Annotated in this window: 99 protein-coding genes, 1 tRNA gene, 1 pseudogene and 1 riboswitch (2 of these 102 running past the window's edge); of the genes and pseudogenes, 38 read left to right on the top strand and 63 right to left on the bottom strand. The window is 65.8% G+C overall.

What is annotated here, in order from left to right; all coding sequences use genetic code 11:
• The 15 genes and pseudogenes from BGO82_RS12140 to BGO82_RS12070 form a co-directional block, all read right to left on the bottom strand.
• On the bottom strand, positions 1 to 1332 hold the 5' portion of the coding sequence (locus BGO82_RS12140) for an amidase (RefSeq protein ID WP_291305862.1). 126 nt of this gene lie to the left of the window's left edge; the window shows 1332 of its 1458 coding nt (coding positions 1-1332); its start codon is at positions 1330 to 1332; the stop codon falls past the left edge of the window.
• Complete coding sequence (locus tag BGO82_RS12135) at positions 1332 to 1553, bottom strand: hypothetical protein (protein ID WP_291305861.1); 222 nt, start codon at positions 1551 to 1553, stop codon at positions 1332 to 1334. The genes BGO82_RS12140 and BGO82_RS12135 overlap by 1 nt, the downstream gene beginning before the upstream one ends.
• A gap of 26 nt (positions 1554 to 1579) precedes the next feature.
• Positions 1580 to 2989: an MmgE/PrpD family protein gene (locus BGO82_RS12130; RefSeq protein ID WP_291305860.1), complete on the bottom strand. Its 1410-nt coding sequence runs from the start codon at positions 2987 to 2989 to the stop codon at positions 1580 to 1582.
• Entirely contained in the window at positions 2986 to 4023 is a 1038-nt protein-coding gene (locus tag BGO82_RS12125) for an ABC transporter substrate-binding protein (protein WP_291305859.1), read from the bottom strand. The genes BGO82_RS12130 and BGO82_RS12125 overlap by 4 nt, the downstream gene beginning before the upstream one ends.
• Before the next feature lie 961 nt (positions 4024 to 4984).
• Positions 4985 to 5353, bottom strand: a pseudogene (locus tag BGO82_RS12120) (class 1 fructose-bisphosphatase); the annotation flags it as partial.
• A gap of 53 nt (positions 5354 to 5406) precedes the next feature.
• Entirely contained in the window at positions 5407 to 6471 is a 1065-nt protein-coding gene (gene fba / locus BGO82_RS12115) for a class II fructose-bisphosphate aldolase (protein ID WP_291305858.1), read from the bottom strand.
• A 16-nt stretch (positions 6472 to 6487) separates the two neighbouring features.
• Positions 6488 to 8383: an acetate--CoA ligase gene (acs, locus tag BGO82_RS12110; RefSeq protein WP_291305857.1), complete on the bottom strand. Its 1896-nt coding sequence runs from the start codon at positions 8381 to 8383 to the stop codon at positions 6488 to 6490.
• 46 nt (positions 8384 to 8429) lie between these two features.
• Positions 8430 to 9944 (bottom strand): glycerol kinase GlpK, encoded by a 1515-nt coding sequence (gene glpK, locus BGO82_RS12105; RefSeq protein WP_291305856.1) that lies wholly within the window; start codon positions 9942 to 9944, stop codon positions 8430 to 8432.
• A gap of 7 nt (positions 9945 to 9951) precedes the next feature.
• A complete protein-coding gene (gene glpD / locus BGO82_RS12100) occupies positions 9952 to 11478 on the bottom strand; it encodes a glycerol-3-phosphate dehydrogenase (RefSeq protein ID WP_291305855.1) in 1527 nt (508 codons plus the stop codon).
• A gap of 68 nt (positions 11479 to 11546) precedes the next feature.
• Complete coding sequence (locus BGO82_RS12095) at positions 11547 to 12308, bottom strand: GDSL-type esterase/lipase family protein (protein ID WP_291305854.1); 762 nt, start codon at positions 12306 to 12308, stop codon at positions 11547 to 11549.
• Positions 12309 to 12453: 145 nt separating this feature from the next.
• The gene (locus BGO82_RS12090; protein WP_291305853.1) at positions 12454 to 13134 is read right to left on the bottom strand and encodes an SGNH/GDSL hydrolase family protein; all 681 of its coding nucleotides are present in this window, start codon (positions 13132 to 13134) and stop codon (positions 12454 to 12456) included.
• A gap of 27 nt (positions 13135 to 13161) precedes the next feature.
• Positions 13162 to 14118, bottom strand: coding sequence for an ABC transporter permease (locus BGO82_RS12085; protein WP_291305852.1), 957 nt, complete (start codon positions 14116 to 14118; stop codon positions 13162 to 13164).
• The gene (locus BGO82_RS12080; RefSeq protein WP_291305851.1) at positions 14119 to 15081 is read right to left on the bottom strand and encodes an ABC transporter permease; all 963 of its coding nucleotides are present in this window, start codon (positions 15079 to 15081) and stop codon (positions 14119 to 14121) included. It abuts the gene before it with no gap.
• Complete coding sequence (locus tag BGO82_RS12075; RefSeq protein ID WP_291305850.1) at positions 15078 to 16592, bottom strand: sugar ABC transporter ATP-binding protein; 1515 nt, start codon at positions 16590 to 16592, stop codon at positions 15078 to 15080. Before BGO82_RS12075 ends, BGO82_RS12080 begins: the two co-directional genes overlap by 4 nt.
• An 80-nt stretch (positions 16593 to 16672) precedes the next feature.
• Positions 16673 to 17752, bottom strand: coding sequence for an ABC transporter substrate-binding protein (locus BGO82_RS12070; protein WP_291305849.1), 1080 nt, complete (start codon positions 17750 to 17752; stop codon positions 16673 to 16675).
• Between the two features lie 353 nt (positions 17753 to 18105).
• Here BGO82_RS12070 and BGO82_RS12065 point away from each other — a divergent pair, with 353 nt between their 5' ends.
• Both BGO82_RS12065 and BGO82_RS12060 read left to right on the top strand, forming a co-directional pair.
• Positions 18106 to 18747, top strand: a complete 642-nt coding sequence (locus BGO82_RS12065; protein WP_291305848.1) for an SGNH/GDSL hydrolase family protein — start codon at positions 18106 to 18108, stop codon at positions 18745 to 18747.
• Positions 18748 to 18819: 72 nt separating this feature from the next.
• A complete protein-coding gene (locus tag BGO82_RS12060; RefSeq protein ID WP_291306045.1) occupies positions 18820 to 19902 on the top strand; it encodes an ROK family transcriptional regulator in 1083 nt (360 codons plus the stop codon).
• A gap of 6 nt (positions 19903 to 19908) precedes the next feature.
• Here the strand turns inward: BGO82_RS12060 and BGO82_RS12055 are convergent, their stop codons facing one another.
• The gene (locus BGO82_RS12055; RefSeq protein WP_291305847.1) at positions 19909 to 22386 is read right to left on the bottom strand and encodes a methyl-accepting chemotaxis protein; all 2478 of its coding nucleotides are present in this window, start codon (positions 22384 to 22386) and stop codon (positions 19909 to 19911) included.
• 348 nt (positions 22387 to 22734) lie between these two features.
• Entirely contained in the window at positions 22735 to 24012 is a 1278-nt protein-coding gene (locus tag BGO82_RS21050; RefSeq protein ID WP_366246943.1) for a tyrosine-type recombinase/integrase, read from the bottom strand.
• 172 nt (positions 24013 to 24184) lie between these two features.
• On the opposite strand from BGO82_RS21050, the gene BGO82_RS12050 reads away from it, so the two are divergent.
• Positions 24185 to 24658: a hypothetical protein gene (locus BGO82_RS12050; RefSeq protein WP_291305846.1), complete on the top strand. Its 474-nt coding sequence runs from the start codon at positions 24185 to 24187 to the stop codon at positions 24656 to 24658.
• Here the strand turns inward: BGO82_RS12050 and BGO82_RS12045 are convergent.
• The 3 genes from BGO82_RS12045 to BGO82_RS12035 all read right to left on the bottom strand — a co-directional run bounded on the left by BGO82_RS12045 (position 24639) and on the right by BGO82_RS12035 (position 27364).
• On the bottom strand, positions 24639 to 25895 hold the full coding sequence (locus tag BGO82_RS12045) for a D-amino acid dehydrogenase (protein ID WP_291305845.1): 1257 nt from the start codon (positions 25893 to 25895) through the stop codon (positions 24639 to 24641). The two genes, BGO82_RS12050 and BGO82_RS12045, sit on opposite strands and share 20 nt — an antisense overlap.
• 125 nt (positions 25896 to 26020) lie before the next feature.
• Complete coding sequence (locus BGO82_RS12040) at positions 26021 to 26629, bottom strand: LysE family translocator (RefSeq protein ID WP_291305844.1); 609 nt, start codon at positions 26627 to 26629, stop codon at positions 26021 to 26023.
• 105 nt (positions 26630 to 26734) lie between these two features.
• The gene (locus tag BGO82_RS12035; protein WP_291305843.1) at positions 26735 to 27364 is read right to left on the bottom strand and encodes a response regulator transcription factor; all 630 of its coding nucleotides are present in this window, start codon (positions 27362 to 27364) and stop codon (positions 26735 to 26737) included.
• A 15-nt stretch (positions 27365 to 27379) separates the two neighbouring features.
• On the opposite strand from BGO82_RS12035, the gene BGO82_RS12030 reads away from it, so the two are divergent.
• Complete coding sequence (locus tag BGO82_RS12030; RefSeq protein ID WP_291305842.1) at positions 27380 to 29410, top strand: sensor histidine kinase; 2031 nt, start codon at positions 27380 to 27382, stop codon at positions 29408 to 29410.
• 294 nt (positions 29411 to 29704) lie between these two features.
• Here BGO82_RS12030 and BGO82_RS12025 read toward each other — a convergent pair.
• From BGO82_RS12025 to BGO82_RS11995, 7 genes are all read right to left on the bottom strand, one after another.
• Positions 29705 to 29778: transfer RNA gene (locus tag BGO82_RS12025), tRNA-Gly, on the bottom strand.
• A 208-nt stretch (positions 29779 to 29986) separates the two neighbouring features.
• Positions 29987 to 31171, bottom strand: a complete 1185-nt coding sequence (gene rhmD, locus BGO82_RS12020; protein ID WP_291305841.1) for an L-rhamnonate dehydratase — start codon at positions 31169 to 31171, stop codon at positions 29987 to 29989.
• Positions 31168 to 31485, bottom strand: a complete 318-nt coding sequence (rhaM, locus tag BGO82_RS12015; protein WP_291305840.1) for an L-rhamnose mutarotase — start codon at positions 31483 to 31485, stop codon at positions 31168 to 31170. The genes rhmD and rhaM overlap by 4 nt, the downstream gene beginning before the upstream one ends.
• A gap of 11 nt (positions 31486 to 31496) precedes the next feature.
• Positions 31497 to 32315: a FadR/GntR family transcriptional regulator gene (locus tag BGO82_RS12010; RefSeq protein WP_291305839.1), complete on the bottom strand. Its 819-nt coding sequence runs from the start codon at positions 32313 to 32315 to the stop codon at positions 31497 to 31499.
• Positions 32316 to 32323: 8 nt separating this feature from the next.
• Complete coding sequence (locus tag BGO82_RS12005) at positions 32324 to 33205, bottom strand: amidohydrolase family protein (protein WP_291305838.1); 882 nt, start codon at positions 33203 to 33205, stop codon at positions 32324 to 32326.
• Positions 33206 to 33213: 8 nt separating this feature from the next.
• Positions 33214 to 34386, bottom strand: a complete 1173-nt coding sequence (locus BGO82_RS12000) for an L-rhamnonate dehydratase (protein ID WP_291305837.1) — start codon at positions 34384 to 34386, stop codon at positions 33214 to 33216.
• Positions 34387 to 34397: 11 nt separating this feature from the next.
• Complete coding sequence (locus tag BGO82_RS11995) at positions 34398 to 35285, bottom strand: dihydrodipicolinate synthase family protein (RefSeq protein WP_291305836.1); 888 nt, start codon at positions 35283 to 35285, stop codon at positions 34398 to 34400.
• Between the two features lie 172 nt (positions 35286 to 35457).
• On the opposite strand from BGO82_RS11995, the gene BGO82_RS11990 reads away from it, so the two are divergent.
• The 6 genes from BGO82_RS11990 to BGO82_RS11965 all read left to right on the top strand — a co-directional run bounded on the left by BGO82_RS11990 (position 35458) and on the right by BGO82_RS11965 (position 41884).
• The gene (locus BGO82_RS11990; protein WP_291305835.1) at positions 35458 to 36489 is read left to right on the top strand and encodes an aldo/keto reductase; all 1032 of its coding nucleotides are present in this window, start codon (positions 35458 to 35460) and stop codon (positions 36487 to 36489) included.
• Positions 36490 to 36491: 2 nt separating this feature from the next.
• A complete protein-coding gene (locus tag BGO82_RS11985) occupies positions 36492 to 38015 on the top strand; it encodes a sugar ABC transporter ATP-binding protein (protein WP_291305834.1) in 1524 nt (507 codons plus the stop codon).
• Positions 38012 to 39004 (top strand): ABC transporter permease, encoded by a 993-nt coding sequence (locus BGO82_RS11980; protein ID WP_291305833.1) that lies wholly within the window; start codon positions 38012 to 38014, stop codon positions 39002 to 39004. Before BGO82_RS11985 ends, BGO82_RS11980 begins: the two co-directional genes overlap by 4 nt.
• 2 nt (positions 39005 to 39006) lie before the next feature.
• Positions 39007 to 40008 (top strand): ABC transporter permease, encoded by a 1002-nt coding sequence (locus BGO82_RS11975; RefSeq protein ID WP_291305832.1) that lies wholly within the window; start codon positions 39007 to 39009, stop codon positions 40006 to 40008.
• Positions 40009 to 40053: 45 nt separating this feature from the next.
• A complete protein-coding gene (locus BGO82_RS11970; protein ID WP_291305831.1) occupies positions 40054 to 41061 on the top strand; it encodes a substrate-binding domain-containing protein in 1008 nt (335 codons plus the stop codon).
• Positions 41062 to 41131: 70 nt separating this feature from the next.
• A complete protein-coding gene (locus tag BGO82_RS11965; RefSeq protein ID WP_291305830.1) occupies positions 41132 to 41884 on the top strand; it encodes an SDR family NAD(P)-dependent oxidoreductase in 753 nt (250 codons plus the stop codon).
• Between the two features lie 137 nt (positions 41885 to 42021).
• Here the strand turns inward: BGO82_RS11965 and BGO82_RS11960 are convergent, their stop codons facing one another.
• On the bottom strand, positions 42022 to 43128 hold the full coding sequence (locus BGO82_RS11960) for a 2'-deoxycytidine 5'-triphosphate deaminase (protein WP_291305829.1): 1107 nt from the start codon (positions 43126 to 43128) through the stop codon (positions 42022 to 42024).
• Between the two features lie 167 nt (positions 43129 to 43295).
• A riboswitch (SAM riboswitch) is annotated at positions 43296 to 43374 on the top strand.
• A 38-nt stretch (positions 43375 to 43412) separates the two neighbouring features.
• Here BGO82_RS11960 and metZ point away from each other — a divergent pair.
• A complete protein-coding gene (metZ, locus tag BGO82_RS11955; protein ID WP_291305828.1) occupies positions 43413 to 44621 on the top strand; it encodes an O-succinylhomoserine sulfhydrylase in 1209 nt (402 codons plus the stop codon).
• A gap of 7 nt (positions 44622 to 44628) precedes the next feature.
• Here metZ and BGO82_RS11950 read toward each other — a convergent pair whose 3' ends face one another.
• The 5 genes from BGO82_RS11950 to BGO82_RS11930 form a co-directional block, all read right to left on the bottom strand.
• Positions 44629 to 47757 (bottom strand): efflux RND transporter permease subunit, encoded by a 3129-nt coding sequence (locus BGO82_RS11950; protein ID WP_291305827.1) that lies wholly within the window; start codon positions 47755 to 47757, stop codon positions 44629 to 44631.
• Between the two features lie 10 nt (positions 47758 to 47767).
• Positions 47768 to 49111, bottom strand: a complete 1344-nt coding sequence (locus BGO82_RS11945; protein ID WP_291305826.1) for an efflux RND transporter periplasmic adaptor subunit — start codon at positions 49109 to 49111, stop codon at positions 47768 to 47770.
• A gap of 173 nt (positions 49112 to 49284) precedes the next feature.
• On the bottom strand, positions 49285 to 50289 hold the full coding sequence (locus BGO82_RS11940) for an Hsp33 family molecular chaperone (RefSeq protein ID WP_291305825.1): 1005 nt from the start codon (positions 50287 to 50289) through the stop codon (positions 49285 to 49287).
• A 1-nt stretch (position 50290) separates the two neighbouring features.
• Positions 50291 to 51217 (bottom strand): ornithine carbamoyltransferase, encoded by a 927-nt coding sequence (gene argF, locus BGO82_RS11935; protein WP_291305824.1) that lies wholly within the window; start codon positions 51215 to 51217, stop codon positions 50291 to 50293.
• A gap of 13 nt (positions 51218 to 51230) precedes the next feature.
• Positions 51231 to 52436, bottom strand: coding sequence for an aspartate aminotransferase family protein (locus BGO82_RS11930; RefSeq protein ID WP_291305823.1), 1206 nt, complete (start codon positions 52434 to 52436; stop codon positions 51231 to 51233).
• Positions 52437 to 52811: 375 nt separating this feature from the next.
• Here BGO82_RS11930 and BGO82_RS11925 point away from each other — a divergent pair, with 375 nt between their 5' ends.
• A complete protein-coding gene (locus BGO82_RS11925) occupies positions 52812 to 53363 on the top strand; it encodes a GcrA family cell cycle regulator (protein WP_291305822.1) in 552 nt (183 codons plus the stop codon).
• Positions 53364 to 53606: 243 nt separating this feature from the next.
• Entirely contained in the window at positions 53607 to 54215 is a 609-nt protein-coding gene (locus BGO82_RS11920; protein WP_291305821.1) for a hypothetical protein, read from the top strand.
• A 1-nt stretch (position 54216) separates the two neighbouring features.
• On the opposite strand, the gene phoB is transcribed toward BGO82_RS11920, so the two are convergent.
• From phoB to BGO82_RS11885, 7 genes are all read right to left on the bottom strand, one after another.
• Positions 54217 to 54918 carry a phosphate regulon transcriptional regulator PhoB gene (gene phoB, locus BGO82_RS11915; protein WP_291305820.1) on the bottom strand — a complete coding sequence of 234 codons (702 nt, stop codon included), beginning with the start codon at positions 54916 to 54918 and terminating at the stop codon, positions 54217 to 54219.
• Positions 54919 to 54929: 11 nt separating this feature from the next.
• The gene (gene phoU, locus BGO82_RS11910) at positions 54930 to 55643 is read right to left on the bottom strand and encodes a phosphate signaling complex protein PhoU (protein WP_291305819.1); all 714 of its coding nucleotides are present in this window, start codon (positions 55641 to 55643) and stop codon (positions 54930 to 54932) included.
• 11 nt (positions 55644 to 55654) lie between these two features.
• On the bottom strand, positions 55655 to 56494 hold the full coding sequence (gene pstB / locus BGO82_RS11905) for a phosphate ABC transporter ATP-binding protein PstB (protein ID WP_291305818.1): 840 nt from the start codon (positions 56492 to 56494) through the stop codon (positions 55655 to 55657).
• Positions 56495 to 56508: 14 nt separating this feature from the next.
• Positions 56509 to 57348, bottom strand: coding sequence for a phosphate ABC transporter permease PstA (gene pstA, locus BGO82_RS11900; protein WP_291305817.1), 840 nt, complete (start codon positions 57346 to 57348; stop codon positions 56509 to 56511).
• A gap of 11 nt (positions 57349 to 57359) precedes the next feature.
• Positions 57360 to 58337, bottom strand: coding sequence for a phosphate ABC transporter permease subunit PstC (gene pstC / locus BGO82_RS11895; protein WP_291305816.1), 978 nt, complete (start codon positions 58335 to 58337; stop codon positions 57360 to 57362).
• A gap of 64 nt (positions 58338 to 58401) precedes the next feature.
• On the bottom strand, positions 58402 to 59448 hold the full coding sequence (pstS, locus tag BGO82_RS11890) for a phosphate ABC transporter substrate-binding protein PstS (RefSeq protein WP_291305815.1): 1047 nt from the start codon (positions 59446 to 59448) through the stop codon (positions 58402 to 58404).
• A gap of 198 nt (positions 59449 to 59646) precedes the next feature.
• The gene (locus BGO82_RS11885; protein WP_291305814.1) at positions 59647 to 60681 is read right to left on the bottom strand and encodes an ATP-binding protein; all 1035 of its coding nucleotides are present in this window, start codon (positions 60679 to 60681) and stop codon (positions 59647 to 59649) included.
• Positions 60682 to 60778: 97 nt separating this feature from the next.
• Here BGO82_RS11885 and ppk2 point away from each other — a divergent pair, with 97 nt between their 5' ends.
• From ppk2 to BGO82_RS11870, 3 genes are all read left to right on the top strand, one after another.
• Positions 60779 to 61639 (top strand): polyphosphate kinase 2, encoded by an 861-nt coding sequence (gene ppk2, locus BGO82_RS11880; protein ID WP_291305813.1) that lies wholly within the window; start codon positions 60779 to 60781, stop codon positions 61637 to 61639.
• A gap of 211 nt (positions 61640 to 61850) precedes the next feature.
• Positions 61851 to 63377 (top strand): bifunctional UDP-sugar hydrolase/5'-nucleotidase, encoded by a 1527-nt coding sequence (locus tag BGO82_RS11875; protein ID WP_291305812.1) that lies wholly within the window; start codon positions 61851 to 61853, stop codon positions 63375 to 63377.
• Positions 63378 to 63442: 65 nt separating this feature from the next.
• On the top strand, positions 63443 to 64351 hold the full coding sequence (locus tag BGO82_RS11870; RefSeq protein WP_291305811.1) for a sugar kinase: 909 nt from the start codon (positions 63443 to 63445) through the stop codon (positions 64349 to 64351).
• A 174-nt stretch (positions 64352 to 64525) separates the two neighbouring features.
• Here the strand turns inward: BGO82_RS11870 and BGO82_RS11865 are convergent, their stop codons facing one another.
• Positions 64526 to 65068 carry a DUF924 family protein gene (locus tag BGO82_RS11865; protein ID WP_291305810.1) on the bottom strand — a complete coding sequence of 181 codons (543 nt, stop codon included), beginning with the start codon at positions 65066 to 65068 and terminating at the stop codon, positions 64526 to 64528.
• A 155-nt stretch (positions 65069 to 65223) separates the two neighbouring features.
• Here BGO82_RS11865 and BGO82_RS11860 point away from each other — a divergent pair, with 155 nt between their 5' ends.
• Positions 65224 to 65448: a hypothetical protein gene (locus BGO82_RS11860; RefSeq protein WP_291305809.1), complete on the top strand. Its 225-nt coding sequence runs from the start codon at positions 65224 to 65226 to the stop codon at positions 65446 to 65448.
• Positions 65449 to 65480: 32 nt separating this feature from the next.
• Here BGO82_RS11860 and BGO82_RS11855 read toward each other — a convergent pair whose 3' ends face one another.
• The 11 genes from BGO82_RS11855 to BGO82_RS11805 all read right to left on the bottom strand — a co-directional run bounded on the left by BGO82_RS11855 (position 65481) and on the right by BGO82_RS11805 (position 77217).
• On the bottom strand, positions 65481 to 66404 hold the full coding sequence (locus BGO82_RS11855) for a VOC family protein (protein ID WP_291305808.1): 924 nt from the start codon (positions 66402 to 66404) through the stop codon (positions 65481 to 65483).
• Between the two features lie 147 nt (positions 66405 to 66551).
• On the bottom strand, positions 66552 to 67442 hold the full coding sequence (locus BGO82_RS11850; protein ID WP_291305807.1) for a hypothetical protein: 891 nt from the start codon (positions 67440 to 67442) through the stop codon (positions 66552 to 66554).
• Positions 67442 to 68308 carry an ABC transporter ATP-binding protein gene (locus BGO82_RS11845; protein ID WP_291305806.1) on the bottom strand — a complete coding sequence of 289 codons (867 nt, stop codon included), beginning with the start codon at positions 68306 to 68308 and terminating at the stop codon, positions 67442 to 67444. The genes BGO82_RS11850 and BGO82_RS11845 overlap by 1 nt, the downstream gene beginning before the upstream one ends.
• Positions 68305 to 68658, bottom strand: coding sequence for a GntR family transcriptional regulator (locus BGO82_RS11840; protein ID WP_291305805.1), 354 nt, complete (start codon positions 68656 to 68658; stop codon positions 68305 to 68307). The genes BGO82_RS11845 and BGO82_RS11840 overlap by 4 nt, the downstream gene beginning before the upstream one ends.
• A 941-nt stretch (positions 68659 to 69599) precedes the next feature.
• Positions 69600 to 70757, bottom strand: a complete 1158-nt coding sequence (locus BGO82_RS11835) for an iron-containing alcohol dehydrogenase (RefSeq protein ID WP_291305804.1) — start codon at positions 70755 to 70757, stop codon at positions 69600 to 69602.
• 120 nt (positions 70758 to 70877) lie between these two features.
• A complete protein-coding gene (locus tag BGO82_RS11830; protein ID WP_291305803.1) occupies positions 70878 to 72260 on the bottom strand; it encodes an aldehyde dehydrogenase family protein in 1383 nt (460 codons plus the stop codon).
• Entirely contained in the window at positions 72257 to 72685 is a 429-nt protein-coding gene (locus tag BGO82_RS11825; protein ID WP_291305802.1) for a type II toxin-antitoxin system VapC family toxin, read from the bottom strand. The genes BGO82_RS11830 and BGO82_RS11825 overlap by 4 nt, the downstream gene beginning before the upstream one ends.
• The gene (locus BGO82_RS11820; RefSeq protein ID WP_291305801.1) at positions 72675 to 73124 is read right to left on the bottom strand and encodes a hypothetical protein; all 450 of its coding nucleotides are present in this window, start codon (positions 73122 to 73124) and stop codon (positions 72675 to 72677) included. Before BGO82_RS11820 ends, BGO82_RS11825 begins: the two co-directional genes overlap by 11 nt.
• 48 nt (positions 73125 to 73172) lie before the next feature.
• A complete protein-coding gene (locus BGO82_RS11815; protein WP_291305800.1) occupies positions 73173 to 74534 on the bottom strand; it encodes a glutamine synthetase family protein in 1362 nt (453 codons plus the stop codon).
• 27 nt (positions 74535 to 74561) lie between these two features.
• On the bottom strand, positions 74562 to 75383 hold the full coding sequence (locus BGO82_RS11810) for an N-formylglutamate amidohydrolase (RefSeq protein WP_291305799.1): 822 nt from the start codon (positions 75381 to 75383) through the stop codon (positions 74562 to 74564).
• A gap of 406 nt (positions 75384 to 75789) precedes the next feature.
• Entirely contained in the window at positions 75790 to 77217 is a 1428-nt protein-coding gene (locus BGO82_RS11805) for a mannose-1-phosphate guanylyltransferase/mannose-6-phosphate isomerase (protein ID WP_291305798.1), read from the bottom strand.
• 169 nt (positions 77218 to 77386) lie between these two features.
• Here BGO82_RS11805 and BGO82_RS11800 point away from each other — a divergent pair, with 169 nt between their 5' ends.
• A complete protein-coding gene (locus tag BGO82_RS11800; RefSeq protein WP_291305797.1) occupies positions 77387 to 79666 on the top strand; it encodes a caspase family protein in 2280 nt (759 codons plus the stop codon).
• A 198-nt stretch (positions 79667 to 79864) separates the two neighbouring features.
• Here BGO82_RS11800 and BGO82_RS11795 read toward each other — a convergent pair whose 3' ends face one another.
• The gene (locus BGO82_RS11795) at positions 79865 to 80920 is read right to left on the bottom strand and encodes a serine protease (protein WP_291305796.1); all 1056 of its coding nucleotides are present in this window, start codon (positions 80918 to 80920) and stop codon (positions 79865 to 79867) included.
• A gap of 133 nt (positions 80921 to 81053) precedes the next feature.
• On the bottom strand, positions 81054 to 82043 hold the full coding sequence (locus BGO82_RS11790; RefSeq protein WP_291305795.1) for a serine protease: 990 nt from the start codon (positions 82041 to 82043) through the stop codon (positions 81054 to 81056).
• Positions 82044 to 82193: 150 nt separating this feature from the next.
• Between BGO82_RS11790 and BGO82_RS11785 the strand changes: the two genes are divergently transcribed.
• Positions 82194 to 82919: a hypothetical protein gene (locus tag BGO82_RS11785; protein WP_291305794.1), complete on the top strand. Its 726-nt coding sequence runs from the start codon at positions 82194 to 82196 to the stop codon at positions 82917 to 82919.
• 174 nt (positions 82920 to 83093) lie between these two features.
• Here the strand turns inward: BGO82_RS11785 and BGO82_RS11780 are convergent, their stop codons facing one another.
• Complete coding sequence (locus BGO82_RS11780; protein WP_291305793.1) at positions 83094 to 83960, bottom strand: NAD(P)-dependent oxidoreductase; 867 nt, start codon at positions 83958 to 83960, stop codon at positions 83094 to 83096.
• A 68-nt stretch (positions 83961 to 84028) separates the two neighbouring features.
• Positions 84029 to 84448, bottom strand: coding sequence for a low affinity iron permease family protein (locus tag BGO82_RS11775; protein ID WP_291305792.1), 420 nt, complete (start codon positions 84446 to 84448; stop codon positions 84029 to 84031).
• A gap of 51 nt (positions 84449 to 84499) precedes the next feature.
• On the opposite strand from BGO82_RS11775, the gene BGO82_RS11770 reads away from it, so the two are divergent.
• From BGO82_RS11770 to BGO82_RS11700, 15 genes are all read left to right on the top strand, one after another.
• Positions 84500 to 85600, top strand: a complete 1101-nt coding sequence (locus BGO82_RS11770) for a lactonase family protein (RefSeq protein WP_291305791.1) — start codon at positions 84500 to 84502, stop codon at positions 85598 to 85600.
• A 68-nt stretch (positions 85601 to 85668) separates the two neighbouring features.
• Positions 85669 to 86721: a HoxN/HupN/NixA family nickel/cobalt transporter gene (locus tag BGO82_RS11765; RefSeq protein ID WP_291305790.1), complete on the top strand. Its 1053-nt coding sequence runs from the start codon at positions 85669 to 85671 to the stop codon at positions 86719 to 86721.
• 70 nt (positions 86722 to 86791) lie between these two features.
• On the top strand, positions 86792 to 89287 hold the full coding sequence (gene ligD, locus BGO82_RS11760) for a DNA ligase D (RefSeq protein ID WP_291305789.1): 2496 nt from the start codon (positions 86792 to 86794) through the stop codon (positions 89285 to 89287).
• A gap of 124 nt (positions 89288 to 89411) precedes the next feature.
• The gene (locus BGO82_RS11755; RefSeq protein WP_291305788.1) at positions 89412 to 90317 is read left to right on the top strand and encodes a Ku protein; all 906 of its coding nucleotides are present in this window, start codon (positions 89412 to 89414) and stop codon (positions 90315 to 90317) included.
• 9 nt (positions 90318 to 90326) lie between these two features.
• Positions 90327 to 91403 (top strand): tetratricopeptide repeat protein, encoded by a 1077-nt coding sequence (locus BGO82_RS11750; RefSeq protein ID WP_291305787.1) that lies wholly within the window; start codon positions 90327 to 90329, stop codon positions 91401 to 91403.
• Positions 91403 to 92044 carry an alpha/beta family hydrolase gene (locus tag BGO82_RS11745; protein ID WP_291305786.1) on the top strand — a complete coding sequence of 214 codons (642 nt, stop codon included), beginning with the start codon at positions 91403 to 91405 and terminating at the stop codon, positions 92042 to 92044. Before BGO82_RS11750 ends, BGO82_RS11745 begins: the two co-directional genes overlap by 1 nt.
• A gap of 67 nt (positions 92045 to 92111) precedes the next feature.
• Positions 92112 to 92888, top strand: a complete 777-nt coding sequence (locus tag BGO82_RS11740; protein ID WP_291305785.1) for an exodeoxyribonuclease III — start codon at positions 92112 to 92114, stop codon at positions 92886 to 92888.
• 258 nt (positions 92889 to 93146) lie between these two features.
• Complete coding sequence (locus BGO82_RS11735; protein ID WP_291305784.1) at positions 93147 to 94397, top strand: sugar ABC transporter substrate-binding protein; 1251 nt, start codon at positions 93147 to 93149, stop codon at positions 94395 to 94397.
• Positions 94398 to 94512: 115 nt separating this feature from the next.
• A complete protein-coding gene (locus BGO82_RS11730) occupies positions 94513 to 95391 on the top strand; it encodes a sugar ABC transporter permease (protein WP_291305783.1) in 879 nt (292 codons plus the stop codon).
• The gene (locus BGO82_RS11725) at positions 95388 to 96278 is read left to right on the top strand and encodes a carbohydrate ABC transporter permease (RefSeq protein WP_291305782.1); all 891 of its coding nucleotides are present in this window, start codon (positions 95388 to 95390) and stop codon (positions 96276 to 96278) included. Before BGO82_RS11730 ends, BGO82_RS11725 begins: the two co-directional genes overlap by 4 nt.
• Positions 96279 to 97328, top strand: coding sequence for a LacI family DNA-binding transcriptional regulator (locus tag BGO82_RS11720; protein ID WP_291305781.1), 1050 nt, complete (start codon positions 96279 to 96281; stop codon positions 97326 to 97328).
• A gap of 37 nt (positions 97329 to 97365) precedes the next feature.
• Complete coding sequence (locus BGO82_RS11715) at positions 97366 to 99273, top strand: beta-L-arabinofuranosidase domain-containing protein (RefSeq protein WP_291305780.1); 1908 nt, start codon at positions 97366 to 97368, stop codon at positions 99271 to 99273.
• Positions 99274 to 99381: 108 nt separating this feature from the next.
• Entirely contained in the window at positions 99382 to 100311 is a 930-nt protein-coding gene (locus BGO82_RS11710) for a metalloregulator ArsR/SmtB family transcription factor (RefSeq protein WP_291305779.1), read from the top strand.
• Positions 100312 to 100538: 227 nt separating this feature from the next.
• On the top strand, positions 100539 to 102053 hold the full coding sequence (locus BGO82_RS11705) for an alpha-N-arabinofuranosidase (protein ID WP_291305778.1): 1515 nt from the start codon (positions 100539 to 100541) through the stop codon (positions 102051 to 102053).
• A 163-nt stretch (positions 102054 to 102216) separates the two neighbouring features.
• Positions 102217 to 104061 (top strand): sugar-binding domain-containing protein, encoded by a 1845-nt coding sequence (locus BGO82_RS11700; RefSeq protein ID WP_291305777.1) that lies wholly within the window; start codon positions 102217 to 102219, stop codon positions 104059 to 104061.
• 12 nt (positions 104062 to 104073) lie between these two features.
• Here BGO82_RS11700 and BGO82_RS11695 read toward each other — a convergent pair whose 3' ends face one another.
• A complete protein-coding gene (locus BGO82_RS11695) occupies positions 104074 to 104556 on the bottom strand; it encodes a GNAT family N-acetyltransferase (RefSeq protein ID WP_291305776.1) in 483 nt (160 codons plus the stop codon).
• 151 nt (positions 104557 to 104707) lie between these two features.
• On the opposite strand from BGO82_RS11695, the gene BGO82_RS11690 reads away from it, so the two are divergent.
• From BGO82_RS11690 to pcaF, 4 genes are all read left to right on the top strand, one after another.
• Positions 104708 to 105916, top strand: a complete 1209-nt coding sequence (locus tag BGO82_RS11690; protein WP_291305775.1) for an aminotransferase class V-fold PLP-dependent enzyme — start codon at positions 104708 to 104710, stop codon at positions 105914 to 105916.
• 84 nt (positions 105917 to 106000) lie between these two features.
• Positions 106001 to 106849 carry a CoA-transferase gene (locus BGO82_RS11685; protein WP_291305774.1) on the top strand — a complete coding sequence of 283 codons (849 nt, stop codon included), beginning with the start codon at positions 106001 to 106003 and terminating at the stop codon, positions 106847 to 106849.
• Entirely contained in the window at positions 106846 to 107625 is a 780-nt protein-coding gene (locus tag BGO82_RS11680; protein ID WP_291305773.1) for a CoA-transferase subunit beta, read from the top strand. The genes BGO82_RS11685 and BGO82_RS11680 overlap by 4 nt, the downstream gene beginning before the upstream one ends.
• Entirely contained in the window at positions 107618 to 108826 is a 1209-nt protein-coding gene (gene pcaF, locus BGO82_RS11675; protein WP_291305772.1) for a 3-oxoadipyl-CoA thiolase, read from the top strand. Before BGO82_RS11680 ends, pcaF begins: the two co-directional genes overlap by 8 nt.
• 15 nt (positions 108827 to 108841) lie before the next feature.
• On the opposite strand, the gene BGO82_RS11670 is transcribed toward pcaF, so the two are convergent.
• The 6 genes from BGO82_RS11670 to BGO82_RS11645 form a co-directional block, all read right to left on the bottom strand.
• Entirely contained in the window at positions 108842 to 109867 is a 1026-nt protein-coding gene (locus BGO82_RS11670) for a Gfo/Idh/MocA family oxidoreductase (RefSeq protein ID WP_291305771.1), read from the bottom strand.
• A complete protein-coding gene (locus BGO82_RS11665; RefSeq protein ID WP_291305770.1) occupies positions 109864 to 111054 on the bottom strand; it encodes a hypothetical protein in 1191 nt (396 codons plus the stop codon). The genes BGO82_RS11670 and BGO82_RS11665 overlap by 4 nt, the downstream gene beginning before the upstream one ends.
• On the bottom strand, positions 111051 to 111938 hold the full coding sequence (locus tag BGO82_RS11660; protein WP_291305769.1) for a carbohydrate ABC transporter permease: 888 nt from the start codon (positions 111936 to 111938) through the stop codon (positions 111051 to 111053). The genes BGO82_RS11665 and BGO82_RS11660 overlap by 4 nt, the downstream gene beginning before the upstream one ends.
• Positions 111935 to 112822, bottom strand: a complete 888-nt coding sequence (locus BGO82_RS11655) for a sugar ABC transporter permease (protein WP_291305768.1) — start codon at positions 112820 to 112822, stop codon at positions 111935 to 111937. The genes BGO82_RS11660 and BGO82_RS11655 overlap by 4 nt, the downstream gene beginning before the upstream one ends.
• 157 nt (positions 112823 to 112979) lie before the next feature.
• Positions 112980 to 114287 carry an extracellular solute-binding protein gene (locus BGO82_RS11650; protein ID WP_291305767.1) on the bottom strand — a complete coding sequence of 436 codons (1308 nt, stop codon included), beginning with the start codon at positions 114285 to 114287 and terminating at the stop codon, positions 112980 to 112982.
• A 109-nt stretch (positions 114288 to 114396) separates the two neighbouring features.
• Positions 114397 to 115343, bottom strand: the 3' portion of a protein-coding gene (locus tag BGO82_RS11645) for an alkaline ceramidase (protein WP_291305766.1). The gene runs 325 nt beyond the window's last position; the window shows 947 of its 1272 coding nt (coding positions 326-1272); the start codon falls outside the window, past its right edge; its stop codon occupies positions 114397 to 114399.

Here is a 115343-nt window from a genome sequence, read left to right as displayed (position 1 = left end):
CGCCACCTGAAGGAGCAAAGGCTCCTGAAACGGCTTGGCCGCAATCTGCACCGCGACCGGAAGATTATGATCACCAAAGCCGGAGCGAACGGAGATAGCCGGCCAACCTGTCACGTTAAACGGCTTGGCAAAACTCGAGCTCGTTAGAAAACCCCACTTGGTCACGCTGCCGATTGGCGGAGCTTCGTTCACGGCGCCGGGCGTCGCTATCACGTCAACTCCTGAGGCGGCCTCGAGGGTCAAGACGCACAGTTCGGACCGGCGGCGTAGCGCCTGAAGATAATCGGCGCCGCTTATGAGGGCACCTAGCGCTACGCGGTCACGGAAGATCTCACCATAGTCCGCGAAGCGCTCGCGCATCCATGGTTCGTGGATAGCGAAGGCTTCGCAAAGCATGATAGCGATTGTGACAGCCTGATAGTCCCGCAGGGCCGGCATATCCAGTTCGACAATCTGTGCTCCCTGCGCTCTCCAGATTGAAAGTGCGTTCTCATAGGCTCGGCGGACAGCTTCACTGACCGTGCACTCGGTCTCGTGCCAGCGGGGAACCACTCCGATCCGGACTCCCTTCGCGTGGCGTCCGAGCCTGGCCGAAAAGTCTGGCGCGAGTCGGCACCGGCTGGCGGGATCGCGCGGATCATGTCCTGCGACCGCTTGCAGGAGAATCGCACAATCTTCAACGGTCCAGGCGAGTACACCGGGATGATCGAGCGAGAAGGCCAGTGGCAGCACACCCGTCCGGCTGCACAAGCCAAAGGTCGGCTTGAGACCCGCGACGCCGCATAGGGCAGCCGGCTCCCGGATCGACCCGCCTGTATCCGAGCCTGTTGCACCCAACACCAAGCCGGCGGCTATTGCGGCGGCCGACCCGCTGGAGGATCCGGACGTGAATCGCTCAATATCCCATGGATTGCGGGCCGGGGGCCACGGCAGATCAAATGACGGGCCGCCTAAGGCGAATTCGTGCGTCGTCAGCTTGCCGAGCATGACCGTACCGGCGTCTGCCAACAACGTCACCACATGCGCGTCTTCAGCCGGGAACCAACGGTCCAAGAGCCTGGAATGCGCTGTCGTCGCGATACCTCGCGTCGCAAAGATGTCCTTGTGGGCGATAGGTACGCCATCTAGCCTGCCGCGCAGCGTACCGGCCATCATCCGACTCTCTGCGGCCTTCGCCTCCTGTCGCGCGCGATCCTCTGTAATGGCTATGAAGCAATGGAGATCGCCATCGAGCGCCGAAATGCGAGCAACGCAATGCTCCACCAACTCCACCGGCGAAAGCTTGCGGGCGGCGATCAGGCGGGCCGCATCAGCAATGGTGGGCGTCAGCATCAGGGCCTGCCGCCATCGTCGTCGGTCGACGCGTTCCAGGCATCCGCTCTGAATATCTGCGCCGGCTCGACAACAGGGTCGCGCCCCTCTGCCCGTACCAACTCCAGGATCGGCTCCAGCAGGAACCAAGCCTGCTGGAGTTCCTCGATCTCTGCCTGGGAGACCGTTAGGCCTGCACGACGGAGAAGAATTTCAACAGCGCTGCGGGAGAGCCTGCCCATGGGCGGCTCCGTTTCGGGTGAATGGGTCAACTCTGGCGCCTCGTGAGTGAAAGGCGCCGCAGGTCGTCGAGCAATGGGCTCAGTTCGCCATTTTCCATCGCGCCAACTGACCGCAAGAGATCCATCCTTTCGGTCTGGCCGAGAACACCTGCGGACGCGGCTATGAATTTCGCTTCCAGTTCCCCCCACGTAAGCGGACTGCTGGCCTCCCCCCTAGGCGCCATCACCTCAGAAACGAAACGCCTTCCAGCGGTGACGACGATCACGCGCGCCAAAGTTTCCGTCGGGAATCTCGCATCCAGCACCGGGTCAAGCGTAACCGAGACCCGCTCGGCCAGCACCTCCACCTCTTTTCGTCCCAGCGCCTCGGGGCCCAGAGGCAGCAACGATTCCTGTCCGACAAGCGCGGCGAGCGCCAGGCAATACGGGATGCTGTATTGAACATCGACAAGGTGACGCGGGCGAGGCGAATTGGCTATGCGCAAGGCCCCGCTATAAGTCTGGACTTCGATTGCCTCGATGGCGCGTGGGTCAAGTCTATGTTGCTGAATCACGTTCAGCAAGCACTCAAGCGGCGCGTGCACGTGTCGGCAGCAGGCATAGAGCTTGAAGTACGAACGGCCTATATGCTGCGACGCGCCCAGGCCAAGATCGACTGGAAACCGGTAGTGTAGCGTGCTGTCGAGGATATTCCGCGGGCCGGTATGCCCTGCCTCGGCCAGTCGGAGCGCTGTCAGTCCCGTCACTACTGACCAGGCGATGCCTTCCTTCACGTCGCTGCCTTCGGGCCGCAGCGGTTGCGGTGGCGCACTGGCGAACAACTGATTGGGTGCACTTTCGCCCGCTATCGCTAACGCATGCGCGATGATCGGAGACTCCGTCCGCCGCAATGCTGCGGCCGTGGCAACGACCGCATAGGACGACCACGTTCCAGTGTTGCCATAGGTGAGGCGTGCCGCTCCGATTGTGACGCCAACCTCGTAGCCTATCACGATGGCGCCAACCACTTCTGTCAGCGAAGCTCCAGTTTCGTGCGCAAGCGCAATCGCTGTCGGGATCACTGCCGCCCCGGGGTGCCCTCGGGCCATCCGGTGGCCATCGTCAAGATCGACCGCAGCAGCGGCAGCGCTATTGGCCCAGGCTGCTCCGACAGCGGATGAACAAAGTCCTGAAAACCAGATGGGTACGGTACCTTCGGCCATGGTCGTGATTGCCGTTGCCCGAACAGCGGAAGCGCCCGAGTTCTGCACCCCCGCCGCAGCCGCGCCCAAGAGATCGAGGATAGACCGTCTCACCGCCGCCGCAGTCTGCGCCTGCACGGGCCGACCGCGGGCGGACGTGACATAGGCGGCAAGCCGGTGAACAACGCTCCGCCGATCAATCTGATCGGCGGAGCTCCAAGTCGAGGCCAGTTCCTGGGAGGACGACCGCCTCAACGCTCGATTTCTCGGTTCCAGCGGTCAGTCCATCCGGCCCGGGCGGGGTTAATCACCGAGTAGTCAACGGACTGCAGGGATTTCACCTTGTCCTCGCCGAACACGACTTTTGCTTCGACCTCCGGCGCGAGCTTCGTGTTCGGGTTGACCGGACCAAGGCCGGTTGCCTCCGTGAAGATCGCCTGGACTTCGGGGCTCAGCAGGTGCTGGATGAACGCTTGGGCCTGCTCAGGGTGCGGCGCATTCGCGACGGCGCAGACTTGGCTCAGGATCACCATCGCACCTTCCTGCGGATAGACGAACTTCACCGGGGCGCCCTGCCCAGCAAGGATCGCCGTGCGGGCATTGTTCCAGACGCCGAGTGCCGCCTCGCCCGTTTGCAGCAGTTCGGCAATCTTGCCCGGATTGGGTTCGAATGCCAGCACGCCAGGCTTTATCCGCTTCATGGCCTCGAAGCCGGGATCGATGTTCCGCTCGCTACCACCATTGAGCCTCGCCTGCATGACCAGCGTGAGCAGGCCGAAACCGTTGCTGATCGGGGGGATGATAATCTTGCCAGCATATTTGGGATCTTCGAGATCTTTCCACGACGTCGGCGCCGGCCATCCGTTCTTGTCGAATACCTCCGTGTTGTAGACGAGGCCCGTCGCGCCGTAGCCGAGTCCGATCGCGAAATCCCCTTCGACGCGGGCGCTCGGATACACGGCATTGGAATTCGGCCCAGCCGCTAGCGGAGCGCACAGGCCTGCCTGAATGGCCGTGTTCATCGGACCGTCATCGACAATCGCGACGGAAAGCTCCGGGTTGTCCTTCTGGGCTTGGAGCTTGGCGACGGTGTCCGTCGAATTGCCCGCGACATAAACGACCTTGATGCCGGAGGTGGCCTCAAACGATGGAATGATCTTCTCGACGAAGGCCGTCTCCACCGAACCACCGAACCCTGCGACATACATCGTGTCCTGGGCGCTGCTAATCCCCACAGTCAGCAAAAGTGATGCGCTTATAACGGCTAGGCATTTAGCGTAGATTTGCATTGCGTTCCCCTTTGAACCAGCGATTGAGAGCCGATTGGCTCACCAAAGGCTCCCTTTTCAGCCTGCGGCCTAAGCCATTATAAGCATGAGGCGTCGCATGAATAATCAGAATATTACCGCTCTTTATGCCATGTTGGTATATAGAAGGGCGAAACGTATTGCGTGAGTCACGACCTCGATCCAGTGAGTTCCCGAGACCGGCGGTCGTCAGAGAACAAGCACCTGTGGCGCAGCGAAGTCCCGTGCGATCTGCTAAGATCCCGCGATTGCGTGAATGCGCCTGGTTCCAGAAGACTGGGTCGTTGCCTTGGGGTTCCGAATAGATCTTGTTGTGCGTCGGAAGGTATCCGTTCCGGTCCACCGCCATACAGGCGGTGAGGCGCGGGCCAAAGGCAAGTACGGGCTCCTGTATGGGCGGAAGGAGGCGGTCGGTAAGCGGCACAACCCGGGAGAGCAATTGCTGCGATCAGTTCCTGCGACCGCTCTGTAGTCGGTGTCGAACAGGTCCGCACTTGGGATGGCCTTCTCGACGATGGCGGCTTCGAGCGCCTTGCTAACTTGCTCGGCCGTCTTTCGGCAAAGCAATATCATCCGTGTGTCGGGCGTCTCTACGCCGCTCTCGGCGATGAACTGCACAGACTCTTCAGAAATCTGAAGGATCGTTTCACTGCGCGCCGCTGCCTTCTTGGGCTTTCCGTGAGATAGCTCGACCCCCTCGATCAGGGCCTGAGTTCGGTCTGAACTCTCTCGAAATTGGCCTCGTTCTTGTCGGCGATGGAAGAAACATTGTCGAGGTCAGTGGTCAGCCCTCCTACGGTCTCGGCCGCTGACGGAGCGGCGCCCAAGGCAGGCGGATGGGCCGCTTCCACGGTACGAGCGGGCGCAGGCGGCAACGAACGCTGATTTACGACCAAATCATCCTCCCGAACTAACCGCGGCCAACTCGACAAGTCGACACGTCCTACGCCTCACTCATTTGTTTGTAGGCCAGTACCAACTGGTCGACCTCGACCGACGATCCCAGAATGACGGGGACGCGCTGATGGATATCTATGGCGGCGATGTCGAGCAGATCGCGACGACCGGTGCTCGCCCTTCCGCCCGCGCTCTCGACGATCAGAGCGATCGGAGCGGCTTCATAGAGCAGCCGCAATCGCCCGCCCCGCGAGCGCGTCTCGCTGTCAGCCGGATAGAGGAAGACTCCGCCACGCCGAAGGATGCGTTGAACGTCCGCAACCATGGACCCCGTCCAGCGCATGTTAAAGCGAGACTGGCCATGGGTCCTCGCCTCGACATACTTCGCAATCGCGTCGTCCCAATGCGCCACGCGCGAACGCCTGCAGCTTCGTCAGCCAACTCCTCAGGAGACAAGGTCTCCAGCCATCATCGGGCTCGCTCTGCGACGGCCGCGTTGGTATAATGCTTCTTCATTTCCACGAGGCTGAGTGCCTTGATCACCTCAGATTGCCCGGCACACCCAAACCTCTCGAACCGCTCGACACACAGGGCCTTGATCCGTGCGACCCCCGGCTTCATGGCTGCCCGAATGTCGAACGAGTCAGGATGATCCTGGAAATACTTGCGCAGCGATCCTGTTATCGCCATCCGCAGATCCGTGTCGATGTTGATCTTGCGCACGCCCGACCGAATGCCGCACTCGACCTCTTCGAGGGGCACGCCAAAGGTGCTTGGGATGTTTCCGCCGTTGTCGTTGATGAGCTGCTGCAGGTCATCGGGCACTGTCGAGGCGCCATGCATGACAAGATGGGTGTTCGGAAGCTTCGCATGCATGGCCTCGATGACATCCATGGCAAGAATGTCACCAGTCGGCTTGCGCGTGAATTTGTAGGCTCCGTGCGACGTCCCCACCGCAACCGCTAGGGCATCGACGCCCGTCATTGCAACGAACTGCGCCGCCTGATCCGGATCTGTCAGCAGCAGGGACTTGTCCACTACCCCTTCAATTCCGTGTCCGTCCTCCTTCTCGCCGGTCCCGCTCTCGAGCGAGCCCAGAACGCCTATCTCGCCCTCGACTGAAACTCCGCGGGCATGAGCCTCCCGTACTGCACCGCGCGTTACACTGACATTGTAGTCGAAGCTCGATGGTGTCTTCTGATCCGCCTCGAGCGATCCATCCATCATCACCGATGAGAAGCCGAGGTCCATAGCAGCGATACAGATCGCAAGGCTCGATCCGTGGTCCTGGTGAACGCAAATCGGGATGTGCGGATAGCGCTCGATCGCCGCCTGAAACAGGTGACCGATGAAGGTGTCATCGCAGTAGCGGCGCGCGCTCTGGCTGGCCTGCAGGATAACAGGACTTCTGGTCTCCTCCGCCGCCTGCATGACACCCTGTAGTGTCTCAAGGTTGGTCACATTGAACGCAGGCATGCCGTAGTTTTGCTCGGCGGCGTGGTCCAAGAGTTGGCGAAGCGATATCAGAGGCAATCAGGCGTTCCTTGCTCTATCGGTTGAGCCGCTGCGCCACGAGGACGGTCACAACGCTCGGGTCGGCAAGCGTCGTCGTGTCGCCCAGCGACCCGTGTTCGTTCTCGGCGATCTTGCGCAGGATGCGGCGCATGATCTTGCCCGAACGGGTTTTCGGCAGACCCGGCGCGAACTGGATCAGGTCGGGAGTCGCTATGGCGCCGATTTCCTTGCGGACCCAGTTCCTGAGCTCGGTTTTGAGCGCGTCGTCGCCCTCCTCGCCCGCCATCAGGGTCACGTAACAGTAGATGCCTTGGCCCTTGATGTCGTGCGGGTAGCCCACGACCGCCGACTCGGCGACCTTCGGATGGGCCACTAGGGCGCTCTCGACCTCGGCCGTGCCGATGCGGTGACCAGAGACGTTCAGCACGTCATCGACGCGGCCGGTGATCCAGTAGTAGCCGTCCTCGTCGCGGCGGCAGCCGTCGCCGGTGAAGTAGTAGCCCTTGTACTGCGTGAAGTAGGTCTGAACGAACCGCTCGTGGTCGCCATAGACCGTGCGCATCTGTCCCGGCCAGCTGTCGGCGATGGCCAGCACGCCCTCAGCCTTGGTCTGCTCCTGCAGCTTGCCCTCGGGTGACAGTACGACCGGCTGGACGCCGAAGAACGGCAGCGTCGCCGAGCCCGGCTTGGTCGCGATGACACCCGGCAGCGGCGTGATCTTGAAGCCGCCAGTCTCGGTCTGCCACCAGGTGTCGATGATCTCGCAGCGCTCCTTGCCCACATGCTTGTGGTACCAGAGCCAGGCCTCAGGATTGATCGGCTCGCCCACCGAGCCCAGCAACCGGAGCGACGGCATCACGTGCTTGTCTACGAGTTCGTTGCCTGCCCCCATCAGCGCGCGGATCGCCGTCGGCGCCGTGTAGAAGATGTTGACCTCGTGTTTCTCGATGACTTCCCAGAAGCGGTCTGCCGCCGGGTGGCTCGGAATGCCTTCGAACATCAGCGACGTCGCGCCGTTGGCCAGCGGGCCGTAAACGATATAGCTGTGGCCCGTCACCCAGCCGACGTCGGCGGTGCACCAATAGACTTCACCCGGCCTATAGTCGAACGTCACCTGATGGGTGAGCGATGCGTAAACCAGATAGCCGCCCGTGGTGTGCAGCACCCCCTTGGGCTTTCCCGTCGACCCCGAGGTGTAGAGGATGAACAGTGGATCCTCTGCATTCATCGGCTCGGGGGGACAATCGGCAGGAGCCAGACGCGCGGCATCATCATAGCGAATGTCGCGACCTGCGCTCATCGCAACGTCATTGCCGGTCACGGCGACGACGATGACCGTCCTGACGCCGGGCGCCTTGAGCAAGGCCTCATCGACATTCTTCTTGAGCGGGATCAGCTTGCCGCCGCGTCGACCCTCGTCGGCGGTCAGCACGATCTTGCTGTCGCAATCGTTGATGCGGCCGGCGATCGAATCCGGCGAGAAACCGCCGAAGATCACGGAGTGAACCGCGCCGATGCGGGCACAGGCCAGCATCGCCACCGCCGTGTCGATCACCATCGGCATGTAGATGGTGACGCGGTCGCCCTTCTTGACGCCCTGCGCCTTCAGAACGTTGGCGAAGCGGCAGACCCGCTCGTGGAGCTCGCTGTAGCTGACCTTGTCATCAGTACCGGGGGTATCACCCTCCCAGATCAGCGCGGTCTGGTCGCCGCGCGTGGCAAGGTGGCGGTCGACGCAATTGTAGCAAGCGTTGAGTTCCCCATCCTCAAACCATTTGATCGAGATATCGGGGAGGGCGAAACTCGTATCCTTGATGCGAGAGGGAAAACGCGACCACTCGAGCCGCATGGCCTGGTCGCGCCAGAACCCGTCCGGGTCTGTCACCGAGCGATGATAACTCAGATCATAGTTTTCGCGACTGGACGTCATGGTCTCACTCAACAATGGGTGCTTCGTGGCCGGTCATCCCGGCAAATCATCCGTCAGTGCCGTGACGGGCAAAGCTGCGCGTCGCCTCGACCGCGGCCTTCCATCTCCGATACTTTCGTTCAGTGCCGGAGGCGTCGCTGGCCCCGTCGAAACGCCGCTCCAGTCGCCAGCTGCGCGCATAGTCCTGCTGCCCAGGCCAAAGCCCGACAGAAACGGCGGCCAGCCACGCGGCGCCCAGCGCAGTCGTCTCCGTGATCACCGGGCGGTCGACGTGACAACCGAGTAGGTCAGCCTGGAACTGCATGGCCCAGTCGCTGGCAGCCAGCCCGCCATCAACCTTGAGGCCCGCATCTTTCGGATCGAAGTCGTAGTCGGCCGCCATTGCCTCGACGACGTCGCGCGTCTGCAGACACACCGCCTCCAGCGTGGCGCGAGCCAGTTCCTTGGGTCCACTGTTGCGGTTGAGCCCGAAGATTGCCCCCCGCGCGCTCGCGTCCCAGTAGGGGGCACCAAGGCCGGTAAATGCCGGGACGACGACCACGTCCTGCGATTGGTCCGCCTGAGCGGCGAGCCGTCCACTTTCACTGGACGACTTGATAATGCCGAGACCGTCGCGCAACCACTGTACGGCCGCCCCGGCGACAAAGACTGACCCTTCAAGCGCGTAGCTGATCTTCCCATCCAGCCGCGAGGCAACCGTCGTCAGTAGACGATGGCTCGACGCGACGGCCCGACTTCCAGTTTGCAGCAGCAGGAAGCAACCCGTTCCATATGTCGCTTTGATGCTTCCTGGCTCGAAGCAGGCCTGCCCCAAAGCGGCGGCTTGCTGGTCGCCCGCGACACCGCGGATCAGAACGGGTGCGCCAAGGAAGTCTTCGTCCGTCTCACCGAAATCTGCCGCGCAATCCTCTACCTCGGGAAGAACAGCTCGCGGAACGCGGAATGCCGCGCAGAGCTCATCATCCCACCGGTTCGCCATGATATCGAACAGTGATGTGCGAGACGCATTGGTCGCGTCCGTCTTGTGAACACGTCCACCCGTCAGCTTCCAGATCAAGAAGCTGTCGATCGTGCCAAAGGCCAGCTCGCCCCTTTCGGCTCGAGTTCGTGCGCCTTCGACGTTGTCGAGTATCCAGGCTATTTTCGTTCCTGAGAAATAGGGGTCGAGCAAAAGCCCGGCCTTGCGACGGACAACCTCTCCGAGACCCGCGGCTTCCAGTCTTGCGCAGTCTTCCGTAGTCCTACGATCCTGCCAGACGATCGCGCGATGGATCGGCTCACTAGTCGACCGATCCCAAACGGCCACTGTCTCGCGCTGATTGGTGATGCCAATCGCAGCAAGGTCAACAGCAGTCAGACCAGCACGCTGGAGTGCCTCTCTCGAGGTGACGACCACCGAGTTCCAGATGTCGGCAAGGTCATGCTCGACACGGCCGGGCAAAGGGAAGTGCTGAGCGAACTCCCTTTGGCTGATCGCGACGATCGCCTGCCGCTCGTCGAAGATGATGGCTCGAGTGGAAGACGTTCCCTGATCGATGGCAAGTATGTAGCGCCCGTTCATTCCCGCCTCACGTCGCCGCCGCGATCGCGGCAGCAGCGCGATGTTCAGTCATCCAGTTCGCAAGGTTCGCAGCCTGGCTCGCCGAGACCGTCAGGCCGAGTTTGCTGCGCCGCCAAAGCACATCCTCGGCCGTGAACGCCCATTCCTCCTTCATCAGATATTCGACCTCTCTTTGGGTAAGGGAACCGCCAAAGTCCCGACCGAGATCCGCCTGCTTTCTGGCAGTTCCGAGCAAAATCCATGCGCAAGTGCCGTAGCTGCGAAAAAGGCGCAGCGCGTGCTCCGGCTGCAGGAAAGGATAGTCCCGCTTCAGTACACTCAGCTTCTGGGCGAATTCGTCAGGTCCGAAGTCTCCCCCATGCAGCTGTGATCCTGCCGTCCAAGGGCCTCCCTTCTTCCCAACGAGGGCTTCGACCCTCTCAAGCACGGCCTCGGACAAGCGGCGGAAGGTCGTGATCTTGCCGCCAAAAATGCTGAGCAATGGAACGCCGGTGCCCTCGGCATCGACGCGCAACACATAGTCACGTGTTGCTTCCTGGGCGGCCGACGCACCGTCGTCATAGAGCGGGCGAACTCCCGAGTAGGCCCAAACGACCGCGGCTTCTTCTACCGGCTTCACGAGATACTCGCTCGCCGCATGGCAAAGGTATGCAATCTCCGCCGGACTAATCCGGACATCCTTAGGATCGCCGTCATAATCCTGATCGGTCGTCCCGATCAGCGAGAAGTTATGCTCGTAGGGAATGACGAAAATGATGCGACCATCGCCGTTCTGAAAAATATAGGCGCGATCATGCTCAAATAGCTTGGGCACGACGATGTGGCTGCCTTTCACCAGGCGAACGTTCTTGGCGCTGTTGCTGCCAACTACATTGGAGAGCACCTGGTCGACCCACGGGCCGGCAGCATTGACAAGGATGCGCGCGTAAACCTGCTCGCGCGCCTCTGTCGTGACATTCTCGAGCTCAAGCTGCCATAGGCCGGATGCCCTGCGCGCGCTCACGACGCGCGTACGCGGCAGAATTGTTGCTCCTCGATCCTTGGCGTCCTTTGCATTCAAGACGACCAAACGAGCGTCGTTCACCCAGCAGTCCGAATATTCGAAGCCCCGCACATAGCCAGGCTTTAGCGGTGCCCCGAGCGGCGAACTTTGCAGGTCAATCGTTTTGGTCGGCGGGAGTAACCTGCGGTGACCAATATGGTCGTAGAGAAACAGGCCCAGGCGAAGGAGCCAGGCCGGACGCATGTCGCGGTGGTGAGGCAAGACAAAGCGCAGTGGCCAAATGATGTGAGGCGCCATTTTGAGAAGCGTCTCGCGCTCGCTCAGCGCCTCCCGCACCAAGCGAAACTCATAGTGCTCAAGATACCGCAGGCCGCCATGTATCAGCTTGGTCGCTTTGCTTGAGGTTCCGCTCGCGAAGTCGTTCATCTCAGCAAGCCCGACCTTGTAGCCCCGCCCTGCAGCGTCGCGCGCGATGCCGCAGCCGTTCACCCCTCCGCCGATGACGAACAAGTCAAATACGTCCCGCGACACCACATACCAGCCTTTGCTCGCGCCCTGCCCCGCCGCACCCTTCCGGATGCGGCGGCTCCAGGTCGGACTTACTGCAGAATTTTGAGAACTTCGGCAGCGACCGCGTCGCCGAGCTTCTTGTGATTCTCTGGCGTCATGTGGATGCCATCGGGACCCGTGATCTCCGCAACGCTACCTCCATCGAAACACAGCACCTTCACCGACTCTGCGAGCGGACAGAGATACTCAGCAATCTGCCCAGACTCGACGACCGAGGCTTGCGGAAACATCGCCTGTACCCAGTCAACATTCGCAATCTTTCCGAGATGCGGCGGGACCACGACCAATACCTTGGGTGCGGGGTAAGATGTTGCGACGCCCGTGTCCTTCTGAGCCTCTGCGACGAGCGACATCACGTCGAGGCTAACCTGGAGCGCGGTTCTATTGTAAACCGGCTTGACGTCATTAGTCCCCAACATGATAATAACGAGGTCGAGGGGCATGTTGGTGGCGATCGCTGCCGGCAGATACTCGGCGCCACTCAGGCCGGCTCCGCTCAGCCCCAACCCCTTGTCGACGGACTTATCGGTCACGACGGCCGTTCGAGCGGAAAGAGACTCGTTAATGACTTCGAACCCGTCCCCGAGGTCCTTCGCCATCACACCGGGCCAAGCGACATCTTGTGGATAGCGAACAACAGGGGCAATCTCAGGAACGGGATGCCAAGCCCAGGAGTTCGAGTCGCCGAACACCATGATCCTCTTGGCATCCGCGTTAGCGGGGCTTGATGCGGCGCAAACTGCAGACAAGACGAGGGCAGCACAAATCATTGCCCGATTGAACGTATTCAAGAGCTCCTCCAAGGTGATGGTAATGTGCGAGGTTCCGCTCGCACTACGGTCGGTACGGAAGTCTGCTAGTCTCTAGGTCGGTGGAATCCTCCTATGCCGGAACGAAATAGGCGGGTTCGGCGCGAGGGGCGCCGAACCCCTGCGACTAGGCTGCCGCAGCCTGGTCGCGAACCAACATATCTTTGACCTTGGCGGCGATAGCCCGCCCCAAGGTCTGATTGTTCTCCACGGTGAAGTGGATGCCATCGACGCCGTCAGTGGTGATGACGTCGCCGGCGTTGAGGAAGCCGACCTTCATGAAGTCGGCCATGCTCCGGTACTGTTTGGCCAGTTCGTTTGTCTTTTCGTGGCCGCCACCGAACATCCCCTGAAAGAAGGGGTGCGGGATCGGTGCCAAGGGCGGAGGCGCAATCACGAGGCACTTGGGCGCCGGATACGGCGTGCCTACGCCGCCGCTCACCGTGAGGACCTGCCCCACAAGCTTAGACATGCCGAAAGCAATGTCGTACGGCCCGCGGTTGAAGTATGGCTTGGTGTCGTTCGTTCCGAGCATTAGGATAACGAGATCGAGCGGGAGGTGGCTGGCAAGCGCCGCAGGAAGATAGGCGCTCCCATTCAAGCGCGGATCATTCGGGTCGTCGGCGCTCGTCGTCCTCGCGCTCAACCCCTCTTCGATGACCTGATAGCCGTCGCCTAGCTCGTCGGCCATAACGCCGGTCCAACGCTGCCTGTAAGGATAGCGCAGCGTCGGCGACCCCTCCTTGACCGGGATCCAGCCCCAGGTCAGTGAGTCACCAAAACACAGGATCGACTTCTGGTTGTGCATCATACCTCCTCAACTAGATCGATGTTCCTACCGGGATCTCGCGAGCCGCACGCCGTAGAAGATTGCAGCCAGCAAGATGATCGCCCCCTGCGCGATCAGTTTGCCTGGGTCGCTGACGCCGAACGCGGTCATGACGACAAACAGAAATGTGAAGGATAGGACACCGAAGAACGGGCCCCACACGCCGCCCTCACCCCGGCCAAACACGACGCCGCCGAGGATAGTCGCGGCGACGGACAGGATCGGAAGGTCTAGACCCACGCGCACGCTGCCGACCGCGATCGAGGCTGTTTGCACCAGGGCCGCAAGTCCCGCGATAAAACCAGCAATCGTATGGGCGAGCACGACGGTCCTCTCGACGGGAACGCCGGAAAAGTGCGCCGCCTCCGCGCTCTCGCCGACCGAGTCCACGAAGCGACCAAATACGGTGAACGACAGCAGGCCAGCGACAATCAGGGTCAGGAACGCCCAGAAGATTACGGGAGTGGGAACGACACCCAACTTCGTGTCGTACATGTCGTTGAGGAAGCTTGGGACATCTCCCGGCGGCTTGCCGCTCGAGAGGAACTGCACCAGTCCGACGAGCATGATACTCACAGCAAGCGTCACGATCACCGCAGAAGCATGCCGCTTGCCGATCATAAGGCCGTTGAAGAGACCGATCGCCGTACCGGTCCCCAACGCGATGGCGGCAAAAAAGGCAAGCGAGGCGTCAGGGAAGAGGCCCGACGATATGAAGTAGTTGACGAGGAGGATGATCCCGCCGCCCGAAAGATCGATGCTCTTGACCCGCATCACGATCAGCTGCCCGAGGACCAGGACGCCAAGCGGTGCGTTTTGCCGGACAAACACGCCGAGCACGTTTGGGTTCAGCATCGCGGGCCGGTAGACCCACAGCGTGATCAAAAGGATAGTGAAGACGTAGTACGCTGGAGGTACGCGCAGCAGGCGCTGGACGATCGAGTTGTTGAGTACCGCAGTCATCTAGAGCCCCATCTTCTTGCGTGACTGAAGTCCAACAACAGCCATGAGGATGGCGCCCTTGATGGCGGTCTGAATGAACGGCGAGATGTTGGTGAGGTTCATACCGTTTGACAAAAGCGCGAGGACTAGCGCTCCGATCACCGTACCCGGAAGGCTTCCGATGCCGCCCGAGAGCTGCGTGCCCCCGATGGCGACGGCCGTGATGGCATCGAGCTCGAACCCAAGACCGACATTGGGGTCGCCTGAGGAAATTCGTCCGGCAAGATAGACACCGGCGAGCGCTGCGAAACACGATGAGATGACGTAGGCCAAGACCATCGTGCGCTTGTCAGAGACGCCGAAGTTGCGCGCTGCCTGCTCATTTCCCGAGGCCGTCCCACCGCCGATCGCGAACAGGTGCAACCCGAACCGCGTGCCGTAGAGAAGCTTCCAGGCAGTCGCGATCGCGACCACCGCCCAGATCAACGCCATTGGAATGCCGAAGGGCGCGCCGTTCACCGACTCGAGGACGATATCGGGCAAGGTGCCCCCAGCGACTGGCCGCAGCAACCGGACCGCACCGAGCAGAATGTATTGCATGGCGAGCGTAGCGATAATTGGATGGACGTTGAACCGCGTCACCACGAGGCCGTTGGTGAGGCCCACCAGCACCGCGAACGCGAATGCCGCCGGAATGAGGATGTAGCCCGGCCCATCCATCGCGAGAACCGCCGTCGTGAAGCTGATCAACGAGCCGACGGAGAGGTCGAGGCCGCCGGCGATCACGACGAAGGTCTGACCGATCGCAGTGATCATGATCGGCAGCACCTGGGCGACGACGTTGAGCAGGTTCTCCGTCCGCAGGAAGTCAGGCGTTCTAACGGTCAGGAAGCCCGCGAGGAGCAACGTGACAATGAGGGGCGCCAGCCACAGACCCTGCCGCCCATAGCCGCCCGTCAACAGTCGTAGGAGACCCCGGTTCATTCCTGTTCCACCACTGCTTCGGCGTTGAGTGCCGCGTTGAGGATGTCCTGCTCGGCAGCCGACGCCCCAGCCATCTCCGAGACGACCGTGTTGCCGTGGACAACCAGGATCCGGTCACAGAGGCCGATGAGCTCGACGGTTTCGCGGGAGAGAACGATGACCGCCCCGCCTTTTGCAGCGAAGTCGCGCAGCAATTTGTAGATCTCGGACTTTGCCCCGACGTCGACGCCGCGCGTCGGTTCCTCGACGAGAAGAATGTCGACCCCTTCGGCCAGATATCGACCGAGCAGAACCTTCTGTTGATTGCCGCCTGACAAGGATCCCGCATGCGCCTGGGGGCCCGTCGTTCGAACGTTGAGTGACTTGATGGAGTCAGCGATCAGCTGACGGTAGTTCTTGGCAATCGCAAGCTCGGACCGAGCCGAGTGCAGGCCAATGGCGATGTTGTGGGCGATCGGAAGCCCGAGGAAGAGTCCCTCTTCCTTTCGATCCTCTGGAACAAAGGCCACGCCCATGGAACGCAGGCGCCGCACACCCCACGCCGGATTGACGGGCAGCGGCAGCGCTTTGCCTTTGATCGCAACGGTTCCGCTGAATGGCTGGAACTGGCCGATCAACGACCGAAGGAACTTCTGCTGCCCCTGACCCTCGAGCCCAGCGAGGCCGACGATCTCCCCGCCATGGACCTGCAACGAGAAGGGCTTGGTGCTGGCGCCGATCTTGAAGTGCTTGACGTCAAGCAGAAGGCCGTTCGTGCCCTGGCCGCGGCTCGGGAAGAGATCTCGGAGCTCGCGCCCCACCATCATTGCAACCAGTGAGGATGGTGTCATCTCGGAAAGTGGCCGTGTGCCTACGAGCTTTCCATCCTTCAGCACCGTGACCGTGTCACAGATGTTGAAGATCTCCTCCATGCGATGCGAAATGTAGACGATGGCCTTACCGGCATCGCGTAGCCGGCGAATGTGCTTGTTGAGAACCTCGACGTCTGCGGCGTTCAATGCGGCAGTCGGTTCGTCCAGAACAAAGATCGAGGCATCGGCCTTCACCCCGTGAGCGATTTCGACGAACTGCCGCTCGGCGATCGAGAGGCCCGAAACCAACGTCTGCGGTGGCAGGCTTAGACCGAGTTCGCTCAGCGCCGCCTGGGTATCGGAATTCATCTTGCGATAGTCGATCGACCCGAAGGCCGTCAGCGGCTCGCGGCCGAGATACATGTTCTCGGCGATCGTCAGATTGGGCAGGAGCGTCATCTCCTGGAACACCGTGGAGATGCCAAACTCAAGTGCCTCGCGCGGGTTCGCGAACGAGACCTTGTGCCCGTTCTTGAAGATCTCGCCCTCGTCCGGCTGATAGACGCCAGCAAGGACTTTCATGAGGGTCGACTTGCCGGCGCCATTCTCACCCATCAGGGCATGCACGGATCCGCCAAAGAGCTCCAGCGACACGTGGTCGACGGCGAGGCTTCCACCGAACGACTTCGAGATGTGCGAGAGTTCGACAAGGTTGGGCATAGTCTCTCAGGACCCCCTGATCTTGGTAGCACCCGCCCGCCGAGGCGCGCTCAGCGGGCGGGCCGTCTCGGGAGGAGAGACTACTTCTTAGCGTAGAACTGCTTCAGCTGGTCATCCGACATCTCGGAGAACCACCAGACCGCGTCGGACAGGTCGGGACGGAAGTACTTCTTGGCCTTCTCGATATCCCAGCCCGGCGGGTTGTAGTCGTAGTGCTTGTAGATGCCGCCTTTGCCGTCGAGGATCGCCGCCGCGAGGTCGACGCCTGCAGCACCTTGAGCGGGCGAGTATTCCGGAGAAATCGACGGGAAGCCGTCAGCGATCCACTGCCGGAAGTAGCCATTATTGCCTTCGCCAGAGATCGGCGGGATCTTGGCGCCGAATTCCTTGAAGACGTCGACACAGGCGCGGGTCATGTCAGCGCCGGACGACCAGATGCCGTCGACGTTGGGATCCTTGGCGTAGAGGGTTTCGCAAACCTTCTTGCCCTTGTCGTACTGCCAGTCGCCATGCTCCTCGGCCACGATCTTGACATCCGAGCCCTTGAGCGATTCCAGAAGGCCATTGTAACGGCCGGTGTCTTCCGGGTGGCCGGCGAGACCGCGCAGGACCCAGATATTGCCCTTGCCGTTGAGCTCCTTCACGAGCCAGTCGCCCATGACCTTGCCGAACCACACGCCGCCAGCGCGGATCTCAGTGGTGAACGCATCGGTCTCGACCAGACCGGTGTGCAGAATGACCGGGATACCCGCGGCCTTAGCCTTCTCGATTGCTTCGTCGGCAGAGGTAGAAGTCACTGGCTGAACGATGATCGCGTCGACCTTCTGGGCGATCAGGTCTTCGATGTCGGCGACCTGCTTCTTCTGATCGAAGTTTGCGTCAAGCAGGATGAACTTCTTGATGCAGGAGTTGCGGTCGGCCGCAGCCTGGGCCTCGTGCGCCACCTGGACGGTCCAGGTGTTGGCGTTGACGCCAAAGTCGCTCATGCCGATGGTCCAGCCACACGGCTTCTTGAACTGGCTCGTATCGACGACAGGATTGTCACCAGTCGCAGGGACCGCGCCCGGAAGTGGCGTGAAGACGTCATCAGCGAAAGAGGGCGCTGACAGCCCGACCATGACGGCGACCGCCATCGCGGCAGCCACGAAGTGCAATTTCATTGTGTTCCTCCTAGCAGCTCAGGCCAAACTGCGATCCCTGGCAAACCACTTGAGCCCGATATGACAAGTGGTCTGGCTCTCGACGGAACCTCCCCCGCCGCGATCCTCAGGTTTCTGTCCTGGTGTTCCGAGTTCCGTCGCCTGTGAGCGACTGGCTTTTCTTGGTCCTCGGACGTCCTCCTGATGGGGTCAGACCATGGATGACGGTCATGTGTCAACACTTATTCAGAGTGAATGAATATGTCTGGAGCTTGTCATCTTGGATGGTCGGTGCGATCAATGCACCCTCGTGCGACTCATTCAGACGACGTTAAAATGTTGTTTGAGCTTCGCTTTTGACAAGCGGATCCAGGATGCGGACGGTTCTCTGCTACGGCGACAGCAACACCCACGGGCAAATGCCCGGCGGTTCTCTGCTCGATCGCTTCGCTTTTGCTGATCGCTGGCCGGGGGTCCTGCAGAAGGAGCTCGGGGCGTCCTGGCATGTCATTGAAGAAGGGTTGAGCGGCAGAACCACCGTGCGGGATGACCCCATTGAAGGTCCCGAAAAGAACGGCCGAACCTACCTACGGCCCTGCCTTATGAGCCACGCGCCGATCGATCTGGTCATCATCATGTTGGGTACAAACGATTTGAAGGCACGGTTCAATCAACCGGCGTCAGAGGTGGCTATGGCAATTGGGTGCCTCGTCCACGACATTCGCGAGCTAGGTCCGGGCCCCGCCGCACACCCGCCGGAGATCATGGTGGTCTCACCTCCTCCAATGCTCGACGACCTCAAGGAGTGGGAGAACATCTTCAAGGGCGGGCAGCCGAAGTCTCGTGAGCTCGCTTTTCACTTCGAGGTCATTGCGGACTCCCTTGAAGTGCATTTCTTCGACGCCGGATCGGCCATTGAGTGCGACCCACGGGATGGCTTCCATCTGAGCCGCGAAGCACATCATGGGCTTGGCATAGCGCTCGCTCGCGAGGTCGAGGCGATCGGTTGGAAATGAGACGCATCGAAGTCGCTTCCCAGGGTCACATGCGTGATCGTTCAGGCACGGAGGGCTGCTCCCGTGCCTGACATGCGATTTGCGCCGCCCAATCCAATCCGGATTGCTGACCGCGCCAGCGGTCTCAACGCGGTAAGTGTGCGCAGCTACAACGAACGCCTGGTCCTCTCGCTGCTGCTGCAGCAGGAAGGCACGACGCGTCTCGAGATCGGCGAACGAACGGGCCTATCCGCACAGACCGTCTCGGTGATCGTTCGCTCCCTCGAGCAGGAAGGCCTGGTCGCCAAGGGACAGGCCCAAAAAGGGCGGATGGGGCCGCCTACCGTGCCGGTCGTACTCAACCCCGGGGGCGCCTTCTCCGTCGGGATTAGTATCGGCAATCGTCACGCCGACCTCGTCCTCATCGACTTCGTGGGCAAGGTACAGTTTCACGCGACGCTTCCTAGGCCAACGTCCGATCCGGGAAGCAACCATTCGGAATTCTTAAAGACCATACGAGACGCCGTATCATTGCTGCCGCTGCCGGCCCGCGAGCGCTTGGCCGGCGTTGGCCTGGCTCTGCCCCATACCGACTCGATCGGCATCGACGAGGAGGCATACTACAAGGCCCTGCAGGACGAGATCGAAGTCGATCTCGGGATGCCTGTGTTTGTTCAGAACGACATTACGGCGGCGGCCAGCGGCGAGAGCATGTTCGGAGCAGCAAAGCCGCTAACGGACTACATGTTCTTCTACCTGGGAGCAAAACTCCACGGTCGCCTCGTTCTCAATCACCAGATCCACCATGGCAATTCGCCGGTCACTTTCGATGTCGGCATCGCCGCACTCGAAAAGTCGCTCAAGAAGAAGAAACTCTCAGTCGAAGCGCTCTGGGATCGGTCGGGCAATTGGCCTGACTACGGCGAAGTCTTCGGCTCTTGGAAGAGGCAGCTCGTCGAAGAGATGGTCCGCTCGATCGCCGGCGTGCAGCAATTCGTCGAGCTTGAGACGGTGATCCTGTCGTCCTATGCGCCGCAGGCCGTTTGCGAGGATATCTGTCGCGCCCTCGCGGCGGCAGTGCCAGGTGTCGCTGCGATTGCAGGGACACTCGCGCCCTCACCGAAAGCCGTCGGCGCAGCGAGCCTCCCCTTCAGTTCGCGATTTATGGTCAAATAGCAGCTTTCAGAACTCTTCCCAGTCTTGCGCCACCGCCGCGCTTCCCTTGGTTAGATAGCTCTTCGCGGCGGTCGCGACCTTCTTCTGAATAGAGCGAATTCCCGCTGACGCGGTTTCCATGCGCTCGCGTTGCGCGACGGCCTCGTTGATCCGAAACACATCAATGATCCGGTCGAGCTCGGAGGCGAGTCCCTCGGTCTGCTCAATGGCTGCCGTCGTCTCTTCGACCAGAGCTGCGTTGCGCTGGGTCATCTCGTCCATTTGGCGTACTGCGGTGCTGACTTCCTCGATAGAGGAGGCCTGCTCGCGACTTTCGAGCGCGATGGCTTCCATCAGTTCGTTCGATGACCGCGCCGCCTCGACCATGGCGTTCAACTTTGCCGCAGCGTCGGCGACGAGCCTGCTGCCGCCTTTGACCTCGTTGACACTCTGCTCAATGAGATCCTTGATTTCGCGGCTTGCCTGCGCGGCCGATTGTGCCAGCCGTCTCACTTCCACGGCGACGACGGCAAAACCCTTGCCGGCCTCGCCAGCTCGTGCCGCTTCGACCGAGGCATTGAGAGCCAGAAGATTGGTCTGGAACGCGATGTCATCGATCAGACCAATGATACTCGAGATCTCGCCCGATGATTGAGTGATCCGTTCCATCGCCTCGTTCGCGCGAGACATCACGACCGCCCCTTCCTCCGCCTTGTGCGAAACGTCCTTCGCACCGCCTGACGCCGACTGAGCTTTTTTGGCATTGTCCATCACGGTGGTTGCAAGTTGCTCCATCACCGCGGATGTCTCCTCGATCGTCGTCGCCTGCTTTGCGGTCCGCTCCGACAGATCGTTCGCTCCGGCGAGAATTTCGCTCGCCGCGGTCTTCACCCCACCCGAGGTCTCGCGCAGCTGTTTGACAACACCGGTTAGTCGGTCAGCGACTGCATTGGTGTCTGCCTTCAGCCTGTCGAATGCCCCGCTGAATTGTCCTTCTACCCGGTGCGTTAGGTCGGTCCTGGCGAGCGCGCCAAGCACCTTGCCAGTTTCTCCGAGCCCGCGATCCACCGTATCGACCAATCCGTTGACGCTGCCGGCAAGCTTATTCAACTCCTCGTCCGGGAAGTTGGCCGAGACACGCTTGGTGAAATCACCCGCGACAGCGGCATCGACAACTTCGCCGAAGGAGCGCTGCAGTGACGTCATCATCGCGGCGCGGTCCGCACGGCGGCGCTCCGACGCCAGCTTGTCCTCTTCGGTCAATGCTTCGACTTTGCGACCATTCTCGCGGAAGACCTCGACCGCGCGCGCCATTTCACCAAGCTCGTTGGTGCGTTTGGTGCCGGGGACATCGACCTCGTACTGCCCGTCCGCCAGCGTCTTCATCACCCGGGTCAGATTCGTGATCGGCTTTGTGAGTGAGCGGGCAAAAACCATAGCAATGATCGAAGCCAGGCCGAGCACGACGAGGGTTCCGACCGTCATACCGGTCGCCATCTGGCGAACGGCGGCGAGACTCTCGAATACCGTCTGCTCAGCGACGACCACCCAGGTCGTACCGAGGAACTCAACCGGTGCGGCGGCGACCATCATCTCACCCTGTTCGGTGGATTCGATCCCAAATGCACCGCCGGCCGGCACCGACTTCAATATGGGATACGGCCGTTGAGCAACGAGCGCGGTCGGATCCTGGCTACGTGGCAAATCCGACAGGACCTGCCCCTGTGCATCGGCCATAAACACCTGGCCGGTTTCGCCGATCCGATCCGCGAGCACTGCATCGAAGAAGTCCACATCGAGACGGATCACCATCACTCCGCTGAACTGCGGTGTGTCCGATGAGTCTTTGACGAACACGGGCTCCGCGACGAAGATCGCCGGTTTCTTCTGGTAGACGCCAAACGAGCTGATCAACCTGGTGCCCGCCGGGGCGGTGCCGGATTTCAGGGAGTTGAAAAGCGACGCGAGCGGGGTGTCCTTGAGCTCGTTGTCTGCGACGTTGTCGAAGAACTCCTCCGACTTCGTGACGCTGTACACGACGTCGCCGCTGGAGTTGACGATGTAGATATCCCCATAGCCGTTGTTCTTAAGGTTCGCGAGGAACGTGGCGTGGTATTGGGAATGTCGATAATTGTAGATCGACTTTACAGCGGATCCATCAAGCTTTTCGCGGTCCTCGATCCTGCTGGGCGCGGTGAAGTACTGCTTTTCCGCTGGGATTTGCCCGTCGACGCGTTGGACACTCAGTTGGCTCAGCAGGCCCGCCCCCTCGCTCTGCGCCAGGGAATCAAGCTGCGCGGAAGTGTCCTTTAGCTTCAGGTTGAGGAGCTTCGCGCTTGCGGCGGCCTGTGACTCGAGTTCGCTTTGCACGGCGGCCGTAAGACCCGACTGTCCGTTGTAGTAGCCGACGAGCCCCACGGCGAGGCTCGCAACGAACGTCAACGCCACCATAACCACCGGGAGAATTACGGAAATCCGCCCAAGCCTGCTCGCCAATTTCATCATCGAGACCCCCTCGTGCAGGGATATATAGTTATTCACGATGAATGAATAAGTGGTTGCTACTGCGAGGCTTCCATCCCGCGCTGCGTTTTTTGCTGCATTTGGCAGTGCCGGCGCAGGCTTCGACGAGCCTTAGAGACAGCTGCCTCGACCAGCAGGATCGATGGATTTCGGCTGTCCCGCCGAGCGCCAGTAGACAACCCTATTGTGGCGCTCAGGGCGAATGACCAGCCATCGAATTGAGGATGGTGTTCTCTCCGCTCGGCCGCACGGAGATCGGCAGTCTTGCAAGACACAGCTTCGCCGAGCGGACATGAATCGATAGATTGGTGCGCCAACGGCTTGAAACTCTTAGCCTCGAACTTGAGGACCTTGGGAGAACTCCTCCGTACTGGCGGTGGGAGGAGGACCGCCCAGGATGATGTCCCCCACGATCCGGTCCCAGTAGGCCAAGACTTGGCGCTTTCTCTCCACCTGGTCCGTCCAAACGTAGTGTCTCAGCAAGGTTCTTGTAGCCTCACCCGAGGCCGCACTGTGCCCTATCGTAGCGGCAACGATATCGCTTCCCACGCCAAGCTCGATCAGTCTGGTCGCAAATGTTCTCCGCAAATCGTGGGTCGAAAATCCCGACACCGGAACCGAGCCACGGCGACTTAGCAGGAACTGACCTACGTTAGCAGAAGTGAAGGGTCGACGCCGTTCCGTCGAAAACAAAGGGCCTGCGGAGTTTTCCGTCAACGCGTTACTCACAATCTGTCGCGCTCGTCCGACGAGTGGCGTTACTCTCGGCCGATTGTTCTTCGACCGCGCAGCCGGCAAGGTCCAAAGCCAGTTGGTTGTGTTTATCTCTTCGGCACGCATGCCCCCGATTTCGCTGCACCGCGCACCAAGCAAGATCTGAAGTCTTAGTATCGTCGGCGGAGCCAAAGGGAGACTGGGGGCGCCAAGCCAGTTCCAGAGCAGAACGATTTCATCCCACGACAGGACGCGGTCTCGCGGCGCCCCGGATTCGTAAGCGACCAATCCATGGGCGGGATCAACGTCGATGATGTCCTGCGAAACCGCCCACCTAAACATCGCACCGACGGTTTGGCGCCGCTTTTCCGCCTCGCGTCTAAGGCCGTTGTCGAACGCGGCATCAAATAACTCTCGCAGATCTCTTCGACGGATATCGGCGGCATGTTTGGAAAGGATCGGACCGAGGGCTCTATAGAGCCGGCTCTCAATCTCGCTTGCTGTTCTCAGACGGCCTCGGACCCTGCGCTTCACGTAGGCTTCCACGAGTTGGCGAACAGAAACCCGCGCCCGCTCACTTTCAGCGTGTCGTACCTCCTCCTCAACTAAATCACGTCCGGCCCGGGCCGCGGATGTTATCTCGTTGGACCGCCGGCGAGCGGCCTCAAGCGAAACATCAGAAACCTTGCCGAGGGACATTCTTCTGAACTGCCCCGTGCCCGTTATGCGGAAGGCAAGGTCCCACGTCTTGACCCCATTGGTCGCAACACGAACTGCTAGCCCTTTGGCACGCTGGTCAGGGACTCTGTAGGCTTCCCTCTGTGGCGGCATTGCCTCGATGCCTTTTTGCGTGAGCAGGCTGCTGGCCTTTGTCGTGTTTGAAGCTTTGGTCAAATGAGTTTCCTCTCAAACCGTCGCAACTCTGTCGCAACAAAATTCCGGATACTACGGTGACCGCCTCGGATACTCCCGGCTGGAAGGATCTCAATAACCTTTTGATCTTAAAGGAAAAAATCGCACTCTAGCGAAGTCGCGCGCACCGTAGCGAAACCAGAATAAAGGTTGGATGCAGACCTTCGTGGTGCACAACCGGGCGCCGCGGCAGTTCCTCGCCGAGATCGGCTGGCGCGGCTTCCTCGGCTTCCAGGTGCTGGTCGGCGGCATGATCGTCGCCTCGCTGCTGCATACGGTGTTCATCGCGTCGCTGCTGGCCCGATTGCTGCTCGAGGGCGCCGTCGGGCTGGTGCCGCGCGATGTGTGGGACTGGATGGCGGTCGGCATCCTCGCCTCGGGCTATGGCGGCGCCATCGCCATCCAGGTCAGCGGCCTTTGCCACCAGCGGGCCTGGCACCTGCTGCCGACGCAATTGCTGCTGCCGGCCTATTGGATATTGCACACGCTGGCGGCGGTGCGGGCGGTGCACGAGCTGATCGTCGATCCGATGCATTGGGCCAAGACGACGCACGGCGTGACGCGGCTCAGCCGCGGCCGCGCCACCGGCAATGAGGGCGAGCCGGTGCTTACGCCGCGTACCGGCTGAGATCGAGGTCGGAGACGTCGATGTCCGGCGCCTTGCCGGAAACGATGTCGGCCATCACCTGGCCGGAGCCGGCGGCCATGGTCCAGCCGAGCGTGCCGTGGCCGGTGTTGAGGTAGAAATTGCCGTAGCGGGTGCGCCCGATCACCGGCGTGCCGTCGGGCGTCATCGGCCTGAGGCCGCACCAGAAGCTCGCCTTACTTACATCGCCCGCCTTGGGGAACAGATCGCGCAGCGAGCGTTCCAGCGGGCCGCGGCGATGCTGCCGCAGCGTCTTGTCCCAGCCGGCGATCTCGGCCGTGCCGCCGATGCGGATGCGGTCGTCGAAGCGGGTGGTCGCGACCTTGTAGGTCTCGTCCATCACGGTCGACACCGGCGCCAGCGCCGCGTCGGTGATGGGCACGGTGAGCGAATAGCCCTTGATGGGATAGACCGGCAGGCGAATGCCGAGCGGCGCCACCATCTGCGGCGTGAAGCTGCCCATGGCGCCGATATAGGCGTCGGCGGTCAGCGTGCCGCGGCTGGTGCGGACGCCGCTGATCGCATCGCCGCTGGTTTCGATCCCCTCGATGGTCGTGCCGTACTGGAACGTCACTCCGAGATGGCCGGCGATCGCCGCCAGCTTTTCGGTGAACAATTTGCAGTCGCCGGTGTCGTCGTTGGGCAGGCGCAGCGCGCCGACGAACGGCACCGCGGCGGTTGCCAATCCGGGCTCGACCGCAACGCATCCGCCTGGATCGAGCACCTCATAGGGCACGCCGTACTGCTTCAGCACCTCGACGTCGCCATGGATATGGTCGAGCTGCTTCTGCGTGCGGAACAGTTGCAGCGTGCCCTGCTGCCGGCCCTCATAGGCGATGTGGGTCTGGCTGCGCAGCTCGATCATCTTGTCGCGCGAATATTCGGCGACGCGCACCATGCGCGATTTGTTGATGGCGTAAGCGCGCTCGGTGCAATTGGCGAGCAGCCGGAGGCCCCACACCCACATGCGCGGATCGAACATCGGCCGGATGACCAGCGGACCGTCCGGCATCAGCAGCCATTTGATGGCCTTGAGCGGGATCCCCGGGCCGGCCCAGGGCGAGGCGTAGCCGTAGCTGAGCTCGCCGGCATTGCCGAAGCTGGTCTCGAGGCCCGGACCGGGCTGGCGGTCGATGACGGTGACGTCGTGCCCGACCCTGGCGAGGTAGTACGCCGAGGCGGTGCCGATGACACCGGAGCCAAGGATGAGCACTTTCATGAGGGGCGACAGTGCGGTCTTTTGACCAAACGGTCAAGGACAGGAGAAAGATATTCCCCCACCACTCGTCGCGGGATGTGTGTTCAGGGCGCACGCCGATTAAGTGTGAGCGACGATCGATCTGGTCAGGCGGCGATCATCCAGAGCGAGGTCATGGCGATGGCTACCGCCGTGACGCGCCCCAGCACCGCGGATGAGTCCGGCGAGATGATGAGGCGGCTGCACTGGCGGGCCAGCGGGATGATGCCGAAAAACACGACACCGAAGGCCGCGAATGTCACGGCGACCACCAGCCCCATATGCTCGAGGCCGAGCGCCCCGTGCGGCGCGACGATGGGCAGCAGCAGCATCTGCATCAGCAGCGTTGCCGGATTGCCGAGGCAGAGCGCGAGGCCGGCTCCGGCGGAGGCCATCCAGCCCGCCCTGCCGGGCCGCGCCACCGACTGTCCGGAGCGGCTGCCCCACATCTTCGAGGCGAGCCAGAGCAGGTAGGCGATGCCGGCATATTTCGCCAGCGCCAGCAATTCGGGCTGGGTCTGCGCCCAAAGCCCGATGCCCAGGGCAACGGCGATGACGGCAATGACTTCGCCGATGCACAGGCCTGCCGCAAAGGCGATGACGCCTTTGCGGTCATCGCCGACCGAGCGGGCGACGAGGACGGCCGTCAGCGGGCCAGGCGAGGCCGCATAGGCGACCAGAGCCAGAAAATACGGACCGAACGCCAGATAATCCATTTTGCCCCTCCCCAGATCGGATGCGACCAATCTCGGGGACGGCGGCCGGGCGGCCAATCAGGCGATCACCTGATTTGGCGCTGGCACGGCAGAGGCCATAAGCGATCAGCGGATACTGGACGGGTCCACGAGCCCGGCACGCACCGCGGCGACCAACAGGCTTGCGGTCGAGCCGACCGCGAATTTGCGCATGAGGCTGGTGCGATGGCTGTCGACGGTTTTGGGACTGATGCCAAGGCTCTCGGCGGCACTGGCATTGGTGTGGCCGCGCGCGATGGCCTGCAGCACGGCCAGCTCGCGGTCGGTGAGCGCAAGGGCGTCGGAAGTTGCCGCCATCAGACGCGCCGCGCTGGCGCCGACCACAATTGCGCCGTCGAGGACCCGCCGGACCATGTCGATGATCTCGGTCTCGGTCGCGTCCTTCAGCGAGACGCCGTGAATGCCGCTCCTGACGAGCGTCTCGAGCGTTTCGGGCGTCGTCGAACCGGTGAGCAGGATGAAGCGCGTTGCGGGCGACCAGCGCCGCGATTCGAGAAAGACTTCCAGCCCATTGGCGCCCGGCATATTGTAGTCGAGTATTGCGCAGTCGGGGGCGGTCTTTCGTATTTCGACGATTGCTTCGATGCCATTGGTGGCAGACCCCACAATATCGACGTCCTCGAGCACTGAGAGCGCCTTGGCCAAACTCCAGGACACGAACTGATGATCGTCGGCGATCACGATCCGCTTTTTCAAAGTGCGGCTCCGCCGATGCGCCCGATGGGCGGCGGGCGCCGCTGGCTGGCGCTGGTCCTGGGCATGCTCATGACGCTTCTCGCGATGCCGGCCGGAGCGACCGCCGATCGAACAGCGCTGATCTTAACAGGCCCGGCCGATATTGAAACAACCGGGCGGCATTTCGACTATCTGCTGGACCAGGACTGGAGCCTGCGGCCGCAGGACGTCATCGGGCCGGCGGCGCCGGCGATGCAGCCCCTGCCCGGCCGGGTTCCGGATTTCGGCTACACCACCGCCCACATCTGGCTGCGCCTCGATCTGGTCAACCAGACGGCGGATGTCGATGCCTGGCGGTTTTTCATCCAGGCGAACTTTACCCAGCAGATCGCCGTCTACCGCGTCGCCACCGACGGCACCATCGCGACGCTGCTCAACCTCACGACGGACAGCCCGTTCAGCGCCCGGCCGATCGACTTTCCGCAAATGGTCGCGCCGTTCGACCTGAGCCCCGGCGAGCGGGCGACCCTGCTCGTCGCATACTACTCGCAGGGCTCCTCGCGGATTTCGATGTCGGTCGAAACGCCCGACAGCTTTGCCGCGCGATCCCGTGTGCAGGAGGCGAAAAACTACGCCTTCTACGGCATGATGGGAGTGCTCGCCCTCATGGCGGGCGTCGCGCTGCTCGTGCTCGGACAACCGGTGTTTGGCGCCTATGTGGCGTATGTACTGTCGGTCCTCGTCTACGTCGCGCATGCCGATGGGGTGGCGTTCCAGTATCTCTGGCCGAACTGGCCGCAGTTCAACTCGATGGCGTCGATCGTCCTGGGCTCCTGCGGGCTGGTGTCCGCTGCGGCGTTCGCCATGATGGTGCTGCAGACGCGGCGCTATCATCCGGCCATGCACCGCATTCTGCTGACGATGGTCGGCGCCCTGCTGCTCGTGGACGTCACGCTGTGGGCCGCTGCCCCGCAACTGCTCAAGCAGTTGCTCGTCATCATGATCTCGGTCTGCACGCTGACCCTCGTTGCGGCGGGACTCGTTGCCGCCCGAACGCGCTTTCGGGCGGTGCGGTTCTACCTGTTCGCCTGGCTGGCGGGCCTCATCCCGGCCGTGCTGTTCACGGCGCGCTTCGTGCTAGGGTTCGAGCCGAGTTTCATCGCCCCCTATGACGGCATCCGGCTGGCGCTCGTCGCCGATGCGCTGATGATGGGCCTTGCGGTGTTCGACGGCTACAACCAGCAGCGGCAGGCGGCGCTCGAGGAAACGCTGGCGCAGGCGCAGCGCAATTTGGCGCTGGGCGAGCGGCTAGCCGTGCTCGAAGAGCGCTATGAGCAGGTCAAGTCGACGGCCCGCCGGCGTGAGGAATCGGTCAAGGACACGGTCCACGACCTGCGCCAGCCCATGCACGCGCTGCGGCTGTCGCTCAGGCAGATGTTCAGCCCGCAAACGGCCGGGACACCCGACATCGGCCAGGTCGAGACCGCGCTGAGCTATATGGAAAAGCTCGTCGCGGACCGGCTCGCTGACACGCCGCAGGCGGACGCGCCGACCGTGGCCGAGCCTGAGCGGCAGAACGAGCCGCGCCTACACGCCGTACTGCGCGGCGTTGTCGATATGTTTGCGGCCGAGGCAGCGGCCAAGGGGCTCGGCTTGCGGCTGGCACTCGCAACGGGCGACGCCGATGTTGCGGCGTATCCGCTGATGCGCGTCGTTGCCAATCTGCTGTCCAACGCGATCAAGTACACCGGCGAGGGGCGTATCGTGGTGGCGCTGCGCCGCGAAGGGGCGGGACATCGCGTCGAGGTCCACGATGCCGGCCCCGGACTGCGAGGCGCGGCGTTCGAGCGGGCGCTGCGGCGCAACGAACGGCTGGAGCGCGACCGTCTCACGGCCGAGGGAAGCGGACTGGGCCTGGCCGTGGTCAAGGAGATCGCCGACGCCAATGGCTGGCACCTGACCTCCTGCGCCGATCGGCAGACCGGCGCCAGCATTCGCCTGCATCTGCCTGCACGGCACGCCGAGCGGACCGACGGCGCCCGGCCGACCGTGTCAGCCAACGAATAGCTGCGCGGTTCGCGGCCCACACTCGTCGGCGTATTGAACGCGCCCCTGTTGTGGTCGGCGGCAACTATCACACGCGCGCAACGTCCATTTGAAAAGTGATCGCCAATCTGGAGTCGGGAAGATTGCCAACCAATGCGGGCGAGGAGTCCGAGCCGCATCGGGTCGGCCTTCCGCGGGACGCCATAGGCCGGTGAAATTGCGGTCGGATGGTTTCAAGAATCACCCGCATCGCACCTGCGATCGGCATTGACGCCGGCATCAGAGCCAGATTTCCGGGTCTAGCTGCCAAGTGCTTGGAGCGGGTGAAGGGAATCGAACCCTCGTCGTAAGCTTGGGAAGCTTCTGCTCTACCATTGAGCTACACCCGCACTGGCTCGCTTCTTACTGGAGATGGCGGACGGGAGCAACTGCGTCGAACGACGGGTTGCCCGCGAGGCAGCGGCGCAGCCAGTGTCACCAAACTCACCCCTCGTCCACATCGTCTTCCCCGCGACAGCGGGGAATCCAGGCGATGCTTTCGGACGTCCGCAAACCTGACCTGGATTTCCGCGTGCGCGGGAATGACGATGGGGCGGTCTACTCGACCGCCACCAGCATCGCCTTGTCGCGCAGCTCCATGCCGAAGCCCGGGCGGTCGCCGAGCTTCAGCCTGCCCTGCTCCGGCATCGCCTCGCCCACGAACAGCTCGCCGAACACCGGCATGATGGATTGCCCGTCGGGGCTGGCGGCGACGTATTCGCAGAAGGCGGGGCCGGTCTGGCTGGCGATGAAGTGGTAGGAATACGGCCCGCTGCCATGCGGGATCACGGGGATGTCGTAGGCGGCGGCGTGGGCGGCGATCTTCAGCAGCTCGGTGAGGCCGCCCACCCACATCACATCGGGCTGCAGGATGTCGATGGTGCGTTCCTCGATCAGCCGGCGGAAGCCGTAACGGGTGTATTCGTGCTCGCCGGTGGTCCATTTGAGCGTGGGGTGCGCCTGCTTGATCTGGCGGTAGCCCTCGACGTCCTCGGGCGACAGCACCTCCTCCCACCAGTAGATGTCGAGGTCCTTGCAGGCCTCGGCGAGGCGGATGGCGTACTGCACGTCGAGCGACATGTAGCAGTCGACCATCAGGCGGAAGTCGGGGCCGATCGCGGCGCGGTGCCGGCGCAGGAAGTCGACATTGGCGCGGAGGCCCGCCTCGCCGTCGAAATGGCTGTGCGGCAGCGGCACCTTGGCGCCCCAGAAGCCCATGGCCTTGATGGCCCCGGCATCCGGACCGGTGCAGTAGAACGTTATTTCGTCGCGGCTCAGCCCGCCGATCAGGTTGTACACCGGCTCGTGGCGGAGCTTGCCGTTCAGATCCCACAGCGCCAGATCGACGGCGCTGATGGCCATGATCGGCAGCCCCTTGCGGCCATAGGGCAGCGAAGCGCGATACATCTCATCCCAGATGCGATTGATGTTGCGCGCGTCCTCGCCGACGAGGAAGCGGCTGAAATGGTGCCTGATCAACCAGGCGGCCGGCATGCCGCCCGAACCGGTGGCGACGCCGATGGTGCCGTCGGCCGCTTCGATCTCGACCACCAGCGAGCTCAGCACGCCGATGCCCCAGCTCGACCGCCGGTCGCGATATTTCGCGTAGCCCGACATGGGGTTGGAAATCAGCGTGTCGACCAGCCAGTGTTTGGCCTCGCCCGATTTGAAGTAGGTGCCGGCCTTGGCCGACGGGGCCATGGTGTAGACGCGCACCGCCTTGATGATGAAGGGCGTGCTCACTTGAGATAGAAGACCCGCTGCAACGGAATCTGCACCGGCTGGTCGTCGGCATTGGTCGCCATGATATCGGCCATATGGGCCCACCAGCGCTTCATGATCTCGGTGTCGGGCAATTTGTCCATGCCGTGGTCGTCGGTGCGGGTCAGGATGCCGAACAGATGGTTGGCCTCCGGGTCGAGCCAGATGGAATAGTCGGAGACGCCGGCATCCTTCAGCGCCTTGACGAGCTCGGGGAAAATCTCGTCGTGGCGCTTGCGGTATTCGCGCGCCTGGCCGGGAAACAAGTTCATGCGGAAGGCGATCTGTTCGGACATTGGCGATTTCCTCAGGATGCGGTGCGGGCCCTGGACATGGCGGTGATGGTGGTGTCGCGGACGTGCTCGAGATGGCGGCGGTAGGCGTCGACGGCGGCGGCGGCGTTGCGCTCCATCACCGCGGTCGCAACCTCGATGTGCTGGCCGACCGAGACCTCGATGTTGCCGGGAATGGCGCTCGCCACGCGGCGGACATCGAGGCCGATGTCGTAGAGCCCCTGCGCCAGCGCGCTCAGCAGCCGGTTCTGCGCGGCGTCGTTGAGCGATTGGTGGAACTCGATATCGAGCAGGCGGAAGGCCACCGCGTCGTGGAAGAACGCCTTGCCGTCGACGGCATGCTGCATGATGCGGGCGCGCTGCTCGGGCGTGGCGCGCTCGGTGCAGAGGCGCACCAGCTCGCAATCGACCACGGCGCGCGCCTCGAAATGCTCGTGCACGTCGTAGTCGCTCACCGAGAGCATGACGTTGAAGGGGGCGACCAGCCGGCTGGGCGACAGATCGGTGACGGTGTAGCGGCCGCCCTGCCGGCTCTCCAGCACGCCCATCAGCGTCAGCGCCTTCAGCGCCTCGCGCAGCGGCGGCCGGGAAATGCCGAAGGCGATGCCCATCTGCGCCTCGGTGGGCAGGCGGTCGCCGGATTTGAGGTTGCCCGATTTGATCATGGCGAGGATGCGATTGGCGACCTGCTCGGAGATCGAGCGGCGCTCCAGCGCGCCGCCGCCGAAATCGGCCTTCTGGCCGGCGGCGCGGGCCGCATCGAGCAGGTCGGCGAAGGCGTCGGGGCCGCCGTCCGCCGTCTCCAGAACCTCCGCTTTCGCCTTGTCCGCCACGAGCCGCCTCACAGATCCAGGCGATAGAAGTCGATGGCGTTGTCGCGATAGATCCGGCGCGTCTCGGCCTCAGTCAGGCCGAGATCGGCAAAGGCCTCGTCGAGCACGTCGACCCACTCGGTGAGGTTGGTGGATTGCAGCAAGATCGGATAGTCGCCCGCATAGATGGTGCGCTCGGGCCCGAAGGCATCGAGCGTCGCCTCGATATAGGGCCTCAGATCGGCGCGCGTCCAGTTCGGGCCGGCGTAGGGCGGCAGGTCCGACAGCTTGATCCACATGTTCGGATAGCGCGCCAGGTCGGCCATGTCTTCGCGGAACTGCGCAATGGCGCCCTGCTTGATCCCCGGCTTGCCGCAATGATCGAGAATCATCGGCACGCCGGAGCTGATCTTCGGCACCCATTCGCGGATGATGTCCATCTGCGTGTAGTTGGGGTTGATGTCGAAGGTCCAGCCGAACGTTTCGAGCAGGTTCACGCCGTCGATGAAGCCAGGGCTGAGGGTCAGGGCGCGCGGGTCCTTGTCGAACTCCATGATGCGGCGGATGCCGCCGACCAGGGGATGCCCGTCGCGCATCTCGGTCAGCATCGGCTCGACCTTCGCGCCCCATTCGAGCGGCGCCATGGCGATGATGCGGCGGATGCGCGGGTCGCGCCTCGCCTCCTCCTCGACGAACTCGACTTCCTCGATGTACTGCCCGCCGCCTTCCCAGAAATCGGCGTAGCATTCGAGGAACACCATCGTCTCGACCTGCAGCGTGCCGCAATCGCGCTGGTAGTCCTCGACGTGATAGGGATGCCCGAACAGCGGGCTGCCCTCGAAGGCCGAGTATTTGAGCCGCGTCTGGTCCCAGATATGCAGGTGCGTGTCGATGATGGGGAAGTTCGGCATCGCCGCCTCTACCTGGTCAGCTTGAAGTTGCTGTCGACCGGCTTCAGCGCCAGCCCGAAGCCGGGCTTGCCGTCATCGAGGTCGATGAAGCCGTCCCTGGCGACGGGTTCACCGTCGAAGATGTACCAGAACAGCTCGTTGCCCACTTCCACCGGCACCTTGGGGAAATATTCCGAGATCGGCGCGGCATAGCTCGACATGGTGACGTGGTAATTGTGCATCTGCCCCGCATGCGGAATGAACAGAATATCGTTTGCCTCGCACAGATCGGCGATCTTCTTGGCCGCCGTGATGCCGCCGACGCGATTGATGTCGGGCTGGGCGATATCGAAGGCCTTGAGAGCCAGCGCGTCGCGGAAGCCGGCGAGCGTGTACTCATGCTCGCCGCCCGAGATGTTGACGAGGTTCAGCGCCCTGAGCTCGGCATAGCCATACAGGTCGTCCGCAACCACCGGTTCCTCGACCCAGCGCATGTTGAACGGCGCCAGCAGGCGCAGCATGCGCTTGGCGTATTCGACGTTCCAGCCCATGTAGCAATCGGCCATGATATCGACAGTATCGCCCACCGCCTCGCGCGTGGTGCGGACGAGATCGACGTTCTTGTGCATGCCCTCGAGGCCATCCTTCGGGCCCCAGCCGAAGCGCAGCTTCACCGCTTTGAAACCCTCTTCGGCATAGGCCTTGGCCTCGCTGTAGAGCGTATCGAGCGGCTGCGAATAGAGACGGCTGGCATAGACCGGAATCTTCGGCTTGGTGCGGCCGCCGAGCAGCTTGAACACCGGCTGCTTGAGGAGCTTGCCCTTGGCGTCCCACACCGCGAGGTCGACGGCGCTGATCGCCGTCATGCCGATGCCCTTGCGGCCGAAGGGCAGCGTGCGGCGGTACATCGACTGCCAGATGTATTCGCTGTCGAGCGGGTCGGTGCCGATCAGCAGCGGCTTGAGGTACGTGTCGATGGTGGTCTTGACCGCGTGCGGGGCCAGCGCCGAATTGCCGATGCCGATGGTGCCGTCGTCAAGCTCGAGCTCGACCACCAGCCAGCCGAGAAAGCGGAAGCTGGCGATGGAGCCGGTGACGTCCGCCACGAGGTCGCTCGCCGTGGTGCAGAAGTGCGGCGGCATGGGGGCGACAGGGCCGACCCATTCGTAGATGGTGGTGCGAACGTCCTTGATGCGAGGCATGGTGGCTCCGGTCAGGCCGGCAGCGGGCCGAGCTCGGCGGCGAAGCGCCGCGCCCAGTCGAGGCCGGTTGGGGTTGCGGTATCGGATGGAATGCGGTTCTCGCTGGGGGCGATGCCCAGCCGGTGCGCCGCGATGAGCTTGCCATAGAGCAGGAACGTCGCCAGTCCCTGCATCATGAAGGCCACGGCCGGCAGCAGCTTGCGATAGAGCTCTTCGGCGCGGCTTTCGTCGCCGGCGCGCAAGGCGCGTTCGATGCCGATTTGCAGGTCGATGGTTTCGGTGCCGGGGATCATGCCGTTGACCCCGGCGCGCAGATTGTCGAGCAGCTCGAAGCCGGCGCGGCCGTTGAACACGCGCATCCGCCCACCCAGCTCGGCGATGATTCCGGCGACGGTCAGCGCGGTGCTTTCGGCCTTGACCACTGTGATGTTGGGGTGAGCGGCGTTGAGCGCCAGCAGGTCGGTGGGCGACAAGCCGATGCCGAGAAATTCCGGGGCGTTCTGGATGCCCACCGGACAATCGACCGCATCGGCGACGGCGCCGAAGAATTCGATGAGATGCGCGCCGCTCGCCGGCGGGCGCGGCGGCTGCAGGATCAGCCAGACGGCGCCGGCATCGCGGGCGAAGCGGGCGCTGTCGATCATGTCGGGGACGTTGCCGTCGGCCACCGTCACCGCCACCGGCACGCGGCCGGCGACGTCGGCGATGGTCCACTCGACCAGCGCGCGGCGCTCGTCGCGGCCGAGCTTGTGCACCTCGGTGCCGAGGCCGAGCACGGCGATTCCGGAGGCACCCGCCGCCAGCGACGCCTCGACCTGGCGCGCCACGGCGTCGCGGCGCAGCCGGCCGGCCTCGTCGAAAAAGGCATAGAGCATCGGGTAAGTCCCGCCGATTTCCATGCTGTGCGCAGCTCCCTCGGGCGTGCCGTCGTCTTGGTGCGACGGTTCACGAGCATTGACAGGATGGCGGAGAAGATAAAAACTTGTCAAACTAATTTTTGTCTGACAACCTTACAGACAAGCACGAGAGCGGGCGTTGCACAGCCCGCCGGTCCGACATGGGAGAGCAGCTTTGCCCAACGCCACTCAGGCCTTGCGAAAGGTCGCCTCGACGAGCCTCAGCCTGCCCGCCTTCGGCTTCGGCAGCGCGCATCTGGGCGAACTCTACGGCCGGGTCGACGAGGCCGACGTGAAGGCCACGCTCGACGCCGCCTGGGACGCCGGCGTGCGCTATTACGACACCGCGCCCTGGTACGGCCGCGGCCTCAGCGAGCATCGGCTTGGCGGCTATTTGCGCAGCAAGCCGCGCGGCGAGTTCAAGATCAGCACCAAGGTCGGCCGCACCCTCAAGCGCCCGCAGGACCCCAAGAGCTTCGACCGTTCGCCGTGGACCGGCGGGCTCAATTTCGAGGTCGTGTGGGACTATTCCTACGATGGCGTGATGCGCTCCTACGAGCAGGCGCTGCAGCGGCTGGCGCTCGATACCGTCGATGCGCTGGTGATCCACGACCTCGATGCGGGCTACCAGGGCGAGCGGTTCGCGCAGAGCAAAAAGGAAATCAGCGAGTCCGGGGTGAAGGCGCTGCAGGAGCTGAAGCGCTCCGGCGATATCCAGGCCTATGGCATGGGCATCAATACCGACGAGGCGCTGGAGACGGTGGCGCCGCTGGTCGACCTCGATTTCTGCCTCGTGGCGATGCCCTACACGCTGCTCGACCAGCGGAGCCTGCATCGCGGCATGGCCGAGCTGCAAAAGCGCGGCGTCTCGGTGATCATCGGCGCGCCGTTCGCCTCGGGCATCCTCGTCACCGGCTCGTCCGGGCCGGCGCACTACGCCTACGGCAAGGCCTCACCCGAGGTGCAGGCGCGCGTGCGCGGCATCGAGGCGGTGTGCAAGGCGCACAACGTCGCCCTGCCCGCGGCGGCGCTGCAATTCGTGCTCGCCCACCCCATCGTGGTCTCGGTGATCCCCGGCGCGGCGAAGCCGAGCGAGGTTCGCGAAAACATCGCGCATGCCGATGCGCCGATCCCCGCCGCCTTCTGGTCAGATCTCAAGGCGCAGAAGCTGATCGACCCCGACTCGCCCGTGCCGGCGGGACGCTGAGCATGGCCGAGGCCGCCGCCGACACGCCGCTGATCGCCGCTCGCGGCATCAGCAAATCGTTCGCGCAGATCGAGGTGCTGCGCGATGTCGACCTCGACCTCAGACGCGGCGAAATCCACGCCCTGCTGGGCGAGAACGGCGCCGGCAAGTCGACCTTCGCCAAGATCCTCGCCGGGGTGCACCGGCCGACGCGCGGCACGCTGAAGCTCAACGGCGAACCGGTGGAAATCCCCAACCCGATCGTCGCACAGCGGCTCGGCATCACACTGATCCACCAGGAGCCGATCTCGTTTCCCGATCTGTCGGTAGCGGAGAATCTCGTTCTGGGCCGCACCCGCGGCTCGCCGCTCGGCCGCGTGCCATGGGCGCAGATGACGCGCGAGGCGCGCGAGCTGATGGATCTGCTCGGCGTGCGCATGGACGTGACCAAGCCGATGCGTGGCCTCTCCATCGCCGACCAGCAGATGGTGGAAATCGCCCGCGCGCTCGCCTCCGACAGCCGCCTCATCATCATGGACGAGCCGACGGCGCCGCTGACGCCGAAGGAAGTCGACACCCTGTTCGCGATCGCCCGCCGGCTGCGCGACGAGGGCCGCACCATCGTCTTCATCTCGCACCGGCTGGAAGAGGTGCGGGCGCTGTGCGACCGCGTCACGGTGTTCCGCGACGGCAACAAGATCGCCACCGAGGAGATCGGCAAGCTCACCGACGCCGACATCATCCGGCTGATGATCGGCCGCCCCTTGCGCGAGTACATGCACAAATCCCGCGCCGAAATCGGCGAGGTGGCGCTCAAGGTCGAAAACCTCACTCTGCCCGGCACCTTCCGCGACGTCAGCTTTGAAGTCAAAAAGGGCGAGATCGTCGGGCTCGGCGGCCTCGTCGGCGCCGGCCGCACCGACGTGGCGCGCGCCATCTTCGGGGTGGCCCCGGCGACATCGGGCACGGTGTCGATCAACGGCCGGCCGGTGGATATCCGCGAGCCGTCGCAGGCCATCGCCCTCGGCCTCGCCTATGTGTCGGAGGACCGGGCCGTGTCGGGCATCTTCCGCACGCTCTCGGTCGAGGAAAACATCACCGCCGCCATCCCGCGCAAGATCGCGCCGGGCGGCATCATCAGGGGGGCGCTGGAAAAGGCGCTGGCTTCGGAGTCGGTGCGCAAGCTGCGCATCCGCCTCGCCTCGCTGCGCCAGCCGATCGGCGAGCTCTCTGGCGGCAACCAGCAGAAGGCGATCCTCGCCCGCTGGCTGCTGACCGACCCCAGCGTGCTCATCCTCGACGAGCCGACGCGCGGCATCGACATCGGCGTCAAGGCCGAGTTCTACGAGATGATCGGCGAGCTCGCCGCCGGCGGCCGCGCCATCCTGCTGATCTCGTCGGAGCTGCCGGAACTGCTGGCGCTCTGCGACCGGGTGCTGGTGATGTCGGAGGGCCGGCTCACCGCCAACATCGCGCGCGCCGACGCCACGCAAGAGGCGATCATGAGCGCCGCCGTGCCGCGCAGCACGCAGGCGGTGGCGGCGTGAACGCGCTCCGTTCCATCCTGCTCCGCCGCGAGACCGGCATCGCGGTGATGATCGTGCTGTTCGTCATCGCCGTCGGCATCGCCAAGCCGCGCTTCCTGTCGCTCGAATATTTGCGCATCATCCTGCTGCTGACGCCGCTGATCATGATCGGCGCCATGGGGCAGATGCTGGTGCTGGTGGCCCGCCACGTCGATCTTTCCATCGGCTCGACGCAGGCCTTCGCCGCCATGGTCACGGCGATGATGTTCAAGTTCCACCCGGAAATTCCGTGGTATCTCGGTTTCCTCGTGTCGATCGGCGTGGGACTCGGGCTCGGGTTCGTCAATGGCGCGCTGACCACGCTGTTCCGCCTGCCGTCGATCATCGTGACGCTGGGCACGCTCAACCTCTATCGCGGCCTCACCTTCATCATCTCCGACGCGCGGCAGGTGGACCGGCAATACATCCCGTCGGCGCTCAAGGCGATGTCGACCACCTCGCCGATCCTGGGCATTCCGTGGATCATCTTCATGGCGCTCGGCGTGGCGCTCCTCACCTACTGGTTCGCCAGCCACACGCGGGTCGGCCGGCAGGTGTTCGCGCTCGGCTCCAACCCGGCGGCGGCGCCGCTGCGCGGCATCCGCGTCAACGCCATCACGCTGATGGTGTTCTCGATCTCGGGTGCGCTCGCGGGCCTGTCGGGCATCATGTATGCGAGCCGCTGGGGCTTCGTAAACCCGTCCAACACGGGCGCCGGCTTCGAATTCCAGGTGATCGCGGCGGTGGTCATCGGCGGCGTGTCGATCAATGGCGGCGTCGGCTCGGTGCTGGGCGTGGTGCTGGGCGTGCTGCTGCTCGGCTGCGTGTCGGCGGCGCTGCCGCTACTCGGCATCCCCGGCACGGCGCAAAGCGCCATCTATGGCGCGGTGATCATCGTCGCGCTCCTCATCGACCGCTCGGTGCGGCAGCGCGGCATCGCTGCCCTCGCGGCGCAACGGGCGCGGGCCTGACCATGACCGACCAGACCTCAACCCCCACCGCCGTCTCTGCGCTCGATGCCGCCCCGCCGCGGCCGCGCTGGCAGGTGATCCTGATCCGCCCCGAGACGATGACCTTCGTGCTGCTGGTCCTCGCCTTCATCGTCTCGAGCAGCATCAGCCCCTACTTTCTCGACATCAACTACATCCTGTCGAGCTTCACGCTCTATGCCGAATTCTCGATCGTCGCCCTGGTGCTGACCATGGTGATCATCGCCGGCGAGATCGACCTGTCGCCGGCCGCCAACATGGCGCTCTCGGCGTGTCTCTTCGCCTGGACCTACCAGGCGACGCAGTCGATGCCGCTGGCGATCCTCGTCGGGCTCGGTGCCGGCATCGCGATGGGTGCGTTCAACGCCGTGCTGGTGATCGGCATGCAACTGCCCTCGATCATCGTCACCATCGGCACGCTGACGCTCTATCGCGGCCTGGCGCAGATCATCGCCGGCGACCAGTCGATCCGGCTGCCGGACTATTTCATCGGCATCAACAACGACCTGTGGCTGGGCGTGCCGGTGCCGGTGATCATCTTCGTGGTGGTCACCATCGCGCTCGCCTTCTTCCTCGGCGCCACCATCTGGGGCCGGCAGATCTACCAGATCGGCACCAACGAGGTGGCGGCGCAGCATGCCGGCATCCGCGCCCGGCGCATCAAGTTCATGCTGTTCCTCGCCATGGGATTCGCCAGCGCCGTGGCCGGCATGATGACCGCGTCGCGGCTCGGCTCGGTACGCTACGACCTCGGGCTCGGCGGGGAATTGCAGATGGTGCTGATGGCCATGCTGGGCGGCACCTATATTTTCGGCGGCCGCGGCACCATTCTCGGCACGTTCCTTGCCGCCTGGCTGCTGTCGGTGATCTCGACCGGCATGCTGACGGCGCAATGGCTGCCGGCGACGCAGCTGTGCGTGCTCGGGCTGCTGCTCATCATTTCGATCGTCGCCACCAATCTCATCTATTCCCGCACCCAGAGGTAGCGGGCGTATCCGCCGGCCCCAACCGGCATCAACAGGAGGAAGCAAGTGCTCAAACGTCACCTACTCGCCGGCCTGGCCGCTCTCGGCCTCGCCGCGACCTTCGCAACCGGCGCGCTCGCCGCGCACGACTTCAAGGTCGTCTATATCGGCAAGAACACCGGCAACCCGTATTTCGACTCGATCAATGGCGGCTTCGTCGACGCCTGCAAGCAGATCGGTTGCCAATACGAGTTCGTCGCTCCGGCCACCGCCGAGGCCACCTCGCAGATCCCGATCATCGAAGCGCAGATCCAGCGCGGCGTGAACGTGATCGCCATTGCGCCCAACAGCCCGGACGCCATGAACCAGGTGCTCGACGAAGCCCGTGCCAAGGGCATCCTCGTGCTCGCGGTGAACGGCGATCTGGTGGGCAATGAAAGCCACCGCGACGCCAACATCCTGCCGGTCGACTTCACCAAGACCGGCCCGAACCAGGTCGAGCTGATGGGCTCGCTGATCGGCTACAAGGGCGATATCGCCATCCTGTCGGCCACCACCGAGGCGCCCGACCAGAACACCTGGATCGCGGCAATGAAGAAGACCCTGGCCGAGGATCCGAAGTACAAGGACATGAAGCTCGTCGCCACCGTCTATGGCGACGACCAGCCGGAGAAGTCGACCACCGAGATGGAAGCGCTGCTCTCCAACTATCCCGACCTCGTTGGCGTGATCGCGCCGACGACGGTGGGCGTGGCGGCGGCGGCGCAGGTCGTGCAGCAGCGCGGCATCGCCGACAAGGTGCACGTCACCGGCCTCGGCCTGCCGAGCGAGATGCGCGACTTCATCAAGGACGGCACGGTCAAGGCCTTCCAGCTCTGGTCGCCGTACAATGAAGGCTGGCTCGCCGCTTACTTCGCCGACGGCGTGCTCAACGGCACGATCAAGAACGAAGTGGGCACCAAGTTCGACGTGCCGAACCTCGGCTCAATCACCATCGGCGACAAGAACGTGATGAACACCCAGGCGGAGCTCACCACCTTCAACGCCGACAATATCGACCAGTTCAACTTCTGATCAGGTTGAGCAAGCGGGCGCCGGTGCAGACCGCCGGCGCCCTTTCCCTTTACGAGCGGATTTGCCCCAGATGAACAGCTACGATCTCACCGGCCGCGTCGCCATCGTCACCGGCGCCGGCCAAGGCATCGGCCTCACGGTGGCCGAGCGCATGCTCGACAGCGGCGCCTCGGTGTCGGTGTGGGACATCGACCAGACGCTGCTCGACGCGCTCGAGGCCAGGCACGGCAAATCCGGCAAGCTGCAAACGGTCAACGGCAATATCGGCAAGCTCGACTCGGTCGAGGCCGCGACCAGGGCCGTGATCGACAAATTCGGGCGGATCGACATCCTCATCAACAATGCCGCCATCGTCGGGCCCAACGCCAACACCTGGGAATACCCGCCGCAGGCGTTCGAGGACGTGGTGCATATCGGGCTGGTCGGCACCTTCTACGTCTGCCGCACGGTGGTGCCGCACATGATCGCGAACAATTACGGGCGCATCGTCAACCTCGCCTCGGTGGCCGGCAAGGAAGGCAACCCCGGCGCGCCCGCCTACTCCTCGACCAAGGCCGGCGTCATCGCGCTGACCAAGTCGCTGGGCAAGGAGCTCGCCAAATACAACATCGGCGTCAACTGCGTGACGCCCGCCGTCGCCAAGACCACCATGGCGATGAGCCAGGACCCCGAATTCCTGAAGATGATCCTCGGCAAGATCCCGCGCGGCCGCATGCTGGAGCTGAGCGAGGCCGCCTCGATGATCGCCTTCCTCGCCAGCGAGGAGAACTCGTTCACCACCGGAGCGGTGTTCGATCTCAGCGGCGGTAGAGCGACGTATTAGACCCTCACCCGCCTCGCTGGCGCGAGGCACCCTCTCCCCGTTGGGGAGAGGGGAGGAGGCGCCGGCGGTTCAGTCGAGCTCCCCTCTCCCCAAGGGGGAGAGGGTGGCGCGCAGCGCCGGGTGAGGGCCTACCCGTCCTACACGCTGAAGGCGCGGAAGTGCTTGCTGAGCTTCAGCGTCTGGGCCTGGTAGTTGGAGCCCAGGCCCGAGCCGTAGAGCCGGTCCGGCGGCTCGCTCAGGCGCTCGTAGATCAGCCGGCCGATGGTCTGGCCGTGGCCGAGCAGGAACGGCACTTCGCGGCTGCGCACCTCGAGCACGGCGCGGCTGCCGCTGCCGCCGGCGTCGGAATGGCCGAAGCCGGGATCGAAGAAGCCGGCATAGTGCACGCGGAATTCACCGACCAGCGGATCGAACGGCACCATCTCGGCGGCGTAGTCGGGCGGCACGTGCACGCTCTCGCGCGACACCAGGATGTAGAACTCGTCGGGATCGAGGATGAACTCGTCGGAGCCGCGGTTGATCAGCGGCTCCCAATAGTCGAGCACGTCGAGCGCGTCCTTGATGTCCATGTCGATGACGGCGGTGTGCCGCTTGGAGCGGAAGCCGATGAGGCCGTTGCGGCCCTCGCCCTTGAGATCGATCGACAGCGCCACGCCCTCGCCGACCTGCTCGTTGGCGTCGAACACCAGCGTTTCGGCGGCGTGCAGCGCGCGGTGCTCGGCGACGCTCAGCCGGCTCAGGCCGACGCGAAAGCGCATCTGGCTGAGGCGCGAGCCGCGGCGCACCCGCACCGGAAAGGTGCGCGGCGAGATTTCGAGATAGAGCGGCCCGGCATAGCCGGCGGGCAGCGTGTCGAAGCCGCGAGCGCGGTCGCCGATGACGCGGGTGAACACGTCGAGCCGGCCGGTCGAGCTCTTGGGATTGGCGCCGGCGCTCACCTCGGGCGGCAGGCTTAGGCTTTCCTGCAGCGGCACCAGATAAACGCAGCCGCGCTCCAGCACGGCGCCGTTGGTCAGGTCGAGCCGATGCAGCTCGAGCGTCCTGATGCGCTCCTCGACCGTCTGTTCCGGCCCCGGCAGGAAGCTCGAGCGCACGCGGTAGGCGACGTCGCCCAGCCGGAGGTCGAGGCTTGCGGGCTGCACCTGGTCGGCATCGAAGGGCGGTGCCGCAATGCCGCCCGCGGCGCGCAGGCGCTCGATGTAGCGGGCGGGAAACACGCCGGGAGACCAGGTGGTGTCGCTCATGGCCACGTCTTACCCGCCCGGTCGCCGGCTGTCATCCCAACCACCGCATGTCATCCCCGCGAAAGCGGGGACCCAACTCATGTTTCGAGCCAGCGACGAGGTCCCCGCTTGCGCGGGGATGACACCTTGCGGGGGCGGAGGTTGACGGGTTCTTTCGGCCGGAGTAGAGCCGTTTCAGTGGTGATTTGGCCGGTCTGATTGCAGCCACTTAAAACAATTTGCTAAAGCGACCAGTGCTCGACCGGCCACGCATTGCGGGCCGGTTTTTTGTTTTGGAGCCAGAAGTGTCGAAGTCCAAGAATCATCCGCTCAGCGACCCGAACTCCTGGGCGCCCGAGACGCAGCTCGTGCACGGCGGCGGCCGGCGCACCCGGTTCAACGAGACCTCGGAAGCGATCTTCATGAACTCGGGCTATTCCTACCCGAGCTCGCAGCACGCCGAAGATCTGTTCCTGCACAAGATCGACGGGCACAACTATTCGCGCTTCGCCAATCCCACGCTCGACATGCTGCAGGAGCGCATGGCGCTGCTGGAAGGCGCCGAGGCGGCGCGCAGCTTCGCCACCGGCATGTCGGCGGTCACCAATGCGGTGATGAGCCAGGTGCGCGCCGGCGACCATATCGTGGCGGCGCGGGCGCTGTTCGGCGGCTGCCGCTACGTGGTGGAAGATCTGATGCCGCGTTTCGGCGTGCCCTCGACGCTGGTCGACGGGCGCGACCCGGCCAATTTCGAACGCGCCATGCAGACGAACACCAAGCTCATCTTCCTCGAGACGCCGACCAACCCGACGATCGAGCTGGTCGATATCGCCGCCGTGGCGAAGATCGCCCGGGCGCACGGGGCAAAGCTGGTGGTCGACAACGTGTTCGCAACGCCGCTGTTCCAGCATCCGCTGGCGCTCGGCGCCGACCTCGTCACCTATTCGGCGACCAAGCATATCGACGGCCAGGGCCGCACGCTGGGCGGGCTGGTGCTGGGCTCGAAGGCACTGATCGAGGGCGACGTGCACACGCTGCTGCGCCAGACCGGTCCTTCGCTCAGCCCGTTCAACGCCTGGGTGCTGCTCAAGAGCCTCGAGACCATGCCGATCCGGGTGGCCAGGATGACCGAGAGCGCGGCGCAGATCGCCGACTTCCTTGCCGGTCACCCCAAGATCGCGCGCATCGCCTACCCGCATCACAAATCGCACCCGCAATACGAGCTGGCGAAGCGGCAGATGTCGTCGGGCTCGACGCTCATCGCGCTCGAGGTCAAGGGCGGGCGCGAGGCGGCGTTCAAGCTGTCGGACGCGCTGAGCGTGATCCTCATCTCCAACAATCTGGGCGACGCCAAATCACTGATCACCCATCCGGCGACGACCACGCATGCCCGCTTCACCGAAGAGGTGCGGCAGGAAAGCGGCATCACCCAGGGCCTGCTGCGGCTCAGCGTCGGCCTCGAGAACACCGGCGATCTGATCAAGGATCTGGAGTTCGCGCTCGACCAGGTGTGAGGCGCGGCTATTCGGCCGGGGTCGCGACCATGGCGGTTTCCGCCGCATCGAGCTCGCGCTCGAGCCGCTGCTCCTCATGCGCCTTGGGCTTGGAGAAGCGGGCGATCAGCAGATAGGCCACCGGGGTCAGGAACAGGGTCGAGATCGCGGCGAAGCCGAGGCCGCCGACGATGATCCAGCCCAGCGCCTGCCGCGCCTCGGCGCCGGCGCCGGTGGAGATCACCAGCGGCACGCCGCCGAGCACGGTGGCGATCATGGTCATCAGCACCGGCCGCAGGCGGATATTGGCGCTCTCCTCGATGGCCTCGCGCACGCTGAGGCCGCGGTCGCGCAGCTGGTTGGCGAATTCGACGATCAGAATGCCATTCTTGGCCATGATGCCGACCACCATGATGAGGCCGATCTGCGAATAGACGTTGAGGCTGCCGCCGGTGAACAGCACGGCATAGACCGCGCAGGCGAGGCCGAACGGCACGGTGATCATGACGATCACGGCGGCAAAGACGCTCTCGAACTGCGCCGACAGCACCAAAAGGATCACCAGCACGGCAAAGCCGAAGGTGATGGCGAGGCCGTAGTTGGAATCGCCGATGGTCTTGGCTTCGGCCAGCGGCAGGATGGAATTGCCGGGCGGCAGGATCGGCGCGGCGATCTGCAGCACGCGCTGATAGGCATCGCCCAGGGCATAGCCGCCATCGAGCGAGGCGGTCACCGACACGTCGCGGCGCTGCTGCTCGCGCGTCAGGCTGGGGGCGATCGGCGCCTCTTTGAGCGTGGCGATCGAGGACATCGGCACGTATTTGCCGTCCTTGGTCTTGAGGAAGATGCTCTCGAGATCGCTCGGATCGTTGACCGGCTGCTTGGTCGACACCAGCCGCACCGGATAGGCCTCGTCGCCGACGAACACCTGGCCGATCTGGGTGCCGTCGATCATCGCCTGCATGGTGGTGCCGAGGCCGGTGATGTCGATGCCGAGCGCCGCCGCCTTGTCGCGGTCGACGGTCAGCGTCAGCTCGGGCGTGGTGGCCGAATAGTTGACGGTGACGCGGCCGAATTTGGGGTCCTGGCTCATCTGGTCCGCGATCTTCTGCGCCGTCGCGGCGAGCTCGGTGTAGTCGGTGCCGGCCACGGCGAATTGCAGGCCGTTGCCGCCGCCGCGGATGCCGAGGCTGTTGGACTGGGCGAGGAAGGTGCGCACGCCGGGCACGAATTGCAGCATCTGGTTCACCTGCGCGGCGATCTGCTGCTGACTGCGGGTGCGCTCGTCCCAGGGCGCCAGCGTCAGCGTGATGAAGCCGCTCGAGGTGTTGGAGCCGAAGCCCGAGACCGAGAAGATCGACTTGATCTCGCCCGACTTGACCAGCGGCTGCACCAGATCCTCGATCTTCTGCATCTGCGTCTGGGTGAAATCGAGGCTCACGGTCGGCGGCGCCGACACACGGATGGAGATGGCGGCGCGATCCTCGGGCGGCGTCAGCTCCTGCCGCATCGAGCCGAAGGCGAACACCGCCGAGCCGGCGAACAGCAAAGCGATGACGATCACCACCAGCGGGGTGTCGAGGCAGAAATGCAGGATGCGCCGATAGACGCCGGCCAGCATGCGGCCGGTGGCGGCGATCGGGTTGTGGTGCATGCGATGGTCGTGCTCGCGCAGGAACCGCGAGGCGAGCATCGGCCCGAGGCTCAGCGCCACCACGCAGGAGAGCACCACGCAGATGGCCAGCGTGAAGCCGAATTCGCGGAACAGCCTGCCGGTCTGGCCGGGCAGGAACGAGATGGGCACGAACACCGCGACCAGCGTCAGGCTGGTGGCGATGACGGCGAAGAACACCTCCTGGGTGCCCAGCACGGCGGCGGCGCGCGGGCCGGCGCCGAGGCTGCGTCGTCGCACGATGTTTTCGAGCACGACGATGGAATCGTCGACCACGAGGCCGGTGGCCAGAACGATGGCCAGCAGCGTCAGGATGTTGAGCGAGAAGCCGGCGAGATAGATGCCGGCGATCGAGCCGACCAGCGCCACCGGCATCGAGATGGCGGGAACCAGCGTCGCGCGCCAATCCATCAGGAACAGGAAGATGACGCCGATGACGATGACCACGGCGAGGCCGAGCGAGCGCTCCACTTCGTGCAGGGCGCCGGAGATGAAGATCGAATCGTCGCTCGATACCTTGATCGAGACGCCCTTGGGCAGGGTCTGCTGCAACTGCTCGACCGCCTTGTAGACGCCTTCGGAGATCTGCACGGTGTTGGATTGCGCCGCGCGGATGATGCCGATGCCGATGCCCGACTTGCCGTCGGAATGCAGGCCGCTCGAGGAATTGGCGGGGCCGAACACCACCGACGCCACGTCGCCCAGCCGGGTCTTGCCGTTGATGATGATGTTCTCGAAGCTGGCCGGCGTCGTCACGTCGGCGAGCGCCCGCACCGAGATGTTCTGGTTGGCGCCGTTGATGGTGCCGGCGGCGGTGTCGAAGGCGATGGTCGACAGGCCCTTGGTGATGTCGGCCACGGTGAGGCCGAGCGAAGCGAGCTTGCTCTGGTCGACGTCGATGGTGAAGACCTTGGCCTGCTCGCCATAGATCTGCAGATCGGCGACGCCGGGCACGGCGGCGAGCGCCTCGGAGATCTGGTTGTCGACGAGGTTGGTGAGATCGTCGCGGCTCAGCGTGTCGGAGGTGACCGAAAGCTGCATGATCGCCGTGGCGTCGGAATCGGCCTTGACGATGGTCGGCGCATCGACGCCGTCGGGGAAGCGGTTGATCAGGCGCGAGGTGGCGTCGCGCACATCGGAAGTGGCGTTGTCGAGGTTGGTGCCATCGGCAAAGGTCAGCGTGACGCGGCTGCGGCCGTAGGACGAGCTCGAGGAGATGCCGGTGACGCCCTGCACCCGGGCGACCGCGCCCTCGATGGTGGCGGTGATCTCGCGGTCGACGGTGTCGGCCGAGGCGCCGTTGAACGTGGTGTTGATCGACAGCACCGGCTGGTCGACCTGCGGCAGCTCGCGCACCTCGACGCCGAGGAAGGCGGCGAGGCCGCCGACCACGATCAGCGCATTGATGACGACGGCCAGCACCGGCCGCCGCACGAACAGACCCGCGAGCCTCGCACCCTGGGCGTTCTGGGTCTGGATCGACATCGGCGTCCGATCAGCTCCGGGGGGCCGACGAGGCGGCCGGCGCCTGGCCCTGCCCCTGACGGCCGCCACCGGCTGCCGCCGCCTGGTCGAGCAGCCGCACCGCCATGTTGTCGGAGAGCTGCAGCACGCCCTGCGTCACCACGGAATCGCCGGGCTTGACGTCGCCAGTCACGAGAACACCGTCGGAATTGCGCTGCACGATATCGACCATGCCCTTGACGGCCTTGCCATTCTCCACTTTCCAGACATAAGCCCCATTGTTCGACCACTGCACCGACAGCGGATCGACGGCAGCGAAGGTCTGGCCGGGGAAGGTCATGTCGACGGTGAACGACATGCCCGATTTGATGGTGCCGTCGGCATTGGGCAGCGTGGCCTGCACCTGCAGGGTCCGGCTCGCGGGATCGATCTTGTTGTCGACGGCGCTGATGGTGCCGGCAAAGGTCTTGCCCGGCAGCGCCGCCGAGGTGGCATCCACCGGCGCGCCGACCGTCATCTGGCTGGAATAGCGTTCCGGCACCCAGAAATTGATCAGGATCTCAGACGAATCCTCGACCGTGGTGATCACCGTCTGGGCATTGATCAGATTGCCTGCCGTCACCTGGATCAGGCCGACGGTGCCCGCGACGGGCGTGGTGATGGTGCGCTGGCTGAGAGCGATCTGAGCCGCCTGCACGGCGAGCCTGGCGTTGTCGGCGGCCAGCTGGGCCGCGTCGAGCTGGGTCTGCGACAACGAATTGCTGGCCGCCAGCGTCTTGGCGCGGGCCAGCGAGGCGTCGGCGTCCTGCGCGGCGAGCCTCGCCTTGTCGAGGGCGTTCTGCTGCGTGTCGGAATCGAGCGTGGCCAGCTTGGCGCCGGCCTGCACATGATCGCCCGGCTTGACGTCGACGCTCATCAGCGTACCGCCGGAGGCCGAGCTCACGGTAACCCAGTGCAGCGCGCTGCTTTCGCCGATGGCGCTGAGCTTGCTGTTGATGACGCCGGAGGTGACCGGCTGCGTGACCACGATAGCGGAGCGGTTGGCGCCGCCGAAGCCGCCGGCACCGCCCTGGCGGCCGCCTGCGGCACCGCCCTGTCCCTGGCGCTGCCCGCCCTGCCCTTGCGCGGCGGGCGCCGCGGCAGTCTGCGCCGGAGCCTCGGCCGGCGCGCCGAGCAGCGGCAGCGCCAAGCCGGCGCGCTTCAGCAGGCCATTGGCCATAGGGTTGTAGAGCGCAAAGAGCCCGACGGCGATGACGATGACGATCAGCGACAGCAGGATCTGGAGCCAGAGCGGAGCACCGCGGCGGGTCGCGCGCGCGCTCGTGCCGGGGGTCACGGGCGTTGCCCGCGTGACGTCGATCTTTTCCTGTTCCAAGGTCTTTCCGCTCCGAGCCCAGCAAAAGCTAAGCGGAGGACGGGATTTGGACAAATGAAAGAACCGTAAGGTCCGGCGCCTCGCGGGGATGTGATCGGACGGGCGTGGGACATAGGCCCAGAGCGGTTGGACGATCGGCGCGCGCCCGATCGGACAGAGCGCAAATAAGAGCCCTAGTGCTGGGTCTCGTCGAATTCGGCCGGCCGGAAGTGATAGTCGGCCGAGCAGAACTCGCACACCACCTCGATTTCGCCGTCAACGACCATGTCGGCGCGCTCCTCGGCGGTGAAGTTATCGCGCAGCATCGCCTCGATGCGCTCGGCCGAACAGGTGCAGCGCTCCTCGAGCGGCACCGGCTCAAACACCCGCACGCCGGTCTCGTGGAACAGCCGGAACAGCAGCCGCTCGGCGCTGATTTCGGGATCGGCCAGCTCGTCGTCGGCGATGGTCGAGAACAGCGCCCGCGTCTCGGCCCATTTCTCGGATTCGCGGAATTCCTTGTCGGCGGTCTCGAGATTGGAGAAGTCGCCATCGCCCGGCAGGTCGGGCATGGTGCGCTCGCCATGCGGCGGCAGATACTGCACCAGCATGCCACCGGCACGCCAATGCGGATGCGGATGGCCGCGCCGGCTGAGCTGGGCCACGGCGAGCCGCACCAGCGTCGGCACCTGCTCGGACTGCTGGAAATAGGTGTGCGCCACGTCCTCGAGCGAACCGCCCTCGAGCGCGACGATGCCCTGATAGCGGTCCATATGCGCGCCCTGGTCGACGGTCATCGCCAGATGGCCCTTGCCGAGCAGTTGCGCCGGCCGGGTCTCGCCCAGCTCGATGGCCTTCTGCACCGCGTCGGCATCGAAGCGGGCATAGCCGCGCAGACCATCCGGCGCATCGAGATCGACGACGATCAGATTCACCGGCCCATCGGTCTGGGTCTGCAGGATGAAGCGGCCCTCGAATTTCAGCGACGAGCCGATCAGCGCCGCGAGCACCACCGCCTCGCCCAGCAGCCGGGCCACCGGCGCGGGGTAGTTGTGGCGCGTCAGGATGGCGTCGAGCGACTCCGACAGCCGGACCACGCGGCCGCGGCTGTCGAGCTGCTCGAGGGTGAAGGGCACGACCACGTCGTCGCCGGATTCCGGGCGATCGAGGCCATAGTCGGTAAGCTGCAATTCTGCCAATTCAGACCGTTTCGATCCCGAAGCACCAGCACAGGATCGCCTTTTGTGCGTGGAGGCGGTTTTCCGCCTCATCGAAGACTACGGATTGCGGCCCGTCTATGACCTCGTCGGTCACTTCGTCGCCGCGATGGGCCGGCAGGCAGTGCATGAACAGCGCATCCTTGTCGGCCAAGCCGATCAAATTGGTGTCCACGCGGTAGGGTTTCAAGACCTTGCGGCGGTCGGTGACGTCGGTGTCGCCCATCGACACCCAGGTGTCGGTGATGATGAGGTCGGCGTCCTTGACCGCCGCCAGCGGATCCTCGCCGAGCGTAACGTTGGGGCCGGCCTCCTTGATGTCGGAGAGCAGGCCCTGGTCGGGGCCGTATTCGTCCGGGCAGGCGATGGCGAAGGTGTTGCCGAACAGCTTGCTGGCGTGCACCCAGCTCGCCAGCACGTTGTTGGCGTCGCCGACCCAGGCCACCTTGGCGCCCTTGATCGAGCCGCGATGCTCCTCGAAGGTCTGGATGTCGGCCATCACCTGGCACGGATGGGCGCGGCGCGTCAGGCCGTTGATCACCGGCACTGCGGAGGCGCCGGCGAGATCGAGCAGGTCGTCATGATCGAGGATGCGGATCATGATGGCGTCGACATAGCGGCTCATCACCCGCGCGGTGTCGGCCAGCGTCTCCTCGCGGGCAAGCTGCATGTCGTTGCCGGAGAGGAACATCGTCTCGCCGCCGAGCTGGCGCATGCCGACATCGAAGCTGATGCGGGTGCGGGTCGACTGGCGCTCGAACACCATGGCCAGCATCTTGTCGGGCAACAGGCGCGGGCGCTCGCCGGCCTTGAGGCGGGCCTTGAGCTCGGTCGCGACCGCCAGCATGCCGCGCAACTGGTCTTCGGTGAAATCTTCGAGGGTGAGGAAGTGCCTTGGGGGGGTGGTCATGGCGGGCGCTCCGTTACGCGGTCACATGCGCATTGGCGGCTTCGGCGTCGATCGCCGCGAAGGCGGCGCCGATCTTGTCGACCGCCTCCTTGATGTCGGCCTCGGTGATCACCAGCGGCGGCAGCAGGCGCAGCACGTTGTCGCCGGCACCCTGCGTCAGCAATTGCTGGTCGTCGCGCAGCCGCGCCACGAAATCGCGCACGACGAGCGTGTCCGGCAGCTTGATGCCGGCCAGCAAGCCCTTGCCGCGCAGCTCGAGCACGTAGTTCGGATAGCGCTGCTGCAATTGCTGCAGGTGCCAATGGAGCTTCTGGCCCATCTGGTTCACGCGCTCGATGAAGCCGGGCTCCATGATGCGGTCGAGCACGGCGTTGCCGATGGTGCAGGCGAGTGGGTTGCCGCCATAGGTCGAACCGTGCGTGCCCGGAACCATGGACTTGGCGACGTCGCCCTTGGCGAGGCAGGCGCCGAGCGGAAAGCCGCCGCCGATGCCCTTGGCCACCGCCATGATGTCAGGCTCGATGCCGGCCCATTCATGGGCGAAGAACTTGCCGGTCCGGCCGTAGCCGCACTGCACCTCGTCGAGGATCAGCAGCATGCCGTGCTTGTCGCAGAGCGTGCGCAGGCCGCGCATGAATTCGGCGCTCATGGCGGTGACGCCGCCCTCGCCCTGCACCGGCTCGATCAGGATGCCGCAGGTGTTGGGGGTGATCGCAGCCTCGACCAGCGACAGGTCGCCGGGCTTCACATGCTTGAAGCCCGCGAGCGGCGGGCCGAAGCCTTCGACGTAATGCGGGTTGCCCGCGGCGGCGATGGTGCCCAGCGTGCGGCCATGGAACGAGCCGGTGAAGGCGATGATCTCGTAGCGTTCGGCCTCGCCCTTGGCCCAGAAATAGTGCCGCGCGGTCTTGATGGCACATTCGAGCGCCTCGGCGCCTGAGTTGGTGAAGAACACGCTGTCGGCGAAGGTATGGTCGACCAGCCGCTGGCCCAGCCGTTCCTGCTCGGGAATGGTGAAGACGTTGGAGGTATGCCAGACCTTGTCGGCGGCCTCCTTCATGGTCTCGACCAGATGCGGGTCGGCGTAGCCGAGCGCGTTCACCGCGATGCCGGCGTGAAAATCGAGATATCGGGTGCCATCCTGGCTGATCAGGCGCACGCCCTCGCCCCGCTCGAAAGCGAGTGGCGATCTGGCATAGGTCCCGTACAGCGCGGACATGGTCTTTCCCTTTGGGTCTGAGTGACGTGGTGTTGCAAATGCCCCACAAAAACCAAAAACGCGCTGCCATTCGGAGCGCGTCGGAGCCATCGAGATATGCCTTCCACCCCCTCTAAAGTCAACGTTCGGAGGCCCAAGTGCCTGATTTGACTCAGGGCTGGGAACAGCGCTCATGCGGCCGGGTTTTCCCCGGTGAAAACTGGGAGGGACTCTTGATCCCGGATTCGCGGGCCGTGTAGTATCCGGGCGTTGGGGCACGATATCTCGTGTGGCGGACCCTTCCGACCTACGATGAGTAGAGTTTCGGCCGATTGCACCTCCCGCAACGGCACGGCGAGGGAGTCCGTCTAGAAGGCGGTAGGAGCTATGGAATCTATGGGCTGGACCGAAGAGCGCGTCGAGCTGCTGAAGAAGCTTTGGCTGGAAGGATTGAGTGCCAGCCAGATCGCCGGCGTGCTCGGCGAGGGGGTTACCCGCAATGCGGTGATCGGCAAGGTCCATCGGCTGAAGCTGACCGGCCGCGCCAAGCCCGCGAGCTCGACGCCGCGCGCCCGTACGGCGCCGCGCGCACCCGGTATCCGGCGCGTGTCGACCAGCAGCGGCGCCGGCCGCCCAAGCTCGGGCATCGCCAGCATGATGAAGTCGCGCAGCATGCCGGCCGCCCCGATGCATGGCGCCACGGCGCTCAAGATCGACACCGATCTCGAGGTCGAGGCTTATGTCGCGCCACAGGTGCAGGAGCTCTACATCCCCGAGGACCAGCGCCTCAGCCTGCTGCAGCTCAACGAGCACACCTGCAAATGGCCGATCGGCGATCCGCTGACGCCGGATTTCTACTTCTGCGGCCAGCACTCGGAAGAGGGTAAGCCCTATTGCGACTTCCACTCCCGCCGGGCCTACCACCAGATCGAGAAGAAGAGGCGGTAGCGCTGCTTGCATAGGGGCGAATGCGAGCGCATATTTGCCTCATGGTCACTTCGGCAGCCCGCAAATCTCCCGTCCGGAAGCGCCGTGCCTATGAATATCTGGGCACGACGAGCGATGGTGTGCGGATTATCAAGCCGCCGCGCGGTCGCGGTAATCTGACCGACGCGCAGATCAGGCAGATCGTTGAGGGGTTGCTCGACAGCACCGGGCTCCGCAGGAAATCGGAACCGGCAGAGTAGCCATATGGCGGACGGTTCGCGCGACGTCTTCGTGAACTGCGCGTTCGATGCCGACTTCAAACCTATTTTCGATGCAATCGTCTTCGCGACCGTGCGAAGTGGGTTTCGCCCGCGTGCGGCGCTTGAGACGGACGACAGCTCCGAAAGCCGCTTCGCCAAGATCCAGCAATTGATCGAGGAATGCCCGCTAGGCATCCACGATATTTCCCGCGTGGAGGCCGGCGGCACGCCACCCCTGCCCCGATTCAACATGCCGCTGGAGCTCGGCGTCTTTCTCGGCGCCAAGCGCTTCGGCGACACCACGCAGAAGCGCAAGCGCGCACTGATCCTCGATGTCGAACGGTATCGCTATCAGCGGTTCATGTCCGACATCGCCGGGCAGGACATTCATGCCCATGGCGGCGACCCCGCGGTGGCCATCAGCGAGGTGGCCAACTGGCTGCGTGTCTATTCCAGTGCGGCCAACGTCCCGGGCGGCAAGCGGATTGCCGAAGAATATGCCCTGTTCTGCGAACAACTGCCGGCGAGACTGGCCAGCCTGGACCTGCATCCGTCCGATGTGTCCTTCAACGATTTTCGTTCGATCGTGTCGGTGTTCGTAGAAGCAATCTAGCTCATGCGTTCGCGGCGAACCGTTCGTCGAAGGCGTAGCCGGCGCCGCGGACGGTGCGGATGGGGTCCTGCTCGCGGCCGCGGTTGATGGCCTTGCGCAGGCGGCCGACATGCACGTCGACGGTACGCTCGTCGACATAGACGTCGTTGCCCCAGACGCCATCGAGCAGTTGCTCGCGCGAATAGACGCGGCCGGGATGGCGCATCAAATATTCGAGCAGGCGGTATTCGGTCGGCCCCAGATGCAAATCGCGGCCGGCGCGGCGGACGCGGTGGCTCTGCCGGTCGATCTCGAGGTCGCCGGCCTTGAGCACGTTGGCCAGCAATTGCGGGCTGGAGCGGCGCAGCAGCGCCTGGATGCGGGCCACCAGCTCGGGCATCGAGAAGGGCTTGACCACATAGTCGTCGGCGCCGGTGGCGAGGCCACGCACCCGTTCCTCCTCCTCGCCGCGCGCGGTGATCATGATGATCGGGGTGCGCGCCGTCTCGTCGCGCGAGCGCCAGCGGCGGGTGAGTTCGATGCCGCTGAGGCCCGGCAGCATCCAGTCGAGCAGGATCAGGTCGGGTACGCCGTCGCGGATGCGCTCCACCGCCTCGTCGCCGCTTTCCGCCGAGACCACGCGGAACCCCTCGGCCTCGAGGTTGTAGCGCATCAATTCGCTGAGGTCGGCTTCGTCCTCGACGATGAGCAGGGTCGCCGTCATCTTGCGGTGGCCTATTCCTTGATTTGCATGCGGTGCAGTTCTTCCGCCGTCGCCTGCGACAGCTGCCGCCCGGTGGCCAGATAGAACGCGGATTCAGCGATGTTGGTGGCGTGGTCGCCGACCCGCTCGAGGCTCTTGGAGCAGAACAGCAGGTGCGTGCACTGCGTGATGTTGCGCGGGTCTTCCATCATGTAGGTCAGCAGCTCGCGGAACAGCGAAGTGTAGAGCGCGTCGATCTCGTCGTCGGAATTGCAGACTTCGACCGCTGCCTGGGCGTTGCGGGCCGAATAGGCATCGAGCGCTGCCTTGAGCTGGCGCAGGATGAGGTCGGCCATGTGCTTGACCCCGTTGTAGAATTTCGGCGTGAGGCTGAGACCTTCGATCTGCAGCGTGCGCCGGGCGACGGTCTTGGCCATGTCGCCGACACGCTCGAGGTCGCCGGCGACGTGGATGGCGGTGATGATGGCGCGCAGATCCTGCGCCATGGGCTGACGGCGGGCGATCATCGACACCGCCATCTCGTCGATCTGGCGGTGCATCTCGTCGACCCGCTTGTCGTTGGCGATCACGGCGCGGGCGGCGGCGTGGTCGAGCTTCAGCAGCGCCCGTGTGGCGTCGGCGATCGCCGCCTCCACCGTACCGCCCATTTCGGCGATCTGCGAGGCCAGCGAGGTGAGCTCCTCGTCATACGAGGCAACGGTGTGCTCCTGCAGGGAGATGGGCATGATATCCTCCGTCAGCCGAAGCGGCCGGTGATGTAGTCGTGCGTGCGCTTCTGCGTGGGCGCGGTGAAAATCGTCTCGGTCCGGCCGAACTCGACCAACTCGCCAAGATACATGAACGCGGTGTACTCGCTGGCGCGCGCCGCCTGCTGCATGTTGTGCGTGACGATGGCGATGCAGAACTCGGCGCTCAGCTCTTCGATAAGCTCCTCGATCTTGGCCGTCGAGATCGGATCGAGCGCCGAGGCGGGCTCGTCGAGCAGCAGCACTTCGGGGCGCACGGCGACGGCGCGGGCGATGCACAGACGCTGCTGCTGGCCGCCGGAGAGACCGAGCCCCGACTGGTGCAGCTTGTCCTTGACCTCGGTCCACAGCGCGGCCTTGCGCAGCGCCGCCTCGACGCGACCATCCATCTCGGATTTGCCGAGCTTTTCGTAGAGGCGGATGCCGAAGGCGATGTTGTCGTAGATCGACATCGGGAACGGCGTCGGTTTCTGGAACACCATGCCGACCTTGGAGCGCAGCAGGTTGAGGTCTTCGCTGCGGCTGAGGATGTTGCGGCCGTCGAGCAGCACCTCGCCGGTGACCTTCTGGCCCGGATAGAGGTCGTAGATGCGGTTGAGGATGCGCAGCAGGGTGGACTTGCCGCAGCCGGAGGGGCCGATGAAGGCGGTGACCGTCTTGTCGCGCAGCTCGAGGTTGATGCCCTTCAGTGCCTCGAAGCCGTTGGCGTAGAAGAAGCGCAGATCCTTGACCTCGACCTTGACGGGATGCGGCTCGGAATTGGGCACGAAGGTGCTCGCGACAGGATTGGGCACCGGCGCAGCGTGCGTTGGAATTGTCGGCATGTCCATCGTCATGTCTTTCACTATCGCTGGTTGCCGCGGCCCGCGACCCAGCGCGCCACGATGTTGAGGGCGAGGATGGCGACGGTGATCAGCAGCGCGCCGCCCCAGGCGAGCTTCTGCCAGTCGTCATAGGGGCTGGTGGCGAACTGGAAGATCACCACCGGCAGATTGGCCATCGGCGCGCCGAGGTCGGTCGAAAAGAACTGGTTGTTGAGCGCGGTGAACAGCAGCGGCGCGGTCTCGCCGGTGACGCGGGCGATGGCGAGCAGCACGCCGGTGAGGATGCCGCTCATGGCGGCGCGGTAGATCACCGACACCATGGATTTCCAGCGCGGCGCGCCGAGGGCGGCGGCGGCTTCGCGCAGCGCGTTGGGGACGAGGCCGAGCATGTCCTGCGTGGTGCGGTTGATCACCGGCAGGGCGATGAGCCCAAGCGAAGCAGCACCGGCCCAGGCGGAGAAGTGCCCCACCGGCACCACCACCACGGTGTAGACGAACAGGCCGATGATGATCGAGGGCGCCGACAGCAGGATGTCGTTGACGAATTTGGCCGCCTCGCCCAGCCAGTGGCCGCGCGAATATTCGCTGAGGAACGTGCCGGCGAGGATGCCGACCGGGGTGGCGACGACGATGGCGATCACCGTCATCGCCAGCGAGCCGACGATGGCATTGAGCAGGCCGCCATCCTCGCCGGGCGGCGGCGTGTTCTCGAGGAACATCTGCGGCGAGATGGCGGTGAACCCCTTCACCAGCAGCGTGGCGAGGATCAGGAACAGGAAGACGAGGCCAATGACCGCCGCGACGATGGCGAGGAGCATGGCGACGGAATTGCGGGTGCGGCGGGCGGCGTAGCTCGACATCGGGCGGCTCCTCACTTCACCTCGGCCCGCACCAGCAGCCATTTGGCGAGCGCGAGCACGGCGAAGGTGATGACGAACAGGATGAGGCCGAGCGCGATCAGGCTCGAGGTGTAGAGCGCGCCGGTCGCCTCGTTGAACTCGTTGGCGATGGCGGCCGAGATGGTGGTCGCCGGAGCGAGCAGCGAGGGTGAGATGTTGTGCGAATTGCCGATGACGAAGGTCACCGCCATGGTCTCGCCGAGGGCGCGGCCGAGCCCGAGCATGACGCCGCCGACCAGCCCGACGCGGGTATAGGGGATGATGATCGACCAGCACACTTCCCAGGTCGTCATGCCCATGCCGTAGGCGCTCTCGCGCAAGAGCGTGGGCACGGTGAGGAACACGTCGCGGGTGATCGAGGTGATGAAGGGCAGCACCATGATGGCGAGGATGATGCCGGCGGTGAGCAGCCCGATGCCGTAAGGCGCGCCGCCGAACAGCACGCCGATCAGCGGCAGTTGGCCGAGGCTGCCGATCAGCGCCGGCTGCACCGTGCTCTGCAGGAACGGGGCAAGGAAGAAGAAGCCCCACAACCCGTAGATGATCGAGGGGATGCCGGCCAGGAGCTCGATGGCGGTGCCGATCGGGCGGCGCAACCGCTGTGGGCAGATCTCGGTGAGGAAGATGGCGATGCCGAAGCTCACCGGGATGCCGATGATCATGGCGATCAGCGAGGTGACCAGCGTGCCGTAGATGGGCGCCAATGCCCCGAAGATTTCCTTCACCGGGCTCCAGCGCTGCGTCCACACGAAGGCCGGCCCGAAGGTAGAGAGCGCGGGCCAGGCGCCGATGAGCAGCGACACCAGCACGCCGAGCAGCAGCACCACAACGAGGGCCGCCGAACCCAGGGTCAGCAGGTAGAACAGCCGATCCTGCACGACGACGCGCTGGGCGCTCCTGCGCGCCGCTCCGCTTGTCCTGTCGTCCAGCATGCCCGCGCTCAGCGCCATGGTCGTCGTCCTCGGGGAAGGAGACGGGCGCCGGAGCGCCCGCCTATTGTGCGTCGCAGCCGGCTCAGTTGGCCGGGGTGAACACCGGCTTGCCATCGGCGGCAATGCCCGACCAGGTCTTTTCGATCAGCGCCACGACGTTGTCGGGGATGGAGACGTAGTCGAGCGCCTTGGCCTGGTCCTTGCCGGATTTGTAGGCCCAATCGAAGAACTTCAGCGCTTCGGCAGCAGCCGCGGCCTTGTCCGGCTGGGCATGGATCAGCACCCAGGTCGAGGCGGCGATCGGCCAGGTGTTGTCGCCCGGCTGGTTGGTGATGATGACGTTGAAGTTCTTGGCGCCGGCCCAGTCGGCATTGGCACCCGCGGCGGCGAAGGTGTCGAGGTTCGGCTCGACGGTCTTGCCGGCGGCGTTGATCATCCTGGCGTAGCTCAGGCTGTTCTGCTTGGCGTAGGCGTATTCGACATAGCCGATGGCGCCGACGGTCTGCTTGACGGTGTTGGCGATGCCTTCAGAACCCTTGGCGCCGATGCCGACCGGCCATTCGACGGCGGTGTCAGATCCGATATCGTTCTTCCAGTCGTCGGATTCCTTGCTCAGATAGTCGGTGAAGTTGAAGGTGGTGCCAGAGCCGTCCGAGCGGTGCGCGATGGCAACCGGGGTCGCGGGCAGCGTCAGCGAGGGGTTCAGCGCCTTGATCGCCGGATCGTCCCACGAGGTGATCTTGCCCAGGAACAGATCGGCGAGGGTCTTGCCGTCGAGCACGAGGTCGCCCGGCTTGACGCCGTCGATGTTGACGATCGGCACGATGCCGCCCATCACCATCGGGAACTGCACGAGGCCGTTCTTGGCGAGCTCGTCGTCCGACAGCGGCTTGTCGGTGGCGCCGAAGGTCACGGTCTTGGCCTCGACCTGCTTGATGCCGCCGCCCGAGCCGATGGACTGGTAGTTGAGGCCGATGCCGGTGGCGGTCTTGTAGGTGTCGGCCCATTTGGCGAACACCGGATAGATGAAGGTCGAGCCGGCGCCGGAGATGTCGGCGGCGAGTGCCGTTCCAGTCAGCGTCGCGGCAATGGCGACGGCAGCGAGGCCACCCAGGATTGCGTGCTTCATGTCATGTCCCTTTCGAACAGAGCGGGGCAGTCGCCCCTGTCAGGCTGGCCGGATGCCACGGACCTGATCGAGGGCGACTCCTAGAGGCCGTTGGCTCAGCTTTTATGTCAGCCGGGCGACACTTCCGTGACAGGGCAACTCACGGAAATCGCAACGCTTTTGCGTGAACATCTGCGCCGCCTGTGGCGGCTCCGCGGGCTACCTGTGCAGCAGCACCTCGACGCGGGTGCCCTCGCCGGGCGCGGATTTGATCGTCAGCAGGCCGTGGTGGCGGTTGACGATGTGCTTGACGATGGCGAGGCCGAGGCCGGTGCCCTTTTTCTTGCGGCTCGATTCGGCGTCGACGCGATAGAAGCGCTCGGTCAGCCGCGGCACGTGCTGCTGGGCGATGCCGTCGCCGTGGTCGGTAACGGTCACGGCGTAGTCATAGCCGACGCGGCCGGGGGTGATGGCGATCTCGACGCGACCGCCGCTGGCGCCGTATTTGAGCGCGTTGTCGACGAGATTCTCGAACACTTCGTAGAGCTCGGTCCGCTCGCCGGTGACCGGAGCGGTTTCGGGCGCGGTGATCTCGACCTCGACGCCGGCGTCGCGCGCCTGCGTCTCGAGGCCGTCGCGGACGTCGCGCAGCAGCAGCGACAAATCCACGGTGCCGGTCGGCCGCAGATGCTGGCGCATCTCGATGCGGCTCAGCGACAGCAAATCGTCGATGAGGTTGGACATGCGGCCCGCCTGCTGCCGCATGATGCCGAGGAAGCGGCCGCGCGCCGCCTCGTCGTTGGCGGCGGGGCCGAGCAGCGTGTCGATGAAGCCGATCAGCGAGGTCAGCGGGGTGCGCAGCTCGTGGCTGGCATTGGCGATGAAATCGGAGCGGAGCTGGTTCATCCGCTTCTCCTCGGTGAGGCTGCGCAGCGTGACGGCGAGCCAGCCGTCGCCGCCCACCGGTGCCACCTCGACGCGGTGCCAGGTCTCGTTGGGCACCGTCTGGTGCAGCTCCACCGTCTGCGCCGTGCCGCTGCGGCGGGCGGCATCGATCGCGCCCAGCAGCGCCGGATTGCGCACCGAGGCGGTCAGCAGCGCCCCCTGCGCGAGATCGGGAAATTCGCGCGCCGCCGCCGGATTGCGATGCAGCACCAGGGCCCGGCGGTCGAGCAGCAGCAGCGGATCGGGCAGCGCGTCGGCCAGCCCGCCGAGGATGTCGAGGCGTGTCTCGGGCGAAATCGTCTCGACCATCGCTATCTCCTTCCAACGCCGCGGTAACTCAAACCGGCAACTGCCCCTTGCCACAAAAGCGGGCGGGATGCACCGTCCGTGGAAACGGAGATCGCCCATGGCCGACGCGCCGCACCCCGAATTCGACATCGACAATCCCGACCTGCCCAAATGGATCAAGAAGGGTGCGCTCAAATCCGGCGGCTATCCCTACGACAAGCGCATGAATGACGGCGACTATCTCGACGCGCTGCGCGTGCTGCAGCTCGAGCTGGTGAAGCTGCAGACGCATCTGATCAAGACCGGCGGGCGCATGATCGTGCTGTTCGAGGGGCGCGACGCCGCCGGCAAGGGCGGCGCCATCGACGCAGTGCGCGAGCACCTCAACGGCCGCTACTGGCTCGACGTGGCACTGCCCAAACCGTCCGACCGCGAGCGCACGCAATGGTATTTCCAGCGCTATGTGGACTGGCTGCCGGCGGCCGGCGAAACCGCGCTGTTCGACCGCTCGTGGTACAACCGGGCCGGGGTCGAGCCGGTGATGGGGTTCTGCACGCCGGAGGAGACCGACAGCTTCCTCGACGAAGCGCCGCGCTTCGAGCACATGCTGGTGCGCGACGGCATCCATCTGTTCAAGTTCTGGCTGTCGATCGGCCGGGAGATGCAGCTCAAGCGCTTCCACGACCGCCGCCACGATCCGCTCAAGCAGTGGAAGATCTCCGATATCGACATCGCCGCGCTGGGCAAGTGGGACAGCTATACCGACGCGGCGCACCGCATGCTGAAGACCACCAGCACGGAATTCGCGCCGTGGCATGTGGTGCTGGCCAACGACAAGCGCCGCGCCCGGCTGGAGCTGATCCGCAGCATTCTCGCGGCCCTCGACTATGCCGGCAAAGATCCCAAGACGGTGGGCGCGGTGGACGAAAAGATCGTCGTCGACCCCGACCGCTACGTGCAACAGCACAGCGAAAGCTGACCCCGCCCCGGGCGCCGGCTGGCGGCGTCTGCGATCCCTCCGGTGCTCGACCCGAAATAAATCTGAGTTCTAATCTCAGATTTGTTTGCCGCGCGATTGTCATCCAACGCGACTAAGGCACTGGTAACATCGGCCGGCATGGTCTTAACTCGACGTTTCCGCGGCAACGACCGCGGACAGTCTTCACGGGGTTCAACTGAGGGAGATCTCAATGAAAACGTTACTGTCCCGGCTGCTGGCCGGCGCGCTGCTCGGTGCTTCGGCGCTCGGCGCGATGTCTGCGCCGGCGTTGGCCGACGATGTCAAGATCACCGTCGTCGGGGTCGGCGACATCTACGATTTCGAGGGCGCGGGAGTGCGCGGCGGCTTCGCCCGCCTCAATGCCGTCGCCAAGGCCGAGAAAGCCGCCAATCCGAATACGCTCTACGTCTTCGACGGCGACATGATTTCTCCCTCGCTGCTGTCGGGCATCGACTACGGCGCCAACACCATCCAGCTCACCAATGTGGTGCCGTTCGACCTCGCCGTGCCCGGCAACCATGAATTCGACTTCGGGCCGAGCGTCTTCCTCGACCGCGTGAAGCAGTCGAAATTCCCCTGGGCGGCGATCAACATCGAAGGTCCGGACGGCAAGCCTATCGACGGCGTCGGCCACGACACGGTGATGAAGGACATCGCCGGGGTGAAGGTGGCGCTGGTGCCGATCCAGCTCGACGACACGGTCGAGCTCGCCACCACCAAGGACTGGAAGTTCGATCCGTCGGTGGCCTCGGCGCTCAACGCCGCGCAGAAGGCCCGCGACGACGGCGCCGACCTGGTTATTGCCGTCACCCACACCGACCACAGCCAGGACTATGCGCTGCAGGATTCGCACAAATTCGACCTGATCGTATCCGGGCACGACCATGATCTGCGCATGGGCTGGGACGGCATCACCGCCTATGTCGAGACCTCGACCGAGGCGAACTACCTGCCGATCGTCGACCTCAACGTGGTGGTGACGCCCGCCAGCGGCGACAAGAAGCGCACCGTCACCTGGTCGCCGGAGTTCCGCATCGTCGACACGGCGACCGTGACGCGAGATCCGGACACGCAGAAGATCGTCGAAGAGCTCAAGACCAAGCTCAGCGCCGAGCTCGACGTCCAGATCGGCACCACCACCAACGAGCTCAGCAGCGAGCGCGCCGTGGTACGTGGCGAAGAGAGCGCCATGGGCAACCTCATCGCCGACGCCATGGTGGCGCAGTCCGGCGCCGAGGTGGCGGTGACCAATGGCGGCGGCGTCCGCGGCAACAAGGTCTATCCGGCCGGCACGGTGCTGACCCGCAAGGACGTGTTCACCGAACTGCCGTTCGGCAACAAGACCGTGGTCGAGGAAATCAGCGGCGCCGACCTGCTGGCCGGCCTCGAGAACGGCTTCAGCCAGGTGGAACAGGGCGCCGGCCGCTTCCCGCAGGTCAGCGGGCTGGTGATCACCGTCGATCTCACCAAGGCGCCGGGCGCCCGGGTGCAGACGGTCACCGTCAACGGCAAGCCGCTCGATCCGGCCGCGACCTACAAGCTCGCGACCAACGACTATATGATCGGCGGCGGCGACGGCTACACCGCCTTCTCCAAGGGCAAGGTGCTGGTCGACCCGTCGGCGGCGCATCTGATGGCGTCCGACGTGATCGACTACATCACCGCCAAGAAGACGATCGACGCCAAGGTCGATGGCCGCATCACGATGAAGAAGTAGACGCGGCGCTTTGAACCGGGTTAGAGGGGCGGCACAGTGCCGCCCCTCGCATTTTCAGGAGCACCATGAGCAGGTTCGTCAGCGTCGGCGAGTGCATGATCGAGATGTCCGGCGGCGACGCCGGCAATTATCGGCTCGGCTACGCCGGCGATACGCTCAACACCGCCTGGTATGCCCGCGCCTGCCTGCCGGCGGAGTGGACGGTCGACTACGTGACAGCGCTGGGCGACGACCTCTATTCGCAGCAGATGGTCGAGTTCTTCGCCGACAACGGCATCGGCACCGGCCACATCCAGAAGCTCGAGGGCAAGCGCCCTGGCCTCTATCTGATCCACCAGGCGGAAGGCGACCGGCATTTCACCTATTGGCGCGGACAGTCGGCGGCCAAGCAGATGGCCGACGCGCCTGGCGCGCTGAACGATGCTCTAGCCGGCGCCGACATCGCGTATTTTTCCGGCATCAGCCTTGCCATCCTCAATGCCCGCAGCCGCGGCAGGCTGATCCGGGCCATCCACCTCGCACGCGAAAGCGGCGCCTGGGTGGCGTTCGATCCCAATGAGCGGCCGGCGCTGTGGACCAGCCCCAAGGTCATGGGCTCGACCATCGCCGCGGCGGCGATCGTCGCCGACATCGTGCTGCCGACCTTTCCCGACGAGGCGGCGCTGTTCGGCGACGCTTCGCCCGAGGCGGTGGCGGAGCGCTATCTGAGCTGGGGCGCCGAGGAAGTGGTGGTCAAGAACGGCGCCGAGCCGGCCTATGTTGCCTCGCGCGAGGGCCAGGGCCGGGTGGCGCCACAGCCGGGCGCCAAGAGCGTCGATCCGACCGGGGCCGGCGACAGCTTCAACGGCGCCTACCTCGCGGCGCGGGCGGCGGGCCGGCCGCCGCTCGAGGCCGCGGCCGCGGCGCACGCCATCGCCGCAACGGTGATCGGCCATCGCGGCGCGCTGGTGCCACACGCGCTGCTGGCGCGGTAGGCTTTTGTCTGCGCTCTGGCCGATCGGTCGCGAGAGCGCCCGATCGGCCAACCGCTAGAGGCTTTTGTTTTGCGCTCTGTCCGATCGGCCGCGAGAGCGCCCGATCGGCCAACCGCTTGGTTCTATCTTCGCTCTGTCCCATCGGCCGCGAGAGCGTCCGATTGTCCAACCGCTTTAGAACGCGCCCTGCGAGGAGACGATGTAGGCCTCCTCCTCCGGCGTCGAAACGCGGCCGAGGGCGAGGTTGCGGCGCGGGAAGCGGCCGAAGCGCTGGATCACGTCGGCGTGCGCCTGGGCGAATTTCAACTGCTCGGGATGGCCGAGCGCCAGATACAGCCGTACCGATTCCTGCTGCATCGGCAGCGATTCCGCGTGCATGAAAGGCAGCAGGAAGAAGCCGCGCCGCTCGGGCGAGACGAAATTGTGATGGCCGCCGCCCACCGCCTCCTGCGCCAGCGCCAGCGCCATGCCGTCGGTGGCGAAGGCGCGGGCCTCGCCGCGGAACAATTGCCGCGAGAACTGGTCGAGCACGATGATCTCGGCGAGCCGCCCGTCCGGGGTCGAGCGCCACCCCCAGCCTTCGCCGCGGGCAATGGCGGCATGGGTGCCAGCGAAGGCGGCGGCGATCTCGGCATCGAACTCCGGCTTGCCGGAGAACCAGTCGGTGGGGCCGTGCTCCTCGAACCAGAATTTCAGGACGTCGTCGGCGGTGCGCATGGGGGCGATGTTAACGGATTTTGTGCAGGAGTCATGTCCTCGGAGCGGTTTGGCGAGTCCTGGAAACCGGCAACCCGCTGCAAGCTTTTGTCTGTGGCGTTGCCGAAGCGGAAAAGCGCCGTCGCTTTTCCTGGACACGCCCTCGGGAGACTGCCATGCGCCTCGTCAAGCTCACGACCGACGACAACCCGGTGTTCGTCAACCCGGACTATGTAGTGTCGGTGCGCAAGGGGATGAAGGACACCGCGGTGCAGACCGTGGCGGCGGTGTACACGGTCAAGGAAACCCCGGAAATCGTGGCGCGGCTGCTGGGCGCCGAGGAGCTGGCGGTGGACGTCACCCCATCGGCGCCGCGGCTGATCGAGATCGACCGGCAGTAGCAGCATAGCCCGGCGCGGGCGGCACGCAAGCGTCAGCCGGCGGTGACGACCTTGACCAGATTGCCCGACGGATCGCGGGCCTCGATGCCGCCGCCGATTTCGCCGAATTCGTAGTGCTGGTGGGTGAGCCGGGCGCGAACGTCGTCGAGGCTCGCCTCATCGGGAACGACGATGGTGAAGAAGCGCAGACCCGCCGAGCCGGCCGGCGCCTGCCTGGCATCCGGTCCCGACCAGACGTTGAAGGCGATGGCGTGCGGCGGGTAGTCGAGCCCGACATCGCCCATGCCGAACTGCCGGATGATGAAGAGGCCGCCGAAGCCGAGACCGTCGCGGTAGAAGCGCATCGCGTGCTCGAGGTCGTTCACGTGCACGTGGACGTGGCCGATGCGGGTGCCGGCCGGCATGGTGGGCTCGAGCACCGGCCTGTCGCCGAGCTCGCCGATGAGGCCGTCGAGGTCGATGGGCTCGCGGCCGGAATGCGGCTTGCCCTCGGTGGTGGTGGCATAGGCGCCGGCTTCGGGATCGCCCAGGGTGCCGCGCCAGGGCGTCTCGAAGGTGATCTCGATGCCGTTGCCGTCGAGGTCCCACAGATAGATCGCCTCGGAGACGAGGTGGTCGGTGGGCGCGATGCGCACGCCGCGCTGCAAGGCGCGCACGGCGAATTGCGCGAGGTCGCGCCGCGCCGGGACGTGGATGGCGACGTGGTAGAGGCCGGTGGTGCGCGCCACGACCGGCCGCACGGCGCCGGTCTCGAGCACGATCAGCACCCTGCCGCCGACGCCGAGGCTGAGCGCGTTGCCCGCCTCGGACATGAGGTCGAGGCCGACCACGTCGCGCCACACCGCCAGCGCCTTGTCGCGGTCGGTGACGGCGATGTGCACCGGGCCGAGGCGGGTGGCGAGCGGCAGCGCCGGAGCGCTGCGGACCTTGGACTGGGACTCGACGGGGAAGATCATCTGCGGCTCCGGGTGGCGTTCGCCAGCATATAGGCGCGCCGCGCCGCGGTGGAAACGGCGCGAGGTTCAGCCGGACCGAAGGCTTCGTTCGCTTAGACGCTCCAATGGGGTTTTTGTTTTTGCTCTGATCGGCCAACCGCTGTTTTGTTAGGTGATGCGGCGCCGGCGGTATTCGGCCGCGAGCGCGAGGATGATGGCGGTGAAGGCGAGGCCTTCGGCCATCGCGACCCAGTCGATGTCGCGGCACAGCAGCCAGACATAGGTGCGGGCGTCGAAGCCGATGGGAGAGGCGACGAGGAAGCCGAGCTCGGCATCGGACAGGCCGAAATGCCAGCGCGTGCTGAGATAGGTCCACAGATAGCCGCCGCGCGGCACCTGGCCGAAGAACACCATGTTCTCGATGATCGCCAAGACGCCGGGAATGACGAAGGCGAGCGGCAGACTCCAGCGGCCGAAGATGGTGGAGAGGCCGCCGACCCAGGCGAGGAACGGCGCATACCAGAGCATGGCAAGGACGAGGTAGACGATCCCGAACAACGTGATGTTGAGCATGCTCGTGCCGGCCTCGGCGAGGCTGGGCGGCACGAAGCCGGGCAGGATCAGCCCGGCCGCCGCGACGGCGGCGTAGAGCAGCACGCCGCTGAGCACGCCGATGACGAAGACCAGCAGCGGGAACATGGTGGTGCCGGCGAGGAATTTGGAGACGACCATCTTGAGGTCGCTCACCGGCATCGACTTCCAGAACAGCATGGCGTTGTTGCGCCGGTCGGCGCTGAAGGCATCGCCGAAATAGAAGAACAGCGCCACCGCCAGATAGGCGAGCCACAGCGCCAGGAGGATGAGATAGCCGAGCTCGAACAGCTTGAGCGTGTGTCCGAAATTGAAGCTCTGGACGAAATGCACGCGGTTGACGGCAAAGCCCGAGGCCGCCGACAGCGCCATCAGGCCGAGGATGCCGAGCGGGAAATAGACGAAGGCGATGCGGTGCTCGAGATATTCGCGCACGAGCAGCGCGCGCCAGGAGCGGAGGAGGTACATCAACGGGCTCCATCCTCGCGGCTCATGAGGGCGACGAACAGATCGGACAAGGTCGGCGTGGTGACGGTGCCGAGGGCCTCGAGCGCGGCGCGGTCGGCGCCGTCATAGACCATCACCGTCTGGCCGAAGCGGGTTTCGGCAAAGACCGGGTGCAGCGCCCGCGCCGCCTCGGCGTTGTCGGCGGCGACGACGAGCTGGGCGAAGCGGCGGCCCACCTCCTCCATCGGCGCATCGAGCACGATGGCGCCGTCGCGGATGAACATGATGTCGGACAGCATGAACTCGATCTCGTCGACCTGGTGCGTGGTGATCAGCAGGGTGCGCTCGGCGGTCATGTAGTCTTCGAGCAGGCGCCGGTAGAACCGCTTCCTATAGGTGATGTCGAGGCCGAGGGTCGGCTCGTCGAGAACCAAAAGGCGCGCATCGATCGCCATCACCACGGCGAGGTGGAGCTGGGCCAGCATGCCCTTGCTGAGATTGGCGATGAGCGCCCCGAGCTTGACGTCGGTGCCCTCGAGGAAGCCGACGGCCTTGTCGGCGGAGAAATTGGGGTGGATGTCGCTCAGCATGCGGAACAGCTCACGCACCTTGAGGAAGCGCGGCAGGCTGGCGACGTCGGAGATGAAGGCGACGTACCGCATCAGGTGGGCGCGGCGGCGATACGGGTCCTCGCCGAGCACCTGCACCGAGCCCTCGTAGGAGGTGAGGCCGAGCATGGCGTTGAGCGTGGTGGTCTTGCCGGCGCCGTTGTGGCCGATGAGGCCGTAGATACGGCCGGCCGGGATGTCGAAATCGAGCCCGTGCAGGATCTCGTTGGGCCCGAACTTCTTCTTGAGGCCACGCACCGTGACGATGGAATTGCTCATTTGTCGACATCCTTGAGGAGAGTCTCGAGATCGAGGCCGAGGGTCCTGATCTGGGCCTTGAGGCGCGGCCACTCCTCGTTGAGGAAGGTGTCGCGCTCATGCGCCAGCAATTTGGCACGGGCGCCCTCGGCGACGAACATGCCCATGCCGCGCCGGCTCTCGACGACGCCGAGATCGACCAGCGCGTCGTAGGCGCGAGTGACGGTGAGCGGGTTGACCGACAGATCGGCGGCGATGGAGCGCACGGAGGGGAGCGCCGCGCCTTCGGGGGCGGTTTGATGCAGGATCATCTCGGCAAGCCTCTGCCGGATCTGGACGAAGATCGGCTGGGTTTCGTTGAACGAGCTCATGAACGAAGCTATCGCGTCCGTGTCTTAGTGTGCTGGTTATGTATCACAGTAATTCTGCATGTCAAGGCGAGCGCGCGCCTCCGGTGACCCGGTTGCGGCGGCAGTCGGCGCCGCATGCTGTATGCGGCATGGCGAGGCTCCGATCCCGGAGCCGGTAGACGGCGTGTAGTGAGACCGGAGCCTCGCCACGCGACCGGGGTTTATGACCAGGTCCTGCCTTCGACCAGCCACTTGACTGCGGCGCGCAGGGACCTCGTCGAGGTGCGGGGTCTTGCCGAGTTGGCCCCACAGCTCCAAGCCCCTCGGATGGCAACACCCTCGGGGCAATCCCCGGACCCTGGGTGCAGGATTGTCTCACCCATGGTTCCCGGCAGAACCGGCCCGGATGGGGTCGACACCCCACCCACACCGATCTCCCCACGCCAATCACTCGTCATGATCTCGCAATCGCGAGGGGATGGGGTGGAGAGTACACCCGGTGCGGAGGGTGGTGGATTGGCGGACGGTGGATTTGTTGCAGGGGCTTGTGAGGGAAGGGGAAATCGACGCTGCGGTGGGGGATAGAGGTGTCGGGGGTGGCGTTCCGCGCGTTCTCCCCCGGGTGTCGTGGGTGGTGATGACACGTCGTCGGTGGCGGACCGATGGTGCGGTTCCTTCCACATCGTCATTCCCGCGCAGGCGGGAATCCAGACTTGGCTCACGGACGTCCGGACACTCCGCCTGGATTCCCGCTTTCGCGGGAATGACGATGTGGGACATGCGGGAATGACGATGCGGAAAGAGGCGGGAATGACGGTGGGAAGGGCCGGCCGCGATGTGCAGTCGGAGCCTTCTCCCCACGCGCTGGTGCTCGTGGCCTCCCCCTCCACCACGCTTCGCGTGGTCCCCCTCCCCCGTAAACGGGAGAGGAGTGCCGACTGCGGGCTTTTGGTGCGGGGTGGCTAGATGCGGCCGTCCATGGCGCGGTCGAAGATGTCGAGGGCGCGGGGTTTGGTGAGCTCGATGGGGTTGCCGCCGGCGGTGGGGTCGACGATGGCCATGTCGCCGATGAGGTCGCGCCTGCCGGTATCGACCTTGAGATCGCGCAAAGTGTGCGGGACGTTGAGCTTCTGCCTGAGGGCGGTGACGGCGTGGAGGAACGCCTCGAAGCTGGGGGCCATGCCGCAATAGGCGGCGAGGCGGGCGATGCGGGCTTCGATGGCGTCGCGGTTGGCGACCAGCACATAGGGCATGAACACGGCGTTGGTCATGCCGTGATGCGTGTCGTAGAGAGCGCCGACCGGATGGCTGAGGGCGTGGATGGCGCCCAGCCCCTTCTGGAACGCCGTTGCACCCATGGCGGCGGCGCTCATCATGTGGCCACGCGCTTCGATATCGCCGGGATTGGCGACGACCCTGGGCAGGTTCTCGAGCACCAGGCGGATGCCTTCGACGGCGATGCCGTCGGCAAGCGGGTGGTAGCCGGGGGCACAATAGGCCTCGAGGCAGTGGGCGAGCGCGTCGAAGCCGGTGCCGACGGTGATGAAGGCGGGCATGCCGACGGTGAGCTCGGGGTCGGCGATGACGATTTTCGGCATCATCAGCGGGTGGAAGATCACCTTCTTGGTGTGCGTCGTCTCGTCGGTGATGACGCCGGCGCGGCCGACCTCGGAGCCGGTGCCGGCGGTGGTGGGCACGGCGATGATGGGCAGGATGCCCTTGGGGTCGGCGCGGGTCCACCAGTCGCCGATGTCCTCGAAATCCCACATCGGGCGGGTCTGGCCGGCCATGAAGGCGATGACCTTGCCGACATCGAGGCCGGAGCCCCCGCCGAAGGCGATGACGCCGTCGTGGCCGCCCTTGCGCAGCACCTCGACGCCGGCGCTGACGTTGGCCGAGATCGGGTTGGGCTTGACGTCGGCGAAGACGCCGACCGCAAAGCCCGCATCCTTGAGCAACTGCACGGTCTTCTGCGTCACCGGCAGGTTGACCAGCCCGGCGTCGGTGACGAGCAGGGGCTTGGTGATGCCGGCGGCGCGCAGCGCGTCGGGCAGCTCGGCGATGCGGCCGGCGCCGAAGCGGATTGAGGTCGGGTAGTTCCAGTTGGCTTTGATGGCCATGTTTGCCTCAGGCGGTTCTTTTCTCACTGCGTCATCCCCGCAAGCGGGGATCTCCGTTTCGAGCGCCGCGGAGCCGGCAAACAGAGGTTCCCGCGTTCGCGGGAATGACCCGGTGGACGATCAGACGATCTTCAAATGGTAGGATTTGGGCTGCGTGAGATTGTGGTAGCCGATCTCGCTCAGCGCGCCGCCCTTGCCGGTGTCCTTGACGCCGGTCCAGACCAGCGCCGGATCGAGATAGTCGCAGCGGTTGGCGTAGACGGTGCCGGTTTCGACGCGGGCGCCGAGTTTTGCCGCTTCGTCGAGGTCCTGGCTCCAGATCGAGGCGGTGAGGCCGTAGGGGCTGTCGTTCATCAGGGTGACGGCCTCGTCGTCGTCGGCGACCTTCATGATGCCGACCACGGGGCCAAAGCTTTCCTCGCGCATCACCGCCATCTGGTGGTTGACGTTGGTCAGCACCTCCGGGGCGAGATAGGGCGAGGAGTCCTCGTCGAGATCGTGCCTAGTGTTGAGGTGGGCGCGGGCGCCCTTGCGCAAAGCCTCAAGCGTCTGGCCGCGCACCAGATCGGCGAATTTCGGCTGCGCCATCGGGCCGACGACGGTGTCTGGATCGAGCGGGTTGCCGAGGGTCCAGCCCCGGGCGGTTTCGACGAAGCCGTCGACGAATTCGTCGTAGATGTCGGCATGCACGTAGATGCGTTCGACGCCGCAGCAGGACTGGCCGGAGTTGAAGAACGAGCCGTCGACGAGGTTTTCGACGGCATGGGCGAGATTGGCATCGGCGCGGACATAGGCCGGGTCCTTGCCGCCGAGCTCGAGCCCGAGGGTGGCGAAGGTGCCGGCGGCGGCGCGCTCGATGCGTCGCCCGCCTTCGACCGAGCCGGTGAAGTTGATGTGGTCGATCTTGCCGGAAGCGATCAGCGCTTCGGTGTCGGCGTGGTTCAGAACGAGGTTCTGGAACAGGCCGTCCGGCAGGCCGGCGGTGGCCATGGCCTCGGCGAAGCGCTCGCCGACGAGCAGGGTCTGGCTGGCGTGCTTGAGGATGACGGAGTTGCCGGCCATCAGCGCCGGGACGATGGAATTGACGGCGGTGAGGAACGGATAGTTCCACGGCGCGATGACCATCACGGCGCCCAGCGGCTCGCGCGCGATCCAGCGGCGGAAGCCCTCCTTGCCGGGCTTTTCCGCTGGCGCTAGGGCCGCCTCGGCGATGTCGATCATATAGCGCGAGCGCTCCTCGACGCCCTTGCGCTCGCCGCCATAGCGGATGGGGCGGCCCATCTGCCAGGCGAGCTCGGGCACGATCTCGTCGTTCTTGCCGAGCAGCGCATCGACGAAATGATTGAGGAATTTGGCGCGCTCGCGCACGGTGATTTCGCCCCACGCCTTGCGCGCGGCCCCGGCCCGGCTCACCGCCGCCTCGATGTCGGCCGCCGAGGCCACCGGGCGCTCGGCATATACCCGCCCGTCCACGGGCGACACGATCTTGACCGTTTCGGTCATGGTTCAATCCTTTGGCAGGCGTGGGCGCGGACATGGCCCTTCGACGCATAGGCGAGGATCAGGCGGTCGCTCGTAACGATGGTCAAGTCAAGAGCCCGGGCCGTGGCGATGATGATCCGGTCGGCCGGGTCGCGATGCACGGGGCTCGGCAGGAACGACGAGTCCATCAGGATGGCGGGTGTGGCAGGTTCCAGCCGAACCCCCGGCAGGACCACGAAGGCGTCGAAATACCGCAACGGAGCGGTCGCGGTCGGAAGCCGGCCGCGCGCCGCCAAAAGCCCGATTTCCCACGCGGTGATGGCGGAAACGGCGACGGACTCACCCTTGGCAAAAGCGCCTATGAGCAGAGCTTTCGTCTGCGCGTCCATCCGGTCTTCGGTGGTGTAGAGCATGGCGCAGGTGTCGAGCAGAAACCTAGTCGTCATACACCTTGCCCCAGTCGGGATCGGCAGGCTCGGTATAGTCGACGTCCGGCAGCAGCGTGATCATGCCCTTGAGGGCGCCGAACGCCGGGTGACGTGCGGGCTTTTCGGGAATTTCGCGTTTTGCATCGATGTCCGCGGCCGTCGGAAAGTTGTGTTGCTGCATTTCTTCAAATCCCTTTGGCCGTAGCGACGCGTCCAGCCGCTCGGGGACGAACCGGATCGTTTCGCTCAGCCGATCGACCTGCTCTGTTCGATAGCCCGCCGCCAACCAGGCCTCAGACTGGACATGCGTGCCGCCGCTGTTGCTCCACCACGCTGCATGGCGCCGGGCCGATTTTGGCAGGGGAAACCCGAGGATGGCCTCGATCTCCGCGAATGCGAGTTCGACAGCCCCATGCGAGCGCGACAGGTGATGGAACAGGGGATCGTATTTGGACATTTTGTAACTCCAGACTGTACATTAGTACAGTCGACTGTAAGTTACAAGCTACGATCGTTCGAACCCCCGCTTCAGCTCCCAGTCGGTGACGCGGCGGTCGTATTCGAACTGCTCCCATTCGGCGGTGTGGACGTAGTGGTCGACCACCTGCTGGCCGAAGGCATCGGCGAGCATTTTCGACTTCCTGAGCGCGGCGGTGGCGTCGCGCAGGGTGCGCGAGACCTCGCGCAGCTTCCTGACGGAGTAGGCGTCCCCGGTGAAGGCCGGCTCGAGCTCGAGCTTGTCCTCGATGCCCTTGAGGCCGGCGGCGAGCAAAGCGGCGTAGGCGAGATAGGGGTTGAGGTCGGCGCCGCCGATGCGGCATTCGACGCGCACGCCCTTGGTGTTCTCGCCGCACAGGCGAAAGCCGGCGGTGCGGTTGTCGCGGCTCCAGATCGCCTTGGTGGGGGCGAAGGTGCCGGCCTGGAAGCGCTTGTAGGAGTTGATGTAGGGGGCGAGGAAATAGGTGATGTCGCCGGCATAGGTGAGCAGGCCCGCCATGTAGGACTTCATCATCGGGCTCATGCCGAGCGGATCCTTGCCGTCGACGAAGACGTTCTTGCCGGCCCTGGCGAGCGACATGTGGATGTGGCTGGAGGAGCCGGCGAGGCCGAAATCCCATTTGGCCATGAAGGTCACGGCCTTGCCCTGGGCGTGGGCAATCTCCTTGGTGGCGTTTTTCAGCACCGTGTGCCGGTCGGCCATGGCGAGGGCCTCGGCGTATTGCACGTTGATCTCTTCCTGGCCGGGGCCCCATTCGCCCTTGGAGTTCTCGACCGGAATGCCGGAGGCGTTGAGATGCTTGCGCAGCGCCCGCATCACGCCTTCTTCCTTGGTGGTCTGGAAGATGTGGTAGTCCTCGATGTAGTAGCCGGCGGTTTCGAGGTTGCGGTAGCCCTTGTCGAAGGCGGCGCGGAAGCTGTCGTCGAACAAATAGAATTCGAGCTCGCTGGCGAAATTGGCGGTGAGGCCGAGCCTGGCCAGCCGCGCGAGCTGCGCCTTGAGGATGGCGCGCGGGCTGTGCGGGACGGGCTCGTGGTGATGGTGGTCGACGAGGTCGGCGAGAACCAGCGCCGTGCCCTCGAGCCAGGTGCATCGCATCAGCGTGGCGATGTCGGGCCGCATGACGAAATCGCCGTAGCCGCGCTCCCAGCTGGCGGCCTCGTAGCCGGGCACCGGCTCCATGTCGATGTCGTCGGCGAGCAGGTAGTCGCAGCCATGCGTTTCGTCGACGGCGCTACTGAGGAAGAATTCGGCCTGGAAGCGCTTGCCGATCAGCCGGCCCTGCATGTCGGGGAAGGCGACCAGCACGGTGTCGATGCCGCCGGCGGCGACATCGGCTTTGAGCTGGGCGAGCGTGTAGGCGGGCATGAACGGGCTCTCCTTGCGGCGGGATGGCTATTGCGCCGGCGGCGCGGCGACACCGGATCTGGATGCGGCGGGGGCGTGACCGATGGTGGTACGGGCGGCGGCGAGTCCCCTCGCCAGCCGCTCGGCCCAGGCATCGACGCCGGCGGGCTCGAGGATTTCGTCGTGGCGGATTTCGATCATGGTGGCGGCGAGGCCGGCGCCATGATGGTCGACGGTGTAGGAGACGCCGCGGGCCGCGGCATAGGGCTCGTTCCAGCCGATGTGCATGGCCGGGTCCTCGGCGGCGAGCGCCGCGAACAGGGCGCGGCTGTAGGTCTCGTCGGGGGCCGGCAGGATGCCGATCGGCCAGGGCCGGGCGACGCCCTTGAACAGCGGGGTGAAGGAATGCATGCACACGAGGATGGTTTCGAGCCCGGCGGCGCGGCGGCTTTCGAGCAGGCGATCGATGGCGTCGTGATAGGGCACGTAATAGCGGGCGATGCGCTCGGCCCGATCGGCGGCGGCGATGCCGCGATTGCCGGGGATTTCCGTGTATTCGGAAATTTCGGGGATGAAACTGTCGGCGTCGGGGAAGCGGTTGCAGTCGACGATGAGGCGCGAGGTGGTGGCGTGCACCAGCGGCGCATCGAGCAGCTCGGTGAGGCGCAGCGACACGGCGAGCGCGCCGGGGTCCCAGGCGATGTGGCGGATGCGCTCGGAGGGCGGCAGGCCGAGATCGCCGTAGGCGGGCGGGATGCGGTTGCTGGCGTGATCGCAGACGAGCGCGAAAGGCGAGTTGCCCTGCGCATTGACGGTCCTGACCGGCGCAACCAGATCCGCGTCGTGATGCGGCGCCGCTGCGTATCCCATGGAGCCCTCGATGGCGGGCAAAAGGCGCCGCCGCCGCGCACTTGATGCGGTTTTGCGGAGACTGTCAAACGGGGAAGACTGCCGGCGATCCGGCCCTCACCCGGCCGCTACGCGGCCACCCTCTCCCCGGCGGGGAGAGGGGAGTCCGACTGAAATTCCCTGCCGCCTCGCCCCGCCGCGTCAGAGAAGCTGGAACGCCGGCAAAGTTCGGACGTTTTGCCCGATCAGCCCGGAGGAGAGCGATGAGCAGTTTTGTGCGCAAGGCGCGATATGCCGATATTCCCTCGATCGTGGTGGTGGTGATCGCGGTGGGGGCGCCGCTGCTGGCGTTCCTGTTCTAGTTTTGTCGCGTTTCCTCCCGGATCGTGTCCGGGAGGAAACCGTTGCCATTTTTCCTGGAAACGCTCTAGGCGCGGCCGAATTCGTCCTCGATGCGGATGATGTCGTCTTCGCCCAGATAGGAGCCGGTCTGCACCTCGATCAGCTCGAGCAGGATCTTGCCGGGGTTGGCGAGGCGGTGCACGCAGCCGAGCGGCAGGTAGATCGACTCGTTTTCGGTGAGCATCGTCACCTTGCCGTCGCAGGTGACCTCGGCGGTGCCTGAAACCACGACCCAATGCTCGGCGCGGTGGTGGTGCTTTTGCAGGCTGAGCTTCTTGCCCGGCTTGACGAACAGGCGCTTGACCTGGAAGCGGGCGCCGTTGAGCACCGAGGAATAGCCGCCCCAGGGGCGATAGGCGGTGCGGTGGATTTCGGTGATGGTCTGTGTGTCGGGTTTGGCCTTGAGGGTCTTGACCATGGCGCCGACCTTCTGCGCCTCGCTGAGCCTGCCGACATAGACGGCGTCCTCGGTGGCGATCACCGCCACGTCGTCGAGCCCCTCGACCGCCACATGCGCCTTTTCGCTGAGGACGAAAGAATTCTTCGTGTTGGACAGCGTGGCATCGCCCATCACGGCGTTGTTGCCGGCGTCCTTGGCGGAGACCTTCCACACCGCGTCCCAACTGCCCAGATCGGACCAGAAGAAGCTGACCGGGATCAGCGTCACCAGCCGGGTCTTTTCGAAGATGGCGTAGTCGACCGAGATGTTGGGCGCCGTCTCGAAGCTCTGAAGGTCGAGACGAATGAAATCGAGGTCGGTCCTGGCGTTGGCCACGGCGCCCTGCGCCGCCTCGTAGCTTTCGGGCGACAGCGCCTGGCACTCGGCGAGGAAGGTGCCGGTGCCGAGCATGAACATGCCGGAGTTCCAGTAGAAGCCGCCCTGCTTCAGCATGGCTTCGGCCTTCTGCAGGTCGGGCTTTTCGACGAAGCGGGCGACCTCGCGGGTGCCGTCGCCGCGGTCCTTGCCGGCCTCGATGTAGCCGTAGCCGGTTTCGGGGCCGGTGGGGGCGATGCCGAAGGTGACCAGCCGTCCCCCCGCCGCGGCGGCATTGGCGGTATCCACCGACTGCCAGTAATTGGCGTCGGTCTCGACCGCGTGGTCGGAGGGCAAGACGTGCAGCACCGTGTCGGCGCCGAATTTCTGCGCGGCGAACACGGCGGCGGCGGCAATGGCGGCGGTGGTGTTGCGAGCCACCGGCTCGAGCAGCACGCCGGCGAGCGGGATGCCCAGTTCCTCGGCCTGCTCGCCGACGATGAAGCGGTACTCGGCATTGGTGATGACGATGGGAGCAGCGTAACGGCTGTCGTCGCGCACCCGCTCCAGCGTTTCCTGGAACGGCGAGAGCTTGCCGGTCAGCGACAGGAACTGCTTGGGCCGGGCACTGCGCGACAGCGGCCACAGCCGTGTCCCCTGCCCGCCCGCAAGGATTACCGGGATCATCTGTCCGCTCATGGCAAACGCTCCAACTCGTCGATGCCCGCATTAGCCACGCAAATGCGGGGGCCGCAAGGCCGTATGCGTGCCCACGAAACACCCCGGCCCGGCTTGCGTTCCGCCACCAAGCAGCCATAGTCGATGCGTCTAACAGACAGTTGAAATCGCTGGATTTTGGGGGAGTTCCATGGGCAATCGCAGTCGTCTGCCGCGCCGCCTGATGTCGTTGCTGGCGCTGGCGCCGGTCTGTTTCCTGGGCACGATGGTCGCCGGGGCGGCGCAGGCCGGCGAGAACTACGCGCTGATCGTCGCGGCGAGCGACTATCCAAACCTCGACCAGAAATACTGGCTGAAGGGGCCCAAGAACGACGAGGCGCTGATCCGCGACTATCTGCTGGGGAGCGCGCCAGTGAAATTCGCGCCGCAGAACGTGGTGGCGCTCGGCTCGGGCGAGGGGATGCAACTGGGCACGCACCAGGCGATCCTCGACAACCTGGCCAAGCTCGCCGACGAGGCCAAGCCGGGCGATTTCATCTATTTGCACTTTTCCGGGCACGGCACGCAGCAGCCGGCGCTCAACGATCCGACCGAGCCGGACGGGCGCGACGAGGTGTTCCTGGCCGCCGACGCCAAGATGGCGCCGCCCGACAACCCGAAATTCTACCCCAACGTTCTGACCGACGACGAGATGTCGGTGGCGCTGAAGGCCATCCGCAAGACCGGGGCCTTCGTGTGGATCGTGTTCGATTCCTGTTTCTCGGGGACGATGACGCGCGGCGCGCCCGGCGACGCGATGGACCGCAAGATCGACCCGGCCGACCTCGGCATTCCCGACAGCGCCTTCGAGCAGCCGGCGGTGCTCGACACCACGGGCAGCAACGAGCGCGCCGTCCCGATGGCGGGCGCCATGGCCGACAGCGACAGCGGCGCCGACCTCGGCGGCATGGTGGCGTTCTTCGCCGCCACCAGCGAGCCGACGCAGGAGCACGGCTTTCCGGTGACGCAGGCGGACGGCAGCACGGCGGACGTGCCGTACGGCATCTTCACCTACGCGATCTTTTCGTCGCTGGCCAAGAACCCGAACCAGACCTACCGGCAATTGGCGCAGAGCGTGCTCGCCGACTACGCGTCGCAGAACCTGCTGCGGCCGACGCCGATGTTCGAGGGCAAGCTCGACGCGCCGGTGTTCGGCAGCGCCGACGCGGCGGCGGCCGAGCAGTGGCCGATCGCGCTCGCCAGCGACAATGTGACGATGTCGATCTCGGCCGGGCAGCTGCACGGCCTCGCCGCCGGCACCAAGCTGTTGCTGCTGCCCTCGCCGTCGGCGAGCGACGCGCAGGCGCTGGGGGTGATGGAGGTGACGTCGGCGACCGAGCTGCGCTCGACGCTGGCGGTGTCGAGCGACGACACGCATCCGGCGATCGAGGCGGCGGCGGTGCCCAAGGGCGCCTATGTGCGGCTGGCGCAGGTGAGCTATCCGTTCGAGCTGACGGTGTCGAAGCCAGACCCGGCCAGCACCGACCCGGCGCAGGTGGCGGCGGTGAGCGCGGCGCTCGACACCATCCTCGCCGACGCGCAGGCGCAGCTCAAGCTGCGCGTGGTGGAGCCGGGCGCGCCGGCCGACGTGCGGCTGGCGGTGCTGTCGGACGACCAGGTGGCCAGGCTGAGCCCGGCGGCGACGGTGCAGAAGACGTCGTACGATCCGACGCCGAAGCTGTGGCTGCTGCCGACCAGCGGCGAGGTGTCGCTGGAGCCGGCCAGGGCGGCGCCGAACCTGCCGATGCCGACGTCGGCCGTGGCGCGCGATGCGAGTTTCGACAAGGCGCTCGAGAGCAACCTCGTCACCATCTTCCGCGCCACGGGGCTGTCGCGGCTGAGCCAGGCGAGCACGTTCAAGCCCAAGGATTTCGCGCTGAATTTCGGGCTGCAGCAGGCGGGCAGCGACCAGATCGCGGCGATGGACCCGACCAGCACGCCGATCGTCCGGCCGGGCGACCGGCTGCATGTCGAGCTCACCAATGCGTCGGGCAAGCCGCTCGATTTCAACGTGCTCTATGTCGACCACGATTACGGCATCACGCTGCTGTGCCAGGCGCGGCTGGCGCCGGGCGACCATCTGTTCCAGCCGATGGCCGACATCTCGGACAGCGATGCGGGCAGCGAGCGGATCGTGGCGGTGCTGAACGAGGCGGGCAAGGACCTCACCGATCTGAGCTTCCTGACGCAGCCGGGGCTGCCGACGCGCACGCGCGGGCCAGGCGACGAAGGGTTGCTGGGGATGCTGAGCGATCTCGGCTCGGGCATGCCGACGCGCGGGCCGACGGCGCTCGCCAGCGCCGACACCAAGACGCCGCGCGGCGCCGTGGTGATGGTGCCGGTGGAAGCGCTGGCGGCGACGGGCAAGGAAGCGGCCGCCAACATCACGCCGGCCGGGGACAAGGTGCCGGAAGGATCGTGCGCGGGGTGAGGCAGTCGGGGCCCTTCTCGCGCTTGCGGGGACGACGCTCGTGACAACACGCCTGCACTGAGTGTGGGGCCGCCCCCTCCACCACGCTTCGCGTGGTCCCCCTCCCCCGCAAGCGGGAGAGGAGCGCCGACTGCGGGTAGAACGGCATAACAAAAGGGCCCGTGGTTTCCCACGGGCCCTTCGCTTTGCGGCGCCGGCTTACTTGTAGTTGTCCTTGAGGAACTGGAAGTAAGCCTTGGTGAGGCGGACGGCGTAGTTCACCTTGTCGTCCTCGGCGACGTTGATGCCGCGGATCGAGGGTTCGCCCTTGGCGTTGAGGTCCCACATGGCGCTGCCCGACGAGCCGGCGAAGGTGTCGCAATCGTGCCAGAAGAGCTGCTCGCCGAAATGGTCGGGCGGCACGTCGCAACTGACCTTCCACATGGTGCCCTCGGGCTTGTCGCCCGGGTAGCCGATGATGGTGGCCTTGAGGTCGGTGGCGTCGTCGACGCGGAAGCCCATCCAGCCGACCTGGTCGCCGGCCTGCTCCTTGAGCTCGATCTCGGCCAGATCCCACGGCATGGCGGAGCCGTAGTTCTTGCCGTCGTAATTGGTGACGAAGCCCTTGAGGATGTTGGCGTCGGCCCATTCGAAGACGCCGACCGGAGCGGTCTGCGCGTCGGTGGCGGCGGGGGCGAAGATGATGTCCTTGGCCCAGCCGCCATTGTCGTGGTCGTAGACGCAGTGGGCGGCGGTGATCACCGATTTCGGCCCGATCATGGTGCCGGTGCAGGTGGAGTAGTTGCCCTTCTGGTCCTGGATGATCAGCCAGCCGACGGTGTAGAGCGGATACTGGGTGATGTCGGTGACCTGCACGCGGTCGTCGGTGCCGACGACGACGCGGTCGGTCGACATCTGGCTCTTGCCGCTGCCCTCGACCTCCTGGTTGAGGATGTCGCGCAATTCGCCGGAGGCCGGCGTCTCGGATTCGGTGCCGTCGGCGCTGCGGCTCAGGGTGGCCATGCTGTCGGCGGCAGTGGCGGCGTCCATGCCCTCGAGGCCGCGGCTCAGCGAGGCGGGGTCGATCTTGGGCACCGGCTTCTGCTGGATGTTGCCCGGCAGGGTGACCGGCGCGTCGCGGTTGGTGACGGGCGTGCCCTTGGCGCCGGCGACCTCGTCTTCCGCCAGTGCGGGAGTGGCGAGCAAAGCAACGCCGAGCATCAGCGCCGAAATACTGGTGAGGGTAGAAAGACCGGTGACGTTCCTGGCCTGCATGGTGGGTTTTTCCTTGTTTTGACTATGACGATAGAAATCAGGATTTGCGCGCCCGTCAATGTCCGGGCGGGCCGGCGAGACGACGGGGCGAAGGCGGATGGTGCGGGTCGGGGATGCTGTCGCGGGCGCCTCCCTAGCTGCCGGCGAGGCGCGACTGCAGCCAGTCGCGGAAACTGGCGATGCGGGAATAGACGCCGTAGACGTCCTGGTGGCCGCATTTGATCTCGTCGCTGGCCGGCCCCTCGCCCCAGCTGACGATGCCGAGCTGCACCGGGCGGCCGCCGCGGTCGGCGATCAGCGGGCCGCCGCTGTCGCCGTAGCAGGCGTCGCGCCTGCCGGATTTGAGGCCGGCGCAGAGCATGGCGCCGGTCAGCGGATCGCCGAGGGTTGCGGCGAATTCGTCGCCGATGCGGGCGGTGTCGGTGGGGCGGATGCGGTATTGCGCGCCGAGCGCGTCGAGGCTCAAGCGCAGCGCCTTGGCGTAGATGGCCTTGATGGCGATGTTGCAGGCGTCGTTGCCGACGATGTCGATCTCGGTGCCGAGGAGGCGGCGCGGATACTGGCCCTGCTCGTCCATGCCCCAGCCGAGGACGGTGGCGCTGGCGGCGCCGGCGCCGGTGAAATCGAGCGCCACCGGGGCGAGGTCGAGCGGGGTGGCGAGCTCGATGAGCGCGGCGTCGTGGTCCATCGACTGGTTGTCGAAGCCGGCATCGATGCTGATCGATCTGACGGCGACGCGGCGGCCCAGTTCGAGGTCGGTCGAACCGGCGAGGATGACGAAATCGGACGCATCGAGCTGGCGGTCGCCCTCGCGCAGGCAATGGGCGGCGGTCAGCACCCAGCTCGCCGCCACCAGCGTGCCGCCGCAGAACTGCGCCTTGTACTGGCTCTCGGGGGCGGCATCGAGGACGGAGGCCTTGAGCAGCGCCACCTGGAACGGATAGCGGCCCTCGGGCACCGGCTCGCCGCCGAAGACGCGGTCGGTATTGCCGGCGGCGGCGGCGAGGCGCGCCGCGCGGTCGGCGGGAACCACGGTATAAGGATCGGGCGGCGCGGCGCATGCCGGCAGCGCGACACCGCACAGCAGCGCCAGCGCGCAAGCCAGTCTCGGCGTCGTCGGCATGTTCCCCCCTGCCCTCCCGGCCCCTGCCTCTCTATCCGCATCCAACATGAATGCAGTTTGAACGGCGAGGATATTGGCCAATGGTTGGGTCGGATTTCCGACGGAATCGGCCTTTCTTTGCGGCGATTTTGCCTTTAAAACCAGATGGATATGGACACAAAGCCGCCACCGAAGGGACGCAGCAGGGCCGCGCGCAACGAGGAGTCGGAGCGCGACGATGACGGCCGCAAGGCCAGCCAGCTGCACGAGGCGGCGCATGTGGGCGTCGGCATCATCGAGGCGGTGTCCAAGCCGCTCAAGGTCGAGGACAATTATTCGTCGCTGCACCGCGTCGACGAAGTCGCGGCGGTGATCCTGAAGCTGGTGACAGTGCTGGCGCTGACCTTCGGGCTGTTCGAATACGACCGGCAGAAGGCCGATTCGCGGGTGACGCAGTCGCTCAACCTGGTGCAGGAATGGGAGACCGGCGGCTACCAGGACGCCTATGCCCGGATCAACGATTTGCTGCTGCCGCTCTATCAGCAGAACGCCGACACCATCGCCGCGGTGGGCGACAATGCGGCGGAGCGGGCGCTGCTTTACGGCAATATCGGCGAGGCGGTGACCGGCAAGGACGACGCCTTCGTGTCCGAGGCCGACAAGGATGCCGACAAGGTGTTCCACTTCTTCGAGCGCGCCGCGATCTGCGCCAACGAGGCGATCTGCGACTATGCGGTGCTGAAGACGTTCTTCGGCTCGGAAGCCTCGAGCTTCTGGCTGTATTTCGGCCGCTACGCCGAACGGCGGCAGGCCGACGGCTATGCCGGCTATGGCGACTGGACCCGCCGGTTCGTGGATGGCGAGATCAACCGGGCGAAGTTCCTGGGGATGTTCTGAGCGTGTGAGGAAACTGACGGTGCAGTCGGGTCCCTTCTCCCGCTTGCGGGGGAAGGTGGCGGCGAAGCCGACGGAAGGGGGCGGCCACAAGCACTGAGCGTGGGGCCGCCCCCTCCACCACGCTGCGCGTGGTCCCCATCCCCCGCAAGCGGGAGAGGTGCGCCGACTGCGGACTTATTTCTCCAGACGGGCCAGCAGGCTGCTCGTGTCCCAGCGGTTGCCGCCCAGGGCCTGCACGTCGGCGTAGAACTGATCGACCAGGGCGGTCAGCGGCAGGCGGGCGTGGTTGGCGCGGGCTTCGTCGAGGACGATGCCGAGGTCCTTGCGCATCCAGTCGACGGCGAAGCCGAAATCGTACTTGCCGGCGAGCATGGTTCTATAACGGTTTTCCATTTGCCACGATTGCGCGGCGCCCTTGGAGATGACGTCGATGACGGCCTCGACGTCCATGCCGGCCGACTTGCCGAAATGGATGGCTTCGGCGAGGCCCTGGACGATGCCGGCGATGCAGATCTGATTCATCATCTTGGCGAGCTGGCCGGAACCGGCGGGGCCGAGCAGGCGGCAGGCGCGGGCATAGCTCCGGATCACCGGCTCGGCGCGGGCGAAGGCGGGCTGGTCGCCGCCGACCATGACGGTGAGCTGGCCGCTCTCGGCGCCGGCCTGGCCGCCGGACACCGGAGCGTCGAGGAAGGCCACGTCCCGGGCCGCCGCGGTGGCGTGGAGCTCGCGCGCGACGCTGGCGGAAGCGGTGGTGTGGTCGACGAAGATGCTGCCCTCGGCCATGCCGGCGAAGGCGCCGTCGGGCCCGAGCGTCACGGCGCGCAGATCGTCGTCATTGCCGACGCAGGCGAAGACGATGTCCTGCCCTTGGGCGGCGACGCGGGGCGTGGGCGCGGCGCGGCCGCCATTGGCGGCGACCCACGCCTCGGCGCGGGCGGCGGTGCGGTTGTACACGGTGACCTCGTGCCCCCCGGCCCCGAGGTGGCGCGCCATCGGGGACCCCATGATGCCGAGCCCGAGAAATGCCGCCTTGACCATGATCGCCTCCACTGGATGATGCGGCGGTGATAGCCGGACGGCACGGCGGTGCAAAGCACGCTCTGCGCTCAGGCGGGCTCGGAGACCTTTGCCGGACTGCTCTTGCCGCGGCGCTCGAGCTCTTCCCCGGCACGATCGCATTGCTGCGTCAGGCGTTCGCGCAGGGCGTGCAGCTCCTTGTCGCTGAGCTTTTCGGCGGCGACGAAGCGGTTGTCGGCCTCGCGCAGCGCATAGATCAGCTCGTCGAGCTTGGCCTGCACCGCCTCGCCGTCGCGATTCTGGGTGTTCTGCAACACGAACACCATGAGGAAGGTGATGATGGTGGTGGCGGTGTTGACCACCAATTGCCAGGTCTCGGAATAGCCGAACACAGGTCCGGCCACCGCCCACAGCAGAATCAGGATACATGCGGCGGCGAAGGTGATCGGCTTGCCGGCGAGGCGCGAGACGGTGTGCGAAAAGCGCAGAAACGGTCCAGGTGAGCTCATGACAGGGCATAAACGCCGCCGCAGCGCGGGCGGTTGCGTGGGGAGGACGGCATGGCCAAGGCATTGATGTTCGTGGGGAGCTGCACGAGCAAGCTCGGTTACGTGGCCAAGCCGGCCGGACAGGGGATTTCGGCGCTGCGGCTCGACCTCGAGACTGGCGCGGCCGAGCTGCTGTCGCAGGAAGCCAATGTGGTAAACCCGACCTTCGTGGCGGTGGCGCCGGACGGCAGATCGCTGCTGGCGGTGAGCGAGCTTGCCGGCGCCGCCGAGGGGCTGGTCAGCGCCTATGCGATCGATGCCGGCAGCGGCCGCATCGGGCTGCTCGGCCGCATCGGCACGCATGGCTATACGCCGGCGCATCTCGGGTTCGACCGGAACGGACGGCATGCCGGCGTGGTCAATTACAGCGCGGTGCCGGCGGCGACGCACAGCGCCTCGCTGCTGGTGGTGGAGCGCACGGCCGAGGGCGGCCTCGGCGCGGTGACGGGCGAGGCCGAGCATCTGGGCGCCACCGGGCCGGACACGGCGCGGCAGGACCGCTCGCACGCCCATTGCGTGCGCTGGACGCCGGACAACCGCTTCGTGGTGGTGGCCGATCTCGGCCTCGACCGGCTGGTGGTGCATCGGTTCGACGCAGCAAGCGGGGCGCTGGCGCCGCATGGCGAGGCGGCGCTGGCGCCGGGCGCCGGGCCGCGGCATTTCGTGTTCCACCCCAATGGGCGCTGGGCCTATGTGGCCAACGAGCTCGATTCGACGGTCACCAGCTTCGCCTTCGCGGCGGCCGAGGGCAGCTTCACGCCGATCGGGGTAACGCCGACGCGGCCGGCCGGAGCCAGCGGCATCAACTATCCGGCGGCGATCGCGACCGATGCCGCGGGGCAGCATGTGTTCGTTTCCAACCGCGGCGACGACAGCCTCGCCCGGCTGGCGGTGGGCGCCGACGGGGTGGCGCATTTCGAGGCGGCGATGCCGAGCGGCGGCCGGGTACCGCGCGATTTCGCGTTCGACCCGAGCGGGCGGTTGCTGGCGGTGGCCAACCAGGAGAGCGACCGCATCGACTTTTTCCGCTACGCCGACGGCCGGCTGACGGCGCTCGGCCGCCTCGACATCGGATCGCCGACAGCCATCGCCTTCCATCCGACCCTGGGGTGAGAGGCGGGCTTCGGCTTTGACTCGCCGGCGCCGCCCGATTAGCGTTTGCCGTCAACAGGATCGATCGAATGCACCACCCCACTGCCCTCGGCACGCTGTTCGGCGGGGCGCGGACGCGTCACCGGCTCACCTTCATGTTCGGCGGGCTGGTGGCGTTCAACGCCATCGCCTGGGCGTGGGCCTTCGCCGAGTTCTCTGGCCAGCCGGTGCTGATGGGCACGGCGTTCCTCGCCTATGTGTTCGGGCTGCGCCATGCGTTCGATGCCGACCACATCGCGGCCATCGACAATGTGGTGCGCAAGCTGATGCAGGCGGGCAAGACGCCGCTCGGCGTGGGGCTGTTCTTTTCGCTCGGGCATTCCTCGATCGTGGTGGTTGCCTCGGCGATCATCGCGGCGAGCGCGGCGGCGCTGCAGATGCAGCTCGACGCTTTCCACGAGGTCGGCGGGGTGATCGGCACGGTGGTGTCGGCCGTGTTCCTGCTGGCCATCGGGCTGGCCAATTTGATCGTGCTGCGCGGCATCTGGGCGGCGTTTCAGCGGGCCAAGCGCGGCGACAGGATCCTCGACGAGGATCTCGACCAGATGCTGGCCGGCCGCGGCTTCTTCGCCCGCATCTTCCGGCGGGTGTTCGGCGTGGTGCGGCACAGCTGGCACATGTATCCGGTGGGCGTGCTGTTCGGGCTGGGCTTCGACACGGCGACCGAGATCGGGCTGCTCGGCATTTCGGCGACGCAGGCGGCGAGCGGCATGAATTTCTGGTCGATCATGGTGTTCCCGGCGCTGTTCACCGCCGGCATGGCGCTGGTCGACACCGCCGACAGCGTGGCGATGGTGGGCGCCTATGGCTGGGCCTTCGTCAACCCGATCCGCAAGCTGTGGTACAACCTCACCATCACCGCGGCGTCGGTGGCGGTGGCGGTGTTCATCGGCAGCGTCGAGGCGCTGGGCCTGATCTCGAACAAGCTCGAGCTCAGCGGCGGCGTGTGGGACGTGATCGGCAATCTCAACGAGAACCTCACCAATTTCGGCTATGCGGTGGTGGGCGTGTTCCTTGCGAGCTGGCTGATCTCGACGCTGGTGTATCGCGCCAACAAATATGACGAGCTGGCGCAGCCGTAGCCATCGGGCGACCCGGCGCCGCGGTCGAGGGGTCGCCGCCCCGTGAGGCCGGGGCCGGGCGGGGAGTTTCATGGCCAGCAGCAGCAAAGCGTCGCTCAGCGCCTATCGGCAGAAACGCGATTTCAGCAAGACGCCGGAGCCGGCGGGCGGCAGCGCGGGCGGCGATGGACAGCGCTTCGTCATCCACAAGCATGCGGCGAGCGCCGACCATTATGATCTGCGGCTCGAGCTGGGCGGGGTGCTGAAGAGCTGGGCGGTGCCCAAGGGGCCGTCGCTCAACCCGGCCGACAAGCGCTACGCCGCCGAGACCGAGGACCATCCGCTCGACTACATCGACTTCGAGGGCGTGATCCCCGCGGGCGAATATGGCGGCGGGCCGATGATCGTGTGGGACACCGGCACCTGGGCGCCGATGGGCGACCCCGAGGCGGGGCTGAAGACGGGCGATTTCAAGTTCCGGCTGTGGGGCGAAAAGCTCAAGGGCGGCTGGGTGCTGGTGCGGATGAAGGGCAGACCCGGCGAGGGCAAGAACAACTGGCTGTTCATCAAGGAGAAGGACAGCGGCGTCGACACCAAGACCGATATCCTCGCGACACGGCCGGAGAGCGTCAAATCCGGGATGACGATCGAGGAAGTGCTGGCGGCCGACACGGCGAGCAAGGCGGCGCCGAAGGCCAGGGCGGCAAAGCCGGCGAAGCCTTCGCCGGGCAAGCTCAAGGGCGCGGCCAAGGCGGCGATGCCGCGCACCAGCTTCAAGCCGCAGCTTGCGACGCAGGTGGAGACACCGCCGCATGGCGAGGGCTGGCTGCACGAGATCAAGTTCGACGGCTACCGCACCATGGCGCATGTCAGCGGCGGCACGGTGAAGCTGATCACCCGCGGCGGGCTCGACTGGACCGACAAATACGGCGTGCTGGCCGAGGCGTTCGCGGCGCTGCCGTGCAAGGACGCGATCCTCGACGGCGAGATCGTGGTGATCGACGACAGCGGGGTGTCGCATTTCGCCGATCTGCAGCAGGCGCTGAGCGAGCACGCCAGCGAACGGCTGACCTATTTCGCCTTCGACCTGGTCTATCTCGACGGCTACGATCTGACCAAGGTACCGCTCGTCGCGCGCAAGGCGGCGCTGCAGGGGCTGCTGGCGCCGGTGCTGTCGCCGAGCTCGGCCATCCAGTTCAGCGACGGCATCACCGGCGACGGGCAGGTGCTGTACGACCATGCGACGGAGATGGGGCTCGAGGGCATCCTCAGCAAGCGCGTGGATGCGCCGTATGTACAGGCGCGCAGCAAGAGCTGGGTGAAGATCAAGGCGCTGCAGGCGGGCGAGTTCCCCATCGTCGGCTACACGCTGTCGCCGGCGGCGGCGGGCATCGGCGCATTGGCGCTGGGGCAATGGGTGGACGGCGAGCTGGTCTATCGCGGCAAATGCGGCACCGGCTTCGCGGCCGACGAGCTGGTGTCGATCCTCGCGCGGCTGGAGCCGCTGGCGGCGCCGGAGCAGCGGCTCGACGGCATGCCCAAGGACGTGATCGCGGTGCGGCCGGTGCTGACGGCGCATGTGCACTACGCCAACCTCACGGCCGACAATTGGGTACGGCATGCGGTGTTCAAGGGGCTGCGCGAGCCCGAGATCACCGCCAGCGCCACGCCGGCGCCGCGGCAGCGGCTGATCTCGGACGCGGACCTCGCCGGCATCTGGGTGACCAACCCGACGCGGCGGCTGTTCGGCAAGAGCGGGCCGACCAAGCTCGACGTCGCGATCTATTATGCGGCGGTGGGGGACTTCATGCTGCCGCACCTGTTCGGGCGGCCGGTGTCGCTGGTGCGCAGCCCGAGCGGCCGGCTCGACGACATCTTCTTCCAGCGCCATCCGTTCACCGGCATGCCGCCGACGATCGCCAGCTTCGAGACGATGAGCAGCGAGGAGGGCGAGCTCAAGGCATATATCTCGATCGAGGATGCCAAGGGCTATCTGGCGCTGGCGCAGTTCGGGGTGATCGAGTTCCACGCCTGGGGGTGCCATTGGGCGAGCGCGCTGGAGACGCCCGACCGCATCATCTTCGACCTCGATCCGGGCGAGGGCATCAGGTTCCGGCAGAGCGTCGAGGCGGCGTTCTTCGTCAAGACGCAGCTCGAGGCGCTGGGGCTCACGCCCTATGTGAAGACCTCGGGCGGCAAGGGGCTGCACGTGGTGGTGCCGCTCAAGCCCAGGCTCGACTGGAAGAAAGTGCATGCCGGCACCGGCGAGATCGCCGCGCGCATCGCCAGGGCGGCGCCGGAGATTTTCGTGGTCAACATGGCCAAGGACAAGCGCAGCCGGCGCATCTTCATCGACTTCCACCGCAATTACCGCGGCGCCACCGCCGTGGCCCCGTACAGCCTACGGGCGCGGGCGAATTTGCCGGCTTCGACGCCGCTGAACTGGGACGATCTGCCGTCGGTCACGGCGCCCGAGGACTTCAACTATTCGACGCTGCCCGGCCTGGTGGCGGCGCATGGCGACCCGTGGGCGGCGATGGACGAGCATGCCGGGGACCTGGCGGCGGCGCTGAAGCGGCTGGGATAGGCGGGATGGCGCAGGGCCGGTTGCAGGCGGCATTAACCGCTCCCGTTTACCCTACATCGACCAACCGGCCGATTTAGACTAAAATCGCCCTCCGTTTGTGCCGCGTACCGCATGGAGTCGACCGATGGCGCCGAGAGCCAGTTGGAAGGGATACATCAAGCTGAGCCTGGTGAGCTGCCCGGTGCGGCTCTACCCGGCGGTGAGCGCGAACGAAAAGATCCGCTTCAACCAGTTGCACAAGGACACGCACAACCGCATCAACATGAAGCCGGTGGACCCCGAGCTCGGGCTGGTGGAGCGCTCGGATCTGGTGCGCGGCTACGAGTACGAGGACAAGCAGTACATCATCATCGACGACGAGGACCTCGACGCGGTGCGGATCGAATCCAACCACACGCTCAACATCGAGGCGTTCGTCGACGAGAGCGAGGTGGACGTGATCTACCAGGACTCACCGTACTACCTGGCGCCGGACGGGGCGATGGCGGAGGAGACGTTCGCGGTGCTGCGCGACGCGATGCGGGCGGCCGGCAAGCTGGCCATCGCCCGGCTGGTGATGTCGAGCCGTGAGCGCGTCGTCACCATCGGGGCGCGCGACAAGGGCATGTTCGTGACGACGCTGCGCGATCCGCGCGAGGTGCGCTCGACCAGCGCCTATTTCGACGAAATCCCCGACATCAAGACCGACCCGGAAATGCTGCAGCTCGCCGAAAAGCTGATCGAGCAGAAGGTGACGCATTTCGACCCGAAGGCCTATGAGGATCGCTACGAGACGGCGCTGATGGCGATGATCAAGGAGAAGCTCAAGGGCCACAAGCCGATCATCGCGGCGGCGCCCGAGCGCGGCAACGTCATCAACCTCATGGATGCGCTGAAGGCGAGCCTGGGACAGGCCAAGCCCGCCGCCCCGAGCAAATCCAAGAGCGCCGAACCGGCGGCGGCAAAAAAGCCGGCCAAGCCGTCGCTGAAGCAGGCGGTGGCGGCCAGCAAGGCCGCGGCGGCCAAGGCGCCGGCGCGCAAGAAGGCCTGATCGAGCAGGATGGCGCAAACTCCGGCGAGCGTCGGCATTGTGGGAGCGCTGGAGGCGTTTCCGCAACGGCTCGCCGCGCGGGCGGTCGCCGGCCGCGGCGGGCGGCTGCATCGCGGCGTGACGCGGCAGACGCAGCGCGTGGTGATCGGGCGCAAGCTCATCGGCAAGAGTGAAGCCGAGATCGAGGCCAAGCTCGCGGCGCTGAAGCTCAGCGGCGTGAAGCTCTTGAGCGAGAACGCCTTCCTGCGCTGGCTGCATCTCATGGAGGCGCCGGAGCGGGCCGAGATCGGGCGGCGCTCGATGCTGGAGCAGTCGCGGCTCGATGAGGATGTGTTCGACCGGCTGGTGCTGTTCGACGCGTTCGAGCACGACAGCGAGCCGTTCTCGTTCCGCGACCTGATCCTCGCCAAGAAATATGCCGGGCTGGTCGCCGGGGGCGCCGGCTGGCTGGCGGTGGTGCGCTCGGTGCATCACGCCGGGCCGGTGGCGTCGCTGACGGCGCTGTCGCTGCACCCGGACGGGCCGGGCAAGATCTATGCCGGCGACGCCGCCAACAAGAGCGAGCTCGACGGGCAGCGGCTGCTGCCGCTGGAGCCGCCCGACGACGACACGGAAGCCTATTTCGCGCTGGCCGAGCAGGCGGAGGACGCCAAGCTCCATGCCGAGGCGACGGTGCTCTATGGCCGCTGCCTGGCGCTCGACCCGTCGGATTCGGTGGCGAGCTACAACCGCGCCAACTGCTTCCGCGCGCTGGGCGAAGCCGACGAAGCGGCGGCGGCCTATGCGCTCGCCATCAAGCTCGATCCGGGGTTCGTCGAAGCGTGGTTCAACTTCGCGGCATTGCTGCGCGACGAGGGCAAGATCGCGGCGGCGCGGCAGCACCTCAAGCGCGCCATCGCCATCGATCCCGACTATGCCGATGCGATCTACAATCTCGCCTCGCTGGAATTCGACGCCGGGGAACTGGCGGCGGCGCGCGCGGCGTGGGCGCGCTATCTCGAGCTCGACCAGGACAGCGAATGGGCGCGAACCGCGAGCCGGGGCATCGCGTTCGTCGATCTCAACGAGCGAAAGTCCGCCAGCTGATGCCCACCGATTTCCTGTTCGACGGCCCCGAAGACGCCCGCGTCACGCTGCTTTTGGCGCATGGCGCGGGGGCGCCGATGGATTCCGCCGCGATGACGGCCACCGCGAAGGCCCTGGCCGGCGCCGGGTTCCGCGTGGCGCGGTTCGAGTTCGGCTACATGGCGGCGCGGCGGACGGGCACGCGCAAGCCGCCGCCCAGGGCCGAGACGGTGATGCCTGAATTTGTGGCGGCGATCGACGACCTCGGTCCGACCAATGGCCCGCTGATCATCGGCGGCAAGTCGATGGGCGGGCGCGTCGCCAGCATGGTCGCCGACGCGGAGTTTGCGGCGGGGCGGATCGCGGGGCTGCTGTGCCTCGGCTATCCGTTCCACCCGCCGGGGCGGCCGCAGCAATTGCGCACGGCGCATCTCATCAAGCTGAAGACGCCGACGCTGATCTGCCAGGGCACGCGCGACGAGTTCGGCGACCGCACCGAGGTGGGCGAGTACGGGCTCAACGACGAGATCGAGCTGTTCTGGCTGGAGGACGGCGACCACGACCTGAAGCCGCGCAAGGCCATATCGGGCTTCGCCGCGGCGCAGCATCTGGCGGCGGTGGCCGGCAAGGTGCGCGAATGGGTGGGGCGGGTCGCGGCGTGAGCCCGGCGCGATGTGGCGGCCTCCCTCCCCCGCACGTGGCAGAGGCTCGCCGACTGCGGGATCGCGGATGAAGATCGCGAGCTTCAACATCAACAACGTCAACAAGCGGCTCGACATCCTGCGGCGCTGGCTCGCGGCGGCGCGGCCGGATGTGGTGTGCCTGCAGGAGCTCAAATGCACCGACCGGCAGTTTCCGGCATCGGCGCTGGCCGAGGCGGGGTATGGCGCGGCGTGGGTGGGGCAATCGACGTGGAACGGCGTCGCCATCCTGGCGCGCGGCGCCGAGCCGGTGGTGACGGCGACAGCCCTCCCCGGCGACGACAGCGACACGCAGGCACGCTATATCGAGGCGGCGGTGAACGGGGTGGTGATCGCCTGCCTCTACGCGCCCAACGGCAACCCGCAGCCGGGGCCAAAATTCGCCTACAAGCTCAGCTGGACCGAGCGGCTGATCGCACATGCGCAAGAGCTGTGGGACAGCAAGCTGCCGGTGGTGATCGCCGGCGACTATAACATCGTTCCGGAGGCGCGCGACATCTACATAACCACCTCGTATCGCGACAATGCGCTGGTGCAGCCGGAGCCGCGGGCGCAGTTCGCGCGGCTGCTCGAACAGGGCTGGACCGACGCGCTGCGCAAGGCGTTTCCGGACGAAATGGCGCTCTATACGTTCTGGGACTACATGCGCAACCGCTGGCCGCGCAATGCGGGGCTGCGGCTCGACCACATGCTGCTGAGCCGGAAGCTCGGCAAGGCGCTGACGGCCGCCGGCATCGACCGCACTGTGCGCGGCGAAGAGGGCGCCAGCGACCACGCGCCGGTGTGGATCGAGGTGAAGACGTAGCGGACGCCGGTGGCGCGGCATCGCCGGGGCGGTACCGCCTGTCCGCGGGAATAATCGTACTAATGGGGTCTTGCCAACGGCGCCGGCCCGTGCAAATCGTATCGAGAAAAGCTTTTCCGAAACCGCTGGCCGCCCTCGTCGACGGTCCGACGCTCAGAGACGGAAAAGCTTTTTCGACGGACGGAAAAGCTTTTCTTGGCGTGCTGGGAGGAAGCCCCGCTCGGGGTCCGGCGGCGCCGGGACACAGGGAGGATATCCATGAGACTACCGGTTCATTCGAGCCTGCTGGCGCTCGCGCTGACGGCTTCGGCCGTGGCCATGCCCGGCGCTGCCTCGGCCACCGACATCCAGATGTGGGTGCGCGCCTCGGGCGCCACCGCCGCGCAATTCATGATCGATCTGTGGAACGCGAGCCACGACGACAAGGTGGTGGCGACGGTGATCCCCGACAACCAGATGGTCACCAAGCTGGCCACCGGCAGCCAGGCCGGCGACGTGCCCGACATGGTGTCGTTCGACCTCATCTACATGCCCGACTTCATGAAGGCCGGATTCCTCAAGGACATCACGGACGAGATGAAGAAGGACCCGAACTACGCCGGCGTCGCGCAGGCCTACAAGGACATCGCGACCTATGACGGCAAGATCTACGGCGCCGGCTTCACCCCCGACGTGTCGGTGCTGCTGTGGAACAAGGATCTGTTCAAGGCCGCCGGACTCGATCCGGACAAGGCGCCGGCGACGCTGCAGGAGATTCACGAGGACGCCAAGAAGATCACGGCGCTCGGCAACGACACCTACGGCTACTATTTCTCGGGCTCCTGCCCGGGCTGCAACATCTTCGTGACCTCGCCGATGATGGTGGCGGCCGGCTCCAAGCTGCTGCCGACCAAGGCCGGCGACGACGCGCTGACCGGCGACGGCGTCAAGGACGTGCTGACCGAGATGAAGGCGATGTGGGACGAAAAGCTGATCCCCGACAGCGCCCAGGCCGACACCGGCGCGAATTTCTTCGCCACCTTCGAGACCGGCAAGATCGGCATCCAGGGCACCGGCGGCTTTGCCATCTCGGCACTCAAGCACGACAAGCCGGACATGAATTTCGGCATCGGCTTCATTCCCGGCACCAAGGCGGGCGAAGCCTCGGCCTTCGTCGGCGGCGACGTGATCGCCATTCCGGCGGCGTCCAAGCACGCAGATCTGGCGCTGCAGTTCATCCATTGGGAGCTGACCGACGAGGCGCAGCTCGAAGGCCTCGCCAAGAACAGCATCATCCCGTCGCGCCCGGCGCTGGCCGACAACAAATACTTCAAGGACGAACCGCGCGTGGTGACCACGGCGCAGGCGCTGGGCAAGGGCTTCACCCCCTACGCGCTGCACTTCAACGACATGGTCAACTCGGATTCGAGCCCGTGGATCCAGATGCTGCAGACGGCGATCTTCGATGGCGACGTCGACGGCGCCATCAAGACGGCGCAGGACGCGATGAAGGCGATCGCCGCGCAGTAACCGCTCCTCCCGGGCGATGCCGGCTGCGCCCATGTCGCGCGGCCGGCCACTGGCTTCAGACGATGACGCATTCTACGGTCACATCATTGGCAACAGCGGCTTTGCGGGGGGCGCCATGAACCTGGGTCGGCGAAATCTGCTCGGCCTCGCCTATATGGCGCCGGCGCTGCTGTTCGTGGCGGTGTTCGTGCTCTATCCGTTCGGCCAGCTGATCTACACCTCGTTCACCGACGCGTCGCTGCTGGGCGGCGGCAAATGGGTGGGCGCGGCCAATTACGTGCGTATCTTCACCGGCGACCCGCAGTTCTGGAAGGCGCTGTGGTTCACCCTCAAATACACCGTCATCATCACCCCGGTCCTGATGGGGCTGGGCTACGCGCTGGCATTGCTGACGGCGCAGAACGACAGGGTGCTGCAGTTCGCGCGCGGGGTGATCTTCATGCCGGTGGTGATCGGGCTCGGCACCTCGTCGCTGCTGTGGTTCTGGCTGTTCGACCAGCAGGTGGGGCTGTTCGACAAGGCGCTGGTCGACCTGCACATCGCCAATTCGATGATCGTGTGGTTCACCAATGCCGACTGGGCGCTGTGGGCGGTGATCATCTCGGTGACCTGGAAGGTGGTCGGCTTCGGCATGATCCTGTTCGTCGCCGCCATCCAGTCGATCAGCCGCGAGGTGGTGGAAGCCTCGCAGATCGACGGCGCCGGCTACTGGCAGCGGGTGAGCATGATCTATGCGCCGCTGACGCTGCGCACGGTGCTGCTGGTGACGCTGATCTCGGCCATCGGCTCGATGCTGGCGTTCGAGCAGCTCTACATCATGACCGGCGGCGGGCCGCGCGGGCTGACCTTCACCTCGGTGTACTGGATCTACCAGAGCGCCTTCATCAAGTTCCAGCTCGGCTACGGCTCGGCGCTCGCCATCGTGCTCACCGCGATCATCACCATCGCGGCGGCCATCCAGATCTTCCTCACCTCGCGGAGCGCGCCGCAATGACCGATGCCGCCCTGTCGACGCGCGTGGCCGCGGCGCGCGAAGAGCGCGTGGTCGGCAGCAATGCCGGGGTGCGCTATCTGCTGGCGGCGATCGCGGTGTTCATCAGTGCGCTGATGCTGGCGCCGGTGGTGCTGAGCTTCTTCGCCTCGATCAAGAGCAAGGCCGACGCCTCGGCGACGCCGCCGACCTACCTGCCGCATTCGTTCAGCCTCGAGAACTACCGCAACATCCTCGACTACCAGGCGGGGCTGTGGACCTATGTCGGCAATTCGCTGCTGGTGGCGGCGCTGGCGATCGTGCTGGTGGTGGCGCTGGCGGTGCCGGCCGGCTACGGCCTGGCGCGCTTCCGCTTCCGCGGCAAGGAAGTGCTGTTCCTGGTGCTGCTGCTGCCGCTGATGATCCCGTACCAGTCGCTGCTGATCCCGATCTACATGATGTTCGCCAAGATCGGGCTGGCCAACACCCATATCGGGCTCGCCATCATCCACGCCATCCTGCAGATCCCGTTCAGCATCTACCTGATGCGCAACAGCTTCGAGGGCGTGCCGAAAGAGCTCGAGGAAGCGGCGGTGGTGGACGGCGGCAATTCGTTCCAGCTGTTCACCCGGGTGGCGCTGCCGCTGGTGCTGCCGGGCGTGGTGACGATCGCGCTCTTCGCCTTCATCACCTCGTGGAACGAGTTCCTCGCGGCGCTGATCGTGATGAACAAGGAGACGCTGTTCACCGTGCCGGTGATGCTGGTGAGCGTGCGCACCGGACATCTGGGCGCGGTCGATTGGGGCTCGCTGCAGGCGGGCATCATCGTATCGATCATCCCGTGCGTGCTGATCTACGTGTTCCTGCAGAAATACTACGTGTCGGGCCTGCTGAGCGGCGCCGTGAAGTAGATGACGACGCGTTCGGGCAAACCTTCGGGCAGTGGACGGGCGGGCCGCAGCGGGCCGACCATCCACGATGTCGCGCGCGCCGCCGAGGTGTCGATCGGCACCGCCAGCAAGGCGCTCAACCGCACCGGGCACCTGCGGCAGGAGACGCGCGACAAGGTGCTGGGGGTGGCGCATGCGATCGGCTACCGGCCGAACGATCTGGCGCAGAGCCTGCACCGGGCGCGTTCGATGACGGTGGGGCTGATCACCAATGACAGCTTCGGCCGGTTCAGCTTCCCCATCGTCGAGGCGCTGGAACAGACGCTGGCCGACCAGGGGATCGCGGTGTTCATGTGCAACGCCACCGACGATCCGGCGCGCGAGCGGCAGCATCTCGACCAGTTGATGCGCAAGCGCATCGACGGGCTGGTGGTGACCGCGCGCCGCGCCGACAAGCGGCCGCCGATCGGGCCGGTGCCGGCGGGCCTGCCGATCGTCTATGTGTATTCGCAGGCGGACGACCCCGGCGCCTATTGCCTGATCCCCGACGACGAAGGCGGCGCCAGGCTCGCCATCGACCATCTGGTGGCGGGCGGGCGGCGGCGCATCGCGCATGTGGCAGGACCGGAGCGGTTCGAGGCGGTGCGGCTCCGGCAGGCAGGTTATCTGGCGAGCCTCAGTTCGGCGGGCCTCGCCTACGACCCGGCGCTCTATGTCAACGGCCCGTGGTCGGAGGCGTGGGGACGCGATGCGGTGGCGCGGCTGTTCGACGGCGCCTCGCCGCTCCCCGATGCGCTGTTCTGCGACAACGACCAATTGGCGCGCGGCGCCAGCGAGGCGCTGCGCGAGCGCGGCATCGCCATTCCGGGCCAGGTGGCGATCGTCGGCTTCGACAATTGGGACGTGATGACGCTGTCGGCGCGGCCGCAGCTCAGTAGCGTCGACATGAACCTGACGGCGCTGGGGCACGAGGCGGGCGCGGCGCTGCTGCGGCTGATCGCCGGCGAGCACCTCAGCGGCGTGCGCCGCCTGCCCTGCAGCCTGGTGATCCGCGCCTCGTCGCAAAGCTAGCTATCGGCGCCGGCCACCGGCGCAGAACGGAGTTTCAATGAGCCAGTACCATCCCGTGCGTTTCGTCGACGTCCGCCTCGAGGGCGAGTTCTGGAAGGAGCGGCTGGAGACGGTGTTGCGGACGACGATTCCGAGCCAGCACCGGAAGCTGGAGGAGTACGGGCTGCTCGACTCGCTGAAGCTGCCGCAGCCGCCGCCACCGCTGCGCTTTCCGCGGCACAGCAACGGCTTTTCGGTGCAGGTGTTCTGGGATTCCGACGTGGGCAAATGGATCGAGGCGGCGAGCTATGCACTGTCGCACCGGCGCGACGCCGACATCGAGGCCAAGATCGAGGCGATCGTCGACGATTTCGAGCGGGCACAGGAGCCGGACGGCTACCTCAATTGCTGGTACCTCGACCGCGAGCCGGAGAACCGCTGGACCAATCTGCGCGACAACCACGAGCTCTACAATGCCGGGCACATGCTGGAAGGCGCCATCGCCTATTACGAGACCACCGGGCGGCGGCGCTGGCTCGACATCATGGAGCGCTATGTCGAGCACATCCGGCAGACCTTCGGCACCGGGCCGGGGCAGAAGCGCGGCTATTGCGGGCACCCCGAGATCGAGCTGGCGCTGGTCAAGCTCTATCATCTGACCAAGCAGAAGAAGCACCTCGACCTCGCGGTGTATTTCGTCAACGAGCGCGGGCGGCAGCCGCCGCATTACTACGACGTCGAGCGCGAGGAGCGGGCGCGGCGCGGGCTGTTCGAGCAGCGCTACAGCTATCCCAATTACGAATACAGCCAGTCGCACGAACCGGTGCGGGCGCAGCGCAAGGTGGTGGGGCACGCGGTGCGCGCCATGTACCTCTACACGGCAATGGCCGACCTCGCCGCCGAGCTCGGGGATGCCGAGCTCAAACGGGCCTGCGAGGTGCTGTGGGACGACGTGATGGAGACCAAGATGTACGTGACGGCGGGGCTCGGCCCGTCGGCGCACAATGAGGGCTTCACCCACGATTTCGACCTGCCGAACCAGACCGCCTATGCCGAGACCTGCGCCTCGGTGGCGCTGATCTTCTGGGCGCAGCGCATGCTGCATCTCGACCTCGACGGCAAATATGCCGACATCCTCGAGCTCGCGCTCTACAACGGCGCGCTGTCGGGACTGAGCCGGGACGGCACGCACTATTTCTACGCCAATCCGCTGGAGAGCGACGGGTCGGCGGAGCGCTGGGAGTGGCACACCTGTCCGTGCTGCACGATGAACGTCAGCCGGCTGGTGGCGTCGGTGGGCGGCTATTTCATCTCCACCGCGTCTGATGGAGTGGCGTTTCACATCTATGGCGGCATTTCGTCGACGCAGGAGATCGCCGGAACGACGGTGACGTTGCGCGAACGCTCCAATTATCCGTGGTCGGGGGAGATCGAAATCGGCATCGATCCCGAAACGCCGGCGGCGTTCGACGTGAAATTGCGGGTGCCGGGCTGGGCCCGGTCGCACACGCTCAAGGTCAACGGCGAGGCGGTGACGGATGTGCCGACCGCCGGCTATGTCACCGTGCGCCGGACGTGGCGCCGGGGCGACGTCGTGACGCTGGAGCTGCCGATGCCGCCGGAGCGGCTCTATGCGCATCCGGGCGTGATCATGGATGCGGGACGCGTGGCGTTGAAGCGCGGGCCGCTGGTCTATTGCCTCGAGGAGATCGACAATCCCGGCGGCAGCGTGCAGCGGCTGAAGCTGCCGCGCGCCTCGGAGCTGCTGGCGAGCACGCGGGCCGACCTGTTCGGCGGCGCGGTGACGCTGTCGGCGAAGGCCACCGCCATCGACACCGCGGACTGGCACGAGCTCTATCGCACCGCGCCGTCGCGCGAGCACGCGACGACGCTCACCGCCCTGCCCTATTATCTGTGGGCGAACCGCAACAAGGGCTCGATGGTGGTGTGGATCCCGGAGGCCTGAGCGCCGCGGAGCAGGCGGAAAAACGCATAAAATTCAACGGCGCGGCTATCATTGCAGCCGAAGCGCCGATATACATCACGTCTTCGGAATGAGTATGCCGGGGCGGGAATGAGCCGGAATTTCCTGTTGGTCGATCCGGAGGAACGGCCGGACGTGCTGCACGGGCTGGCGTCGCCGGTGCGGGTGAGGATCCTGCGGGCGCTGCATGTCAGCGGCGGCCTCAACGTCAACGACATCGCCAGCCGGCTCGAGCTGCCGCAATCGACGGTCAGCTCGAACCTGCAGATCCTCGAGCAGGCGAGGCTGATCAGGACCGAGACGCAGAAGGCGCGCAAGGGCAACCAGAAGATCTGCCGCGCCATCTATGACGAGGTGCTGGTGATGTTCAAAGAAGACGTCGCCGCCACCCGGCCGGATGTGATCGAGGTGGCGATGCCGGTGGGGCTCTATACGAGCTGCGAGATCAGCGCGCCCTGCGGCCTGTGCTCCGCCGAAGGCATCATCGGGCTGCTCGACGTGCCCGACACCTTCCTCGATCCGAGCCGCATGCGGGCCGGGCTGATGTGGTTCACGCGCGGCTTCGTCGAGTACCAGTTCCCCAACAATGCGCGGCTGAGCAAGACCGAGGTCGAGGCGCTGGAGTTCTCGTTCGAGATTTCGTCGGAGGTGCCGGGCACCGCCAGCGACTGGCCGTCGGACATCACGGTGACGGTGAACCAGAAGGACGTGGGCACCTGGACCAGCCCCGGCGATTTCGGCGACCAGCGCGGCGTCTATACGCCCGACTGGTGGACGCTGCGCGGCAGCCAGTACGGCAAGCTCAAGACCTGGCGGGTGGCCAGGGACGGCACCTTCGTCGACGGCGTGAAGATCTCGCCGGTCTCGCTCAAGGACCTGGACGTGCCCAACCACCACTCGATCCGGCTGCGCATCGGGGTGAAGGACAACGCCAAGCATCCGGGCGGCGTCAACATCTTCGGCCGCGGCTTCGGCAATTACGACCAGGACATCGTGCTGAGGATCCACACCGCGCGGTGAGGACGGCGTGCAGATCAGCCTTTCGGATTAACACCGCAATTTCGGATCAGCTAAGCCGATACGGTCGCGAAGTGCTTCGATCTGCCTGATATGGATGGCGTGCGCCGGAATTCCCGCTGAGACAGCACCGTCGAATCCGACTTGACGACAGGCGGCGGGGCATTTTGAATGTGCCGAGCAATCCGATATAAATCAGACAATCGGGTTTAGCAGGGAGGCTGACGACAATGCGTGCCACGGTCACGGCGCACCGGGATTTCGTTGTGTCCCGGATCGACGACAGGCTTTACAGCGCCTTTCTCGAGCATCTGGGGCGCGCCATCTATACGGGCATCCACGAGCCCGGGCACACAACCGCCGACGCGGACGGCATGCGCGGCGACGTGGCGCAATTGGTGCGCGACCTCAAGATTCCGTATGTCCGCTACCCGGGCGGCAATTTCGTTTCGGCCTACAATTGGGAGGACGGCGTCGGTCCGGTGGAGCAGCGCCCGACGCGGCTCGACCTCGCTTGGCATACGTCGGACTCGAACGCCGTCGGCGTGCACGAATTCGCCAAATGGTGCGACACGGTCGGCACCAAGATGATGCTGGCCATCAACCTCGGCTCGCGCGGGCTCGACGAGGCGCGCAAGTTCGTCGAATACGTGAACGGACCGGTGGGCTCGTATTGGGGCGATCTGCGCAAGAAGCACGGCCGCGCCGAGCCGTTCGACGTCAAGCTGTGGTGCCTCGGCAACGAGATGGACGGGCCCTGGCAGGTCGGCCACAAGACCGCCGACGAATACGGCCGGCTCGCCAACGAAACCGCCAAGGCGCTGCGCGCCTTCGACAAATCGCTGGAGCTGGTGGTGTGCGGCTCGTCCAATTCGGACATGCCGACCTATCCCGAATGGGAGCGGGTGGTGCTGGAGCACACCTATGAGGCGGTCGACCACATCTCGCTGCACATGTATTTCGCCAATCGCGGCAACCACACGGCGAACTACCTGGCGCTGAACGAAAAGCTCGACCGCTATATCGGCACCGTCGCCTCGACCATCGACTTCGTGAAGGCCAAGAAGCGGAGCAAGAAGCAGGTCAGCATTTCGTTCGACGAATGGAACGTGTGGTACCATTCCAACGCCGCCGACCGCGCCGTGCTCGACGGCAACAGCGGCTGGCCGCACGCGCCGCGGCTGCTGGAGGACGCCTACAATTTCGAGGACGTGCTGCAGGTCGGCTGCATCCTCAACACCTTCATCCGCCGCTCGGACGTGGTGCGCATCGCCTGCATCGCGCAGCTGGTCAACGTCATCGCCCCGATCATGACCGAGCCGGGCGGACCGGCATGGCGGCAGACGATCTACTATCCCTACTACTTCGCCTCGATCTTCGGGCGCGGCACGGCGCTGAACCTCGGCGTCGCATGCGCCGGCTACGATGCGGACGTGGCCGACAACGTGCCCTATCTCGACATCTCGGCGGTGCACGACACGGACGGCAAGACCATCAGCTTGTTTGCCGTCAACCGGCATGCGAGCGAGGCGCTGGAGCTCAGCGTCGACCTCAAGGGGTTCGGCACGGCGCGGGTGATCGACCATCAGGTGCTGACGCATGCCGACCTCAAGGCCGCCAACACGCTCAGGGACCAGAACGCGGTGGTCCCCAGGGCGGGCAGCGGCATGACGGCGGACGGCGGCACGCTGAGCGGAAAACTGCCGCCCTATTCGTACCAGATGATCCGGGTGCAACTGAGCTAGAGCTTTCCCCCGCCGGGCCACTCCCTCCCGGCGGGACCCCGGCATTGTGACTGCCGGGCCATGGCGGGGTCGGGATGGTGCCGCTGCGGCGCCACCCGATCCTGCGATCGGCGACAGCGACAACAGGCCGACGGCGTGAGCCGCGGCGAGACATGAGGACAAGATGACCACTCCCGACAGCGTTCTGCATCCGCGGCCGCGGGTTACGCGGGCGCAATGGACCGATCTCAACGGCGCCTGGGCATTCGCCTATGACGATGCCGATCGCGGCATCGGCGAGCGCTGGCAGGACGATGCCGGCCGCTTCGACCGGCAGATCACGGTGCCGTTTCCGCCGGAATCGGAGCTGTCGGGCATCGGCGATACGGGCTTTCACCCGGTGCTGTGGTACCGGCGGACGTTCCCGGCCACGGCCGAGCCGGGACAGCGGCTGCTGCTGCATTTCGGCGCCGTGGACTACCGCGCCAAGGTGTGGGTGAACGGCTCGCTGGTGGCCGAGCACGAGGGCGGGCACGTGCCGTTCTCGGCCGACATCACCGCCAGTCTCGACGCCTCGGGCGAGCAGGTGGTGGTGGTGCGGGCGGAGGACCAGCCGACCGACGTGACGCAGCCGCGCGGCAAGCAGGACTGGCAGGAACAGCCGCACGCCATCTGGTACAACCGCACGTCGGGCATCTGGCAGACGGTGTGGCTGGAGCCGGTGCCCGAAACCTATGTCGCCGAGCTGCAGCTGACGCCCGAGCTGGCCGACGGCAGCGTGCGCGTCGAGGCGAGCCTGAACCAGGCCTATGCCGGGTTCCTGCACATCCGGCTCGGCCGCAAGGGCGAGGTGCTGGCCGAGCAGAGCGTACGGGTGGCGGGCAATTTCGTCGACACGCGCGTGGTGATCCCGGCGGCGCAGAACGGCGTGCATCGCGGCGACCTCCACTGGACGCCGGACAATCCCAACCTGATCGATGTGACGGTGACGCTGCTGGGCGCCGACGCCAAACCGGTGGATGCGGTCGACAGCTATTTCGGGCTGAGGAGCGTCGGCATCGCCAATGGCCGGTTCCTGCTCAACGACAAGCCGACCTTCATGCGCTCGGTGCTGGAACAGGGATATTGGCCGAAATCGCACCTGGCGGCGCCCAGCCCCGAGGCGCTGAAGCGCGAGGTGGAGCTGATCAAGGCGCTGGGCTTCAACGCCGTGCGCATCCACCAGAAGATCGAGGATCCGCGCTTTCTCTATTGGGCCGACCATCTGGGGCTGATGGTGTGGGGCGAGATCGCCAATGCCTTCGAGTTCAACGCGCAGGCCGTCGACCGGCTGACGCGCGAATGGCTGAGCGCGGTGAAGCGCGACCGCAGCCATCCGTGCATCGTCACCTGGGTGCCGATCAACGAAAGCTGGGGCGTGACCGATATCGCGCTGCGCCGCGACCAGCAGGATTTTGCAACGTCGCTCTACTACCTGACCAAGGCGGTCGACCCGACGCGGCCGGTGGTGTCCAACGAGGGCTGGGAGCACACCGTCTCGGACATCTGGGGCCTGCACGACTACACGCAGTACAAGGCGCATATCGACGAGCGCTACGGCACCAGGGAGGCGATCGAGACGACGCTGACCGAGATGCGGCCGACGCGCCGCCGGCTGCTGCTCCGCCCGGACGACCGGCGCGGGCAGCCGGTGATGCTGACCGAGTTCGGCGGGCTCTCCATGCACCCCAAGAGCGGCGAAGCCTGGTTCGGCTACGCCACGGCGCAGAGCGACGAAGAATATCTGGAGATGATCAAGCAGCTCTTCGACGGCATCTATGAGAGCACCGACCTTGCCGGCTTCTGCTACACGCAGCTCACCGACACGCGGCAGGAGACCAACGGCCTCTACGACGAGAACCGCCAGCCCAAGCTGCCGGTCGAGCGCCTGCGCGACATCATCATGCGGCCGAGCAACGCGGTGCCGAGCGAATCGCTCGACGTGGCGCGGCAGAAGGCGCTGCGCATCAGCTTCGGCCAGGTGGTGTAGCGCGCCGATGGCTCACCGGGGCGCGGCGCCAGCCGCCACGTCCCAGACCAGCAGGATCTCGTCGCTGAAGGGCACGGCGCCCAGCCTGTCGTAGAAGGCGCGGGCGCCGGCATTCTTGCGCCAGACGGTCCAGAACATCCTGGTGGCGTTCTCGGCGCGCGCCCGCGCCCGCACATCCAGCATCAGGGCGGTGCCGACGCCCTGCCGGTGGTATTTCTCGCGCACGAACAGATCGGCGACGAAGACGGCAGGGGCGAGGTCGTCCATGTGCACGCCGACGTGGAAGACGAGATAGCCGGCGGCCTCGCCGTCCATTTCGGCGACGCGGATGCTGCATTTCGGCCGGGGCCCGAAGGCCAGGGCGCGCAGCGCCTCGAAGCGCGACGGCACGATCTCGGACGGATCGTCGATGGCGTTGAGATAGGCCTCGAACTCCAGCCACATGGTCCGGAGCTCGGCAAAGTCCGCCTCGGTGGCGATCCGGATGTCGAGCATGCTGTCTCCAACGCCGCAGGCCCGCCGGCGGGCGGACAAATCAGGGATTATGCACGTCGCGCGCACGCCGCCCAGCGGCGCCCGTGCTATTGGCATGAGCTTCCGGTTATCACACCGTCCGGCGGCAGCCCGACCCCGAAAGGCGCTTCTTTTGTCGTCCAACCTCGCGCAGCACTTCCTGCTGGACCCCGATGTGGTGTTCCTCAACCACGGCTCGTTCGGGGCGTGTCCCCGCCCGGTGTTCGAGGACTACCAGCGCTGGCAGCTCAGGCTGGAACGGCAGCCGGTCGAGTTCCTCGATGCGCGGCGCGGCCTCAAGGCCAACCTCAAGCTGGCACGCGAGGCGCTGGCGCTGGAGCTTAATACTGCCGCCGACAACCTGGCGCAGGTGGCGAACGCGACCACTGGGCTCAACGTCGTCATCCAGTCGCTGCGGCTCGGGCCGGGCGACGAGATCCTGACCACCGACCACGAATACAACGCGCTCGAAAAGACCTGGGCCTATGTGGCGCGCAAGACCGGCGCCAGGGTGGTGGCGATGCCGGTGGCGCTGCCGCTCAGCGCGGCGCAGGCGTTCCACGAGGCGGTGGCCGCGGGGTTCAGCGAACGCACGCGGGTGCTGTTCCTCAGCCACATCACCTCGCCGACGGCGCTGCTGTTCCCGATCGAGAGCCTGGTGGCCGAGGCGCGCCGGCGCGGCGTCTTCAGCGTCATCGACGGGGCGCATACGCCCGGGCACATCCGGCTCGACCTCGACGCGCTGGGCGCCGATTTCTATGCCGGCAATTGCCACAAATGGCTGATGTCGCCCAAGGGCTCGGCCTTCGTCTATTGCCGGCCGGAGTGGCAGGCGATGATCGATCCGCTGGTGATCAGCCATGGCTGGACGGCGGACAACAAGCAGCCGGGGGTGCGCGGCCCGTTCGGCAATTCGGCCTTCGTCGACGAGGTCGAAATGCAGGGCACGCGCGATCCGTCGGCATGGCTGGCGGTGCCCGCCGCCCTCGCCTTCCGGCGCGCGCATGATTGGTGGGCGGTGAGCGCCGAATGCACGCGGCTGGCGCGCGAGACGGCGGCGCGGCTCGCGGAGCTGACGGGGCTGCCGGCGCTGGCGAGCCCGGAATTCTGCGCGCCGCAGATGATCGCCATGCCGATCCCGCCGTGCGACGCGCAGGCGGTGCACGACGAGCTGCTGAGGGCCTACGGCATCGAGATCCCGGTGTTCGAATGGCAGGGGCGCCACATCGTCCGGCTGTCGTGCCAGGGCTATAACGACCGGGCGCAGATGGATGTGCTGATCGCGGCGCTGAGCGAGATCCTGCAATTGCATCCGGGAGCGGGCGGCGGGCGCAGCAAATGATGCGCCTGGTTATGAATCGGGGGCAATAAGTCATTATTCAGCCCGGTTTCCTCATGGTTTGATGGCAAAAACCGGGGAGGTTCCATGGCCGAGTTTCTTGCCCTCAGCGATGCGGTGGCGCGGCACCTCAAGGCCGGCGACACCGTCGCCTTCGAGGGGTTCACCCATCTGATCCCGCATGCGGCGGCGCACGAGGCGATCCGGCAGGGCATCGGCGAGTTGACGCTGCTGCGCATGACGCCCGACATCATCTACGACCAGATGATCGGCATGGGGCTGGCCAGGACGGTGATCTTTTCGTACGCGGGCAACCCCGGCGTCGGTCTGTTGCGGCGGATGCGCGACGCCATCGAGAACGCCTATCCGCGCGCCATCGAGACCATCGAACATTCGCATTCGGCCATGGCGCAGGCCTATGAGGCCGGCGCCAGCGGGCTGCCGCTGGCGGTGTTCCGCGGCTACAAGGGCGCCGACCTGCCCAGGGTCAATCCGGCGATCAAGTCGATCACCTGCCCGTTCACCGGCGAAGCGCTGGCGGCAATCCCGGCGCATCGGCCGGATGTGACCTTCATCCATGCGCAGAAGGCGAGCGAGAAGGGCGACGTGCTGATCGAGGGGATCATCGGGGTGCAGAAGGAGGCGGCGCTGGCGGCCAGGCGCGTGGTGGTGACGGTGGAAGAGGTGGTGCCGAGCTTCAAGGGCCTGCACCCCAACCTCACCATCCTGCCGCACTGGACCATCGACGCGATCGCCGTGGTGCCGGGCGGCGCGCACCCGTCCTACACGCACGGCTATTACGCGCGCGACAACGCCGCCTATCTCGACTGGGACCGGATTTCGGCCGACCGCGAGGCGTTTTCGAGCTGGATGCAGAGCAATGTGCTGGACGTCGGACCAGAGGTGTTCGCGGCGCGGGTGGAGAGCCTGAGATGAGCGACTTCACGCCCAACGAGATGATGACCATCGCCGCGGCGCGGGCGCTGAGGAACGACGACGTGTGCTTCGTGGGCATCGGCGCGCCGTCGGCGGCATGCAACGTGGCCCGGCTGACGCATGCGCCCGGCATCACGCTGATCTACGAATCCGGCACCATCGGCACCGCTCCCGAGGTGCTGCCGCTGTCGATCGGCGACGGCGAGTTGTGCGAGACGGCGCTGTGCACGGTGAGCGTGCCGGAGATGTTCCGCTACTGGCTGATGGGCGGGCGCATCTCCATCGGCTTTCTCGGCGCGGCGCAGCTCGACCGCTTCGGCAACATCAACACCACGGTGATCGGCGACTACGCGCATCCGAAAGTGCGCCTGCCCGGCGGCGGCGGCGCGCCGGAGATCGCGACCTCGTGCGGCGAGATCTTCATCACGCTGAAGCAGGCGAAGCGGGCGATGGTGGACAAGATCGATTTCTTCACCAGCTTCGGGCATGGCGAGGGCGGCGACCATCGGCAGCGGCTCGGCATCACCACCAAGGGGCCGACGCTGCTGATCACCGACCTCGCGCTCTGGCGCCCCGACCCCGAGAGCAAAGAGTTCACCGTGACCTCGCTGCATCGCGGCGTGACGCGCGAGATGGTGCAGGACAATTGCGGCTGGCCGGTGCGCTTTGCCGCCGAGCTCGAGGAGACGCCGGCGCCCACCGAGCTGGAGCTGGGAACGCTGCGCGACCTGCAGGCGCGCACCGAGGCGGCGCATCAGGGAGGACGCCGTGGCTGAAGCCTTCATCTGCGCCTATCGGCGCACGCCGATCGGACGCTTCGGCGGCGCGCTGTCGAGCGTACGGGCGGACGACCTCGCGGCGGTGCCGCTCAAGGCGCTGATGGCCGAAAACCCCGGCGTCGATTGGGCGGCGGTGGACGACGTGATCCTCGGCTGCGCCAACCAAGCGGGCGAGGACAACCGCAATGTCGCGCGCATGAGCCTGCTGCTCGCCGGGCTGCCGGCCGGCGTCTCGGGCACCACCATCAACCGGCTGTGCGGCTCGGGCATGGACGCGGTGCTGGTCGCGGCGCGCGCCATCAAGGCGGGCGAAGGCGACCTGTTCGTCGCCGGCGGGGTGGAGTCGATGAGCCGCGCGCCGTTCGTTCTGCCCAAGGCCGAAACGGCGTTCTCGCGCCATGCGGAGATCTACGACACGACCATCGGCTGGCGCTTCGTCAATCCGCTGCTGCAGCAGCAATACGGCGTCGATTCGATGCCGGAGACCGGAGAGAATGTCGCCGCCGAGTATGATGTCAGCCGCGCCGACCAGGATGCATTCGCGCTGCGCTCGCAGCAGCGTGCGGCGATGGCGCAGCAAAATGGCCGGCTGGCGCGCGAGATCGTGCCCGTGACACTGCCACGGCGCAAAGGCGATCCGGTCGTGACAGATCGCGACGAACATCCACGGTCCGACACCTCGCTCGAAGCGCTCGCAAAACTCCCCACGCCCTTCCGCCAGGGCGGTACCGTCACCGCCGGCAACGCCTCCGGCGTCAATGACGGCGCGGCGGCGCTGATCGTCGCCTCGGAGGCCGCGGCACGCCGGCACGGGCTGACGCCGATGGCGCGCATCCTGGGCGGCGCGGCCGCCGGCGTGGCGCCGCGCATCATGGGGATGGGGCCGGTGCCGGCGACGCGCAAGCTGTGCATCCGGCTCGGATTGCAGCCGCAGGATTTCGAGGTGATCGAGCTCAACGAAGCGTTCGCCAGCCAGGCGCTGGCGGTGTTGCGCGAGCTGGGCTTCGCCGACGATGCGCCGCAGGTAAACGCCAATGGCGGCGCCATCGCGCTCGGCCATCCGCTCGGCATGTCGGGCGCCCGCATCGCCGGAACGGCGGCGCTGGAGCTGGCGCTTGGCGGCAAGTCGCGGGCGCTGGCGACGATGTGCGTGGGCGTCGGCCAGGGCATCGCCATCGCGCTGGAGCGGGCGAACTGACGGACGCACCCCGCCCTACGGGACGAGGCGGACCGGACGGTGCTCGAGGGACGAGCGCAGGATGGCGTCGATGACGCGGTGGGCGTTGAGCGCATCGTCGCCGCCGACCGGCGGGGGGCGGCCGGTGTCGAGGGCGGCGAGGAACTCTTCGATCAGCGCCTGATGCAGCTCGTGGCCGGCCGCCATGACCGGCACCACGGCACCGGTTTCGGCGGGCGGCGCGCCGGCGGTGACGGACGAGCCGTCGTGGAAGCGGGCGACGAAATGGGCGCCGACAAGCTGCGCCGCGCCGTGTTCGCCGACAAGGTCGATGCGCTCGGGCAGTCCGGGCCAGGCCGCGGTGGTGGCGCTCAGCGTGCCCATGGCGCCGCCGGGAAAATGCAACAGCGCGGCAGCGACGTCCTCGGTTTCCATGCGGTGCACGGGACTGGTGGCGGCGTGACCGACGATCTCGTCGGGCAGGCCGGTGGCGGCGAGGAACAGATCGATGGTGTGGATGGCCTGGGTCAGCAGCACGCCGCCGCCGTCGCGCGCCCTGGTCCCACGGCCGGGCTCGTCGTAATAGCTCTGCGGGCGCCAATTGTCGACGCGGACGGACGCCGAGAGCAGCCGGCCAAGGCGGCCGCCCCGCACCAGTTCGAGCAGCGCCCGGCTCGCCGGACGGTAGCGGTTCTGGAAGACGATGCCGAGGGCGACGCCCTGCTGCCGGCAGGTTGCGACGATGGCTTCGGCGCGCTCGAGGCTGATGTCGAGCGGCTTTTCCAGAATAATGTTCTTTCCGGCCCGGGCTGCAGCGGCGACCAGCTCGAGATGGGTATTGGGCGGGGTCAGGATCAGCACGGTGCCGATCGCGGGGTCGGCGAAGATCGCCGCGGCGCTGTCGGCGATCGGCACGCGGTGCCGCTCGGCGAAAGCGGCGCGACGGGCGGGTGTTGGACTGTAGGCGGCAGCGATTTCGACGCGATCGCCAAGGGCGTGCAGCGCCTGGACGTGCGGCTCGGCAGCCATGCCGAGACCGACGATGCCGATGCGGGTGGTCATGCGATGGCGGCCAGCAGGCTGAGGCCGGTGTGATAGCCGGGATCGAGGTCGGGGGTGGCCGGCACGAAGTCGACCGGGCCGTCCGTGCCGAGGGTCTGGTAGGCGATGGCCGGCTCGCCGCGCCAGTAGCGGCTGAAGAAGGCGTCGTGCGCCTGCCGCCAGATGCGGAGTGTGGCATCGCTGCCGGAAACGGCATGGCAGAGCGCAGCGGTGCGAATGGTCTCGGGCAGCGACCACCACGGACAGAGCGGATTGAGCACCGCGCCGCTGCCGATCGAGACCGAAAGCGCAATGCCAGGACCGACAAAACCGCGCTCGAAGGAGGCAACGAGAATGCGCTCGAGCGTGGCGGCGAGCGCGGGTGGCGCGTCGGCGCCCAGCCAGGCCATGGCGAAGCCGGCGAACTCGATGGCGTGGCCGACATTGCACGCATCCTCGCCGGGGACGTTGGCGAGGAGGCCGGAGCCGATGTCGAGATGGTTGGCGAGGATGTGGTCGATGAAACGCTGCGCGTAAGCGAGGCGGCCGCCCTCCCCCAGCTCGGCCAGCAGCTCGGCGGCGCCGAGCAGGATCATGCGCGGGCCGAAATCGGGCGCCTGGTCGCGGGCGGTCGCGGCGGCGAGCGGCGCGGCCTCGTCCATCTGGAAGCGGCGTGCCTCGATGGCGGCGATCACCTGGTCGAGGTAGTCGAGGCGCTGTCCGAGCTCGGCGGGGGCATAGCGGGCGGCGCCGGCGACCAGCCCCTTGGCGACGAAGGCGTCGGAGTAGGTGAAGACCCCCTCGGCGCGCGCTTGCGGAACGGGGCGGCCGCCGGCGATGCGGACGGGCGCCATGTCGGCCTCGTAGCAGAAATAGGCGTGGCCATCGCGGCCCTGCAGCTCCGCCAGCGCGGCGTAGAGCGCGCGGCCGCGGGCGTCGAGGGCGTCGGCGAGCGCTTGGTCGTGGTTGGCGAAGAAGCCGGCGTGGCGTACCAGCGCCTCGAGGCCGCGGCCCTGGATCCAGCCATAGATGTAGTCCGGTCCGCGGACCCCGTCGGCGGCGCCATAGTCGGTGAGCGTGATGCTGTTGAGCTTGGTGTTGAGATAGACGCCATGCAGCGCCGGACGGGCCAGCATCCAGCGCAGCGTGCCGGCATTGGCGGCGACGTAGGTGTCGCGCGCCGCGGCGATGAAGGCGGCGTCGGTCACTCCTTGAGCCCCGTGGCGGTGATGCCGCGGACGAAGTTGCGGCGCAGGATGGCGAACAGAACGACGCTGGGGACCAGCACGATGGTGGAGGCGGCGCTGAGCCGGCCGAGGTCGATGGTGAAGCCGGTCTGGAACAGCGCGAGGCCGACCTCGATGGTGTAGCTGTCCTTGGTGGTGCCGACGATCAGCGGCCAGGCGAAGGCGGTCCAGGCCTGGAAGAAGGCGAGCACGGCCAGCGCCGCCAGCGCACCGCGCAACAGCGGCAGCACGATGAGGACGAAGATGGCGAGCTCGTTGGCGCCGTCGATGCGCGCCGCATCGAGCAACTCGTCGGGAATGGTCTGCTCGACGTTCTGGCGGATGAGGAAGATGCCGAAGCCCATCACCATGTAGCCAAGCAGCAGGCCCCAGATGGAGTTGAGGATGTGCAGCTGTTGCGCCTGGAAATAGAGCGGGATCATGTAGATCTCGAACGGCACGATGGCGGTGGCGAGGAACAGGATGAAGATGGCGTGCAGCGAGCGGAACTTGAACTTGGCGAAGATGTAGCCGCCGACCGAGGAGGTGGCGACGATGCAGATGGTCGAGAGCGTGGCGAACAGCGCGCTGTTGCCGATCCAGCGCAGCAGCGGCGTGGTGGTGAGCACGGCGGTGAAGTTGCTGACGATGGGATCGTGCGGGATGAGCGTGGGCGGCCAGGCCAGGATCTCCTGCGGCGTCTTGAAGGCGTTGGAGATGAGGAACAGCAGCGGCAGCAGCATCAGCACGCAGAACAGCAGCAGCACGATGTCGATGACGAGGTTCAGCGCGCTGAAGGGGCGGCGCGGCGCGCTGGGCTCGGCGACGAGCGGTCGGGTTTCAGCCTCGGTCGGAACGACGGTCATCGGGCGCCTCGCTCGCGCAGCAGGGAGAACTGCACCAGAGTGAGCAGCAGCACGATCGCCAGCAGGATCACCGCCTCGGAGGCGGCGTAGCCGACGCGATAATTGCGGAAGCTGTTTTCGAGCATGTCGAGCACCAGCACGCGCACCTGCCGGCCAGGGGCGCCTTGTGCATCCGAGGCGAGCACGTAGGCCTGGGCGTAGACGTTGAAGCCGGAGATGAGGGTCACCACCGACACGTAGAGGGTGATGGGGCGGAGCAGCGGCACGGCGACATGCCAGAAGGCCTGCAGGCCGCTGGCGCCGTCGAGCTTGGCGGCCTCGAAGACGTTGGTGGGCAGGTTGCGGAAGCCGACGACGTAGATCAGCACGGCGTAACCGATGGCCTGCCAAGCGCAGAGCACGATGACGCAGATCACCGACAGCACCGGATCGAACAGCCAGGAAAGCGGCGAGATGCCGAACAGCGACAGGAAGGCGTTGAGCGGGCCGAGGCGCGCGTCGAAGATCCACTTCCACGCCATGGCGGCGGGCACCAGCGGCACGATGTAGGGAATGAAGGTGGTGGTTTCGAACACACCGGCAAGGCGCGAGCCGAGGCGATAGTTGATCAGCGCCGCAATCCCCATGCCGACGGGAATGGTGATGGCCAGCGTGCCGAAGGCGATCACCGTGGTGTTGAACAGCGCGGTGAGGAACAGCTCGTCGCCGAACAGTTCCTGAAAGTTGGCGAAGCCGATGAAGGGGCGGGTCTTCGAAATCAGGTTCCACTCGTGGAGGGACATGCGCAATGTCTCCTCGATCGGGTAGAACCGCACCCAGGCGAAGATCGCGAGGATGGGCAGCAGGGCGGCCATGGCGAACAACCATTGGCGACGGGCGAGCATGGGTCCCTCCTGGTGTCCGGACACGCCGGGATGAAAGGAACTGCGCGGCGGCGGAGCGCAGCGGACCCGGTGGCCCTGACCGGCCGACGCCGGACGCTCCACCGTAACAGGAACCGGGGGAGCGTGCCTGCGCAGCGCTCCCCCGGCGGGAGGAAGCCTACTTCGCGAGGATGCCGGCGCGGTCGAGCACCGCGGCGCCATCGTCGGAGGCACTCTTGAGCGCCGCGTCGATGCCCGCATCATTGTTGAGCAGCGAGGCGTCGGCGAAGTCGTCGGTGAGCTTGGCGGCGACCCGGGTCAGGAACTCGTCGGCCGGTCCGATATTGGGCAGCTGGAAGAACTTGTAGTCCTTCGGAAGCTGCACGAAGGCGGCGAATTGCGGCGTCTTCTTCAGGATCTCGGTGTAGTCGAGATTGGCCCGGTTGGGCAGCCAGCCGACGTTCTCGAGCATCCACAGCTGGTTCTCGGGGCTGGTCGCGGCCTTGATGAAGGCCCACGCCTCGGCCGAGTGCTGGTCGCTGCCGACGAACAGATTCACCGGCGAGACGATCGAGCCCATCGGCAGGGTCGAGGTGGCGTATTTGAGATCGGGCGCCTTCTTGGCGATATCGCCGATCACCCAGGATTCACGGATGAACATGGCGGTCTGGCCGCGCTCGAAGGCATCGGAATCCGCCGGCGCCTCGATGGTGTCGCTCTTGTCGCCATGCACGACCTGGATGTACTGCGCCAGGTTCTTGTGACCCTCGGGGGTCGCCAGCGTCATCTTCCATTTGCCGTCGGGCTGCTGCACGACGATGTTGCCGCCGTACTGGAACATGTTGATCCAGAACTTTTCGGCGATGCCCTGGCCGCCACCGGAAAGCCGCATCGACCAGCCCGACACCGTGAGGTTGCCGTTGGCGTCGCGCTGGGCGAGCTTGGCGGCATATTTGGTGTAGTCGTCCATGGTCTTGGGCGGCTCGGTGAGGCCGGCAGCCTTGAACATGTCGGTGTTGTAGTAGAGCGCGCTCTGGCCGCGGAACAGCGGCGCGCCGTAGACCTGGCCGTTATAGCTCGCGGCGTCGGAGAAGTACTTGTCGAAGTTCGCCGGGTCCTGGACGTAGGAGGCGACATCGGCCGGCGGATGCTGCAGCAGGTCTTCCTGCATGTAGCGGGTGGCACTCGAGGTCGCGAGCTCGATGACATCGGCGGCATTCTGCGAGCTGATGCCGAGGGCCACGCGCTTTTCGTGATCGCGCAGGCCGATGGCCTCGACGTCCACCGTCAGATCGGGGAACTGCGCCTTCAGCCCCTCGGCGACGTGCTGGTAGAAGGGCGCCATTTCCGGATAGCCGCTCCAGACCGTGATCTGGTCGGCCAGCACCGAAACGCTGCTGCCCAGAAGCGCCACGCCGAGCGTGGCGCCGAAGATCGCGGTGCGGGTGATGCCCGCCGGCCGCTCAGACTTGTGTTCCCTGCTCATGATATTCTCCTGCCTTGCCTTGTTGAAAGCCTGCAGCCCCTCGCCCACCCTGACGAAGCTTCTATGCAACCGGTTGCGGTGTCAAGCGCGCAAACGGCTGTCCAGATGCCTAGCCGGGCGAACGCGACGCTCTCTCCTTGCCCAGCAGCGCGCATGCCGCGTCTGCCAGTTTTTCGGCGGTGCCGGGCGCGAACGTGCCCGGCATCCCGATATAGCGATGCGCCTCCTCGACCTCGTAGCCGCCGAACGCAAACTCGCTGCGCGGCGGAATGTAGCCGGGCGACGCGTCGGCCAGCTCGAGAACGAAAGCCGGCCCGTTGCCGAGCGCCGTCCGGATGGACAGCGCCGTTTCGGTGAAGATTTCGCCGGGCAGCGCGACGATGGGCACGCCGGCCCAGCGCAGCGCCGAGACCCGGCCGGTCCAATTTCCGTCGACCGGACTGCCGTTCCAGTTGTGGGCCCAGTCGGCCCAGGCGCCGAGCAACGCGGCGCGCTCGGGATGCGCCCTGGCTTCGGCGGTCCAGCGCGCCGCGAGCTCGGGCAGCGGCTCCGCCTCGCGGCGATGCAGCGCGACCTCGACCATGGCGTCGGCGGCGGTCACCGGCCCATCGATGGGCGTTTCCGGCGCAGCGAGCGCGGCCTCGGCGATGCGACGGCCGAGCTCCGCAGCGCGTGCGAAGGTGCGGTCGTTGCTGGCGGCCAGCGTCTGCGAGGCGTAGGCGCTGTGGCCAGTGTTGACGTCGCCGCAGCAGCCGGTGGCGAAGATGGCGACGGCGCCGGGACAGGCCGCCTCGATCGTGCTGCGAACGTAGTGCGGATAGTCGGCGGTCCACAGCAGATTGTCGGCGCCGAGCGTTACCGGGTGGCAGGCGTAGGAGACCAGCACGGCGAAGACCTTGCCGTCGTCGCCGCGCAGGCGCAGCACCGGCAGAGCGCGATCGGCGATGCCGCCGGCGTGGCGGCGATTGCGGCCGACATCGGGGTCGGCGCCCATGCCGATCGACAATGTGGCGGGGCGCTGCGCCGCGACGGCGCTGTCGATGGCCGTGACCAAGG

It is taken from the genome of Devosia sp. 67-54 (assembly GCF_001899075.1).
Lineage (GTDB): Bacteria > Pseudomonadota > Alphaproteobacteria > Rhizobiales > Devosiaceae > Devosia_A.
This window is presented reverse-complemented; position numbering and strand designations above follow the sequence as displayed.

Coding starts and splice junctions, on each gene's coding strand:
- phoU (WP_291305819.1), bottom strand. CDS start 55,643: ATGCCCATCTCCCTGCAGGAGCACACCGTTGCCTCGTATGACGAGGAG.
- BGO82_RS11995 (WP_291305836.1), bottom strand. CDS start 35,285: ATGGAAATCGGCGGGACTTACCCGATGCTCTATGCCTTTTTCGACGAG.
- BGO82_RS11710 (WP_291305779.1), top strand. CDS start 99,382: ATGAGCCGGAATTTCCTGTTGGTCGATCCGGAGGAACGGCCGGACGTG.
- BGO82_RS12070 (WP_291305849.1), bottom strand. CDS start 17,752: ATGAAATTGCACTTCGTGGCTGCCGCGATGGCGGTCGCCGTCATGGTC.
- BGO82_RS11840 (WP_291305805.1), bottom strand. CDS start 68,658: ATGAGCTCGTTCAACGAAACCCAGCCGATCTTCGTCCAGATCCGGCAG.
- BGO82_RS11820 (WP_291305801.1), bottom strand. CDS start 73,124: ATGTCCAAATACGATCCCCTGTTCCATCACCTGTCGCGCTCGCATGGG.
- BGO82_RS11885 (WP_291305814.1), bottom strand. CDS start 60,681: ATGGTCGAGACGATTTCGCCCGAGACACGCCTCGACATCCTCGGCGGG.
- BGO82_RS11855 (WP_291305808.1), bottom strand. CDS start 66,404: ATGATCTTCCCCGTCGAGTCCCAGTCCAAGGTCCGCAGCGCTCCGGCG.
- BGO82_RS11815 (WP_291305800.1), bottom strand. CDS start 74,534: ATGCCCGCCTACACGCTCGCCCAGCTCAAAGCCGATGTCGCCGCCGGC.
- glpK (WP_291305856.1), bottom strand. CDS start 9,944: ATGAACGGGCGCTACATACTTGCCATCGATCAGGGAACGTCTTCCACT.
- BGO82_RS11670 (WP_291305771.1), bottom strand. CDS start 109,867: ATGACCACCCGCATCGGCATCGTCGGTCTCGGCATGGCTGCCGAGCCG.
- BGO82_RS11825 (WP_291305802.1), bottom strand. CDS start 72,685: ATGACGACTAGGTTTCTGCTCGACACCTGCGCCATGCTCTACACCACC.
- BGO82_RS11715 (WP_291305780.1), top strand. CDS start 97,366: ATGAGCCAGTACCATCCCGTGCGTTTCGTCGACGTCCGCCTCGAGGGC.
- BGO82_RS12135 (WP_291305861.1), bottom strand. CDS start 1,553: ATGGGCAGGCTCTCCCGCAGCGCTGTTGAAATTCTTCTCCGTCGTGCA.
- BGO82_RS11775 (WP_291305792.1), bottom strand. CDS start 84,448: ATGAGCTCACCTGGACCGTTTCTGCGCTTTTCGCACACCGTCTCGCGC.
- BGO82_RS11800 (WP_291305797.1), top strand. CDS start 77,387: ATGGGCAATCGCAGTCGTCTGCCGCGCCGCCTGATGTCGTTGCTGGCG.
- BGO82_RS11740 (WP_291305785.1), top strand. CDS start 92,112: ATGAAGATCGCGAGCTTCAACATCAACAACGTCAACAAGCGGCTCGAC.
- BGO82_RS11725 (WP_291305782.1), top strand. CDS start 95,388: ATGACCGATGCCGCCCTGTCGACGCGCGTGGCCGCGGCGCGCGAAGAG.
- BGO82_RS12005 (WP_291305838.1), bottom strand. CDS start 33,205: ATGCCGAACTTCCCCATCATCGACACGCACCTGCATATCTGGGACCAG.
- BGO82_RS11790 (WP_291305795.1), bottom strand. CDS start 82,043: ATGCCGACGACGCCGAGACTGGCTTGCGCGCTGGCGCTGCTGTGCGGT.
- BGO82_RS11655 (WP_291305768.1), bottom strand. CDS start 112,822: ATGCTCGCCCGTCGCCAATGGTTGTTCGCCATGGCCGCCCTGCTGCCC.
- BGO82_RS12055 (WP_291305847.1), bottom strand. CDS start 22,386: ATGATGAAATTGGCGAGCAGGCTTGGGCGGATTTCCGTAATTCTCCCG.
- pstS (WP_291305815.1), bottom strand. CDS start 59,448: ATGAAGCACGCAATCCTGGGTGGCCTCGCTGCCGTCGCCATTGCCGCG.
- pstA (WP_291305817.1), bottom strand. CDS start 57,348: ATGTCGAGCTACGCCGCCCGCCGCACCCGCAATTCCGTCGCCATGCTC.
- BGO82_RS11950 (WP_291305827.1), bottom strand. CDS start 47,757: ATGTCGATCCAGACCCAGAACGCCCAGGGTGCGAGGCTCGCGGGTCTG.
- BGO82_RS11850 (WP_291305807.1), bottom strand. CDS start 67,442: ATGTACCTCCTCCGCTCCTGGCGCGCGCTGCTCGTGCGCGAATATCTC.
- BGO82_RS11745 (WP_291305786.1), top strand. CDS start 91,403: ATGCCCACCGATTTCCTGTTCGACGGCCCCGAAGACGCCCGCGTCACG.
- BGO82_RS11870 (WP_291305811.1), top strand. CDS start 63,443: ATGAGCAGGTTCGTCAGCGTCGGCGAGTGCATGATCGAGATGTCCGGC.
- argF (WP_291305824.1), bottom strand. CDS start 51,217: ATGACCACCCCCCCAAGGCACTTCCTCACCCTCGAAGATTTCACCGAA.
- BGO82_RS11810 (WP_291305799.1), bottom strand. CDS start 75,383: ATGGGATACGCAGCGGCGCCGCATCACGACGCGGATCTGGTTGCGCCG.
- pstC (WP_291305816.1), bottom strand. CDS start 58,337: ATGGCGCTGAGCGCGGGCATGCTGGACGACAGGACAAGCGGAGCGGCG.
- BGO82_RS11785 (WP_291305794.1), top strand. CDS start 82,194: ATGGACACAAAGCCGCCACCGAAGGGACGCAGCAGGGCCGCGCGCAAC.
- BGO82_RS11660 (WP_291305769.1), bottom strand. CDS start 111,938: ATGACCGTCGTTCCGACCGAGGCTGAAACCCGACCGCTCGTCGCCGAG.
- BGO82_RS12065 (WP_291305848.1), top strand. CDS start 18,106: ATGCGGACGGTTCTCTGCTACGGCGACAGCAACACCCACGGGCAAATG.
- BGO82_RS11700 (WP_291305777.1), top strand. CDS start 102,217: ATGACCACTCCCGACAGCGTTCTGCATCCGCGGCCGCGGGTTACGCGG.
- BGO82_RS12040 (WP_291305844.1), bottom strand. CDS start 26,629: ATGGATTATCTGGCGTTCGGTCCGTATTTTCTGGCTCTGGTCGCCTAT.
- BGO82_RS11770 (WP_291305791.1), top strand. CDS start 84,500: ATGGCCAAGGCATTGATGTTCGTGGGGAGCTGCACGAGCAAGCTCGGT.
- BGO82_RS11845 (WP_291305806.1), bottom strand. CDS start 68,308: ATGAGCAATTCCATCGTCACGGTGCGTGGCCTCAAGAAGAAGTTCGGG.
- BGO82_RS11695 (WP_291305776.1), bottom strand. CDS start 104,556: ATGCTCGACATCCGGATCGCCACCGAGGCGGACTTTGCCGAGCTCCGG.
- BGO82_RS11805 (WP_291305798.1), bottom strand. CDS start 77,217: ATGAGCGGACAGATGATCCCGGTAATCCTTGCGGGCGGGCAGGGGACA.
- BGO82_RS11685 (WP_291305774.1), top strand. CDS start 106,001: ATGGCCGAGTTTCTTGCCCTCAGCGATGCGGTGGCGCGGCACCTCAAG.
- BGO82_RS11860 (WP_291305809.1), top strand. CDS start 65,224: ATGCGCCTCGTCAAGCTCACGACCGACGACAACCCGGTGTTCGTCAAC.
- BGO82_RS11780 (WP_291305793.1), bottom strand. CDS start 83,960: ATGGTCAAGGCGGCATTTCTCGGGCTCGGCATCATGGGGTCCCCGATG.
- BGO82_RS11925 (WP_291305822.1), top strand. CDS start 52,812: ATGGGCTGGACCGAAGAGCGCGTCGAGCTGCTGAAGAAGCTTTGGCTG.
- BGO82_RS11975 (WP_291305832.1), top strand. CDS start 39,007: ATGACCGACCAGACCTCAACCCCCACCGCCGTCTCTGCGCTCGATGCC.
- BGO82_RS11920 (WP_291305821.1), top strand. CDS start 53,607: ATGGCGGACGGTTCGCGCGACGTCTTCGTGAACTGCGCGTTCGATGCC.
- rhaM (WP_291305840.1), bottom strand. CDS start 31,485: ATGTCCGAACAGATCGCCTTCCGCATGAACTTGTTTCCCGGCCAGGCG.
- BGO82_RS11835 (WP_291305804.1), bottom strand. CDS start 70,757: ATGGCCATCAAAGCCAACTGGAACTACCCGACCTCAATCCGCTTCGGC.
- BGO82_RS12060 (WP_291306045.1), top strand. CDS start 18,820: ATGCGATTTGCGCCGCCCAATCCAATCCGGATTGCTGACCGCGCCAGC.
- BGO82_RS12080 (WP_291305851.1), bottom strand. CDS start 15,081: ATGAACCGGGGTCTCCTACGACTGTTGACGGGCGGCTATGGGCGGCAG.
- BGO82_RS12125 (WP_291305859.1), bottom strand. CDS start 4,023: ATGCAAATCTACGCTAAATGCCTAGCCGTTATAAGCGCATCACTTTTG.
- BGO82_RS12090 (WP_291305853.1), bottom strand. CDS start 13,134: ATGCACAACCAGAAGTCGATCCTGTGTTTTGGTGACTCACTGACCTGG.
- BGO82_RS11965 (WP_291305830.1), top strand. CDS start 41,132: ATGAACAGCTACGATCTCACCGGCCGCGTCGCCATCGTCACCGGCGCC.
- BGO82_RS11985 (WP_291305834.1), top strand. CDS start 36,492: ATGGCCGAGGCCGCCGCCGACACGCCGCTGATCGCCGCTCGCGGCATC.
- ppk2 (WP_291305813.1), top strand. CDS start 60,779: ATGGCCGACGCGCCGCACCCCGAATTCGACATCGACAATCCCGACCTG.
- acs (WP_291305857.1), bottom strand. CDS start 8,383: ATGACGTCCAGTCGCGAAAACTATGATCTGAGTTATCATCGCTCGGTG.
- BGO82_RS11650 (WP_291305767.1), bottom strand. CDS start 114,287: ATGAGCAGGGAACACAAGTCTGAGCGGCCGGCGGGCATCACCCGCACC.
- BGO82_RS12050 (WP_291305846.1), top strand. CDS start 24,185: ATGCAGACCTTCGTGGTGCACAACCGGGCGCCGCGGCAGTTCCTCGCC.
- BGO82_RS11720 (WP_291305781.1), top strand. CDS start 96,279: ATGACGACGCGTTCGGGCAAACCTTCGGGCAGTGGACGGGCGGGCCGC.
- BGO82_RS11705 (WP_291305778.1), top strand. CDS start 100,539: ATGCGTGCCACGGTCACGGCGCACCGGGATTTCGTTGTGTCCCGGATC.
- BGO82_RS11750 (WP_291305787.1), top strand. CDS start 90,327: ATGGCGCAAACTCCGGCGAGCGTCGGCATTGTGGGAGCGCTGGAGGCG.
- BGO82_RS11765 (WP_291305790.1), top strand. CDS start 85,669: ATGCACCACCCCACTGCCCTCGGCACGCTGTTCGGCGGGGCGCGGACG.
- BGO82_RS11755 (WP_291305788.1), top strand. CDS start 89,412: ATGGCGCCGAGAGCCAGTTGGAAGGGATACATCAAGCTGAGCCTGGTG.
- pstB (WP_291305818.1), bottom strand. CDS start 56,494: ATGGACATGCCGACAATTCCAACGCACGCTGCGCCGGTGCCCAATCCT.
- BGO82_RS11735 (WP_291305784.1), top strand. CDS start 93,147: ATGAGACTACCGGTTCATTCGAGCCTGCTGGCGCTCGCGCTGACGGCT.
- phoB (WP_291305820.1), bottom strand. CDS start 54,918: ATGACGGCGACCCTGCTCATCGTCGAGGACGAAGCCGACCTCAGCGAA.
- BGO82_RS11830 (WP_291305803.1), bottom strand. CDS start 72,260: ATGACCGAAACGGTCAAGATCGTGTCGCCCGTGGACGGGCGGGTATAT.
- BGO82_RS11865 (WP_291305810.1), bottom strand. CDS start 65,068: ATGCGCACCGCCGACGACGTCCTGAAATTCTGGTTCGAGGAGCACGGC.
- BGO82_RS11680 (WP_291305773.1), top strand. CDS start 106,846: ATGAGCGACTTCACGCCCAACGAGATGATGACCATCGCCGCGGCGCGG.
- BGO82_RS11795 (WP_291305796.1), bottom strand. CDS start 80,920: ATGCAGGCCAGGAACGTCACCGGTCTTTCTACCCTCACCAGTATTTCG.
- BGO82_RS12045 (WP_291305845.1), bottom strand. CDS start 25,895: ATGAAAGTGCTCATCCTTGGCTCCGGTGTCATCGGCACCGCCTCGGCG.
- BGO82_RS12085 (WP_291305852.1), bottom strand. CDS start 14,118: ATGACTGCGGTACTCAACAACTCGATCGTCCAGCGCCTGCTGCGCGTA.
- BGO82_RS11730 (WP_291305783.1), top strand. CDS start 94,513: ATGAACCTGGGTCGGCGAAATCTGCTCGGCCTCGCCTATATGGCGCCG.
- BGO82_RS11960 (WP_291305829.1), bottom strand. CDS start 43,128: ATGAGCGACACCACCTGGTCTCCCGGCGTGTTTCCCGCCCGCTACATC.
- BGO82_RS12030 (WP_291305842.1), top strand. CDS start 27,380: ATGCGCCCGATGGGCGGCGGGCGCCGCTGGCTGGCGCTGGTCCTGGGC.
- BGO82_RS11930 (WP_291305823.1), bottom strand. CDS start 52,436: ATGTCCGCGCTGTACGGGACCTATGCCAGATCGCCACTCGCTTTCGAG.
- BGO82_RS12000 (WP_291305837.1), bottom strand. CDS start 34,386: ATGCCTCGCATCAAGGACGTTCGCACCACCATCTACGAATGGGTCGGC.
- ligD (WP_291305789.1), top strand. CDS start 86,792: ATGGCCAGCAGCAGCAAAGCGTCGCTCAGCGCCTATCGGCAGAAACGC.
- BGO82_RS12075 (WP_291305850.1), bottom strand. CDS start 16,592: ATGCCCAACCTTGTCGAACTCTCGCACATCTCGAAGTCGTTCGGTGGA.
- BGO82_RS11875 (WP_291305812.1), top strand. CDS start 61,851: ATGAAAACGTTACTGTCCCGGCTGCTGGCCGGCGCGCTGCTCGGTGCT.